Origin of the sequence: Streptomyces fructofermentans (assembly GCF_014651055.1) — a bacterium.
GTDB lineage: Bacteria > Actinomycetota > Actinomycetes > Streptomycetales > Streptomycetaceae > Streptomyces > Streptomyces fructofermentans.
This window is the reverse complement of record NZ_BMWD01000023.1, coordinates 1-113,369: the sequence shown is the minus strand read 5'-3', so window position 1 is coordinate 113,369 and position 113,369 is coordinate 1. Positions and strand designations below refer to the sequence as shown.

At 70.9% G+C, this 113,369-nt stretch carries 107 protein-coding genes, 1 tRNA gene and 1 pseudogene (1 of these 109 running past the window's edge); 56 read left to right on the top strand and 53 right to left on the bottom strand.

Annotated elements, in window-relative coordinates:
- A protein-coding gene (locus IE265_RS27720; protein WP_229916613.1) for a sensor histidine kinase crosses the window boundary here: on the bottom strand, positions 1-329 show its start. It extends 862 nt beyond the left edge of the window; the window shows 329 of its 1,191 coding nt (coding positions 1-329); the start codon lies at positions 327-329; its stop codon lies beyond the left edge, outside the window.
- 204 nt (positions 330-533) lie between these two features.
- On the opposite strand from IE265_RS27720, the gene IE265_RS27715 reads away from it, so the two are divergent.
- The 4 genes from IE265_RS27715 to IE265_RS39015 all read left to right on the top strand — a co-directional run bounded on the left by IE265_RS27715 (position 534) and on the right by IE265_RS39015 (position 4,701).
- Positions 534-791, top strand: a complete 258-nt coding sequence (locus IE265_RS27715; protein WP_190038425.1) for a hypothetical protein — start codon at positions 534-536, stop codon at positions 789-791.
- Positions 792-793: 2 nt separating this feature from the next.
- The gene (locus tag IE265_RS27710) at positions 794-1,549 is read left to right on the top strand and encodes a polysaccharide deacetylase family protein (protein ID WP_190038469.1); all 756 of its coding nucleotides are present in this window, start codon (positions 794-796) and stop codon (positions 1,547-1,549) included.
- Between the two features lie 272 nt (positions 1,550-1,821).
- Positions 1,822-2,628, top strand: a complete 807-nt coding sequence (locus IE265_RS27705) for an enoyl-CoA hydratase/isomerase family protein (protein WP_190038424.1) — start codon at positions 1,822-1,824, stop codon at positions 2,626-2,628.
- Between the two features lie 729 nt (positions 2,629-3,357).
- Entirely contained in the window at positions 3,358-4,701 is a 1,344-nt protein-coding gene (locus tag IE265_RS39015) for a calcium-binding protein (protein ID WP_190038423.1), read from the top strand.
- Between the two features lie 181 nt (positions 4,702-4,882).
- On the opposite strand, the gene IE265_RS27695 is transcribed toward IE265_RS39015, so the two are convergent.
- Positions 4,883-5,263, bottom strand: a complete 381-nt coding sequence (locus IE265_RS27695) for an Imm32 family immunity protein (RefSeq protein ID WP_190038422.1) — start codon at positions 5,261-5,263, stop codon at positions 4,883-4,885.
- 218 nt (positions 5,264-5,481) lie between these two features.
- On the opposite strand from IE265_RS27695, the gene IE265_RS27690 reads away from it, so the two are divergent.
- Both IE265_RS27690 and IE265_RS38620 read left to right on the top strand, forming a co-directional pair.
- Positions 5,482-6,072 carry a hypothetical protein gene (locus IE265_RS27690; RefSeq protein ID WP_190038421.1) on the top strand — a complete coding sequence of 197 codons (591 nt, stop codon included), beginning with the start codon at positions 5,482-5,484 and terminating at the stop codon, positions 6,070-6,072.
- Positions 6,073-6,169: 97 nt separating this feature from the next.
- The gene (locus IE265_RS38620; RefSeq protein WP_229916607.1) at positions 6,170-7,051 is read left to right on the top strand and encodes a hypothetical protein; all 882 of its coding nucleotides are present in this window, start codon (positions 6,170-6,172) and stop codon (positions 7,049-7,051) included.
- A 144-nt stretch (positions 7,052-7,195) separates the two neighbouring features.
- Here the strand turns inward: IE265_RS38620 and IE265_RS27680 are convergent, their stop codons facing one another.
- The 5 genes from IE265_RS27680 to IE265_RS27660 all read right to left on the bottom strand — a co-directional run bounded on the left by IE265_RS27680 (position 7,196) and on the right by IE265_RS27660 (position 13,491).
- Entirely contained in the window at positions 7,196-7,609 is a 414-nt protein-coding gene (locus IE265_RS27680) for a DUF5958 family protein (protein ID WP_190038420.1), read from the bottom strand.
- Positions 7,610-7,888: 279 nt separating this feature from the next.
- The gene (locus tag IE265_RS27675; protein WP_190038467.1) at positions 7,889-8,359 is read right to left on the bottom strand and encodes a DIP1984 family protein; all 471 of its coding nucleotides are present in this window, start codon (positions 8,357-8,359) and stop codon (positions 7,889-7,891) included.
- Between the two features lie 272 nt (positions 8,360-8,631).
- A complete protein-coding gene (locus IE265_RS27670; protein WP_190038419.1) occupies positions 8,632-11,496 on the bottom strand; it encodes a helix-turn-helix transcriptional regulator in 2,865 nt (954 codons plus the stop codon).
- A 439-nt stretch (positions 11,497-11,935) separates the two neighbouring features.
- Positions 11,936-12,706, bottom strand: coding sequence for an SDR family NAD(P)-dependent oxidoreductase (locus IE265_RS27665; protein ID WP_190038418.1), 771 nt, complete (start codon positions 12,704-12,706; stop codon positions 11,936-11,938).
- A gap of 161 nt (positions 12,707-12,867) precedes the next feature.
- Entirely contained in the window at positions 12,868-13,491 is a 624-nt protein-coding gene (locus IE265_RS27660; protein ID WP_229916605.1) for a DUF5134 domain-containing protein, read from the bottom strand.
- A 526-nt stretch (positions 13,492-14,017) separates the two neighbouring features.
- On the opposite strand from IE265_RS27660, the gene IE265_RS27655 reads away from it, so the two are divergent.
- Entirely contained in the window at positions 14,018-14,761 is a 744-nt protein-coding gene (locus IE265_RS27655; protein ID WP_190038416.1) for an SDR family oxidoreductase, read from the top strand.
- Positions 14,762-14,873: 112 nt separating this feature from the next.
- Positions 14,874-15,473 carry a YceI family protein gene (locus IE265_RS27650; RefSeq protein ID WP_190038415.1) on the top strand — a complete coding sequence of 200 codons (600 nt, stop codon included), beginning with the start codon at positions 14,874-14,876 and terminating at the stop codon, positions 15,471-15,473.
- 156 nt (positions 15,474-15,629) lie between these two features.
- Here IE265_RS27650 and IE265_RS27645 read toward each other — a convergent pair whose 3' ends face one another.
- Complete coding sequence (locus tag IE265_RS27645) at positions 15,630-15,899, bottom strand: WhiB family transcriptional regulator (protein WP_190038414.1); 270 nt, start codon at positions 15,897-15,899, stop codon at positions 15,630-15,632.
- 239 nt (positions 15,900-16,138) lie between these two features.
- Here IE265_RS27645 and IE265_RS27640 point away from each other — a divergent pair, with 239 nt between their 5' ends.
- Positions 16,139-18,898, top strand: a complete 2,760-nt coding sequence (locus IE265_RS27640; RefSeq protein WP_373303028.1) for a helix-turn-helix transcriptional regulator — start codon at positions 16,139-16,141, stop codon at positions 18,896-18,898.
- Positions 18,899-19,375: 477 nt separating this feature from the next.
- Positions 19,376-20,047, top strand: a complete 672-nt coding sequence (locus IE265_RS27635; protein WP_190038412.1) for a sigma-70 family RNA polymerase sigma factor — start codon at positions 19,376-19,378, stop codon at positions 20,045-20,047.
- Positions 20,048-20,128: 81 nt separating this feature from the next.
- Here IE265_RS27635 and IE265_RS27630 read toward each other — a convergent pair whose 3' ends face one another.
- From IE265_RS27630 to IE265_RS27610, 5 genes are all read right to left on the bottom strand, one after another.
- The gene (locus tag IE265_RS27630; protein WP_190038411.1) at positions 20,129-22,897 is read right to left on the bottom strand and encodes an ATP-binding protein; all 2,769 of its coding nucleotides are present in this window, start codon (positions 22,895-22,897) and stop codon (positions 20,129-20,131) included.
- An 85-nt stretch (positions 22,898-22,982) separates the two neighbouring features.
- Positions 22,983-23,324, bottom strand: coding sequence for a hypothetical protein (locus tag IE265_RS27625; protein WP_190038410.1), 342 nt, complete (start codon positions 23,322-23,324; stop codon positions 22,983-22,985).
- Between the two features lie 196 nt (positions 23,325-23,520).
- Positions 23,521-24,240 (bottom strand): alpha/beta fold hydrolase, encoded by a 720-nt coding sequence (locus IE265_RS27620; RefSeq protein WP_190038409.1) that lies wholly within the window; start codon positions 24,238-24,240, stop codon positions 23,521-23,523.
- A 77-nt stretch (positions 24,241-24,317) separates the two neighbouring features.
- Positions 24,318-25,268 (bottom strand): alpha/beta hydrolase, encoded by a 951-nt coding sequence (locus tag IE265_RS27615; RefSeq protein WP_190038408.1) that lies wholly within the window; start codon positions 25,266-25,268, stop codon positions 24,318-24,320.
- A gap of 115 nt (positions 25,269-25,383) precedes the next feature.
- Positions 25,384-26,169 carry a DUF427 domain-containing protein gene (locus IE265_RS27610; RefSeq protein ID WP_190038407.1) on the bottom strand — a complete coding sequence of 262 codons (786 nt, stop codon included), beginning with the start codon at positions 26,167-26,169 and terminating at the stop codon, positions 25,384-25,386.
- A 435-nt stretch (positions 26,170-26,604) separates the two neighbouring features.
- Here IE265_RS27610 and IE265_RS27605 point away from each other — a divergent pair, with 435 nt between their 5' ends.
- From IE265_RS27605 to IE265_RS27590, 4 genes are all read left to right on the top strand, one after another.
- The gene (locus IE265_RS27605; RefSeq protein ID WP_190038406.1) at positions 26,605-27,546 is read left to right on the top strand and encodes an alpha/beta fold hydrolase; all 942 of its coding nucleotides are present in this window, start codon (positions 26,605-26,607) and stop codon (positions 27,544-27,546) included.
- Positions 27,547-27,560: 14 nt separating this feature from the next.
- Positions 27,561-29,093 (top strand): MFS transporter, encoded by a 1,533-nt coding sequence (locus IE265_RS27600; protein ID WP_190038405.1) that lies wholly within the window; start codon positions 27,561-27,563, stop codon positions 29,091-29,093.
- A 315-nt stretch (positions 29,094-29,408) separates the two neighbouring features.
- The gene (locus IE265_RS27595; protein WP_190038404.1) at positions 29,409-29,813 is read left to right on the top strand and encodes a type II toxin-antitoxin system PemK/MazF family toxin; all 405 of its coding nucleotides are present in this window, start codon (positions 29,409-29,411) and stop codon (positions 29,811-29,813) included.
- Between the two features lie 185 nt (positions 29,814-29,998).
- On the top strand, positions 29,999-30,457 hold the full coding sequence (locus IE265_RS27590; protein ID WP_190038403.1) for a hypothetical protein: 459 nt from the start codon (positions 29,999-30,001) through the stop codon (positions 30,455-30,457).
- A gap of 469 nt (positions 30,458-30,926) precedes the next feature.
- On the opposite strand, the gene IE265_RS27585 is transcribed toward IE265_RS27590, so the two are convergent.
- The 3 genes from IE265_RS27585 to IE265_RS27575 all read right to left on the bottom strand — a co-directional run bounded on the left by IE265_RS27585 (position 30,927) and on the right by IE265_RS27575 (position 34,996).
- Positions 30,927-31,730 (bottom strand): phosphatidate cytidylyltransferase, encoded by an 804-nt coding sequence (locus tag IE265_RS27585; protein WP_190038402.1) that lies wholly within the window; start codon positions 31,728-31,730, stop codon positions 30,927-30,929.
- A complete protein-coding gene (locus IE265_RS27580) occupies positions 31,727-33,490 on the bottom strand; it encodes a pyridoxal phosphate-dependent aminotransferase (protein ID WP_190038401.1) in 1,764 nt (587 codons plus the stop codon). Before IE265_RS27580 ends, IE265_RS27585 begins: the two co-directional genes overlap by 4 nt.
- Before the next feature lie 258 nt (positions 33,491-33,748).
- Positions 33,749-34,996, bottom strand: coding sequence for a PP2C family protein-serine/threonine phosphatase (locus tag IE265_RS27575; RefSeq protein WP_190038400.1), 1,248 nt, complete (start codon positions 34,994-34,996; stop codon positions 33,749-33,751).
- A 441-nt stretch (positions 34,997-35,437) separates the two neighbouring features.
- Between IE265_RS27575 and IE265_RS27570 the strand changes: the two genes are divergently transcribed.
- Positions 35,438-35,686: a hypothetical protein gene (locus IE265_RS27570; RefSeq protein WP_190038399.1), complete on the top strand. Its 249-nt coding sequence runs from the start codon at positions 35,438-35,440 to the stop codon at positions 35,684-35,686.
- Between the two features lie 120 nt (positions 35,687-35,806).
- On the opposite strand, the gene IE265_RS27565 is transcribed toward IE265_RS27570, so the two are convergent.
- Entirely contained in the window at positions 35,807-36,649 is an 843-nt protein-coding gene (locus tag IE265_RS27565) for an alpha/beta fold hydrolase (RefSeq protein ID WP_190038398.1), read from the bottom strand.
- A gap of 601 nt (positions 36,650-37,250) precedes the next feature.
- On the opposite strand from IE265_RS27565, the gene IE265_RS27560 reads away from it, so the two are divergent.
- The 7 genes from IE265_RS27560 to IE265_RS27530 all read left to right on the top strand — a co-directional run bounded on the left by IE265_RS27560 (position 37,251) and on the right by IE265_RS27530 (position 47,421).
- Positions 37,251-38,015, top strand: coding sequence for a methyltransferase (locus IE265_RS27560; RefSeq protein WP_190038397.1), 765 nt, complete (start codon positions 37,251-37,253; stop codon positions 38,013-38,015).
- A 97-nt stretch (positions 38,016-38,112) separates the two neighbouring features.
- A complete protein-coding gene (locus IE265_RS27555; protein ID WP_190038396.1) occupies positions 38,113-39,141 on the top strand; it encodes a S66 family peptidase in 1,029 nt (342 codons plus the stop codon).
- 371 nt (positions 39,142-39,512) lie between these two features.
- A complete protein-coding gene (locus tag IE265_RS27550) occupies positions 39,513-39,671 on the top strand; it encodes a hypothetical protein (protein ID WP_190038476.1) in 159 nt (52 codons plus the stop codon).
- Entirely contained in the window at positions 39,668-40,114 is a 447-nt protein-coding gene (locus IE265_RS27545; protein ID WP_190038395.1) for a MarR family winged helix-turn-helix transcriptional regulator, read from the top strand. Before IE265_RS27550 ends, IE265_RS27545 begins: the two co-directional genes overlap by 4 nt.
- A gap of 245 nt (positions 40,115-40,359) precedes the next feature.
- On the top strand, positions 40,360-43,128 hold the full coding sequence (locus IE265_RS27540; protein WP_190038394.1) for a helix-turn-helix transcriptional regulator: 2,769 nt from the start codon (positions 40,360-40,362) through the stop codon (positions 43,126-43,128).
- A 224-nt stretch (positions 43,129-43,352) separates the two neighbouring features.
- The gene (locus tag IE265_RS27535) at positions 43,353-46,091 is read left to right on the top strand and encodes a helix-turn-helix transcriptional regulator (protein ID WP_190038393.1); all 2,739 of its coding nucleotides are present in this window, start codon (positions 43,353-43,355) and stop codon (positions 46,089-46,091) included.
- A 187-nt stretch (positions 46,092-46,278) separates the two neighbouring features.
- Entirely contained in the window at positions 46,279-47,421 is a 1,143-nt protein-coding gene (locus IE265_RS27530) for a Fic family protein (RefSeq protein ID WP_190038392.1), read from the top strand.
- Positions 47,422-47,576: 155 nt separating this feature from the next.
- Here the strand turns inward: IE265_RS27530 and IE265_RS27525 are convergent, their stop codons facing one another.
- On the bottom strand, positions 47,577-48,221 hold the full coding sequence (locus IE265_RS27525; RefSeq protein ID WP_229916603.1) for a YwqG family protein: 645 nt from the start codon (positions 48,219-48,221) through the stop codon (positions 47,577-47,579).
- A gap of 222 nt (positions 48,222-48,443) precedes the next feature.
- Here IE265_RS27525 and IE265_RS27520 point away from each other — a divergent pair, with 222 nt between their 5' ends.
- Complete coding sequence (locus IE265_RS27520; protein WP_190038391.1) at positions 48,444-48,740, top strand: hypothetical protein; 297 nt, start codon at positions 48,444-48,446, stop codon at positions 48,738-48,740.
- An 86-nt stretch (positions 48,741-48,826) separates the two neighbouring features.
- Here the strand turns inward: IE265_RS27520 and IE265_RS27515 are convergent, their stop codons facing one another.
- Positions 48,827-50,176: a PP2C family protein-serine/threonine phosphatase gene (locus IE265_RS27515; RefSeq protein ID WP_190038465.1), complete on the bottom strand. Its 1,350-nt coding sequence runs from the start codon at positions 50,174-50,176 to the stop codon at positions 48,827-48,829.
- A gap of 575 nt (positions 50,177-50,751) precedes the next feature.
- Here IE265_RS27515 and IE265_RS27510 point away from each other — a divergent pair.
- Positions 50,752-51,087 carry a hypothetical protein gene (locus tag IE265_RS27510; RefSeq protein ID WP_190038390.1) on the top strand — a complete coding sequence of 112 codons (336 nt, stop codon included), beginning with the start codon at positions 50,752-50,754 and terminating at the stop codon, positions 51,085-51,087.
- Between the two features lie 21 nt (positions 51,088-51,108).
- On the opposite strand, the gene IE265_RS27505 is transcribed toward IE265_RS27510, so the two are convergent.
- Together IE265_RS27505 and IE265_RS27500 are read right to left on the bottom strand one after the other, a co-directional pair.
- The gene (locus IE265_RS27505) at positions 51,109-52,704 is read right to left on the bottom strand and encodes an ISL3 family transposase (RefSeq protein ID WP_190038389.1); all 1,596 of its coding nucleotides are present in this window, start codon (positions 52,702-52,704) and stop codon (positions 51,109-51,111) included.
- Between the two features lie 174 nt (positions 52,705-52,878).
- Entirely contained in the window at positions 52,879-53,220 is a 342-nt protein-coding gene (locus IE265_RS27500) for a hypothetical protein (RefSeq protein WP_229916601.1), read from the bottom strand.
- A gap of 225 nt (positions 53,221-53,445) precedes the next feature.
- Between IE265_RS27500 and IE265_RS27495 the strand changes: the two genes are divergently transcribed.
- The gene (locus IE265_RS27495; protein ID WP_229916600.1) at positions 53,446-54,486 is read left to right on the top strand and encodes a fatty acid desaturase family protein; all 1,041 of its coding nucleotides are present in this window, start codon (positions 53,446-53,448) and stop codon (positions 54,484-54,486) included.
- A 122-nt stretch (positions 54,487-54,608) separates the two neighbouring features.
- On the opposite strand, the gene IE265_RS27490 is transcribed toward IE265_RS27495, so the two are convergent.
- From IE265_RS27490 to IE265_RS27460, 7 genes are all read right to left on the bottom strand, one after another.
- Positions 54,609-55,175, bottom strand: coding sequence for a DJ-1/PfpI family protein (locus IE265_RS27490; RefSeq protein ID WP_190038387.1), 567 nt, complete (start codon positions 55,173-55,175; stop codon positions 54,609-54,611).
- A gap of 104 nt (positions 55,176-55,279) precedes the next feature.
- A complete protein-coding gene (gene dps / locus IE265_RS27485) occupies positions 55,280-55,840 on the bottom strand; it encodes a DNA starvation/stationary phase protection protein Dps (protein ID WP_190038463.1) in 561 nt (186 codons plus the stop codon).
- Positions 55,841-56,441: 601 nt separating this feature from the next.
- Positions 56,442-57,200 (bottom strand): GAF and ANTAR domain-containing protein, encoded by a 759-nt coding sequence (locus IE265_RS27480; protein ID WP_190038386.1) that lies wholly within the window; start codon positions 57,198-57,200, stop codon positions 56,442-56,444.
- Positions 57,201-57,204: 4 nt separating this feature from the next.
- Positions 57,205-57,921, bottom strand: coding sequence for an ANTAR domain-containing protein (locus IE265_RS27475; protein WP_190038385.1), 717 nt, complete (start codon positions 57,919-57,921; stop codon positions 57,205-57,207).
- Complete coding sequence (locus IE265_RS27470) at positions 57,918-58,271, bottom strand: STAS domain-containing protein (protein WP_190038384.1); 354 nt, start codon at positions 58,269-58,271, stop codon at positions 57,918-57,920. Before IE265_RS27470 ends, IE265_RS27475 begins: the two co-directional genes overlap by 4 nt.
- 394 nt (positions 58,272-58,665) lie before the next feature.
- Positions 58,666-58,998 carry a helix-turn-helix domain-containing protein gene (locus IE265_RS27465; RefSeq protein WP_190038383.1) on the bottom strand — a complete coding sequence of 111 codons (333 nt, stop codon included), beginning with the start codon at positions 58,996-58,998 and terminating at the stop codon, positions 58,666-58,668.
- A gap of 1,291 nt (positions 58,999-60,289) precedes the next feature.
- Positions 60,290-60,652 (bottom strand): STAS domain-containing protein, encoded by a 363-nt coding sequence (locus tag IE265_RS27460; RefSeq protein WP_229916598.1) that lies wholly within the window; start codon positions 60,650-60,652, stop codon positions 60,290-60,292.
- A 206-nt stretch (positions 60,653-60,858) separates the two neighbouring features.
- Between IE265_RS27460 and IE265_RS27455 the strand changes: the two genes are divergently transcribed.
- Complete coding sequence (locus IE265_RS27455; protein WP_229916595.1) at positions 60,859-61,314, top strand: ATP-binding protein; 456 nt, start codon at positions 60,859-60,861, stop codon at positions 61,312-61,314.
- A gap of 22 nt (positions 61,315-61,336) precedes the next feature.
- On the opposite strand, the gene IE265_RS27450 is transcribed toward IE265_RS27455, so the two are convergent.
- The 5 genes from IE265_RS27450 to IE265_RS27430 all read right to left on the bottom strand — a co-directional run bounded on the left by IE265_RS27450 (position 61,337) and on the right by IE265_RS27430 (position 65,077).
- A complete protein-coding gene (locus IE265_RS27450) occupies positions 61,337-61,651 on the bottom strand; it encodes an ANTAR domain-containing protein (protein WP_229916633.1) in 315 nt (104 codons plus the stop codon).
- Between the two features lie 279 nt (positions 61,652-61,930).
- Positions 61,931-62,152 carry a DUF5133 domain-containing protein gene (locus IE265_RS27445; RefSeq protein ID WP_190038382.1) on the bottom strand — a complete coding sequence of 74 codons (222 nt, stop codon included), beginning with the start codon at positions 62,150-62,152 and terminating at the stop codon, positions 61,931-61,933.
- A gap of 73 nt (positions 62,153-62,225) precedes the next feature.
- Positions 62,226-63,086, bottom strand: a complete 861-nt coding sequence (locus IE265_RS27440; protein ID WP_190038381.1) for a SigB/SigF/SigG family RNA polymerase sigma factor — start codon at positions 63,084-63,086, stop codon at positions 62,226-62,228.
- A 498-nt stretch (positions 63,087-63,584) separates the two neighbouring features.
- Complete coding sequence (locus IE265_RS27435) at positions 63,585-64,127, bottom strand: cysteine hydrolase family protein (protein ID WP_190038380.1); 543 nt, start codon at positions 64,125-64,127, stop codon at positions 63,585-63,587.
- Between the two features lie 515 nt (positions 64,128-64,642).
- Entirely contained in the window at positions 64,643-65,077 is a 435-nt protein-coding gene (locus IE265_RS27430; RefSeq protein ID WP_190038379.1) for an SsgA family sporulation/cell division regulator, read from the bottom strand.
- A 667-nt stretch (positions 65,078-65,744) separates the two neighbouring features.
- On the opposite strand from IE265_RS27430, the gene IE265_RS27425 reads away from it, so the two are divergent.
- Positions 65,745-66,434 (top strand): GAF and ANTAR domain-containing protein, encoded by a 690-nt coding sequence (locus tag IE265_RS27425; protein WP_229916631.1) that lies wholly within the window; start codon positions 65,745-65,747, stop codon positions 66,432-66,434.
- Positions 66,435-67,301: 867 nt separating this feature from the next.
- On the opposite strand, the gene IE265_RS27420 is transcribed toward IE265_RS27425, so the two are convergent.
- Positions 67,302-67,874: a hypothetical protein gene (locus IE265_RS27420; RefSeq protein ID WP_190038377.1), complete on the bottom strand. Its 573-nt coding sequence runs from the start codon at positions 67,872-67,874 to the stop codon at positions 67,302-67,304.
- Positions 67,875-68,592: 718 nt separating this feature from the next.
- Between IE265_RS27420 and IE265_RS27415 the strand changes: the two genes are divergently transcribed.
- The 4 genes from IE265_RS27415 to IE265_RS27400 all read left to right on the top strand — a co-directional run bounded on the left by IE265_RS27415 (position 68,593) and on the right by IE265_RS27400 (position 71,294).
- Positions 68,593-69,654, top strand: coding sequence for a YihY/virulence factor BrkB family protein (locus IE265_RS27415; protein WP_190038376.1), 1,062 nt, complete (start codon positions 68,593-68,595; stop codon positions 69,652-69,654).
- Between the two features lie 61 nt (positions 69,655-69,715).
- Positions 69,716-70,261 (top strand): phosphatase PAP2 family protein, encoded by a 546-nt coding sequence (locus IE265_RS27410; RefSeq protein WP_190038375.1) that lies wholly within the window; start codon positions 69,716-69,718, stop codon positions 70,259-70,261.
- A 218-nt stretch (positions 70,262-70,479) separates the two neighbouring features.
- Positions 70,480-70,851: a phage holin family protein gene (locus tag IE265_RS27405; RefSeq protein ID WP_190038459.1), complete on the top strand. Its 372-nt coding sequence runs from the start codon at positions 70,480-70,482 to the stop codon at positions 70,849-70,851.
- Positions 70,848-71,294, top strand: a complete 447-nt coding sequence (locus IE265_RS27400) for a DUF3618 domain-containing protein (protein WP_190038374.1) — start codon at positions 70,848-70,850, stop codon at positions 71,292-71,294. The genes IE265_RS27405 and IE265_RS27400 overlap by 4 nt, the downstream gene beginning before the upstream one ends.
- A gap of 389 nt (positions 71,295-71,683) precedes the next feature.
- Here IE265_RS27400 and IE265_RS27395 read toward each other — a convergent pair whose 3' ends face one another.
- The 4 genes from IE265_RS27395 to IE265_RS39010 form a co-directional block, all read right to left on the bottom strand.
- Positions 71,684-72,490, bottom strand: a complete 807-nt coding sequence (locus tag IE265_RS27395) for a PRC and DUF2382 domain-containing protein (protein WP_190038373.1) — start codon at positions 72,488-72,490, stop codon at positions 71,684-71,686.
- A gap of 318 nt (positions 72,491-72,808) precedes the next feature.
- The gene (locus tag IE265_RS27390; RefSeq protein WP_229916592.1) at positions 72,809-73,165 is read right to left on the bottom strand and encodes a GNAT family N-acetyltransferase; all 357 of its coding nucleotides are present in this window, start codon (positions 73,163-73,165) and stop codon (positions 72,809-72,811) included.
- A 976-nt stretch (positions 73,166-74,141) separates the two neighbouring features.
- Complete coding sequence (locus tag IE265_RS27380) at positions 74,142-74,348, bottom strand: hypothetical protein (protein ID WP_190038371.1); 207 nt, start codon at positions 74,346-74,348, stop codon at positions 74,142-74,144.
- Positions 74,348-74,482: a hypothetical protein gene (locus tag IE265_RS39010; RefSeq protein ID WP_268255846.1), complete on the bottom strand. Its 135-nt coding sequence runs from the start codon at positions 74,480-74,482 to the stop codon at positions 74,348-74,350. The genes IE265_RS27380 and IE265_RS39010 overlap by 1 nt, the downstream gene beginning before the upstream one ends.
- Before the next feature lie 223 nt (positions 74,483-74,705).
- On the opposite strand from IE265_RS39010, the gene IE265_RS27375 reads away from it, so the two are divergent.
- From IE265_RS27375 to IE265_RS27365, 3 genes are all read left to right on the top strand, one after another.
- Positions 74,706-76,079 (top strand): hypothetical protein, encoded by a 1,374-nt coding sequence (locus IE265_RS27375; protein WP_190038370.1) that lies wholly within the window; start codon positions 74,706-74,708, stop codon positions 76,077-76,079.
- A 68-nt stretch (positions 76,080-76,147) separates the two neighbouring features.
- A tRNA-Gln gene (locus IE265_RS27370) sits at positions 76,148-76,223 on the top strand.
- 664 nt (positions 76,224-76,887) lie between these two features.
- Positions 76,888-77,607, top strand: a complete 720-nt coding sequence (locus IE265_RS27365; RefSeq protein WP_190038369.1) for a scabin-related ADP-ribosyltransferase — start codon at positions 76,888-76,890, stop codon at positions 77,605-77,607.
- Between the two features lie 78 nt (positions 77,608-77,685).
- Here the strand turns inward: IE265_RS27365 and IE265_RS27360 are convergent, their stop codons facing one another.
- Entirely contained in the window at positions 77,686-77,883 is a 198-nt protein-coding gene (locus IE265_RS27360) for a hypothetical protein (protein ID WP_190038368.1), read from the bottom strand.
- Between the two features lie 256 nt (positions 77,884-78,139).
- On the opposite strand from IE265_RS27360, the gene IE265_RS27355 reads away from it, so the two are divergent.
- Positions 78,140-78,427: a hypothetical protein gene (locus IE265_RS27355; RefSeq protein WP_190038367.1), complete on the top strand. Its 288-nt coding sequence runs from the start codon at positions 78,140-78,142 to the stop codon at positions 78,425-78,427.
- 413 nt (positions 78,428-78,840) lie between these two features.
- Here the strand turns inward: IE265_RS27355 and IE265_RS27350 are convergent, their stop codons facing one another.
- The 4 genes from IE265_RS27350 to IE265_RS27335 form a co-directional block, all read right to left on the bottom strand.
- Positions 78,841-79,446: a hypothetical protein gene (locus IE265_RS27350; protein ID WP_190038366.1), complete on the bottom strand. Its 606-nt coding sequence runs from the start codon at positions 79,444-79,446 to the stop codon at positions 78,841-78,843.
- Between the two features lie 155 nt (positions 79,447-79,601).
- On the bottom strand, positions 79,602-80,564 hold the full coding sequence (locus IE265_RS27345) for an RICIN domain-containing protein (RefSeq protein WP_229916590.1): 963 nt from the start codon (positions 80,562-80,564) through the stop codon (positions 79,602-79,604).
- Between the two features lie 69 nt (positions 80,565-80,633).
- Positions 80,634-81,035, bottom strand: coding sequence for a hypothetical protein (locus IE265_RS27340; RefSeq protein ID WP_190038365.1), 402 nt, complete (start codon positions 81,033-81,035; stop codon positions 80,634-80,636).
- A 151-nt stretch (positions 81,036-81,186) separates the two neighbouring features.
- Positions 81,187-81,648, bottom strand: coding sequence for a hypothetical protein (locus IE265_RS27335; RefSeq protein WP_190038364.1), 462 nt, complete (start codon positions 81,646-81,648; stop codon positions 81,187-81,189).
- A 449-nt stretch (positions 81,649-82,097) separates the two neighbouring features.
- On the opposite strand from IE265_RS27335, the gene IE265_RS27330 reads away from it, so the two are divergent.
- Positions 82,098-83,195 (top strand): MerR family transcriptional regulator, encoded by a 1,098-nt coding sequence (locus tag IE265_RS27330; protein ID WP_190038456.1) that lies wholly within the window; start codon positions 82,098-82,100, stop codon positions 83,193-83,195.
- A gap of 63 nt (positions 83,196-83,258) precedes the next feature.
- Here the strand turns inward: IE265_RS27330 and IE265_RS27325 are convergent, their stop codons facing one another.
- Positions 83,259-84,140, bottom strand: coding sequence for a hypothetical protein (locus IE265_RS27325; RefSeq protein WP_190038363.1), 882 nt, complete (start codon positions 84,138-84,140; stop codon positions 83,259-83,261).
- Between the two features lie 453 nt (positions 84,141-84,593).
- On the opposite strand from IE265_RS27325, the gene IE265_RS27320 reads away from it, so the two are divergent.
- The 3 genes from IE265_RS27320 to IE265_RS38615 all read left to right on the top strand — a co-directional run bounded on the left by IE265_RS27320 (position 84,594) and on the right by IE265_RS38615 (position 87,571).
- Positions 84,594-85,475 (top strand): universal stress protein, encoded by an 882-nt coding sequence (locus tag IE265_RS27320; protein WP_190038362.1) that lies wholly within the window; start codon positions 84,594-84,596, stop codon positions 85,473-85,475.
- 133 nt (positions 85,476-85,608) lie between these two features.
- Complete coding sequence (locus IE265_RS27315; protein WP_190038361.1) at positions 85,609-86,067, top strand: winged helix DNA-binding protein; 459 nt, start codon at positions 85,609-85,611, stop codon at positions 86,065-86,067.
- Between the two features lie 130 nt (positions 86,068-86,197).
- Positions 86,198-87,571 carry a hypothetical protein gene (locus tag IE265_RS38615; RefSeq protein WP_229916589.1) on the top strand — a complete coding sequence of 458 codons (1,374 nt, stop codon included), beginning with the start codon at positions 86,198-86,200 and terminating at the stop codon, positions 87,569-87,571.
- A gap of 141 nt (positions 87,572-87,712) precedes the next feature.
- Here IE265_RS38615 and IE265_RS27305 read toward each other — a convergent pair whose 3' ends face one another.
- Positions 87,713-90,475, bottom strand: coding sequence for a cation-translocating P-type ATPase (locus IE265_RS27305; protein ID WP_190038360.1), 2,763 nt, complete (start codon positions 90,473-90,475; stop codon positions 87,713-87,715).
- A gap of 596 nt (positions 90,476-91,071) precedes the next feature.
- The gene (locus IE265_RS27300) at positions 91,072-91,536 is read right to left on the bottom strand and encodes a peptidoglycan-binding domain-containing protein (RefSeq protein ID WP_229916588.1); all 465 of its coding nucleotides are present in this window, start codon (positions 91,534-91,536) and stop codon (positions 91,072-91,074) included.
- A 461-nt stretch (positions 91,537-91,997) separates the two neighbouring features.
- Here IE265_RS27300 and IE265_RS27295 point away from each other — a divergent pair, with 461 nt between their 5' ends.
- Positions 91,998-92,966, top strand: a complete 969-nt coding sequence (locus IE265_RS27295; RefSeq protein ID WP_190038358.1) for an AraC-like ligand-binding domain-containing protein — start codon at positions 91,998-92,000, stop codon at positions 92,964-92,966.
- Positions 92,967-93,118: 152 nt separating this feature from the next.
- Here the strand turns inward: IE265_RS27295 and IE265_RS27290 are convergent, their stop codons facing one another.
- Entirely contained in the window at positions 93,119-93,331 is a 213-nt protein-coding gene (locus IE265_RS27290; protein WP_190038357.1) for a hypothetical protein, read from the bottom strand.
- Between the two features lie 392 nt (positions 93,332-93,723).
- Here IE265_RS27290 and IE265_RS27285 point away from each other — a divergent pair, with 392 nt between their 5' ends.
- Complete coding sequence (locus IE265_RS27285; protein ID WP_229916586.1) at positions 93,724-94,605, top strand: ABC transporter substrate-binding protein; 882 nt, start codon at positions 93,724-93,726, stop codon at positions 94,603-94,605.
- Between the two features lie 60 nt (positions 94,606-94,665).
- On the opposite strand, the gene IE265_RS27280 is transcribed toward IE265_RS27285, so the two are convergent.
- Entirely contained in the window at positions 94,666-97,320 is a 2,655-nt protein-coding gene (locus IE265_RS27280; RefSeq protein ID WP_190038355.1) for a SpoIIE family protein phosphatase, read from the bottom strand.
- Between the two features lie 504 nt (positions 97,321-97,824).
- Here IE265_RS27280 and IE265_RS27275 point away from each other — a divergent pair.
- The 4 genes from IE265_RS27275 to IE265_RS27265 all read left to right on the top strand — a co-directional run bounded on the left by IE265_RS27275 (position 97,825) and on the right by IE265_RS27265 (position 100,487).
- Positions 97,825-98,379, top strand: coding sequence for a hypothetical protein (locus tag IE265_RS27275; RefSeq protein WP_190038354.1), 555 nt, complete (start codon positions 97,825-97,827; stop codon positions 98,377-98,379).
- 140 nt (positions 98,380-98,519) lie between these two features.
- Complete coding sequence (locus IE265_RS39005) at positions 98,520-98,651, top strand: hypothetical protein (RefSeq protein ID WP_268255845.1); 132 nt, start codon at positions 98,520-98,522, stop codon at positions 98,649-98,651.
- A gap of 349 nt (positions 98,652-99,000) precedes the next feature.
- Positions 99,001-99,690, top strand: a complete 690-nt coding sequence (locus IE265_RS27270; protein ID WP_229916584.1) for a GAF and ANTAR domain-containing protein — start codon at positions 99,001-99,003, stop codon at positions 99,688-99,690.
- Positions 99,691-100,199: 509 nt separating this feature from the next.
- Complete coding sequence (locus IE265_RS27265) at positions 100,200-100,487, top strand: hypothetical protein (RefSeq protein WP_190038353.1); 288 nt, start codon at positions 100,200-100,202, stop codon at positions 100,485-100,487.
- 149 nt (positions 100,488-100,636) lie between these two features.
- Here the strand turns inward: IE265_RS27265 and IE265_RS27260 are convergent, their stop codons facing one another.
- Positions 100,637-101,896 carry a cation:proton antiporter gene (locus IE265_RS27260; RefSeq protein ID WP_190038352.1) on the bottom strand — a complete coding sequence of 420 codons (1,260 nt, stop codon included), beginning with the start codon at positions 101,894-101,896 and terminating at the stop codon, positions 100,637-100,639.
- Positions 101,897-102,271: 375 nt separating this feature from the next.
- On the opposite strand from IE265_RS27260, the gene IE265_RS27255 reads away from it, so the two are divergent.
- On the top strand, positions 102,272-102,745 hold the full coding sequence (locus tag IE265_RS27255; protein ID WP_190038351.1) for a hemerythrin domain-containing protein: 474 nt from the start codon (positions 102,272-102,274) through the stop codon (positions 102,743-102,745).
- Between the two features lie 196 nt (positions 102,746-102,941).
- Here the strand turns inward: IE265_RS27255 and IE265_RS27250 are convergent, their stop codons facing one another.
- Positions 102,942-103,586 carry a type III effector protein gene (locus IE265_RS27250; protein ID WP_190038350.1) on the bottom strand — a complete coding sequence of 215 codons (645 nt, stop codon included), beginning with the start codon at positions 103,584-103,586 and terminating at the stop codon, positions 102,942-102,944.
- Between the two features lie 149 nt (positions 103,587-103,735).
- Between IE265_RS27250 and IE265_RS27245 the strand changes: the two genes are divergently transcribed.
- The 5 genes from IE265_RS27245 (at position 103,736) to IE265_RS27225 (ending at position 107,341) form a co-directional block, all read left to right on the top strand.
- Positions 103,736-104,167, top strand: coding sequence for an Hsp20/alpha crystallin family protein (locus IE265_RS27245; protein ID WP_190038349.1), 432 nt, complete (start codon positions 103,736-103,738; stop codon positions 104,165-104,167).
- 125 nt (positions 104,168-104,292) lie between these two features.
- On the top strand, positions 104,293-104,733 hold the full coding sequence (locus tag IE265_RS27240; RefSeq protein ID WP_190038348.1) for a DUF2267 domain-containing protein: 441 nt from the start codon (positions 104,293-104,295) through the stop codon (positions 104,731-104,733).
- Between the two features lie 177 nt (positions 104,734-104,910).
- The gene (locus IE265_RS27235; RefSeq protein WP_190038347.1) at positions 104,911-105,714 is read left to right on the top strand and encodes an alpha/beta fold hydrolase; all 804 of its coding nucleotides are present in this window, start codon (positions 104,911-104,913) and stop codon (positions 105,712-105,714) included.
- A complete protein-coding gene (locus IE265_RS27230; protein ID WP_190038453.1) occupies positions 105,714-107,006 on the top strand; it encodes a PP2C family protein-serine/threonine phosphatase in 1,293 nt (430 codons plus the stop codon). The genes IE265_RS27235 and IE265_RS27230 overlap by 1 nt, the downstream gene beginning before the upstream one ends.
- Entirely contained in the window at positions 107,003-107,341 is a 339-nt protein-coding gene (locus IE265_RS27225) for an STAS domain-containing protein (protein WP_190038346.1), read from the top strand. Before IE265_RS27230 ends, IE265_RS27225 begins: the two co-directional genes overlap by 4 nt.
- A gap of 70 nt (positions 107,342-107,411) precedes the next feature.
- Here IE265_RS27225 and IE265_RS27220 read toward each other — a convergent pair whose 3' ends face one another.
- The gene (locus tag IE265_RS27220) at positions 107,412-107,771 is read right to left on the bottom strand and encodes a hypothetical protein (protein ID WP_190038345.1); all 360 of its coding nucleotides are present in this window, start codon (positions 107,769-107,771) and stop codon (positions 107,412-107,414) included.
- Positions 107,772-108,120: 349 nt separating this feature from the next.
- Between IE265_RS27220 and IE265_RS27215 the strand changes: the two genes are divergently transcribed.
- From IE265_RS27215 to IE265_RS27200, 4 genes are all read left to right on the top strand, one after another.
- Positions 108,121-108,351 (top strand): DUF6479 family protein, encoded by a 231-nt coding sequence (locus IE265_RS27215; RefSeq protein ID WP_190038344.1) that lies wholly within the window; start codon positions 108,121-108,123, stop codon positions 108,349-108,351.
- Between the two features lie 151 nt (positions 108,352-108,502).
- Positions 108,503-109,177, top strand: coding sequence for a HemK2/MTQ2 family protein methyltransferase (locus tag IE265_RS27210; protein WP_190038343.1), 675 nt, complete (start codon positions 108,503-108,505; stop codon positions 109,175-109,177).
- Positions 109,161-109,502, top strand: a complete 342-nt coding sequence (locus tag IE265_RS27205) for a CDGSH iron-sulfur domain-containing protein (RefSeq protein ID WP_373303025.1) — start codon at positions 109,161-109,163, stop codon at positions 109,500-109,502. Before IE265_RS27210 ends, IE265_RS27205 begins: the two co-directional genes overlap by 17 nt.
- Positions 109,499-110,524, top strand: coding sequence for an iron-containing redox enzyme family protein (locus tag IE265_RS27200; RefSeq protein WP_190038342.1), 1,026 nt, complete (start codon positions 109,499-109,501; stop codon positions 110,522-110,524). Before IE265_RS27205 ends, IE265_RS27200 begins: the two co-directional genes overlap by 4 nt.
- A 90-nt stretch (positions 110,525-110,614) precedes the next feature.
- Here IE265_RS27200 and IE265_RS27195 read toward each other — a convergent pair whose 3' ends face one another.
- Together IE265_RS27195 and IE265_RS27190 are read right to left on the bottom strand one after the other, a co-directional pair.
- Positions 110,615-111,808: a carboxylate-amine ligase gene (locus IE265_RS27195; RefSeq protein WP_229916583.1), complete on the bottom strand. Its 1,194-nt coding sequence runs from the start codon at positions 111,806-111,808 to the stop codon at positions 110,615-110,617.
- Between the two features lie 270 nt (positions 111,809-112,078).
- Positions 112,079-112,588 (bottom strand): DUF6328 family protein, encoded by a 510-nt coding sequence (locus IE265_RS27190; protein ID WP_308434820.1) that lies wholly within the window; start codon positions 112,586-112,588, stop codon positions 112,079-112,081.
- A 238-nt stretch (positions 112,589-112,826) separates the two neighbouring features.
- Between IE265_RS27190 and IE265_RS27185 the strand changes: the two are divergent.
- Positions 112,827-113,369: pseudogene (locus IE265_RS27185) on the top strand (hypothetical protein); the annotation flags it as partial.

The window sequence follows — 113,369 nt, the reverse complement described above, 5'->3', positions numbered from 1 at the left end:
GTGAACAGCGCGACCAGGGCAGCGGGAATCAGCGAGACCAGCGTCGACGCCACGATCAGGATGACGGCGACAGCGACCGGCCACCTGCGCCGCCACAACAGCAGCGCACTGCCTGCCACGCCGAGCGCCCCGAAGCGGACGAATCCCGCGACCGCCCACGGGGTGATTCCCTCCACGCTGACGGTGGGGAAGGCCGGTGACGCAAGGCGCGGGTAGATGCCCAAGCCTCGTGTTTGCGCGAAGCTCACCGTCACGCACAGCGCCGCACTGCCGGCCGCGAGCGTCAGGTCGGCCATCCGCCGGGCGCGCCGCGTCTTTCCCCAGTCCATAACGCTCCAGCGTACGGGCCGCAGAAGACTCCCTCGCACCATTTCGACACCTTTGGGACCAAGGTCCTCTCACTCATATACCAAAGTATGGGGACACTCCCGGGGTCCATCTTTCGTCACCGACTTTCTGCCGAAGATAAGCCTGCCGGGACATTCTTAGCTTGTTTCCTGTCGAAGTAATTCACTCCGCTCAAGGAAACATCGATGAATCGCAAGTCGAATTTTGTGGGTCCCCTGCTGGCCGCCGCCGCTGCCGTCATCGGCGTCCTCGCCGTGGTGGGAAGTCTCCCTCCGGCCTCCCGGATGACTGCCCTGATCTCCCGCACCGTGTTCCCCGGCACCTTCTTCGGCCCGGCCCTGGCCCAGGTGTTGCTCCTGCTGTTGGGGTGTGCCGCCTTCGGCATCGCGCTCCACCGCGGTCTGCGGTCCCTGCAGGCCACGGCCGGCAGGACGGGCCGGTGAGCATCTCCGTGAACCGTACGGCTCCGGCCGTCGGCGCGGTTGTCGCCCTGACGCTTGCCCTTTCGGCCTGCAGCACCCTCACCGGCGTCACCTCGCCGGCTGCCGCCCGCGACCGGGCCACCGACGCCAAGCATCACGGCCATCCCGTCGACTGCGCCAAGGCCAAGTGCGTGGCACTCACGTTTGACGGCGGCCCCAGCGCCCCCACGCCCAAGCTCCTCGACGTCCTGAAGAGGGAGAACGTCCATGCCACATTCTTTCTGCAGGGAAAGGGACACAGCGCGAAGTACCCGCAGACGATACGGCGCATGGCCGCCGAGCAGCACGAGATCGGCAACCACACCTGGTCCCACCAGGACCTGACGAAACTCGACGCGAAGCAGATACGTGCCGAAATCCAGCCGGTGCAGAACGACATCGAGGAGGCGACCGGCAAGGCGCCGACGCTGATGCGGCCGCCGCACGGAACCACCAACGACGACGTGTCGAAGACCCTCAAGCACCTCGGACTGTCCCAGATCCTGTGGAGCGTCACCGCGAAGGACTTCGCGACCACCGACACCGCACTGATCAAAAGGAGAGTCCTCGAACAGACCCGCCGCGACGGGATCATCCTGCTGCACGAGCGCTACGCCGGGACCATCCCCGCCGTGCCCGGCATCATCAAGGACCTGCGTCGCCAGGGGTACACGTTCGTCACCGTGCCCCAGTTGATGTCTCCGGCCACACCTCAGCCCGGACAGGTCTATCGCCCCTGACCAACAACCCACCACCGTGCAGCCCGCAGGAGGCGTCACAGCCAGACGGCCGCGGCCTTGGAGAACTTCGCCGCGCCATCCGGTCCGGATGTGTTTTCCCCAAAAAATGAGCAACCGGCGCATTCACTGGTGCTCGCACCTCGCATGAATCGAAATCGCAGCATGAACTCATGCGAGACGTTGAGCACATGCACACCCATTCACAAAGCATGCCGCACCGGCCCGTCCGGTTGAAGGGTGCGGCGGATGGAAGGACGCCGTAAAATACAGGGATGGCCATATCCGCACCTTTTAGGCTGACCGAGCGTTCCTCGTCGTATTGGCGCGTGACATTCGAAAATCCTCCGATCAACCTGGTGACCTTCGAAGTCTTCGCGGCACTGGGAGAGCTCGTCGATCGGATGGACGCGGCTGAGGATCTGAAGGTGGTGGTCTTCGACAGTGCGGATCCCGACTTCTTTCTGGCGCACTTCGACATAGTGCCGCCCAAGGAGCCCTACACCGGGCCTGCATGGCTTGACGTGGCGGCACGCATGGCCCGGTCCTCCGTCATCAGCATCGCTTCCATCCGCGGCCGGGCGCGGGGCGTGGGCAACGAGTTCGCCCTGGCCTGTGACATGCGTTTCGCCAGCAGGGAGAAGGCCGTGTTGGGGCAGCCGGAAGTGGGGGTGGGGATTACACCAGGGGGCGGAGCCCCGGAACGGCTTCCGCTGCTGGTGGGGCGGGGACGGGCACTGGAAGTCATCGCGGGGGCCGACGACTTCGACGCCGATACGGCGGAGCGGTACGGCTGGATCAACCGGGCGCTCCCCGACGACGAGCTGGACGCATACGTTGACCGCGTCGCCACGCGCATCGCCTCCTTCGACCGACGGCCGCTGGCTGAAGTAAAAGCCTTGATCAACCGGTCGACGCTGCCGACCGAGGCCGACCTGACCGCCGGCCAGGACACGTTCCGGGCTTCGCTGACATGGCCGGAGGCGCGCGAGCGGATCGGCAGGCTCCTCCAACGGGGCATGCAGCAGCGAAGCGACCTCGAGTACCACCTGGGAGAGCAGATCGGTTCAGCTGCCTCGTGATGTGGAGCTTGCCGGTCCTGTCCGGGGCGCATCGTCCTGGGCAAGCACCGCACCAGGCCCTGCCCCGTCTCGCCAGGGGCCGGGCCGACGTCCTCTTCGCGATGCTCCGCGACGCAGCCCTCTACGAACCCCGGCCGGCCTCAGCCTGCTGATCCTCAGCGGCCTCACCGCACACGGGGCAGTCCCACTCGTCGACCGAGTCCGTCACGACCGGATGACCGCAGAAGTCGCATGGCCGCATGCCCTCGCCCAGCGGCTCTCGAACGGACGCGCCATCACTCATGACAGCCGGATTGCCACGCGACCACCTTGGCCAAAGGCATACGGGCACCCCCCACTCGGCGATCCGGCAACGGTACGGCGCCACAGAGCCGGACCCGGCGATGCGTGACCGCGTCCGCGCTTCCCCGGACGGCCCAACGGGTGGTTCCACCGCAGGTCGGACGGTGTCGCGCGTAGTTACGATTCGTCCGATATGGCCAAGTTGTTCGAATTTGAGCCGTGGCCGCTGACGTCCGATCACCGGGAGCGCACTTGTCCGCACTGTCGTCCTTCCCTGGCCCTGGGTCCCGCCCCACCCCCGACTCTCCCCTCCGCGGCCCGTCCGGTCCGGTCGCGCGGCACCGCCCGAACCGGCACGCGCGTCGAGCCGGCCGGTTCGCGGTCGCGGGGGTCCTGGCGGCGGGGCCGCTGTTCCTGCCCGCCGGGCAGGCCGCCGCGAGCGTACCCGTGACGGTCACCTTCACCACCGCGGGCGAGCACGCGTTCGCCGTACCCGCGGGAGTGTCCACGCTGACGGTCACCGCGATCGGCGCGCGCGGAGGCGAGATAGGCGGGGCGGGATCGGCGGTGACCGGCACCCTCACCGTGACGGGCGGCACCACCCTGTACGTGAACGTCGCACGGGGCGGCGGAGCAGTGCCGTCGGGGGACGGGGCGGGCGGCGGCGCGAGTGATGTGGCCACCTGCAGCACGAGTGCAGCCGGGTGCGTCCTGACCGGTGACCCCGCCACGGATCCCCGTCTCATAGTGGCCGCCGGCGGCGGCGGCGGAGCGCCCGCCTCCGGCGGCGCGGCGGCCGGCGGCGCCGGCGGCGACACCGGCACGGACGGCACGACCAGGCCGGTCGCCGAGGCCGCCGGAGGCGGTGGCGGGGCCACCGCGACCACCGGCGGGGCGGGTGGCGCCGCCTGCCAGAACGCCGACGGGACACCGGGCGTCACGGGCGAGCCCGGACTCGGCGGAGCGGGAGGCACCCTCGGGTTCGACGGAGGTGGCGGAGGAGGCGGCTGGTTCGGCGGGGGCGGCGGCGGCAGCTGCACCGTCAGCGGCACGACCAGATGGGGTGCGGGCGGCGGCGGAGGCGGGTCCAACCGGGTCCCGGCCGGCGGAACGTCCGCGGCGGCGACCGATCCCGCGTCGGTGACGATCACGTTCCAGGTCCCGGATCTGGCCATCACGACGACCTCGCTCCCGGCGGGCACGGTCGGCGCCCCCTACTCGGCGACGATCGCCACGACCGGAGGAGTCGGCTCACCCTCCTTCGCGGTGACCTCGGGCACGCTGCCTCCGGGCCTCGCCCTGAACACGACGACGGGGCAGATCACCGGGACCCCCACGACCGCCGGCACGTCCTCCTTCACGGTGACGGCCTCGGAGACGGACCCCGCGCAGTCCACCGACCAGGCCTTCACTCTGACGGTGTCCGCCACGACCTGCGCCACGGCCACCGCGACCATCACCGGAACCAACGGCCCCAACGTCCTGCTGGGTACCCCCGGCGATGACGTGATCTTCGCCCTGGGCGGGAACGACGTCGTGGACGGCCGCGGCGGCAACGACCTCCTCTGCGGCGGAGCCGGCAACGACACCCTGGCGGGCAGCGCCGGGGCGGACCGCGTCGAGGGCGGGGACGGCAGGGACGTCCTGACCGGTGGCGACGGCAACGACGCCCTGTTCGGCGACGCCGACAACGACGTCCTGACCGGCGGCCCCGGAACCAACACCAACAACGGCGGAACCGGCATCGACGTCTGCGCCAGCCCGCTCGTCGGTCCCGGCTGCAACCCCTGACCCTCCACCGGCCCGCCACCCCCCGTGGTGGCGGGCCGGGTACGGCCCGCTCCGGCCGGCGGCCGTGACGGACGGCGGCCGGGGGACGAAATCCCCGCTCAGTCTTCCGGGCGGATCCGGCGCCCCTTCTCCCGCACCGACGCCTGCGCGCTCAACTGCCCTACGGCCGAGGGCTCTCCGCTCACTTCATGAAGCCGATCACCAGCGGGTCCGACTCCGGCGCGATGTAGTCGCATGCCGGGGACTCGACGTGCCAGTGGTGGCTCGCATCCGCCTCGGAGGCGAAGCCCTCGATGTTGTCGGCGAGAAGGTCGAGCGCCTCCCGCCCTCCCCGGATCCTCAGGATCTCGCCCTCCGCGACGATCGAAGCGGTCTCGCTGTCCGGGTCCTCCCGGAACACGATCCGGGACAACGACCCTGCGTAGGGAAAGGGGTCCCCGCTCTCCGAGAGTTCGCGGCTTCCAGCCTTCCCCCGCAGCAGGCCTCCGAGCGCCAAGAGCTCCGGACGCGCCCCGGAGAGCTCGAGTTCCCTGGTCGTCCCGCTGTACAGAACCTGCAACATCTCATCGCCTCCGGTCCGGCGACCCCACCGATCACCAAGGTGGATCATCCTCCCCCGCGCTTCGACCCCGGTCGGGCTCACGGCCTCCACAGCAACTCTCAACGCGGTCCGCGACTTCGGTGTCCCGGCGCTCGGCCCGAACGTCGCGACTGCTCGACGGGGTCACCGGGCAGATCCCTGCTGCCTGCCGGCAGGAGACGGTGGTAGAGAATCAGGGCATGGACGTCCCCAAGCTGCTGGAAGCCGCCTCCCTGCTGGTTCCTGAGGAGACCGCCACCGAGAACGACATCACGGTGAACGATGTCTGGGAGTACCTCACCCGGGACGAGTGGGAAGTGGCCCTCGGGCTGCTGGAAGAACTCGGTGACGTCCAATCGCTGCCACCCGGTTTCTGGCACACCCTGGCCACCGCGGCCGAACAGATGCGACTGGACAAGAGTGCGGCCTGGTGTCATTGGCGCTGGAACGAGACGCGCCACGGCATCATCCGAGCCGATCTCACGCTCCGCCCGGCCGCCGAAGCACGACGGCAAACGCCCATCTCCGGTGCCGGCGTCCTGCGACCGATGTGGAACATCGGAAACCGGGCCCCGACCGGCGAACCCGCCCTCAACATCGCCCAGTTCTGGGTGGAGTTCACGCCCTTTCTGGAGCCCGGCGGGCGCGCCTCGGTACGACTTGCCCCTCTCACCCCCTCCCAGTGGCAGCACCTTCAGCCCGGCCAGGTCATCACCATGCACGAGGACCGAAGGGTGGCAGGTACGGCAGTCGTCCTTGAGGTTCATCGGCCCACCACATCCACCGCGTAGAAGCGCGCCGTCGGCTCGTGCCGTTGGTGCAGAGAAGGGTGGCTGCGGACGCGACCGCGCGTTGATCCTTTCGGTTCCGTGCCTGTTCAATCAGCAGATGACTGAGACCGATGTCGACCTTGGCGCCGTCACCGCGCCCTCCGGGATGCTCGTGCTGGGGATGACGGGCTGGATCGACTACTGGCCGCAGGTCGGCCGGCCGCTGTCCGAGCGCGCCCGGACCGCGGTGGCCGCCGGCGGCGGCCACCTGCACGGACCCGACGGCGGGGACGGCGAGCCGTCCCCTTGGACGTGCGAGGCCATCGCCGTGGCAGCCGCCGCGGACCGGCCCCTGCGGGTACGGGCCCGGACCTCGGTGTCCCCCTTCGACGGGGAACCGACGATCGCCGTCCTGGAGGTCGGCCTCGGCATGCCCTGGACCGGCCCCGAGGACGGCGCAGCTGTACAGCTCGGCGACCTGCCGGTCGACCGATGCGGCATGGTCCTCGGCGACGCTCAGGCACTGGACACCTTCACCGGCCTGGCCGGACAGTCCGCCAACGGCCTGGCGGACGTCACCTATTGGGGCAAGTACGAAGACACCGTCCATGAGCGGTTCGGCGGTGACCGCATCCCGCACCACCCCAGCGGACACGGGCCACGCGGATGGCTCGACCTCCCCCTGGCCGAGGCCGAAGCGGTCGCCGAACGGCTCCGGACCTGGACCCGGGAAGGACCCGGCAACGGGCTGATGGTCTCCGTCGACGCCCACACCGACTTCCACCGGTTCAACCGGGCCGGCTGGAGCCACCCACTGCTGGCGGGTGTCATCGACGTCGGCGGCTGCCCCGTGCTCGGTCTCGGCTGGGACCCCGGGGACCACTCCATGCGCCACCGCGGGGAGCGGGCGTACCAGCAGGTCTACCCCGCCACCCTCGAACCCCGGGCAGGCGAAGCGGTACTGCGCTGGAGCATCCCGCCGTACGACGCCGACCGGTGAACCGCACTCCGGCATGAAGGGTGCCTGGAGCTCGGTCGAGCCGGACGGTTCGGGCCGGGCACGGACGCCAAGCGCAGCCGGGTCACCCCGCCGGGCAGCCCGGACAACGCGCAGTTGGACCCTGCGCCTGCTTGGCGCGAGGGATCAGGTCGATGCTTCGGGGGTGGCGACAGTCAGTCGATGCCACGCGTGGCCGCACCCGTCGGAGCAGAAGCGCTCCCGCCGGCGTTCGTCGGCGACAGCCAGCACCGCGATCAGCAGCCGGAATGACTTGAGACGCTCGTCGTGCGGGGTGAGGCCGGCGATCTTCCCGAGTTGCTGGTCGATCCGCCCTCGTACGATCAGAACGGCCGGCGTGTGCGTGGCACGAAGTCCAGCGCGTCGGATGCTTTCCGGGCCGTCCTCGGCGGTGGCCCGAGCCTGAATGCAGAAGTGTGACAAGAGGCGCAGGGTGTTGGACTGCTCTTCCGCGGAGAGGCTCTCGAACCACTCGATGCCCTGTGACATCGGCCGAAGCTCTTGGGCGAGCTCGTTGAGAGTGATGTACGGATCCAGCATTCGCACGCCCCCGTTGCGTTCGGATCGCCGTTGTCCATGGTGGTGCGATGTGGAAAGCCCCGAACCCGCCCTCACCGCTTCGGATCTGCACGTGGTGATGTGCTGTGCGATGTGCACCTTTACCTGTACGCCGTGCTGAGCTGCGCTGTTGAGTGGGGAGTCGAACCCCCGCGTTGCTCTTCACGCGCCAGGAGTGGGCTGGAAAACCGCCGGCCCTCGGTGTGTGCACGCCTCCGAAGCGGCTACCTGCTCCACATCGTTCCCCGCCTGCTGGACCACTCAGTCCAGCAGATCCGCCTCCCAGTTCGTACGCTGGATCCGAATGTCGACCTCGCGGATCTCCCGCGCGAGAACATCTGCCTGGCCGCGCAGTTCCGCCACCGGAAGCGCGGAAAGCATCAGCAGCTCGGACCGAAGCTGTCGGCCGTATCCCCGCTCGCCGCCACCCGCCGCCGCGTCCGCCGCCGCGGTGACCACGGAGTGACGCAACCGCAGGACGTCCCGGCGTGCGAGGGCATCGGTGAGCGTGCCGTCCGAACCCATCTCCACGGTGGCATTGGTCCGGTTGATCCGCCGGATCAACGTTTCCAGGGCGCTCAGCACCTCACCGGCCTCAGCCAGCAACTGGGCGGCGTCCTCGGCGGGCGTCTCCCCCTCCTGGTACCGCGCACTGCTGACGACGCGCGCTCGCAACTGCTCTACACGGCGCGTCGCTTCCGCACGTTCTGCCAGTGCCTCAGCAAGCTTCACTGTCGCCACCTCCCCCTCCGTGAGCTCGCACGAGTATACGAGTGCGAACCAGCCCATTCGCACTTGGATTTTGCTCCGCAGGAGCTCTGACCAGCCACTGGGGCGGGAGCGGACAGCCGCTCAGAGCGTCGGCAGCCGGGCGGCTTCATCCGGCGGACGCCCCTGGAGTGGGCGGGGCGCGGGGTGGGGAGGTGACGAATGCGGGGGCGTCGGGGGCCGGTGCCGGTCGTGGCGCTGTCGCCTCGCGACCGGGTCGGCCGTGGTTCGGTCACTCATCGCGGTCTGGAAGTCCGGGGGGAGCGCAGGGATCTCTGGCGTCGGTTCTGCCGAGTCCCGTCGCCCGCGGGTTCCCTGGTGTCCAGGGCCGGAGCGGTCACGAGAGCGTCCGGCAGGGCGCGGCGCGAGTTGATTCCGAGCTTGGTGTAGACCTTGCGCAGGTGCCATTCCACCGTGTGGGGGCTGATGAACAGCTCGGCGCCGATCTTCGCGTTCGTCATGCCGTCGGCGGCGAGGGTCGCGATCTGCGACTCCTGGGGGGTGAGGTCGGCGGCCAGTTTGGTCACGCGTGCCCGGACGTGTTCGCCGGTGGCGATCAGTTCGCGGCGGGTTCGCTCGGCGAAGGCGTTCGCCCGCATGCCGTCGAACATGTCGTATGCCGTGCGGAGGTGCTCACGGGCCAGTGAGGTGCGGCGGCTTCGGCGCAGCCATTCGCCGTACAGCAGGTGGGTGCGTGCGACCTCCACTACCACGCGGCCGCGGGTGAACTCCTCGATCGCGGTCTGGTAGAGGGTGTTGGCCTCCTCGCCGTCGGCGAGGAGGGCCTGGCTGCGGGCGCGGGCTCCGCGCGCCCATCCGGAGTCGACGGCGCGGGTCAGTTCGATCAGCCGGTCGAGTGAGGCCCGGGCCTGGTCGGGCTTGCCGCACCGGATCGCGGCCTCGACGTGTTCGACCAGCGACAGGCCGGTGAAGTTGAATCCGTCGTGGTCGATGCCCGAGCGGGCTGCGACCAGGGCTTCCTCGTAACGTGCCAGTCCGTTGAACAGCACGCCCTGGATGTAGCCCATGGCGCCCAGGAGGGACACCTCGCCGCGTTCCACGGCGCTGGCCCGGGCGTCTTCGATGATGCCGGCGGCGACCTCGGCGTCGCCCCGCCAGGCGGCCAGGACGAGCGTGGCGTACTTGTGCGGGGCGTGGCCGGTGGCGGCGGCGATCGTGTCGGCTTCGTCGATCATCCGGGCGGCCTCGGCGAAGTCGCCGTAGTGGATGTGGACTCCGCCGGCGTAGATGAGGGCCGGGGGCAGTGCGCCGAGCGCTCCGACGTCGCGGGCCAGGCGCACCGCGCGGGTCGCGAGGGTGTCCCAGGCGTGCAGGTCCCATGCGTAGTGGATGGAGGCTTCCAGGGCGACCGGGGCGAGCAGGAGCCAGCGCATGGTGGCTTCGCGGGTGGGGAGTTCCTCGTTCGCGAGGAGTTCCAGGGCGCCGCGCAGTGCGGTGAGGCCGGTGTCGTACTCGTCGGCGAGGAGTGCGGCCAGTCCGTCCAGGAGGAGGTCGGCGGCCTGCGATCCCGAGGAGGGTGTTCCGGAGCCGCGGGCTGCGACGGCTGCGGCACGGGCGCCTGTCCGGCCGTGGAGCCTGCCCGCGAAGACGGTCGCGCTGATCGCTTCGAGGTAGGTCTCCCGTGCCAGGGGTGAGCGGTCGGCGGCGAATTGCGCGGCGGCTTCGAGGAGCAGGGGGGCGGCCTCGTCACTGCGGCTGCGGGCGAAGAGGATTCTGGCTCGCAGACGTGCCAGGCGGGCGCGGTCCAGCGAGGTGAGCGGGCACAGTTCGGCCAGTGTCGCCTGCTCCGTCGCCCGGTCGGGCGCGGCCGCCGAGAAGTGCGCCTCGGCGGCGGCGACGGCTCGGCGGCCGCGCGCCCAGGCGTCGGGCGTCAACTGGGCCGCGCGTTCCAGCAGTACCGCTTCGGCGGCGATGCCGCCGCGCTGTCGTGCGCGGTCGGCGGCCTGTTCCAGTCCCGCGGCGGCGTCTTCGTCGGGGCCGGAGGCGGCTTGGGCTGCGTGCCAGGCGCGCCGGTCGGGGTCCGTGGTCGGGTCGGTGGCTGCCGCCAGCGCCCGGTGCACCGCTCGGCGTTCTTCCAGGTCGGCCTGGTGATAGACGGCCGAGCGGACCAGTGGGTGGCGGAAGCGGATGGAGCCTTGGAAGTCGATCAGGCCGGCGGTCTTGGCCGGTTCGACGTCGGGTGTGATCTCCAGTGCGGTGGCTGCGCGTACCAGGAGGCCGGCGTCGCCGACCGGTTCCGCGGCGGCGATCAGCAGCAGTGTCCGGGTCGGCGCCGGCAGCGCGGCGAGCCGATCGGCGAAGTCCTGTTCGACACGGCTGGAGACGGTTCCTTGTGCGCTGCGGTGCGTGGCGGAGTCCAGGCCGTAGGCGAGTTCCGCGGCGCTTCGGCCTCGGGAGAACTCCAGCAGGGCGAGGGGGTTGCCGTGCATCTCGGCGACGAAGCGGTCCCTGACCCGCTTCTCGAGCCGTCCTGCGACGGTGGCTCCGAGGAGTTCCGCGGCCGCGGCGGCGTCGAGGCCGCCGATCACTGTCTTCGGCAGGCCGGCGAGTGCGGTCTGCCCCTCGGGGTCGCGTACCGCGAACACCATGGCGACGGCTTCGGCGAGCAGTCGTCGGGCCACGAACTCGAGGGTCTGCAGGGACACTTGGTCCAGCCACTGGGCGTCGTCGACGACGACGAGCACCGGTTGGGTCTCGGAGGCCCGGGTGAGCAGGGTCAGCACGGCCAGACCGACCAGGAAGCGGTCGGGCGGGTCTCCGGCCGCCATCCCGAAGGCCACGCGCAGTGCGTCGCGCTGCGGGCCGGGGAGCGCGTCCACCTGGTTGAGGAAGGGTGCGCACAGTTGGTGCAGGCTCGCGTAGGGCAGTTCCATGTCGGCTTCGACGCCGCGGGCCCGGGTCACCGTCGTGTGGGTCGCGCGGGCGACCACGTACTCCAGGAGCACCGACTTGCCGATGCCCGCTTCGCCGCGAAGCACCTGTACCCGGGACTCGCCTGCGCGCAGGGCGACCAGAAGGTCGTCGAGCAACGCGCATTCACGTTGCCGGCCCACCAGGTCGGGATACGGGCTGGCGGTCATGGGAGACGGCTCCTAGGGCTGGGCGGAGGCGTGCCCCGGCGGTTGTCGGGACGATCGCTGGACGACGTAGGGGCACGGAAGCCTTGTGAACTGCGCGTTTGTTCGCTCCTGGGGGTGCTGTGCGGTGCGTTGATCGGGCCGGTTCAGCAGGTTGACCGGGATGGGCCCGGTTTTGTGACGCGGACGGCCTGCTTCCCGGCACCCGAGGCGGATCTTCGCTCGGGTGCTTGCGGGACGTACCCGTGGCCGGCTTCTGTTTCCGGGCTGCGGGGCTGCCGGGCTGGCGGGCAGCGGCTTCGGCGCGCTTCGGTGTCATGCGCGGCGGCAACCCGGTGGGCGGCGACAGCCCGGCGGGCCGGGGGCGGCCGGGCCGAGGCCCTGGCCTCCTCCGTTCCGGTCACGGCCGGTCACGGGGCACGGCCGCGGAAGCGGCGTGGTGTCAGATCAGTTCGAGACCGCCGTCGACCGTGATCACCTGGCCGGTCGCATGGCGTCCGGCGGGCTCCGCCAGCCGCAGGACCCAGTGGGCCATCTCGTCCGCGTCGGCGATGTGGTGCGTGGGGATGCGTTCGCGCTCGTAGGCGTACATGTCGTTGGCGGCTTCAGGGCTGAGGCCGGCGTGCAGCATGACGTCGGTCCGGGTGGGGCCGGGAGCGACCGCGTTGACACGGACGCCTTCGCCGGCGAGTTCGAGCGCCCAGCTGCGGGTCAGCTGCTCGATGGCGGCCTTGGTGGCCGCGTAGTGCGCGCCGCCGGCCATCGGCCGGTGCCCGTAGGTGCTGGAGAGGTTGATGATCGTTCCGGAGGTCTCCCGCAGATGCGGCAGGGCGGCGCGTGCGAGCAGGCTGGGAGCGACGACGTTGACCGCGAGGAGGTCGAGGACGATCTCCTTTTCCGTGTCCGCCAGCGGCATGACCGCTGTCGCTCCGGCGTTGTTGACCACGTGGTCGAGGCGTCCCCACTGCTGGACGGCGGTGCGGACGATCTCGTCGGGTGCGCCGTCCGCGCAGACGTCGACGGCCAGGATCTTGATGTTGCTGTTCATTGCCGCTGTCTTCTTCAGGGGCTCCTCGCGGCGGCCCACGCCGAGTACGTGCGCGCCGGCTTCTGCGAACGCGACAGCGGTGGCGCGTCCGATACCCGATCCGGCCCCGGTGACGATCGCAACATGCCCGGAGAAGGAGGTTCGACTGGTCGAGTTCGCGGTCATCAGACCCTCATCGTTCGAAGTTCATTGAACATAGAACATGATGTGCAACGTGTGCCACCTAGTCAAATTCGCGTCGCACGGGTGGGGCAGGAATCACAACGTTGGCGGTGTCGGCGCACCGCTCGGCCCCCGCGCCCGGGCAGTCAGTGCGCCCGAGCAGTTCAGTGCGGCATCACCAGCATGACGGCCGCGCCCAGGGCCATCGCGCCCTCCCCGGCCTGGCGGTAGGGCTCCGCGGCCGCCCCGGCGCCGGTGCCGGCGGCCACCGCCCACAGTGGCGGCATGGACCGCGTCAACGACCGCAACGCGCACCCCAGCAGAAGCATCGCCAGCAGCGCGGTGACCGCCGGCCCGGTCGCGGCGTGATGCGCCGGCGAAGAGCCGTCGGCCAGGTTCACGTGCTCGCGCTCCCCACCGGCATGAGGGGCCTGCAGCATCCACACCATCGCAGCCATACCGACCGTGTGCGGCAACCGGTCGACCAGCGCGGTCCCACGGTCGTTCCTCCGCACGATCGCGATCAGCGGAAACCACAGCGCGGCCGCGCCGAACAGGACCGTCATCGCCACCACGGGCAGCCCCCGGCTCCACTCCCGGCCCCAGTCCCAGTCCCGGCCCCAGGGCATGGCGGCCATCGCCACGGCCATCACGGCGTGCAGGAAGCCATCGACCCGGCCGCGCCATCCGCGGTCCGCCGACCGGCGTCCACGCCACAGGCCGTGCGCGGCCACGGCGGCGAACAGCACGGTCAGCAAGCAGCGCGGAACGAGGACAGCCGTATCCACGCCGGTCACACCGTCCGGCGGACGGCGGAACCGCCCCGCGGACACGCCCGGCCGGGCCGTAGCCCCCGGACACGGGCCCGCGGGCCCCGCCGGCACCCCGCTGCTGCCCCCGGGCGCGCCGTCACGACCGGCAGCGCGGCGCCTTCTGCGGTGATCGTCATGCCCTGCCGACCGAGCACGCCGGGCATCCGTGACAGAGACCGCGGTCACGGGGTCCGCCGCACGGCAGCCCTCCCCGCCACGCCCTCCCCGCCGCGCTCTCCCCGTCATGCCCTCCCTGCCGCGCCGGACGGCCTCGGCGCGTCACAGCGCCTCCGTACACGCGGTCCTACCCGTGAGCCGGGCAGAGCAGCACCCGCGCGCCCCCGCTCCCCCACGCAAAGGGCCCCTCGACCGGCCCTCGCCCGTCCTTCCCGGGCCGCGAACAGAACCATCAAAAGAATGTGGCCGCCGAGCGTCACACGAAGCGTTCAGGGCCGGTCGTCTCCCCTGTAGCCAACAACAGCATCCCGAAAGGATTGCCACTATGAAGGTCGTAGTCATCGGCGGTACCGGACTCATCGGCTCGAAGCTGGTCGCCAAGCTCAATGAGCACGGCCACGAGGCAGTGCCCGCCGCTCCCAACACCGGCGTCAACACACTGACGGGTGAGGGCCTGGCCGAGGTCCTGAGCGGAGCGTCGGTCGTGGTCGACGTGTCCAACTCCCCCTCGTTCGAGGACGACGCGGTCCTGGAGTTCTTCCGCACCTCGACCACCAACCTCCTCAAGGCGGAGGCGAACGCCGGAGTGGGCCACCACGTCGCCCTCTCGGTGGTGGGTACCGAACGGCTCCAGCAGAGCGGCTACTTCCGCGCCAAGCAGGCCCAGGAAGAGCTGATCAGGTCGTCGGGGATCCCGTACTCCATCGTCCACGCCACCCAGTTCTTCGAGTTCATGAAGAGCATCGCCGCGGCGGCGACCGACGGCGACACGGTCCGCCTGGCCCCGGTCAAGATCCGTCCGGTCCACTCCGACGACGTCGCCGCCACGGTGGGACGTACGGCCGTCGGCACACCGGTCAACGGCGTGGTGGAGGTGGCGGGCCCGGACACCTTCCAGCTGGACGAGCTGATCGGCAAGGGCCTCGCCGCCAGGAACGACCCCCGGCACGTCGTGACGGACGTGCACGCCCCCTACTTCGGTGCGGAGCTGCGGGAGGACACCCTGCTGCCCGGCCCGGACGCCAACATCGCGGAGACCCGTTTCGCCGACTGGCTCGCGCAGCAGTGATCGCCGGGTGACGGCCGCCCGCGGCTCTCACCCCGCCGGGGGCCTGCCGTCCGCACCGCGGACGGCAGGCCCTTCCCCGTGGAGCGACAAACGCATAGAAAAGGCATGCATCATGTTCGTGCGAAAAGACCAGCCGGCATCCCGGGAGCCGCATTCCTATGCGGCACTGACCGGCACCTACGCCATAGATCCGGTCCACAGCACGATCGGATTCGCCGTCCGGCACGCCATGATCTCGAACGTCCGGGGCCGGTTCACCCGCTACGAGGGCCTCCTCAAGCTCGACGGATCCGACCCCGCCCGCTCCGAGGCCCATGTGAGCATGCAGACGAACAGCACGGAAACAGGGATTCAGGAACGCGACGCACACCTGAAAGGACCGGAATTCTTCGACTCCGCGACCTTCCCGCTGATGGTCTTCCACAGCACCGGGATCTCGCCGCTCGGCCACGACGCCTTCCGTCTCGACGGCCGCCTGAGCATCAAGGGCATCGAACTCCCCCTCGCCCTCGACATCGCATTCGGAGGGGCCGGCGAGGACGCCTACGGACAGCAGCGGGTCGGCTTCGAGGCCACGGCCACGCTCCGTCGCTCCGACTGGGGGCTGACCTGGAACACCGCGCTGGAGACCGGTGGCGTCCTCATCAGCGACAAGGTCACGCTGACCCTGGACATCTCGGCGGTACGGGTCGAGGAGACCCCGGCGGTGTGACACACGACGGTGCGGGCCGGAGGCGCTTCGATCCCCCGCCCGCATCATCGACCGCCACACCGCCGCCCCGCGCCCCCGCTCGGCACAACATGTTGTGACATCCCCGTGGGTCCGGACCGGTGCGACGACCACTCGGCCGTCGCCGGGGCGCCGCTCCTACGCCGCGGACATCGTCCTGGTTCCGGTCATCCGTGCCGCACGTCGGCGCAGGGCGCGGCGTTCCGCCTCCGTGGTGGCGCCCCAGACACCCTCCACCGGGCCGCTCTCCAGGGCCCAGTCCAGGCAGCGCCCCATCACGGGGCAGCGGCGGCAGACGGCCTTGGCCTCGTCCGTCTGCAGAAGGGCCGGCCCTCTGTCATGGGTGCCGATCGGGAAGAAGAGGTCAGGGGCCTCGTACCGGCAGAGCGAGCGTTCACGCCAGTCCATGAGGCACCTCCTGGGGGATGCATGCGTACGGTCGCGGTTCCATACCTGTGAGACCGGACAACCGATGGGCGTGTGACGCCGCTCCCACGGCCGCAAAGACAGTGGGACACCGTGCGCCGCCCGCCTCCGCACCGGCCCCCCGCTGCCTGCCGCCGGGGCGCCGTCCTGCCTGTTGAGCAGGCACGTCCGGCATGTGGCGTCGCAGGCCCGGGCACCCAGGACGTTGTTATGCTCCCCGCGTGGGGCGGCTCGGGACGAACGACGACGGCCGCAGGCCACTGCGCGGCAGGAAGCGCGAGCGCGACGCGCTCGACGCGGTCACCCGTGCCGTCGAGGCGGGCCGAAGTGCCGTCCTGGTCCTGCGCGGTGAGGCCGGGATGGGGAAGACGGCCCTCCTGGACCATCTGGCGGCACGCGCGGCCGGCCACCGCGTCACGCGGGGAGCAGGCGCCGAATCCGAGATGGAACTGCCCTACGCAGGGCTGCACCAGCTCTGCGCCCCGTTCCTCGAACATGCCGCGCGTCTTCCGGGCCCGCAGAGAGAAGCGCTCTCCACGGCCTTCGGGCTCAGCACGGCACCGCCTCCGGACCGGTTCCTGGTCGGCCTGGCCGTCCTCGGGCTGCTGACCGACGCGGCTGCCGAGAAACCCTTGTTCTGCCTCGTGGACGATGCGCAATGGCTCGACAAGGTGTCCGCGCAGACCATGTCGTTCGTGGCGCGGCGCATGCTCGCCGAACCGCTCGCGATGGTGTTCGCCACCCGGGAGCCCCCGGGACGGGACGACTTCGCCGACCTGCCCGGGCTGACGCTTGAGGGCCTGGCGAACGCCGATGCCCGCGCCCTGCTGGATTCGGTGCCGGGGACGCCCGTGGACGACCAGGTCCGCGAGCGGATCCTCGCCGAGGCGCGGGGCAACCCGCTGGCCCTGCTGGAGCTCCCCCAGGACCGCAGGGACGCGGAACCCGCCGACGCCCTCGGTCTGCCCGACCCGGGCCCGGTGGCCAAGCGGATCGAGCGGAGCTACCTCACCCGGGTGCGCGCCCTCCCCGCCGACACCCAGCGCGTCCTGCTGCTCGCCGCCGCGGAACCGATCGGCGATGTCACCCTGCTGCGCCGTGCGACGAGACGCGTGGACATCGCCCCTGGCGCGGTCGGCCCGGCCGTGGCCGCCGGGCTGCTCGACATCGGTGCGCTGGTGCGCTTCCGGCATCCGCTTCTGCGCTCGGCGATCTACCGCTCGGCGTCGCTGTCCGACGTACGGGAGACCCATCGCGTACTGGCGGAGGTGACCGACCGGTCCCTCGACCCCGACCGCCGCGCATGGCATCTGGCGCGGGCGACCGTACGCCCCGACGAGGCCGTCGCAGCCGACCTGGAAGCGGCCGCCGGACGCGCGATGTCGCGGGGCGGAGCTGCCGCGGCGGCTGCCTTCCTCGCGCACGCGGCGGTGCTGACCCCCCAACCGCGCCGCAAGGCCGCCCGGGCTCTTGCCGCCGCCGAGGCGAAGCTCCGCGCGGGTGCGCCGACCGCGGCACGCGAACTGCTGGCCCTGGCCGAGAGCACCGCCGCGGACGAACGCGGTCGCGCCCGGGCAGCGCTGCTGCGGGCCCGCATCGCCTTCTCCTCGACCCACGGCGCCGAAGCGCTGACCGCCCTGCTGGCCGCCGCGCGGGATCTCGTACCGCTGGACGCGGACCTGGCCCGGGAGACGTTCCTCGACACCATCTCGGCCGCCACGTTCGCGGGACGCCCCGCTTCCGGGATCGACGTCCGCAACATCGCGGCAGCCGCCCAGCAGATCGCACCCCGCGCGGCGAACCCCCCTCGCCATGTCGATCTGCTGCTGGACGCCCTGTCCACCCGCTTCTCCGACGGGTACGAGGCCGCAGCCGACGCTTCACGCGCCGTGGTGCGAGCCCTCCGCCAGGAGACCGGGACCGAGGAAGTCCTGCGCTGGTCGTGGCTGGCCTCCGTGCTCGCGGCGGAGATGTGGGACGACCGGGCCTGGACCGAACTGTCGGAGCGGCACGTGCGGACCGCCCGCGCCGTCGGCGCACTGGCCGAGCTGCCGCTCGCACTGAACTCACGGGTCGTCGTCCACGTGAGCGCGGGCGAACTGGAGGCCGCCGCCCTGCTCACCGCGGAGATCGCCGCGATCCAGGAGGCCGCCGACAGCGGCTTCACGGCGTTCGGCACGCTGACCCTCGCCGCCTGGCAGGGCCGTGACCGTGAGGCGGCCGACCTGATCCGTGCCGGCATGGACGGCACGGCGGGCCGCGAGGAGACGGGGTTCGGGGTGGCCATCACGCAGCGCGCGCTGGCCGTCCTCTACAACAGCCTGGGCATGTACGAGGAGGCCCTGGCCGCCGCCCGTGAGGCGAGCCGCGATCCGTGGAACCTGATCGCGGCGAACCGGGCGCTCGTCGAGCTCGTGGAGGCCGGGGCACGCCTCGGTCGCCCCGAGGTGGCGGAGCCGGCGCTGGCCCGGCTGACGCGGATCACGGATGCCGCCGGCACGGACTGGGCGCTCGGCACGCAGGCACGCTCACGCGCCCTGCTCACCCGGGGCGCCGAAGCCGACACGCTGTACCGCGAGGCCGTCGAGCGGTTCGAGCGCACCCTGGTCCACTCGGAGCTCGCCCGGACGCACCTCGCGTACGGGGAGTGGCTGCGCCGTGAGAACCGGCGCGGTGACGCCCGTCATCACCTGCGCACCGCGCACGCGATGTTCAGCACGTTCGGTGCGGAGGCGTTGGCCGAACGCGCCGTGCGCGAGCTGCGGGCGACCGGCGACACCCTGTCCGCCCGCACGGGCGCCGCCCCAACGCCGCTGACCGCCCAGGAGAAGCAGATCGCGCAGCTCGCCCGCGGCGGACTGACGAACTCCGAGATCGGTGCGCAGCTGTTCCTCAGCCCGCACACCGTGGAGTGGCACCTGCGGAAGGTGTACGCGAAGCTCGGCATCAACTCCCGCCGGCAGCTGCACATGGCGCTCTGACCCCCGCGGGCACTCCCGCGGGCACTGCCGCCCGCCCGTCCGCCGGCCCGGGGGCCGCCGTGAAGTGACCCGGGGCGGTCCGGGGCCCGGCCCGGGTCCGCAGGGGCGGTGACCGCCCCCTCCCCGGCCGCGGTCGCCACCCGCCAGGCGACACCTCCCCCTGGCGGCATCGGTACACCCGCGACCCCACCCGGCTCCGCTCCCCCGCGCCGGAGGCACTGGGCGGCAAGGCGCGAGAAGGCCACCTCAGGGGCACACGGCCCGTCGCACAGCTCACGGACAAACCGCCACAGACCACCGACCCCCGGGTCTTCCAGCGCCCGACCCCCGGGGTCTTTCGTCCCACCACGCAGTGCGTGGCCACGGGTTCACCACGCACTTCCCACGGCCTTTCATGGGCGCGGTCGCGGCTGCCCGAACGGGAGGTTGGTTCCACAAGCACTCCGGCCCATCGGCCACCTATCGGAGGAGCAGATCGTGGACACCGACCTGATCGACGCAAGGCGCCCGCACACCGCGCACCGCACGCCGGCAATCCCTGACATCGAAAGCCTGGACGCCGCCGCGTCCATGTTCACGCAGGCCCGCCCTTCCTTGCTGCACATCGCCCATCGCATCGTCGGCAGCCCGGCCGAGGCCGAGGACATCGTCCAGGAGGTGTGGCTGAGACTGCAGCGCACGGACCGGGCAGCCGTGCACAACCCGTCGGCCCTGCTGCGGACAATCACCACTCGGCTGGCGATGAACGTGGTGCAGTCAGCCCGTCGACGCCGGGAGTTCAGCGCCAGTACGTGGCTTCCCGAATCGACGGACCTCGACGCGACGCCGGAGGCAGTCGCCGAGCAGCAGAACGCCGTCGAGGAAGCGGTCGCCCTGCTGCTGGGCATTCTGACGCCCAGGCAGCGCGCGGCCTACATACTGCGTGAGGGCTTCGGCTACTCCTACGACCAGATCGCCTCGCTTCTCCAGCTCAGCGTCGTCAATTCACGCCAGCAGGTGTCACGCGCCCAGAAGAGGATCGGCAGCCGGCATCAGCGCCAGGAGGTCGACGCCATCATGCACCGTCGCCTCGTGCAGGCCTTCCTGGGAGCAGCGCACACCGGCGACCTGACCCACCTGGAACGCCTCCTCCTCGCGGACGCCAACTGATGCCGGCCCTTCCGCGGGCACGCGCCGCCTGTCCGCGCGGAACGCACGGGTCGCGCAGGTCGCGCAGGCCGGCACGGGCGGCTAGGACAGGGCTGCGCCGTCCAGCCGTTCGAGGGTGATCTCCTTGCGTGAGGAGATCCCCATCTTCACGAACACCTTGCGCAGATGCCACTCGACGGTGTGCGGACTGAGCAGCAGGCGGGCGCCGATCTCGGGGTTGGTGAGCCCGCCGTGGGCCAGCCGGGCGATCTCCGCCTCCTGCCGGGTCAGGACCTTGGGCTCCACCGTGCTGCGCCGGTCGACGCCGGCGCCCGCCGCCTGGAGTTCCCGGCGGGCCCGTTCCGCGAAGGCCTCGGCTCCGACCGCGGCGAACACCTCGTGTGCCCGGCCCAGTTGGGCGCGGGCGTCCGCCGGCCGGCCCTGGACGCGCAGCCACTCCCCGTAGCGGAGCCGGGCACGGGCGCTGTCCATGCGGACCTGCGTGCCGCCGAGCAGGTCGATGGCCTCGCGGTGCAGGGCGTCGGCGGCCTGACCCTCACTCATCAGCGCACGGACCCCTGCGGCGACACCGAGGGCCCACGGCGTTGCGCTGGCCCGTGCCATCTCGTCGATCGTCCGCGCCTCGTGGGCCACTTCCTCCCGTCGGTCGAGTCCGGCGGCCGCCTCGACGAGTTCCACCCTCGACTGCAGGGACAGCCCGAGTTCCTGCGGGTTCTCGCACCCGCGCAGGGCCGCCGCGTACGCCTGGTCGTAGTGGCCCAGACCGTTGTGGAGAACCGCCTCGGCCCACTGCGTGGCCGTCAGGACCTTGCCCTCCCCGCGGAGGAGCCGGTCCTGGGTGATGGCGTCGATGGCCGCCCGCGTCGCGGACTCCCGTCCTCTGAACGGCTCCACGACCAGCGCCCCGTAGTGTGCGAAGAAGCTGCTGCCCGTCGCCTCTCCGATCGCCTGCGCCTCCGCGACCAGGGAGTCGGCTGCTCGGAGGTCACCGGCGAACACCCGGTTGGACAGGCGGAGCAGCAGGGCCGAGGACAGCACGGCGAGTGCGCCCGCCTCCCGCGCACGGTCGACCAGCCGCTCGGACAGCACGGTCCAGGCTTCGAAGTCCCAGATGTTGTGCGCCATCCGGCACACCAGCGGCAGCCAGTCCAGGTCGGCCTCCCGGGAGACCTCCCCGGTACGGAAGGCGGTCACGGCCCAGCGCAGTGTCGGCGCCCCGTACGCGTAGCCGTCGGTGACCACCCGTGACAGGCCCAGCAGGAGAGCGTCCTCCCGCGTCGGGGTGTCCGCGTGGCTCGGTGCGCTCAGTACGGCTTCCGCCACGTCACGGACCCCGCCTCGGGCCAGTCGGCCCGCGGTGAGCGCCGCGTAGATCGCGTCGCGGTAGGTCTGGCGGGCGAGCCCGGCGTCGAAGGGCTGCAGACGCTTGGCCGCCTCCAGCAGCAGCGGCAGGCCGGCGCCGGCGCTCTTCGACGCGGACATGATCTGCCCGCGCAGCAGGCCGGCCTGTGCGGCGCCGGCTTCGTCGAGAGAGCTCCGCTCGGCCTCCTCGACCAGTTCACGTGCCGCCTCGAAGGCTCCTGCCTGGAACTTGGCCCGTGCCGCGGCGAGGGCTCTGCCGCCGCGGTGCGCCGGGTCCGGTGTCAGCTCCGTGGAGCGCTCCAGGAAGGCCGCCGCGGCCGCGATGCCCCCACGCGCCCGCGCCCGCCCGGCCGAGCGCTCCAGTTCGGCGGCCACGTCCTCGTCGGGGCCCGCCACCGCACCGGCCAGGTGCCAGGCGCGCCGGTCGGGATCCGTCTCGGCGTCGATCACGTCGGCCAGGGCCTGGTGCACACGCCGCCGGTCGGTGGCACCGACCGCGCGATACGCCGCGGAACGCACGAGTGGGTGCCGAAAACGCGCCCAGGTGCCGAACGTGATCAGCCCGGAGGCCTCGGCGTTCGTCACGGCGTGGTCCACCGGGATCCCCAGCCGTTCGCCCGCTCGCCGGATCAGGGTCACATCGCCCACGGACTCGGCCGCGGCGAGGACGAGGAACTGCTGCGTCTGCTCGGGGAGCGAGGCGATACGGCGGACGAAGCCGCTTTCGATCTGACTGGACAGCGGCCGGGCATCGGCCTCCGCGGCTCCTGCGGCCAGTTCGACGTCGGTCAGCCCGCGCGGGAGTTCCAGAAGGGCCAGCGGATTGCCCCGCGTCTCGGCGACGATACGGTCCCGCACCCCCTGGTCGATCGGAGCGGCGACGACCGAGTCGAGCAGTTGGCGGGACTCGCGCTCCGTCAGACCGCGCAGCACCAGTTCGGGCAGCCCCGGCAGAACCTCGCGCTCGCTGGGTTCCCGCACGGCCAGAACGAGCAGGATGGAGTCGGCGGCCAGTCGACGGGCCACGAACTGCAGCGTCTGGGCGGACACACTGTCCAGCCATTGGGCGTCGTCGACCACGCACAACAGTGGCTGGTCGCCCACATGTCCGGCGAGCAGGCTCAGCGCGGACAGGCCGACCAGGAACCGGTCGGGAGCATCACCGAGCTGCAGTCCGAACGCCGTGCGCAGCGCGTTGCGCTGCGGCTCCGGCAGAGCGTCCACGTGCTCGAGCAGCGGTGCGCACAACTGGTGCAGGCCGGCGTAGGACAGCTCCATCTCCGACTGCACACCGGCGGCCCGGACCACCCGGAATCCGTCGGCCCGCTCCAGCAGGTACCTCAGCAGTTCGCTCTTGCCGATACCCGCCTCGCCCCGCAGGACCAGGACCTCGCTCCGCCCTGTTCTGACGCCGGCCAGAAGGCCGTCCAGCACCTGGCGCTCGTGCCTGCGCCCGATGAGGCCGGTCCTCGTTCCATCCCGCGCCATGACAGCCTCCCAGCTGCCACGATACCGGGCACCCCCGCGGCGGGCGGACTCCCCGGGCCTCCTGTCGGGGGGCCGTATCCGCTGGTCAGGTCGCCATGCTCGCCACCAGGGCGCCCACGAACAGGACGGCGCTGACCGTCGTCATGGCCAGCAGTGTTCCGCGCAGCCACCGTCCGACCCGGTTGCGGCGCACCTTGTGCACCGCGCTGATGCTGTCGGCGATGTGATCGGTGACCATCCGCGCGACATGGCGCTGCTCGTCGAGGTACCAGCGTTCCAGTTCACGCTTCTGGCCGGGGCTGAAGTCCGTTGCCCGTGCGGTGAATTCGGCCAGGCGCCGACGGGCCGCACCGAGGTGGGCCTCCCGGTACAGGTATGCCTCGATGTCGGTCAGGCCGCGGGCCGCTGTCTGCTTGTCCGTGTCCATCGTGTGCTCCGAGGTCGAATGCGGCCTTCAGGGGGTGTCGCGGTCACCGTCCGCAGGCGCGGGCACCGGTCCGAGGCGGGGCACTGGTGCGCAGGCGCGGGCACAGTGCCAAGGGGGGCCGCGTCCGGGGCGTGGCGGCCGGCCGATCGCGTACGGGATCGGCCGGCCGACCGTGGTCCGGCCCGGCCGCGGCATGTCAGCGGGTGGCCTGCGCCGCCTCGTTGATCAGGCGTGCGACGTCACCGGGACGCGAGACGCCGACGGCATGCGAGGCGGGAACGCTCACCACCGTGGCGTTCGCCCGTTCGGCCATGAAGGTCTGCGCCTGCGGCGGGATGTTCTTGTCCTCGGTGGCCACCAGCACCCATGAGGGAACGTCCCTCCAGGCCGGTGCGGAGGCGCCCTCGCCCAGCGCGGCGTCGGTCACCGGACGCTGGGTGGCCGCCATGAGGGCCGTGGTCCCTTCGGCGACATCGGCGGCGAACTGCTGGTGGAACTTCGCGTTCTCGATGTACAGGTCGGTGACCCGGCTGCCGTCGGGCAGCGCCAGGGGCACCGGACGCAGGGCCTCGCCGAGGGTGCTGCCGGGGAACTTGCCCGACAGCGCGACGGCGCTCTCGCCCTCGTCCGGCAGGAAGGCCGCGACGAACACGAGCGCCTTGACGTTGCCGAGGCCCTTGGCGGCGCTGCTGATGACGCAACCGCCGTAGGAGTGTCCGACGAGCACGACCGGGCCGTCGATGGAGGTCACCAACTGCCTGACGTAGTCGGCGTCGCCGCTGAGTGTCCGCAGCGGATTGCTCGCGGCCACCACCGGGTATTCGTGCGCCTGGAGCTTTTCCACGACCCCGTTCCAGCTCGATGAGTCCGCGAATGCGCCGTGGACGAGAACGACGGTTGCCTTCTGTTCGCTCATGGGATGGGCCTTTCAAAGGGAAACGAAACGACATGCCGGAAGGCGCTCGTGTTCGAGCGCGTGAGGACGGCCTTTTCTCAGTCGGTGCCGAGTGCCTTGCGCAGGACGTGGACGGCCTGCTCGACAGCGGCGGTCGAGGCCTGCGTTCCGCGGACGGGGTTGAGCATCATGAAGTCGTGCAGGCTCGCGTTGTAGCGGATGCTGGTGGTGGCCACACCCGCCTGGATGAGCTTGCGGGCGTAGGCCTCGCCCTCGTCCCGCAGCACGTCGTTCTCGTCGACGACGACGAGCGCCGGCGGCAGGCCCTGAAGGTCCTCGAGCGTGGCCCGCAGCGGGGACGCGGTGATCTGCGCGCGCTCGGCGGGGTCGGTGGTGTAGGCGTCCCAGAACCACTCCATGCCCTTCGCCGTCAGGTGGGGGCCGTGGGCGAAGGTCCGATAGCTCTCGGTGTCCTGGCCGGCGTCGGTCACCGGGTAGTACAGCGACTGGTGCAGGAAGGCCACGTCACCGCGCTGCTTGGCCATGTGGGTCAGAGCGGCGGCCATGTTGCCGCCCACCGAGTCGCCGGCGACGACGAGGCGGGAGCCGTCCAGGCCCTCCTCGGCCCCGGCGGTGGTGATCCACTGCGCGGTGGCGTAGGCCTGCTCGATGGCCACGGGGTACTTGGCCTCGGGGGACCGGTCGTACTCCACGAAGACCACGGCAGCCCGGGCGCCGACGGACAGTTCCCGCACCAGGCGGTCGTGCGTACCGGCGTTGCCGAGGATCCAGCCGCCGCCGTGGATGTAGAGGACCACCGGCAGGACACCGGTGGTGCCGGCCGGCTTGACGATGCGCACCCGCACGTCACCGACGCCGGCGGGAAGCGTGATCCACTTCTCGTCGATCTCCGGCTTGTCGATGGGCTGCGCCTGGACGTCGTCGAGGAGCTTGCGCGCTCCCTCGACCCCGAGTTCGTGCAGCAGCGGCGGCTTGGCGGTCGCGTCGGCGAAATCCTGGGCGGCGGGTTCGAGAATGATGTCGCTCACGGCATGCTCCTTCGGCAAGGACGGGTCTGGGGTTTTCACCCACTGAGACCCGGCCGGGAGCCTGTGTGTGACACGACACCCTGAAAAGAGGTCCGCGCCGTCCTGCCCGGGACCGCTATTCGAGACTCTCGCGGCTGTCGGAAGGACTCGGAAGCAGCATTCCGTCGACATAGAGATCAACGCGTTCGTTGTAGAACGCGGTCATGCCCGCAATACGGTTGGCGTGAATCGTGGGGTAGTCGATCGTCCAGGCGATGTCGGTACGCAGCCCGGCGGCTCCGTCGAACGACCAGTAGCTGCTCGTCGCCCCCTTGTAGGGACATCGGGTCACGGTGTCGGAGTGGATCAACCTGGCCCAGTCGATGTGGGTGCGGTCCAGGTAGTAGCGGGTGGGCATACCGGTCTCGAACAGCTTCACGCAGTCGGGAGCCTCCGCGAGCACCTCGCCGTCCACCTCCACTCGTACGGTGCTGGAGGAACGCAGGGCATCGACCCGCGCGTACGGACTTCTGGCGTGGACGAAGAGCGGCTCGTCCTCCTCGAACCAGGTGTCCAGGGCGTCCCATTCGAAGCGCACGGTGTTGTGCAGCGCTCCCTGAGCGCCCTCTCCCCAGACCCATGCCGCGCCCGCACGGACCTCCGGTCCCACGCGAAGGGTGTGACGGTGGGCGGGTCCGGCCCCGAGCTGCTCCGTGTGCCTGTCGTCGTCCAGCACACCCTCGACCAGGTCCTCGACGGGGATGCTGAACTGCGGGTAGGCCTGCCACTCCCAGACGTACAGGGCGCGGCGGGTGTCGAAGGCGACACGCCCGCCGACCAGGCCCCGGATGCGGCGCGGCACGGGTTCGACGTGCCCGACCGGCACGATCAGACTGGGGTACAGGACGCTCTCGACTGCCATGGTGGTCACCTTGGTTCGTTCGCTGAGGGTGCGCTTGCCAGGTAATCGCGGGCGGTCGCGGCTTCAGGGGCCGCTCGACAGCACCCACACATTCGATGGTATCCGCTGTGAACAGTGGCAGTACCGGTGACACCAAGCGCAGGATGCCCGGCCGGATGAGCCGTCACCACGTCACGGTGTGAGGAGACTCCATCATGGCCGCACGCGTCAACCACGTCGGCAACGGCCCGTGCAGGGACAGAGCCCATCCGGGCTCGGCCGGCCTGGTCGCAGCCGCGCCGTTGCGCCGTTGCGCCGTTGCGCCGTTGCGCCGTTGCGCCGTTGCGCCGTTGCGCCGAAACCGTCACACCCTCCGCCGTGGAGCGGTCATGTCTGGAGTACCCCCCTGCCACCGCCACCCCCGCGGCGCGGCCGGCCCGAAACCGAAGGACCGCCATGACGACCCGCCCCGATCCCGCCGCGCTGCGACACGTGAGAACCGATGTGCTGGACATCGCCTACTACGAGACCGGCCCCGCGGACGGTGACACCGTGCTGCTCCTGCACGGCTTCCCCTACGACATCCACTCGTACGACGCCGTGGCCCCGCTCCTGGCCCAGCAGCGGTTCCGTGTCATCGTGCCCTACCTGCGCGGACACGGACCCACCACCTTCCTGTCCGCGTCACAGCCGCGTTCGGGGCAGCAGGCCGCCCTCGGGGCGGACGTCATCGCGCTCCTGGACGCCCTCGACGTCGAACAGGCCTACGTCGCGGGATACGACTGGGGCGGCCGCGCCGCCAACATCGCCGCGGCCCTGTGGCCCCACCGGATCCTCGGGCTGGTCTCGGTCAACGGCTACCTCATCCAGGACATCGGCTCGGCGGCGAACCCCGTGGCGGCCGAACTGGAAGCCGGCTTCTGGTACTTCTACTACTTCCTCACCGAGCGGGGCCGGGCCGGTCTCGCCGCCGACCCCCAGGGCGTCGCACGCGTCATATGGAAGCGGAACTCCCCCGAGTGGCCCTTCACCCAGGAGGACCTGGCCCGCACCGCGCACGCCTTCACCAACCCCGACTACACCGATGTCGTCATCCACTCCTACCGCCACCGACTGGGCTTCGCACCGGGCGCCGAACCCTACGCGCAGCTGGAAGCCCGCCTGGCCGAACTGCCCGGCATCCCGGTCGCGACCATCACCCTGGACGGCACGGCCGACGGGAACTTCCCCGCTACGGACGGTTCATCGACCGCCCGCCACTTCACCGGCCCCCGACTGCACCGCCAGGTGGCCGGCGCCGGCCACAACCTCCCGCAGGAACGCCCGCACGCCTTCGCCGAAGCCGTACGGGACGTCCGGGCGCTGCGCCACGAGAACGCGCCGCACGGCACCCGCTGACACCAGGACCCGCCATGCTCACCACTCCCCCGCACGACACCCCACCTGCCCTGCGCCTTGCCAGTGCCCGCGGCAGGTGGACCCTGCTGGCCACCGTCACGGGCTCCGGCGTGGTCCTGCTCGGCTCGACCGCCACCAACGTGGCGCTGCCCGACATCGGCCGCGACTTCGACGCCGGCCTCACGGTGCTGCAGTGGACCGTCAACGCCTACATGCTCACCCTGGCGGGGCTGATGCTCCTGGGCGGAGCGCTGGGCGACCGCTTCGGCAGACGCCGCGTCTTCGTCGTGGGAACCCTGTGGTTCGCGGCGGCCTCACTGCTGTGCGCGATCGCACCCGACGCCTACACCCTGATCGCCGCGCGAGCGCTGCAGGGCGTCGGGGGCGCCCTGCTCACCCCGGGAGCACTGGCCATCATCGAAGCCTCGTTCCATCCGGACGACCGCCCCCGTGCGATCGGCCTGTGGTCGGGATTCGGCGGCGTCGCAGCGGCCCTCGGCCCCTTCGTCGGCGGCTGGCTGGTCGACGGAGCCGGCTGGCGCTGGACCTTCTTCCTCACCCTTGCCCCTGCGCTGCTGTGCGCGCCGCTGGCCCTGCGCCATGTGCCGGAGTCCAAGAGCACCCACCTGCAGGAGACCGCCCCGCTCGGCGAGAAGAGCCGTCGACCGCCGGGATTCGACGTCACCGGGTCCGCCCTGGCCGCGCTGACGCTCGCCCTGGCCACGTATGCGCTGACCGAGGCCCGTACCGGCGGGCCGGTGGCCGTCGGCGCAGCCGCGGGCAGCATCCTGGCCGGCTGGGCGTTCCTGCTGGTCGAGCGGCGCAGCGCCCATCCCGTCGTGCCGCTGTCGATCTTCTCGTCCCGGCAGTTCAGCGCCGTCAACGTGATCACCCTGTGCGTCTACGCCGGCACCGGGGGATTCTTCTTCCTCACCGCTCTGGAGCTCCAGATCGTCGTCGGGTACTCGGCCCTCGCGGCAGGGGCGGCCATGCTGCCGAACACCGCGCTGATGCTGTTGTTCTCCTCCCGCTCAGCCGTGTTCGCCAAGCGCTTCGGGCCGCGCACACCGCTCACGCTGGGCCCGCTGGTGTGCGGTGTGGGCATGCTGCTGATGCTGCGCGTCGGCCCCTCCGCCTCCTACCTGCGTGACGTCCTGCCCGCCCTGCTCGTCATGGGGTGCGGCATGGTCCTCATGGTCGCCCCGCTGAGCGTGACGTTGCTGTCCTCGGTGGACGCCGAGCACGCCGGGCTGGCCAGCGGCGTCAACAACGCGGCCGCGCGGGCCGCCGGACTGGTGGCCGTCGCCGGACTGCCCCTGCTGGTCGGCATGGGACCGGACGCCTACCGGTCGGCCGCGGCATTCGACATGTCGTTCAGCCGGGCCATGCCACTGTGCGCCGGACTGCTGATCGCCGGCGCCCTGGTGGCCTTCACCCTGCTGCCGCGCACCACCGCGACCGCCCACCGTTCGTACGGCGGGGCGCACGGCTGGCTGATGGAGCCGCTGCCGCTGTCCCGCTACGCCCATCACCGCAGCGCCGACTGACCGCCCGGCGTCCAGGACAACGGGGCGGCGAGCACTGGTGCGCGCCGCCCCGCCGCCGCACTCGGCACTATGAACCGAGCGCCAACCGCGCCGTCCTGTGCCGGGGTTCGACCCGGGCGAAGCGCCCCGCGATCCGGCCCATCAGGCCATCAGGCCCTCGAACGCGCCCCGTCAGCGGGCGAGTTCTATGCTGTGGCCCGGGCCGGCGTCTCCTCGTCAGTCCACACGATCACGATGACCAACGGTGGCCGCACCCGTCTCCACACCCCGTCAGGGTCGAGCAGTTCCGCCTGCCGCCCTGAGTCAGGAGGACATGTGCAACGCGGCGAAGTCTGGTGGGTGGAGTTCGACGAGCGGCGGCCGGTCGTACTGCTGTCGGGAGACGACGCGTCCGGGATCCGGGTGATGCAGGTCGTCGCTCCGGCGGGCGTCGACATCAGCGGTCTGGGCGTCGAAGTGCACGTAGGTGCCATGGAAGGACTGCCCTTTGAAGGCGTGCTGCGGTTCGCGCTCCCGCACCCCGGCTTCACCCCCTGCACGTGGCTGACCACCGTGTCCCGGGACGACCTGATCGAGCGCGCGGGCATCCTGCCCTCCGCGAAGCTCAGCGAGATCGACGATGCCCTCCGACTCGCTGAACAAGCGCAGGAGCAGACCCCGGCGACGACCGCGAAGCTCCGCGAGATGAGGGACGCCCTCCGTCTCGGTGAACTCAGGTAGAGGAAGAGGGAGCCAACGGCGTGGGCGGTCTCGGTCAGATGGCCAGCACTGTCCGACTGTCGCCTCGGCGCCACTCACCGTCGAGATCACGATCCACGGCTGGAGTACCAGTCGAAAGGTTGTGGAGACGGGTCTCTCGTCCTCCTCCCTGGCACAGCGCGTCCGCACTGAGTGATGATCTCTTGGTGACCTCTCTGCTTGATGATGTGCACACGAGTGCGGAATGGATCGCTCGCGCTCTCGAAAGCTCCGGCTATCGGGCTGACTTCTCCCCTGCCGGCCTGCGTGACATCGAGCAGTTCATGAGCGATCACAGCGACGAGGGGACCGTGGTGCAGGGCGGGCTTCTCACCGAGGATCTCGGCGCCCGACTGTTCGCCCTCGGCTGCTACTTGGGGGAGACGGTCCGGTACGCCATCGGAGGAAGCTGGGAGGCTGAGGACGATGATCCGCAAGGCGAGATCAACATCAGGCTCCGGCTCCCCGACGGGTCGGTCGTGTGGCCGGTGCAGCGCGTGATGAAGCGTTTCCGGAATGGCCCCGAGGACAGCATCGTCGGCTATGCGGCGGCCCTCGGGCTGAACATGTCCCCGCAGCCGGCAGCTACCACGAAGCGACGCGTTCGCCTCTTCCGACGTCGCTGACCAGGAGGCTCGAGCCACGCGGACTCGGTGGCTTCGTTCGCTTTCGTCGGCAGTATTTGTCTACCGGTCTAAGCAGTAGCCGGTGGCTGATGGTCCGGTGCTTGTTCATGAGAGATGGGTTCTGGCACAGATCTTGGGCTCTGTCGCTGATTTGGGGGTGGCGGCTAGTTGATCAAGGTGACAGGAGATGCGGCGCACGGCGACTCGGCGCCCCCAGACAGGGACAGACGCCGGCGCCGGGACGGGCAGTGCACGAAGGATGCAGAGCAGGGTGTCCTTGCCGGTGATGACGGCCAGGCGTCCGCACAGATTGGCTCCCGCGCGTCCGCCCAGAAACAAGGCGATGTCGGTGAGCTGAGCGGTGAGCGCGTTCGTGCGGCGAGCATGCCGACCCGTGCGGACGGTCTTGAGCTGGAGTTGTTCATGCAGGTAGGCGCGGAGGCTGCCTCCAGGATCACCGCCCCGTGGCTCACTTCAGCACCAACAGCACTGCCAGAGCGACGAGGAGGGAGTCGATCCGGTCGAGGATGCCGCCGGAACCGGGCAGCCACCGGCCGGCGTCCTTGGCGCGGGCGCCCCGCTTGATCATCGACTCCAGCAGGTCCCCGAGCGGGCCGCCGACCGCCACGGCCACCGCCGTCTGCCACGTCAGGGAGGACAACACTGCCAGCGTGAGAAGACCGGCCGCGGCCCCAGCCAGCGTGCCGCTCCACCGCTTGGCGGGCGACAGCCGGGAGAGCCGGGGGCCGCCGATTCGGCGACCCGCCGCGTACGCGACGATGTCGGCGATCGACACGGCCACGAACAGGACGAGGCCGAGAGCACCGGACGATACGAGGCCGGCCAGGGCGCCCAGCCACACGAACCCCAGCAGGCCCGCCCCCAGCCGGCGGAGCCCGTGCTCCGCGTCGCCCGAGAGCAACGGCACCCCGGCGATGGCAAGCGCCCCGACTGCCGCCACCCGGAGCACCTCCCCGGGGGCCAACCAGGCGGTGAGGACGAGTCCGACGATCGCCGCGCCCAGCACTGCCCGGTCCACCGGACTCAGCAGGAGCAGCCCGCCGAACTCCGCCACGGCGACCACACCGACCACAGCCACGAGCACCGCGATCCCTGGTGGACCGAGCCAGAACGCGGCGGTCACCAGGGGCACTCCGAGCGCCCACACGCACCAGCGGACCATCAGTTCACGGCGCCGGGTCGCCGCCACGGTGACGCCTCCGACCGCCAGCGCCCCGCCGAGGTACGGTACGAGACCGGCGACCGTCGTCACCGGGAGGCCCGTCCCGGCGCGGCCGACACCCGTGCGGCCGGCGTGCGCAGCGCGCCCAGGGCGCTCCGGCACGCCGCCACTATTCTCGCGTTCTCCGCCGTGTCGCGGACGGCGATCCGGACGGTCCGCCCCTCGTACGCCGGGGACATCGGCGACAGGTCACGCAGGAACACGTCGTGCCGTCGGCACTCGCGCACCAGCCGCGCCGCGCTCGGTCCGGCCGGCGGCAGGGTCACCGTGAGGAAGTTCGCCACCCCCTCGTCGACCGAGGAGAACCCGTCCAATTCCTCGAGGTCGTACGCCAGTCCCCGGCGCAGCACATGGGTGCGGGCCCAGCGCTCCGCGTAGTACGCGGGGTCGCGCAGCGCCGTCACGGCAGCCAGCTGGGCCGGCAGGCTCACGGGCCACGGCGGCGTCCAGCGCCGCAGCTCCCCGGCTGTCTCCGGACCAGTCACCAGGTACGCGGCCCGCATCCCCGAGAGCGCGTACATCTTCGACAGCGAGGTGCAGACCACGACCCGGGCGTCGACCGCGGCGAGCCCGGCGAGCGAGTCCGCCGGATTGACATACCCCAGGTACGCCTCGTCGATCCACCACCGGGTCCGCACGGGCGAGGCTTCGATGACCGCGCGCAGCGCGTCGGCCGGGGCGTGGCGGCCGGTCGGGTTGTTCGGATTGACCACCACCACGAGGTCGTACCGTCCGTCGCCGGTCGCGGTGGCGAGCCGGGCCGGGTCGAGCAGCCAGCCGTCCTCCCGGCGCAGCTGGAGCCGGTCGACCCGGCAGCCGATCACCCGCTCGGTGACATGCGCGTACTCCCCGTAGCCGGGATCGAGCAGGAGCACCCGGCTCCCCGGCGTCAGCCACCGGCCGAACGCGCGGAAGATCAGATCGGACGAGCCCGCCCCGACGACCAGCGACTCCACCGGGATCCCGCGGACCGCGGCGATCTCCGCGAGCAGTCCCTCCGCGCCCGTCGGTGGCGAGGTCCGGGCCGCCCACCCGGGATCCTCCGAGAGGACCGCGCGGACGCCTGGGGACGGTGGGAACCAGGCGTCCAGCACATCTGCCGCGACCACCTCGTGACGGCGGGGCAGGGTCCGGAAGTCCGTGCCGATCGCCGAGAAGAACGCCCCGCCGTGCTCACAGCCGTCCGCACGCGGCGCGAAGGGCACGTCGAGCCGCCAGTCGAGGCCCGTCTTCAGCCGCTCCAGGATCCGGCCGTGGCGCTCCGCGACCGTCCTCGTCAGCTCGGCCACGGAGCCGCTGAGGACCTCGAACGAGATCGCGCCCGAGCGGACCGTGCGTCCCACCGGCCGCAGCCCGGCGGCGAGGTACATGTCGAGCAGTTCCGTGCGTCCCATCGCCACCACCCGGCGGCCGCCCCGCGCCGCGACCCAGCGCAGCGCCGCGTACATGAGGAGTGGCGCCGCCGCGGTGGACCGCCAGTGTTCCTCGACGGTCAGGACGCGGATTTCGAACGGCGCCTCCTCGGTCAGGACCGGCAGCTCCTCGCGCGTCAGGTACTTGTCGAGGGAGTAGCGGCCGACCCACGGCGGGGTAAGGCTGACGAAGCCGATCCGCGTCTCGCCGCGCGCGGCCACGAGATAGATGTTGTCGCCGTCGAGTCCGTCACTCAGCCTTCCCGACGGATCCACCGGATGCTGACCGAGCTCCTCCGCGTACACGCGGTGGCGCAGTTCGTGGATCCAGTCGTGATCCCGAGGCGTGGCAGTGCGCAACTGCAGAGCGTGGTCCATGCGTACGTCCCCCTGATACGGCCCGGCCTGATACGGTCCGGCGTTCGCGCCCCAGCATGGGGGAGTCCGACAGCCAGCACCTGAGTACGCGTACTCAGCCGGTCAGCAAAGGGAGTTGGAAGCGGTGCAGGTCAGAGCCGAGTCCATGGGCAGGTGCCGAACCACCGGCGCCGGCCGTGCCCGGCACAGATGTTCGGCCACTCTGGCTCCCAACTCCTGCGGAACAGAGTCCTGTCGTCGTGACGGGCAGTGATGGCGTCACAAAGCTGGCTCTGTCCGAGAACCGTTCCACCCCAGGTGCAGCACCGCCACGTCGTCCGCCGCCCCTCCCTCCCGCGTGGCCGAGGCCGAAACACCTCGTACCAGGGCGTCGACGAAGTGCCGGTCCGGCAGATGGGCGTGTCGGGCCGCAAGGCGCATCAGCCCTTCCTCGCCCAGCCGTCCACGGGAAGTCCGGCCCTCGTAGAGTCCGTCGGTGAAGAGCACCACGCTGTCCTGATCGGCCAGGGCGTGCTCGCTCTCCGTCCAGTCCCCCCGTCCGGGAAAGAGCCCCAGCGCGAGCCCCGGCCGGTGCTCGACCCAGCGGATGCCCCCGGCGTGCCGATGCAGCATGCCGGGGTGGCCGGCACTGATCACCCGTACGGACCGTCCGTGGGGCGGGAAGCTGAGGGAGACGACCGTGGCGTAGGTGTCCTCGTGCGGCCGCTCGTCGACCAGGACTCGTTCCAGCAACCGCAGCCTCTCCATGGCGCTCTGGCCGCAGAGTGCGGCGGTGCGCCAGGCCAGTCGCAGATGCACGGCGAGGGCGGCCTCGGTCGCGCCGTGTCCGGAGACGTCTCCCATCACGACGTGGACGGTGCGGTCCTCGCTCTGGACGATGTCGCAGAAGTCGCCGCCCAGAAGGGCGTGGGGGCGGCTGGGCGCGTAGTGGGAGGCGCTGGTGAAGTCCTCGTCGTCGAGCGCGAGGTCGGGCAGCAGTCCTCTTTCCAGACGGACGTGGTCCTGGGCGATCACCGCGTTCGCCCGCACGGTCGCCAGGGCGATGTCCCGGTGTGCGCGGCGCAGTGCCCGCCGGATCTCCCGCCGGAACTCGTCGGGAGTCGTCCGACGGTGGTCGACGCGTGGGGGGAAGTCATCGGGCCGCGCGTCGTGCGCGGGGGCGTCCGAGAGGAGTACGACGGCTGCCTGGGGGGCGCGGTGGCGTACCCGGGCGGCGATGTCGAGCGGGGACTGCCCGCTGGGCGCACTGCCGACCAGGACGCAGAGGGGGGCGCCCGGTGTGGTGGGCAACTGGTGGCTGTCCAGGGGGCCGTGATGCCAGGTCAGGGTCTGTGACAGCGGGTGGGGTGCCAACAGCCGCCGGATGTCGCAGGCTTCGCGTTCGTCCCGTGAGAGCAGCAGTACGGTGAGGTCCTGGCAGAGGGGGTCCTCCTCCCGCAGCGTGATGTTCCGTCTGCTGTCCTCGTGAAGGGAGTCGTCGTCCGACGGCTCGCAAAGTGTGATCATTGTCGGGGCTTTCGTGTGGCGGACGGGTGTGGCCGGCGCCCTTTCCGAGAGGTGGCCCGGCCCCCTCTGGGGCAACACGGCGATGGGACGGCACCGCGGCCTGACGGCCGGGGGCACGGTGCACGCCCGCGTGTGCGGAGCGTGACATCGGCACGGAACCAGGCGGGACGGGCGGGTGTCACGGTCCGTCCGTCCACCCCGCCTGAGCTGGGCAGACGGCCACGACATCAGCGGGTCGGGGCGGGCAGGCCCGGGCTCGCGCCTCGTGTGGCCTGTCACACAGCGGGGTCGTGTCCTGTCCAGTCAGGGAGAGCACGAAGGAGCGCGAGCCCCTCCCCCAGATCGGAACAGGCCAGGTCACCGACGCCGGCCGAGCCGGGAAGAAGACAAGACACCATGCCGATGATCACAGCTCATGCGCCCGGGACCTCCGTCCGACCGATGGCACCCGCACGTACCCCGTGGCTGATCGGGCTGCCGTTCAGGTCCGCCGCCGATGTGGTGCGGAGGTACTACGTCGTGCACGAGGCGAAGGACCGGCCCCACGCGGTACGGGTCGCCCTGGAGCGGGCGAGCGGTGAGCAGGACCGGCCGGCCCACCAGGAGCCGCTGGTCCGAACCGAACTCATCGAGGTGCAGCAGATATCGCGCGATGCCCTCGGCCGCCCGAACCTCGTCCCCTGGCCGTGATCGACGGCCCCGCAAGCGGGCCTACGGCGCACGGGCTGACTTCTCCCGGCCCGCCCCGACCGACCGCTGTGTGCGCAGGGGGTCCCGGGGCGGGCGTACGCTCCCGGGACCCCCTCGATGTCATCGCACCGAGTGGGCGGCGTCCTCGATGACGTCGGTGACCTTCCCGGGCTGCGAGACGCTCACGGCGTGGGACGCACGGACCTTCGTGGTGTGCGCGCCCGCCCGCTGGGCCATGAACTGCTGCGCCTTCGGCGGGATGTTGAGGTCCTGTGTGGCGATCAGCACCCAGGACGGAATCGTCTTCCAGGCGGGCTCGGCCGCGCCCTCGGCCAGGGCGGCGTTGGTCACCGGTCGCTGGGTGACAGCCATCAGGCCGCTCCGGTCACGGGAGACGTCGGCGGCGAACTGGTGCCGGAACTTGTCGTTCTGGATGTAGAGGTCGGTGCCCTGCGAGCCGTCGGGGTTGGTGAACGGCACGGGGCGCAGCGCGTCGCCGAGGGTGCTGCCGGGGAACTTGCCCGACAGGTCGACCGCGCTCTCGCCCTTCTCGGGCAGGAAGGCGGCGAGGTACACCAGCGCCTTGACGTTCTTGTTGCCGGTGGCGGCGTTGCTGATGACAGAGCCGCCGTAGGAGTGGCCGGCGAGCACCACGGGGCCGTCGATGCCCGCCAGAACGTCCTTGAGGTAGGCGGAGTCCCCGCTCAGGGACCGCAGGGGGTTGGCGACCGCGACGACGGGATATCCGTCGTGCCGGAGCTCGTCGATGACGCCGTTCCAGCTGGTGGAGTCGGCGAACGCGCCGTGGACCAGCACCACCGTCGGCTTGGGCCGCTGAGCGGCGGTGTCCTTGTGCGCGGCCGCGGGCGCGATCGCCGTGGCGGTGAGGGCTGCGGCGATGCCGGCCCCGGCCAGGACGGTGAGCGAAGTCCTGGTACGGCGGGTGAGGGACGGAAGGTTCATCAGAAGTGCCTTTCGAGGTATGACAGTTGGGGCGTTGCCCCGTGAGGGCGTGTGAGGGGCTTCATCGCCGGTCCGGGTGTCCATGACGGGAGCGGGTCTTCGAGGTGCATCGGGCGCGGCCTGGGTCCTGGGCGCCTGGTACGGCGGCCCCTTTCACCGCTTTCTCCCTGTATGACTGGAGAGCGGGTGGAAAGGTGACACCCCATGGAGAGCGGAAACTCTGGAGGCGGCCACGGCTCGCGTCCTCGGCGGAAGGGTCGTGCTGCTGCCGCGGTGGAGTGGGCTCATGTCGTCCGGGCTGCCCGAGGGTTCGCCTCGGCGCGTATCCGACGGATGCCCACCGGCAGCGAGTGCGCCCCGGTCCGGAGACCGAGCGGGCGGGGGGAACGTGACGTGTGCCGTGCGGCCGGGCACGTCCTGGGCCCGCTCCGGGCCCGGGCGCCGATGCCGCGACCTGGGCGTCCGGGCCGGGCGTGCGGCCCCGGGCAGAAGCTCACCGGTCCCGCCTGCTCGCCTCGCCCTCGCCCGGCGAGCGGACGGCGAACGGTCGGCCGGCGTCCGGTGGTGTCACAGGTACGGCGCGCCGTCAGTCCTGCTGGACATGCACTCCGTCATTGTCGAGCCACCGGACACCCTCACGCCGCCCGATTCCTATGCGGTCAGCGCCGAGTTCTACGACGTCCTGCAGGCCCAGGACGACGCCAGGCGTGTCCGGCACCTCTACGGACCCGCCGTGGCGAAGGCACGTCTGGGCGTGGTGGACGTCGGTGCCGGAACAGGACGGGTGACCTTGATGAGCCTGGCCCGTTCCGAGGTCGGCGTGCACGCCGTCGAGCCCGCTCGCGCCATGCGCGCCGCACTGATGACCCGCCTCGCCGCTCTGCCCTCGACGCAACGCGCGCGCGTGTCGGTACACCCGCACACGCTCGGCGAGGCGGCCCTGCACGACGTCGCGGACCTGGTCGTCTGCCACAACACCGTCGCGTGCCTGTCCCCCGCCGCCCGCCGAGCGCTCTGGGCGGCCGCCGGCGACGCTCTCGTCCCCGGCGGCACGCTGCTGCTCCAACTGCCCCCGGCCCGACTGCCCGTCGAGGACCGCCATCGCGTGTTCCCGGTGCAGCGGATGGGGCGGCACGAGTACGGCGGCCGCATGGTGATGTCCGCGGCCGGGCCCCGCATCCGTACCCGCGTCGAGTACTGGGTACGTGGAACGCAGGGGCTGCTGAGACAGCACACCGAGACGTTCTGGATGTGGCCCGCCACGCGCTCGGACCTCACTGCCGACCTACGGCGGCACGGCTTCACCGTGTCGTCCGCACACCATGATCCAGCCGTCCTGGCAGTGACGCTGCGTCAGGAGGCCTGACTGGGTCCTTCTGAACCTGGTGACCCGGCGTCCGGGCCGTTTGGAGCGCATGGAACTCGGTGTCCTCCGGGTACGGCGCTGTGCCAGGATCCAGCGCATGGCTGTTCGATACCCGTCCCCCCTGCGTCCCGGTGACCGTGTCGGTGTCACCTCTCCATCGAGCGGGGTCGCGAAGGAACTGCGTGAGCGCCTCGATGTCGCCGTTCGTGACGTCCAGGACTGCGGGTACGAAGTCGTCATCGGCCGGTGCTTGGACGGCTCCGGGCACGTCAGCGCTTCGGCCGCTGACCGCGCGAGCGAACTGATGTCGATGCTGACCGACTCCACCATCAAGGCCATCGTGCCGCCGTGGGGCGGAGAGACCGCGATCGACCTGCTACCGCTGCTCGACTGGGACAGGCTGCGGGAGGCAGAGCCCACCTGGCTCGTCGGATTCTCCGACATGTCGACCCTGATCACGCCGATGACTCTGCTCACCGGGACGGCGACAGTCCACGGCAACAACCTGATGGACACGCCCTACCGCGTGCCCGAAGGACTGCGCTCGTGGCTCGACATCGTCGCAGCGCCGCGGGGGCACCAGTTCACCCAGACCCCGCCCGGTCGCCATCGGGCCATCGGTTTTGACGACTTCGCCGCATTCCCCGGCATACGCGAGTACACGCTCGACTCCGTGGGCGCCTGGACCCGGCTCGACGGGAGCGGTGACGTGGAGGCCGAGGGACGGCTGATCGGCGGCTGCATCGAAACTCTGTGCAACCTCGCGGGGACGGCCTACCTCGACGTCTCGGCCTTCGCTCGCAACGAGTCACCGGATGGGCTCCTCGTGTATGTGGAGGCAGCCGACGACAATGCTTTCACCATCTGCCGGAACCTCCATGGCATGAGGCTCGCCGGGTTCTTCGATCAGGCGAACGCGGTTCTCGTCGGCCGGACCAGCGCACCCGACAACCGTTCCCTCAGTCAGCACGAGGCCGTCCTCGACGCACTTGGTTCTCTCAACGTGCCGATCATCGCCGACATCGAGTGCGGTCACGTGCCGCCCTACATGCCGATCGTCAACGGAGGGTACGGCCGTATCGTTCACACACCGGGCCGGAGCGAACTGACGCAGACCTTGGACTGACGCCTCGGAGGCGGCCGCCCAGCTCCGACCGAGGCGGGTCGGGTCGGGTCGGGTCGAACGGAGGGTGTCAGGGGTCCTCGCGAGGCGTTCGGCCCGCCGAGGGACCGTGATCACCGTGACAGTGTTCTGCCGCTCTCCGGTCTGCACGGAAAGCGTCAGGTGGCACCGGGCATGGCCTGGTGCCCGACCGGTCGGCCGCACCACGCGGCCCTTCGCGGAAAGCACTCCGCCCTGGCGGCAGTTGGAGCACTCGCGGGCCGGCGATCCCGCACGCCCACGCGTCGAGGAACCGCTCGGCGGCTCATGGGTCGGTGTCACAACTGCGGCGGCTGTCCGGTCCTGAGTGCGAAGCCAAGAGAACAGAGGACGTCGTGCGGGAGATCCTGGTCGTGGGTGGTGGTTACGCGGGCTTCCACACCGCGGGGAGCGCCGCGTGGGGCCTGGAGGAGCTGCGCCGCGGCAGGGCACGGGGGGCCGTGCCCGCGTGGTTCGCCGCTGCGCCGGCCCAGTGGAGCGAGGAACGACGATGAACCAGGGCCCGGCATTGATCACGCGCTGGAAGGCGCTGCACCACCTCCACGGCCGGATCGAGAACGTGATGGCGCGGCGGCTCCATGACGACCTCGGGCTGAGCCTTCGCGAGTTCCAGGCGTTGACGGTGCTGCAGGAGGGCACGGCCACCGCGCACGGCTGGCTGTATCTGCAGGACCTGGCCGCCGAGGTCGGGCTCAGCCAGTCGGCCACGAGCCGGCTGGTGGCCCGGCTGGAGAGCCGTGCGCTGATCACCACGTCGACCGCGGCCCATGACCGGCGCAGTGTCGACGTGCACCTCACTCCCCTGGCACGGGAGGCGCTGCACAGAGGGGCCTCGCTGATCCACGAAGCCGTCCGACACGCGGTCGAGACCCTCACCGCCGAGGGCGCCGACCGGGACCTGCTCCGCTACCTGCGAAGCGACGGCGAAGGCAGATAGGCGGGCCCTGTCCGGCCGGTCATGCTCCCGTCCGGAGGTCGAGTGCCGCGGCGGCCTGCGGTACCTGAGCGGCATCGGTCCGGCCCCCGGCCCGCCCTCACGCGTACGCGGCCCTGAGGCGCCGCCGACCAAGCGGCCACTGCCCCCTGGCCTGGAATTATTTGTCCACTCCACGCATATTGATGCATGATGAGGGCGGCCCGAGTCGATCAGGGTCTGCACCTTGAACGGCATGGCGGTGGCGGATGGCGAGCAGCGCTCCTCGGCGCAGGCTGCGCGGCCGGCGTGGCGAGTGTGAGGCGCTGGACCAGGTGGTCGCCCACGCGCGCGCGGGCCGGGGACAGGTGCTCGTACTGCGCGGTGAGGCCGGTGTCGGCAAGTCGGCCCTGCTGGAGTTTCTGGTGGAGGGCTCCGGAGGCTGTCAGGTCCTGCGGGCTGTCGGCGTCGAGTCGGAGATGGAGCTGGCGTTCGCCGGACTTCACCAGTTGTGCGTGCCCCTGATGGGCAACCTCGACCGCATTCCCGGGCCCCAGCGTGACGCGCTGTCCGTCGCGTTCGGTCTGAGCGCCGGGAGCGCGCCGGATCGCTTCCTCGTCGGGCTGGCGGTGCTCAGCCTGCTGGCGGAAGCGGCCGAGGAGCAGCCGATCGTATGCGTCGTGGACGACGCCCAGTGGCTCGACCAGGTCTCCGCGCAGACGTTGGCCTTCGTCGCCCGCCGGCTGCTGGCGGAGCGGGTGGCGTTGGTGTTCGCGGTGCGTACGACGACGTCCGTCGGAGCCGGGGACCAGTTCGGCGGACTGGGCGAGATCGTGGTCCGCGGGTTGCACGACGACGATGCGCGGATCCTGCTCGAGTCGGTGGTGCCGGGGCGGCTGGACGAGCATGTCCGGGACCGCATCGTGTCCGAGACCCGGGGCAATCCGCTGGCCCTGCTGGAGCTGACGCGGGGGCTGAGCGCGGCGGACCTGGCCGGCGGATTCGGGCGTCCGGACGCGCGGCCTCTCGCGAGCCAGATCGAGGAGAGCTATCTGCGGCGCATCGAGCTGCTTCCGGCGGCGGCTCAGCGGCTTCTGCTGGCGGCGGCCGCGGAGCCGGTGGGCGACGCGCCGTTGCTGCGGCGGGTGGCCGAGCGGCTCGACATCGCTCCGGACGCCGCGGCGGCGGTCGAGGCGACGGGTCTGATCGACTTCGGTGCGCGAGTGCGGTTCCGCCATCCGCTGGTGCGCTCGGCGGCCTACCGCGGGGCCGACCCGACGGTGCGCCGGGATGTGCACCGTGCGCTGGCGGAGGCGACCGACTCCGTCTTCGACTCCGACCGTCAGGCCTGGCACCGCGCGCACGCGGCGGTCGATCCGGACGAGGCGCTGGCAGAGGAGTTGGAGCGGTCCGCGGGCCGGGCCCAGGCCCGCGGCGGGGTCGCGGCGGCGGCCGCGTTCCTGCGACGCGCGACCGAGCTGACGCCCGATTCCGGGCGGCGCGCGACACGGGCCGCGGCCGCCGCGCAGGCCACGTTCGCCTCGGGCTCCCCGGACGCGGCGCTCGAACTTCTCGCCGCCGCGCAGCTGGGCCGGCTGGACGAGGCGCAGCATGCTCGGCAGAGCTGGCTCCGTGCCCAGATCGTCTTCGCGCGCAGGCGCGGCGGGGAGGCGCTTCCTCTGCTGCTCGACGCGGCCGGCCGGCTGGCGGGAGTCGATGCGGCACAGGCCCGTGAGGCCTATCTCGACGCCATCGGATCGGCGGTCTTCGCCGGGCGGCTGCCGGACCATGCCGATGTGCGGGACGTCGCCGAAGCCGCCCGTACGGCACCGCCCGCAACGTGGCCTCCACGGCCCTCGGACCTTCTTCTCGACGCTCTGGTGGCCTGGTTCGCCGACGGCACCGTCGAAGGGGCCCCGCTGTTGAGAGCCGCGCTGGAGGCTTTCAAGGGGGCCGCCGAGGACGGCGGCGAGGATGCCATGCGCTGGCTGTGGCTGACGTGGCTGGCCGCCGGCGACATGTGGGACGACGAGGCGTGGCACGAGCTGACCACGCGGGCAGTGCGTTCGGCCCGCGAGAGTGGAGCCCTCAACTTCCTTCCTCTGGCCCTCGGTTACCGGGCCGCCATGTGCGTGCACGCCGGTGAGTTCGGCCTGGCGGCGATGCTCATCGGTGAGGCCGATTCGATCGTGGAGGTGACCGGCCACTCGCCGATGTCGTATCCGGCGATGCTGCTCATGGCCTGGAGCGGTGATGCCCGGGCGGAGTCGGTGATCCGCAGTGGTATCGGTGAGGCGAGTTCGTGGGGCGAGGGGCGGGCCATCGGTCTCGGGCACTACTTGCTCGCGGTCCTGTACAACGGTCTCGGCCGCTACCAGGACGCTCTGACGCACGGTGAGCAGGCCATGGAGTACGAGGACACGTCGGTCGTCGGGTTCGCTCTTGCCGAGGCCGTGGAGTCGGCGGCCCGCAGCGGTGTCCCCGAGGCGGCTTCGGCGGCGCTGCGCCGGCTGGAGGAACGGGCCGATGCGAGCGGTACGGACTGGGCGCTCGGCGTGCTGGCCCGGTCGCGGGCGCTGCTGTGCGACGGCCCATCCGCCGACCGGCTGTACCGGGAGGCCGTCGAGCGCCTGGGTCGCAGCCGGATAGCGGTCCAACTCGCCCGCACGCACCTGTTGTACGGCGAGTGGCTTCGCCGGGAGAACCGGCGCGTCGAGGCGCGCGAGCACCTGCGCACCGCCCACGGGATGCTCCAGGGGTTCGGCGCGGCCGCCTTCGCCGAGCGTGCCCGGCGCGAACTGCTGGCAACCGGCGAGACCCTGCGGCCCCTTCCCGTCGACGCCGGTGGCGTGCGCGAGGCCCTCACGGCCCAGGAGGAGCAGGTGGCCCGGCTGGCCGTCGACGGCATGACGAACTCCGAGATCGGTGCCGCGCTGTTCATCAGCCCTCGCACCGTCGAGTGGCACCTGAGCAAGGTGTTCACCAAGCTCGACGTCAAGTCGCGCAACAAGCTCCGCGCCGCGCTGTCCGACATCTGACGCTCGCACCACCGACGACGCCCCTGGGGGGGGACCCGGGGGCGGACCCGGGTTTCCCCGGGCGCCGGACAGGCGGCCGCAGCCGCACTGTGGACACGACGCCACCGACCGGTGACGTACGTGGACGAGGGCGCCCCCGGGCAGAGCGGGTGGCGCGGACAGCGGGCCGCCCGGCAGGTACGACGCCGGCGCCGCAAAGACCGAAGGGAGGGTCCGGGCCGCTCATGACTCGGGAACCGGTTCTGGGGCGAAGCCACGAGTGCGAGGTGCTGGACGGACTGCTGGACGCCGTGCGCGGCGGTGAGAGCCGAGTGCTGGTGCTGCGCGGTGAACCGGGAGTGGGCAAGACCAGGCTGCTGGAGTACGTGAGGGCCCAGGCGCACGGGTTCCGTACGGCCCACGTCGCCAGTGTCCAGTCGGAGATGGAGCTCCCGTACGCAGGGCTGCACCAACTGTGCGCGCCGATGGCGGACCGGCTCGACCGGCTCCCGCCCGGTCAGCACGACGCCGTCGGCGGAGCCCTGGGGCTGACGTCGGCGCACGCCCCCAACGGCTTCCTGGTCGCCCTCGGCGTCCTCGGGCTCCTGTCCGAGGTCGCCCGCGACCGGCCCTTGCTGTGTGTCGTGGACGACGCGCAGTGGATGGACCGCGCGTCGATGCAGGCCCTGGCCTTCGCGGCGCGCCGCCTGCACGTCGAGTCGGTGGCTGTCGTCTTCGCGGTCCGCAGTCCGGAGGAGGACCCGCCGGGCGACACCGAACCCGCCGGCCTCCCGGAGCTGCGCGTCGAGGGACTGTCCGAGCGGGACGCGCGGACCCTGCTGCGCTCGGTGCTGCCGGGCCTGTGGGACGAGCGGGTGATCGAACGGTTCGTCGCCGCGTCGCGAGGCAACCCGCTCGCGCTGCTGGAACTGCCCCGGATGGCCGCGTCCGTCGACCTGACGGGCGGCTTCCGTCTGCCGAGCACCCAGCCCCTCGAGGAGCGCATCGAGCGGGCGTACGCGCGCAGGGTCGGTGGACTGCCGCGCCGGGCCCGGGAGTTCCTGCTCGCCGCCGCGGTGGAACCCACCGGTGACCCGGCGCTCCTGCGGCGTGCCACGGACCGCCTCGGCCTCGGCGGTGAGGCCGCGCAGGAGGCCGAGGCGGCCGGTCTGGTCAGGATCGGCGACCGGGTCACGTTCTTCCATCCGATGGTCCGCTCGGCCGTCTACTGGGCGGCCTCGGTGGAGGAGCGGCGCAGGACGCACCGCCTGCTGGCGGACGTCACCGACCCCGCCACCGACCCCGACCGCCGGGCCTGGCATGCCGCGTACGGCGCGGCCGGCCCCGACGAGTCCGTCGCGGCCGAACTCGAGCGCTCGGCGGGGCGGGCCGAGGCGCGCGGCGGTGTCGCGGCGAAGGCGGCGCTCCTGGCGCGGGCGGTGGAGTTGACCGCTGACCCCGCCCGCCGTCAGGACCGTGCACTGGCCGCCGCCGATGCCGCCCACGAGGCCGGAGATCCCGACCTCGCCCTGCGGCTGCTTTCCCTCGTCGCCGGGGAGGACCTCGACGACCTTCGGCTCGGCCAGGTGGAGTTGGCCCGCGCACGGATCGCCTTCACCTCGGACCGGGGCAGCGAGGCTCCCGGTCTGCTGCTGCGGGCCGGCGGCAGGCTCGCGGCGCACCATCCGGCGCTCGCCCGGGACACCTATCTGGAGGTCGTCGACGCGGCGATCTTCGCCGGTCCCCAGGCCCGTGACGACGGTCAGCGCCAGGCGGCGAAGGCGGCCCGCCTCCTGCCGGCCCCGCATCCGCCCCGCCCCACGGACCTGCTGCTCGACGGCCTCGCGGTGCGCATCCTCGACGGGCACACCGCCGCCGTGCCCGGCCTGCGGCGGGCCCTGGAGGCCTTCGCGGATCCCGGCCTCTCCCCGCAGGAGGGCCTGCGCCGGCTGTGGCTCATCTGCGTGACCGCCGTGGGGCTGTGGGACCACGAGACGCTGTCCCTGCTCGCCGCCCGTCATCTCAAGCTCGCCCGCGACGCCGGACAGGCGACAGCGCTGCCCTTCGCGCTGACGATGCGGTGCGTGGTGCACGTCCTCGACGGTGAACTCGCCGAGGCCGACTCACTGGCCGAGGAGGTGCAGACCGTCGCCGAGGCGGTCGGTACGGCCGCCCCGATCTACGGCGCCCTGTTCGTCGCCGCGTGGCGGGGCCGGGAGGAGGAGTGCGTCGAACTGAGCTCACGGGCCGACGAAGGCGCCGAACTGCGCGGCGAGGGCGTGGGACCCGTGGTCAGCCGGTGGGCCCGGGCCCTGCTCCACAACAGTCTCGGGCAGCACCGGGAGGCGGCGGAGGCCGCCGACATGGCCACCCGCGACTACGGCAGCCGGTTGGAGATGGGCATCCCGGTGTGGGCTCTCGTCGAGTACGTGGAGGCCACCGCCCTGATGGGATCCCCCGAACGGGCCGCCGACGCATTCGGCCGCCTCGCCGAGTTGACCCGCGCGAGCGGTACGGACTGGGCATCGGGCATCGAAGCCCGCTCACGCGCGCTGCTCAGCGACGACGCGCAGGCCGAACGGCACTACCGGCACGCGGTGGAAGCGCTCGGCCGTACCCGCCTGCGCGGGGAGTCGGCCCGCGCCCACCTCGTCTACGGCGAGTGGCTGGGCCGCAGCGGCCGCCGCCAGGACGCCCGGGACCAACTGCGCTCCGCGCACGCCCTGTTCACGTCGATGGACATGCGGGGCTTCGCCCACCGGGCCGCCCGTGGACTGACGGCTCTGGGAGAAACGGTCACGGAGGATCCCGGCAGCGCCAGGAACGAGCTGACCCCGAAGGAACTCCAAATCGTCAGGCTGGTACGTGAAGGGCTCACCAACCCCGACATCGGCGCGCGGCTCTTCCTCAGCCCGCGCACCGTCGAATGGCACCTGCGGAACGTCTTCGGCAAACTCGGCGCCACCTCCCGCAAGCAGTTGTGATCGGGCGCAGTGCGGTCGCCGCGTTCTGCGTGCAGGCGTCAGGTGGGTTCGGGGATCTGTCCGCGCCGGTGCTGTCACTGACGGCCGGCGACGCCGAGCAAGCCGGGCTGGTCGGCCACGTCAAAGGGCTGCGGTTCGGCCGCGAACGGGCCAGGCTCCGACCCTATGCGTGTCGTAGCGTCGGGGGATGTTGTTCGCTACACCTCCGCTGACATCGGATGATCGCCGGGTCATCGACGAGATCGAAGCGTTCCGCTCCGAGTTCCGCCGCCGACTGGCCCAGCCGCGCCGCTGGGAGGGGCAGTTGCGGCGTTCGCTGACCGCCGCCGCGGTCCGCGGCTCGACGCACATCGAGGGCTACACGATCAGCGCGGAGGACGCCGAGACCCTGATGGCCGGCGGAGATATCTCACCTGACACGGACGAGGCCACCCGGGGCGCGGTGACCGGCTACCGCGACGCCCTCACCTACGTCCAGCGCGCGGCAGGCTTCCGGATCTTCTCCTGGGACCACACTCTGCTCTCGGCCCTGCACTTCATGATGGTCAGGACCGGCGATGAAGCGGTCCGTCCCGGCGAATACCGCACCAGCGGCGTCCGGGTCTCCGGGGGGCCGAACCGCCCACCCGTATACACCGCCCCCGACGCCGAACACGCCCCCGCACTGATGGACGAACTCCTGTCCTGGCTGACCGAAGGGGACCTGGACACTCCGGCTCTGGTCCGGGCCTCCATGACCCACCTCAACCTCGTCTCCATCCACCCCTGGCTCGACGGGAACGGACGCATGTCCCGCGCCGTCCATACGCTCGTCCTGGCCCGCGAGGGGGTCCTGGCTCCCGAGTTCTCCAGCATCGAGGAATGGCTGGGCACGGACGACTTCAACACCCGCGAGTACTACGCCGCCCTGCGCACCGTCCAGGCCGGCTCCTGGCAACCGAAGCGGGATGCCGCTTCCTGGATCAGGTTCTGTCTCACCGCCCATCACCTCCAAGCCCAGGAAGTCCAGCGTCGCTTCGAAGCCGCATCCCGGCTCTGGTTCCGCCTGGAACAACTCGCCGAACAGCACCACCTCGGCGACCGCACGATCTCTGCCCTCTACGCGGCAGCCCAGGGCCATCTGCGCCGCACCACCTACCAGGCCGAGGAATCCCTCACCCGTGACCAGGCGCTCGCCGACCTGCGAACCCTGCGCCGCCTGGACCTCATCACCCCGGTCGGACACGCCCGCACACAGCGCTACATCGGCGGCACGGCCTTGAGCGAGATGCGCCGCGAAGTCCACACGGAGGTCCACACCGATCTCTACCGCGAGCCCTACCAGCCCTGATCAGTGTTGGCGGATCCGGCGTCTGAAGAAGCGCGGCCTCCGGGTGCGCCGCTCGTTTCTCGTGCTCGGCGAGCGCCCGGCAGACGCTCGACAGGTTCGGGCCGTGTTCCATGCGCTGCCCGGCGGGGATGGTCGGTGACCCTCGCAGGTGGCTCTCAGTCCGTGAGGAAGGCTCCCTCGCGACAAGAGCGGCAGACGAAGACGTAGCCCAGTTGACCGCCGAGGTTCATCGCGGTCTCCCGGGTCATCCCCTCCTCCAGGTGTGCCGCGAACTCCATGGTGCCGGTGCAGGAGGGACACGCGGGCAGACGGTCGTCCTCAAGGTAGGAGGGACTGCCTCCGAGCGACCCGAGCACTTCGCGCTGCTTCCCGAACTGCTCTTCGGGTTCCCGCTTCCATCCCGAGCGGGCGACGTCGTAGGCGTCGGGCTCACCCTCTTCGTCGTCGGCCTCCTCGGGGTCGAACGTCACCAACTGGGTGCGGATGGCCGAGGCGGTGGGCAGCAGCGTCAATCCCGCCTCGGGCACGACCACCGGCCGCAGTTCCTCCCGGGGAAACAGATGGACCCTGTTCGCACTCGAGGTCGCATCCCAGAACTCGCACGCGCCGGGGTCGTTCTGGCACAGGAACACCGACAGGACGCCGTCCTCGACGGGGAGATGGGCGAAGAACTGAAGCGGTCCCCCACAGCCGCACACGGGCCAGACGAATCCGGCGGGAGCCAGCGGCACGCCCCCGGTGCGCAGGATGTCGGAATCAGCCGGTGCGGGGCCGTCGTGGATCATCAAAGTCGTCTGCATGGCGCGAGGCTACTGGCCGCCTGCGACAGGCCGAGGAAGAGTGCGCCTCGCGCGGGACATCGCGAATGAGGTGGTGCTGCCGGCCGGGCAGCCCGGTGCCCGGCCGGGACGGCAGGCCGCAGAGAAGGAGGCCACAGGTGGTCAGCGATAGGCTTCCGGAATGCGCGCCTCGGGCCCCATCGCGGAATTCACTGCCATCAACGACAGGGACGGGGCGGCGGGATGAGGGAGGAACGCGCGGCCAAGGCCCCCGGCTCCTCGACACCCACCCCGCAGCAGCGGCGCCTCATCGAGTTCGGCGAGATGCTGTACAGCCGCATCGCCCCGGACGCCGACACCGGTCACGTGCTGCTCCCCGAGGACGACGCGGTGGCCGTGGTTCACCGAGCGCGGGGCGGCGGAACGATCCTTGTGGCGGCCGACCGGTCGGTTCTGTTCTCCGGCTCGGCGCTCGACTTCAACACCGCCCTGGCCAATTTTCGTGCCGGCCGACGCACGCCCTCGGATCGGTTCCGGTAAAGGAGGCACGTGGCACAAGTGGGCGGGATCTGCACGGTGGAGCCGGCCGAATCACCTGCGAAGACGTCGAGGCGACTGTGCTGATGTCAGGGCGTGCGCGTTCGTGGGTCCGGTGCGCTGGGCGGGGCGACCCGCAGGGCGAGTAGGGCGGTGTCGTCGCTGGTCCAGCCGTGGTGGTGGGCTTCCAGGGTGTTGGTGAGGTGGGTGATGGTGGCGGTGGCGTCCATGCCGTGGCTGGCGGCGAGCGCCTGGGCCAGATCGGCTTCCCCGAAGACCGCTCTGGCGGCTCCCGGTGTGGTTCCGGGGCGGGGTCGGGCCTCGGTGGCGCCGTCGGTGTAGAGCAGGAGGAGGTCTCCGGGGCCGAGCTCGAAGGGCACGTCGGTGAGGTTCAGTCTGGGCATGACGCCCAGCAGGGTTCCTGGCGTGCCGAGCCGTTCCACGTGTCCCCCGGCGCGGCGTACCAGCGCCGGGGGGTGCCCGGCCAGGGCGATGGCCCCGGCCGCTCCGGTGGGAGTGAGGTGGAAGGCGGTGTAGACGGAGGTGAGGAAGCGGGGTGCTCTCTGGGCGAGCATGGCGGTGTTGAGGCGGGTGAGCAGGTCGGCGGGGGATCCGGTGTCGGCGGCGTCGGCGCGGACGGTGTAGCGGGCCATGGAACTGACCTGGGCTGCCTGGACGCCCTTGCCGCATACGTCGCCCAGGACCGCGGCGTAGTTGGCGCCGTGAGTGCGGAACAGGTCGTAGAAGTCACCGCCGACCTCGATGTCGGTGCGTTGGCCGTTGGAGGCCGGCTGGTAGGAGGCGGCCGCCTCCATGCCCGGGATCGTGCGCAGTGCGGCGGGAAGCAGTCCGGCCTGCAGGGTGTGGGCGAGGTCCGCCGACTGCTGGTGTGCCTCCTGCGAGACGGTGAGCATCTGTCGCAGGTGTATCTCCGCGGACACCGAGCGGGCCAGGGTCGCCAGCGTCGTCAGGTCGGCCGGTGACCAAGTGCGAGGGGCGTCGTCGATCACGCAGAAGCCGCCGAGCACCTGCCCGTGCGGGTCGAGGAGCGGATGGCCCGCCCACGCGCCGATGCTCATCGGTCCGACGGCGGGATGACCGGCGGTCCGCGGATCAGTGGTGGCGTCCTCGACGACGAACGGCTCCCCGCCGGCTGCGACCAGGAAGGAACAGAAGCTCTGCCCGATCGGTGCCTGCCGGTCGGCGAGTGCGACAAGGTCCACCCCCACGCACGACTTCCAGAACGAACGCTCAGCGTCGACCAGCGTGATGAACGCCCTCCCGGATCCGGTGATCCGGGAGGCCAGCGCGGCGAGATCGTCGAAGATGTCCTCGGGCCCGGTGTCCAGCAGACCGGTCGCCTCCACCGCGCGTACCCGTGCGGGGTCGGACAGCGCTGCGGGTGGGCCGTCTCCCCGGACGACGCCCGGGTCCTTCATGCCTGCCACCTGCCGACTCCTCCTCGTTCTTCGGACGCCGGACGCCGGACGCCGATGCCGGGGGCAAGCGAATCACACAGCCTCCGCTCTGTCAGCGAACCGTTCCTCATCCCCGCGGAGCCGCTCAGGCGCAGCCGACCGCGAGTCTGGGCTGCAGGAAAGGGCTGGTGCCGCACCTGCCGGTCGCCCACGGCCCGGCCAGTGATGACCTGGATCTCGGTGAGGTCGACCACGAGAAACGTTCTCCTTGCCGTCCGGGCTTGCCCGTACTTCGCACCGGGAAGTTCCGCAGTGAGGAAGTCTCCCCCGCCAAGGGCGAGTTGCGGGTGGTCGCCGGCGAACTCGCGGGCGCAGAAGCTCACGTCCGGCGACTTGTCGACCCCGGTGACGCGTTTCGCCCGCCCGGCAGGCATCCGTGAGAAGTCGGCCCGCAGCCCTCCAGGGCATCGCCACACCCCGTCGGTCTGACCTCTTTCACCACCTCTGATGGCGCTCGTTGAATCTGGCTCTGTCCGCAGTTCCGTGAACGCACATATGGCAAGGAGCGAACGTGCCACATGTGGCACTCTGGCCGGATGGCAGAGAGCGACCGGGACCGAGCGGTAGAGGGCTGGATCTGGAACGAGAACGTCCAGCCCTTCTTGGCTCTCTTGGCGCGTTACGCCGGCTACGACTTCGATGGCAGCGACTGGCAGGCGGTCGAACTCGGCCTTGAGGCCACCGATGATGAGCACCCGGATCGCTGGTACAGCTATCCACTCGTCGGATCGGACCATCACTTCGAAGTGCACCTTGCGCAGGCCGTGGGTGGCAATGAGGTTTCTGTCCGCGTGGCGGGAACTTCCAACACTGAGCTGCTACTGAGGGCGGACACCCTGATAGCAGCCTTTGCCACCAGGCTCGTCGCATGAGGCGAGCATGAGTCACAGCCCTCATGGCTGGGTGAGAATCCGAGTCCGGAGGAGTTCGAACGAGGCTCGGCCGTACATCGCCCGCTTGAGCGTTTTCACCCGGTTTACGTGGCCTTCGACGACTCCGGAGCTCCAGGGCAGGGTCAGGCCAGATGTCACTGCGTCGAGGTCCTGACGGAGGAAGCCGGCGAAGCCCTTCATGGGCTTCGGTGCATCCTGCTCGGCCTGCCGGATCCACTCCAGCAGCAGGTATCCGCGCTGGTGACGGACCATGTCGGCGAACGCCCGAGCGAGGTCGCAGGCCCGGGTGATGTCCGGGCAGGCGAGCCGGACTTGAAGGAGTCGCTCGTCCTGGCTTTCGGTGAGCGTCTCGCGGGGCCGCATGATCCAGGAGGTGATCTTGCGAGGGCTCGGGATGTCGGCCCGGACCGGTTCGGCAGTGCCCGCGCGGAGGGCGGCGAGGTGTTTGCGGACGACCTGGCGGCTGCCGCAGTAGCCGCGAGCCTGGATCTCCAGGAACAGTCGGGTGCCGCTGACCTGGTCCTGAGCTTCGGTGAAACGGGTGTTGAGGTATGCCTTGAACGGCTCCAGGACGCCGTTGGGGCGGCGCTCGCGGGCGGAGGCCAGCAGCTCGTCGAGGTCGGTGTCGCGGAAGCGGCGCACGGTCTTGCGGTCGAGGCTGAGGCGGCGGGCGATGGCGCTGATCGTCCAGCGTTTCTCCAGCAGGCGGTGGATGTCCTCGTAGCGGTGGCGGGTGCGTTCGATGATCTGGGTGCGGGGCAGTTCCGCGGGCGGTGGCAGCATCGAGGGCTGCTCCGGCACCTCGGTCACCGTCTCCTCCTCGGCATGTTTGCGCAGGCAGCCGCGGTGCTGGTGGCAGGTCTTCTCCACCGCGGAGGACAGGTTCTGCAACAGGTGCCAGCGATCAGCGACTTCCAGGGCGTGAGGGGCGGCCTCCCTGACTGCCTTGGTGTAGGCGGTGGCCCGGTCCCGGCAAATGATCTCGGCGCCAGGATGCTCGGTGAGCCAGGCTGCGAACGTCTCGGAGGTGCGGGCGGGCAGCACGTCCACGACCCGGCCGGCCTCGACATCGACCAGCACGGTTCCGTAGGTGCAACCCTTGCGGAAGGCGAACTCGTCCACCCCCAGCATCCGTGGCGCACGGTCCGGAACCGCGGGCGCTGCCAGCAGCCTGAGCAACCGGGTCCGGCCCGCGACCACCCGCAGGCGGCGGCACAACCGTGCGGCCGGACGGCCGCCGAGCTCGATCGCGATCGACCGCAGCCAGCCTGTCAGCCCGGTGCTGGAGCGGCGGTACCGCTCGGACAGGCCCGGCACCTGCTCGACGAATGTCTTACGGGAACAGCTCTTCCGGTCACAGAAGTACCGGCGGACCCGCAGTCGGACCATGACCCGGCGAGACGCGAACGGCCTTTCGTCCAAGGCGCGTTGGTATGTGCTGTGTATGCGCCTCGCCTGTTTCCGGCAGTCCGGGCACCGGCCCGGTCGAGCGGTGGACACCGCCTCCACCACAAAGACGTCGAAGGAGTCGCTGACGCGCTCCACTCGCACATCGATCCCAGGAAACAGCACAGCCTCGACCGTCTTGCTCGCCATGCCGGGACATACTCTGCCGAAACGATCCCTCGCTCACTCCGCTGACCTGGGGATTCACGGAACTGCGGACAGAGCCTTGAATCTCCCCAGGCGCCGCTCTACAGGTGGCCAAACCTGCTCAGGTGATCTCCCCACCCTTTGCGTGATCCTTGTCGGCCTCAGGCTGCGGCAGGGTCAGTCGGCGTTCGCGAACCAGGCGCCGATGTTGTTCCACATGAAAGCGTCCTTCCAGTCCGGGCGCCCCTTGGCCCAGCCGTTCAGCGCGGCGATCACCTTTTCCTGGGAGATGGTCCGGGTCTGGTAGTGCTCTGCCGCCGTCCCATCACGGAACTCCAGCTGATAGGTGTTGTCATCCCTCAGCCACACCTGCACATACCAATCGCCGGCCGCCGCATCGTCGACTCGCTCGACGATCACGAAGGCGTTGCCCCGGCCGAGGTTCGCCACCATCCGGCTCAAGGCCGTGGGCCCCGGATTCCTCACCTGACGACCGTGCTCGTCCCCCGCTTGCAGCATGGCCCGATCATCCCCCACAGCTCTGACACCCGAGGAGCAACCACATCACGCCCGAGCTCGCTCCCCACGTTCCCCAGTGTGCGGTTCTCCGTTTCCGGGGTACCCGGAGTTCCTCACACGTTGCAAGAATCGCCCCCTGCGGAGGCGATGGGCCGTGACCCCGCCGACGGCTGCGTGGAGCAAGCCCTTGATCCCGGGCTCCGTCCACCGAAAGGGTCGCCCCCCGTGATTGCTGAAACCACCCTCCGTCCGGCGCGGAGCACCGGCAGTGATTTTGCGCAACTGTCGAAGAAGATCGCCGACAGCGGTCTGATGGGCCGCCGCCCCGGCTACTACACGGTCCGCATCAGCGCCGTGATCACCCTCTATGCGGGCGGCTGGGCCGCGTTCGTCCTGGTCGGCGCCCAGTGGTGGACCCTGGCGGTCGCCGGGGTGCTCGCCGTGGCCTTCGGCCAGGTCGCGCTGGTGACCCACGACATCGCCCACCGTCAGGTGTTCCGGCTGCGCCGGCCCAGCGAGATGTCAGGGCGCATCGCCGGGAACGCCGGTATCGGCATGGGTTTCGGCTGGTGGCAGGACAAGCACACCCGGCACCACGCCAATCCCAACCACGAACAGCTCGACCCCGACGTCGTACCGGACCTCCTCGTCTGGACGCAGAACCAGGCCGGCGCGGCCCGAGGGCTGCCTCGCCTGATCGGCCGCTCGCAGGCCTACCTGTTCTTCCCGCTCCTCACCCTGGAGGGCTTCTACCTGCATGTGGCAGGCGTGCGGGCGTTGACCAACCGCTCGCTCAAGCGCCGGATCACGGAAGGAACCCTTCTCTTCGGGCACTTCGCCGTCTACCTCACCGCCCTGCTCCTGGTGCTGCCGCCCGGTATGGCTCTCGCCTTCGTCGCCGTCCACCAGGGCCTGTTCGGGTTGTACCTGGGCTCGATCTTCGCCCCCAACCACAAGGGCATGCCGATCCTCACCGGCGAGGACCGCCCGGACTTTCTGCGCCGTCAGGTCCTGACCTCCCGCAACGTGCACGGTGGCTGGTTCACCGACATCGCGCTGGGCGGTCTGAACTACCAGATCGAGCACCACCTCTTCCCGAGCATGCCGAGCCCGAACCTGCGCAAGGCGCAGGTCGTCGTCCGCCGGCACTGCGAGGAGTTGGGCGTCGCCTACCTGGAGACGAGCCTGGCCGCTTCCTATCGCCAGGCCCTGCGCAGTCTCCACCGGGCCGGAGCCCCACTGCGCCGCAGCACAGCACTCTCGTGAGACCGGCCGCCGTACGGGCGCGGCCGGGCGTTGCGCGGTGCGGACCGGCCGGCCCGGTGGTCGTCACGGATCGGCGATCGTGTGTTGTCGTCGTGTCGAGACGGCCGTCCCATGGCCCTCACTCAGAGTTCGACCAGCGCCTTGTCGATGGCACCGAGGAAATCGTCGAGGTCCTCGGGCGACCGCGATGTGATCAAGGTGTAGCCGTGGGCGCTGTCACTGACGACAGCCTCGTCGACCCAGTCCTTGGCCCCTGCGTTGCGGATATCGGTGCGCAGCGAGGGATAGGAGGTCAGGGTCTTCTCCTTGAGGACGCCGGCTTCCACCAGGGCCCAGGGCCCGTGGCAGATCGCAGCGATCGGACGGCCGAACGCCGCAAACGCTCTGATCGTCTCGACTGCTCTGTGCTGCATGCGGAGTTGGTCGGCATTGATGGTGCCGCCGGGGATCACCAGCAGCTGATAGGCGCCCGGATCCAGCCTCTTGAACGTGATCGTGGGCTCCACCACCTCCCCGGGGTCCCGGTCGCCCACCACGGTCTGGATGGGGTCGAGGGTCTTGGCGGCGATGGAGACCTCCGCGCCGTCCTCCCGCAGCCGGCGTACCGGCACCAGCAACTCGTCCTGCTCGACCCCGTAGTTGGTGACGATGACCAGTATCTGGCGGCCGTCGAGCGTCGTGTCGGACATGATGATGCGTTCTCCTCGTCCCGAAGACCGTGTGGCGTATCTCCGGCGTCGCCGTATCGCTCATTCCATGGGTCGGTGGCGTCCTCGCCGCCCTGCTGTCGAGGTCACCGGTCCATGGCCTGGCGGGCGGCTTCCGTCTCGGTGGTGGCCTCGGCCGTGGTGAGGGTGCCCTGTGCGGTCTCCAGATGCGCCCGTACGAACCAGTGGAACTGCTCCAGGTCGCGCAACTGCTCGACCAGGAGGTCCTCGGTGGCCGGGTCGATGTCCTCCACGGTCCTGATCGCGGCGCGAAGGTCTTCGATCACTCCCGTGTAGACGAGGTCGAGCGCGCCGAGGTGGGCGATCGCGTCGGCGCGCCCCACGCTGTAGTCCTTCCAGGTGCGCTCTTCGACCAGCGCGCCCGGTGTGCCGTGGGCGACGCCCCCCAGCGCAGCCATACGCTCGGCGACGTCATCGGCCATGTCGCGCACCCGGTCGACCTGCGGGTCGAGCATTTCGTGCACGGCGATGAAGTGCGGGCCCACCACGTTCCAGTGGACATGCTTGAGCGTGAGGTGGAGATCGTTGAGTGCGTGCAGGCGCTGCTGCAGCCCTTCGATGAGGGAGCGGGCGTCCTGCACCGTGAGGCCGGGGACGGTGTAGCGGGGGGTGGCCACGAAAGCCATATCAATTTCTCCCATTCTCATACCATTTGTTCACCCCGGGTACCCGCAATGGGAGGAGAAAACCGCCGCAGCACTGGCCCCTGTCGCGCTTGTGGTGTGCCGGCGGGCGCGGCTCATGCGGATCAGGCTGCGGGCCCTGCCGACTCGACGGTGCGGCTGACCTGCGCGCACGACGTCGGAGCGGTGCGTCCCGGCCCACGGGTCCTCGCCGCAGCGTCCCCGCCCGCGGCCTGCCCTCGGCGCGCCGGGCCCGAGCGGACACCGTTCGACCAGCCCGCCCGCCTTCCGCGTCGGCGAGCGGGTCCAAACCCTGCGCCGGACCTTCTGCAGAGCTGACGGGACGGGTCGCCGTTCTCTCAACGATCAGCGCCCGGGTCCCTCGGGCGTCCGCCCTATGAGTGACCGCGCCTTCTCCACCCGAACCGGCACACACTGGATCTTGAGGACAGGCTCGCAGCAGCAGCCGGGAGGCCGGCGGCCGTGAAGTCAGCCGGTGCTCGATCGTGGATCCTCATCTCCAGCCCGGGTCGTCCTGACCGCCGGTGCACACGGGCTCCGTCCACACAGCCCGGACAGCCGGACAGCCCGGCCACACTCCGGGTCAGGCACGGGGCCAGGGCCTGTGGGCGCTGAATGCGCGGATGGTGTCCGTGTCCTGCGTGCCATCGGCGATGGCCCGGGCGAGGTCGGAGAGCTTGCGGCTGTGGGCACGGGCATAGGCACGGAAGATGCTGAACGACTCGTCGATGGCCATCTGCCAGCGTTCGGCGAGGATGCCCTTGACCTGTTCGATGACGATGCGGCTGTTGAGGGCGTACTGGAGCTGGTCACGCTCGGCTTCGCTGTGCGCGAGCGTGCGCTGCTGGAGGATCGCGATGGTGGCCACGTCGGCGAGTGCCTGAGCGAGGCTGAGGTCCTGGGCGGCGAGGGGCTCCGGGTTGCGCTGGAAGAGACTGAGCGCGCCGATGACCCGTCCGCGAAGCCGAAGCGGCAGCGCGTTGGTGGCGACGAACCCGGTGTCCTGGGCGCTGCGGGCGAACTGGGGCCACCTTGTGGCCGCCTCGGGGTCGGTGAGGGTGACGCCCACGCGAGGCCGGCCGTCGCGGTAGCACTCGACGCAGGGGCCCTGGTCGTGCTGGAGGGCGAAGAGTTCCAGGAGCCGGGTGTGCTCATCGGACGCGGCCAGGACGTGAAGCCGGTCGCTCTCATCGGCGAGCAGGATGCCGACAGCGGCTACGTCCAGCAGTTCCACGCAGCGCACCGACAGGTTCTGCAGGAAGTCGATGACATCGAAGTCGTCGATCAGGGAGTCCGCCACCTCGACGAAGACTTCGGTGAGCTGCTCGTTGCGGGTTGTCATGGGATCAGTCCTCGTCTGCGTCGTCGATGACGTTCATCGGGGGCGGCTCGGGGGCAAGCCGCAGACGTCTTGCCACGATGTCCCGGGCTGTGTCGGTCAGGTTGAGACTGTTGCTGTAGGCGTGGGCGCGCAGCCTCAGCAGGGCTTCTGCCAGCGATACGGAGAGCTGGGCGCTGACCATGCCGGTCGCCTGGTGCAGGACCGCGTGATGATAGGGCAGGCTCTCCTCTTCCGGCGCCGACAGGAGCGGGAATCCAAGGTCCAGGACTCGTTTGGTCAGGACGGCCGCCAGTGCGTTGGCATCGTCGCCCTGTCCAGCTGTCAAAGGCCCGCAAGCGCTCCTGACCAGTGTCAGTACCCCCAGTGTGATGGCCCCGATCCGCAACGGGAAGCAGAAGACCGCGCCTACGGACAGAACGGACGCCTCCGTCACGAGTGCGGGCCAGCGGTCCTCCAGTACACGGGTCAGATCGGGCACGCGGACCGCGGTGCCGGCGGCCAGGCTGTCCGGGCCGGGGCCCTGGCCGAGCGTGGCCTGGAGGTCCTCGAAACCGTCCGAGATGCCGCCTGAGGACCAGAGGATCTCCGTCACTCCCGTCCCGCTGCCCGCACTGACCGAGATGCCGTCGACGCCGAGGGGCTCAGCCGCGTCCGCCACCGCGTCCGACCAGTCATTGGTCTGGAGGCGCCGCAGGATCTCCGCCATGCGGTCACTGATCATGCGGCGTCACTGGCCTGCCGGAAATCCTCGTGTGCGCGGGACGGCGTGTCTGCGGTCGGCAGGAACCCTGTTCCGGTGAGCGCCAGGAGCCGCCGCACGACCGGGGGCGGACGGTGCGGCAGCGCATCCGCCTCGGATTCGGCAAAATGCTGGGAGGCTGCGAGAAGGGCGTGCAGTCCGCCGGCGTCACGGAACCGGACGGCGCTCATTTCGACGTCGACGCCCGCCACCTTGCAGGCCCGGCACACCGACAGGGCCGCGCGCACGGCGGAGACGGTGGCCAGGTCGATCGCACCCTCCAGGAAAATGGTCGCCCGGCCGGTGCACCGGTAAAGGATCACCATACGCATGGGGCGCCTCTGCTTCCCGGCCCACACCAAAGGGCGGGCAGACTCAAGTGAGCGGCGAACTTGCCGAGAAACAGGCGATGCCACCGGCGAGGAACCTGGGCAATCGCGGGAAGGCAGTCCCTCTGCCGGAGGCCGCGCTGTCAGTCGACAGGACACGCCAGGGTCAGGGACGCACTTCTCAGCGTACCCACGGACCAGGCCGGCACACAGATGCTTCCCGGCCTCGGCTGCGTCCGCCTGCTGTCGCGTGCCCTCGATGTTCTGCGCCGAGAAGTTGACCGATCGCCTGGTCAGGATGCGGGTCATCGGAGTCCGCGCCACCGGGAGCAGGACTGCGGGTCTCTTCGAGCCATGACCCGGACGTCGGCCCCGGCCCGTCGCTGCAGACCTCGGGTCAGGTGGCGGCCGTGTGCCGGGGTGCGGCGCGGCGGTGTTCGGTGTTGATGCGCTGTGCTTCTTCGAGCTGGTCTTCGAGGACGACGATGCGGCAGGCGGCCTCGACGGGAGTGCCCTGGTCGACGAGTTCCCGGGCGCGGGCAGCGATGCGCAGCTGGTAGCGGGAGTAGCGGCGGTGTCCGCCCGCGGAGCGCAGCGGGGTGATGAGGCGGGCTTCACCGATGGCGCGCAGGAAGCCTTGTGTGGTGCCGAGCATCTCGGCGGCCCGGCCCATCGTGTAGGCGGGGTAGTCGTCGTCATCGAGACGGCCGTACGTGTCGTCTGCTGTCATCGCACCTCTTTGCGGAACGCGTGGAGGGGCCCTGGTGCCTATGGCACCAGGGCCCCGAAGGAACTGCTACACCATCTGCCGGCCCTGGTCCTGCGCCGGCCTTCTGTCACCGCACACCCGACTGAAATGCTGCCGGGGGTGCTGGGATCGCGGTTGCTTGACCGGAGACCACCTCACTATCGATGTCCTGCGGTACCCGGGTTCAACGCTTCGACCCGGGCGATCCTGATGGCGCTGCTCCTCCGTTTCTTTCCCTCTTGATCAACTACGTGCCATCGGGGGACGGCGTACTGCTGGTACTGCGCACTACTGGTGATGCGAACTGCTGGTGACCTGACCAAGCGCCACTCTTCGGCAGCCAGCCCCGTCGCCCGTCCTGCGTCTGCTCTGGCTTGGAACCCCACTGCCGAACCTCCCGGTACGCGCGCCCGCAGCCGGCGCCTTTACCGAGGTGCTGCCCACTGACTTCACTGCTGGGTCCTGCGAACTGCACTTGCGGGTACTACCTGCATCTACTGCGGTACTGCTCGCGGCGGCCCCTGATCACTGCGGGCCCCCCGGTCCGGTCGTCAGTCCCGTCGCCGTCCTGCAACCGCCCTGGCTCCGAAACTCCACCACCGCACCGTTCTGCGCACTGCAACTGCTGTACTGCTGCCCGCCAGTTCGTGTCTGCCGGGCCTTGCTGATCTCGGCTACGAGAGAAACCATAACCACACCACCACCCAATGTCTACTCTGGCCGCGATAGATTTCCGCGCGTTCGACGCCTAGGTAATCGGTCTCGAACAGAGACGGCAGGATGAGCCGTCGCCGTACGGGTCGACGGGACCCAGGACAGGGCGCACGCCGCGCCGCGGCAGGACCGGGTGGCGACGATCCTGGGACCGAGACGACCTGATGGACACGGCCGGCGTCAGCGTCGCCAACTCCTTGGAGCATCGAGAAGACCATGCGTGACCGCGGCCGCACGGCACTGACCTGGAGCCGTCCCGAAGCCTGAACGCCTCGGTTCGAGTCGCACTGCTCCCCAGAGGACGACGCGGTGGCAGTGGTTCACCGAGTGCGGGGCGGCGGAACGATAGCCGTGGCGGCCGACCGGTCGGTTCTGTTCTCCGGCTTGGCGCTCGACCTCAGCACCTGCCCTGGCCACTTTTCGTGCGGCCGACGCACGCCCACGGATCGGTTGCGGTGGAGGAGGGCGCACCGCCCCTCGGCAGCAGAACGCTCTTCAAGCGTCCTTCTGACGCCTACTCCGTCGCCTGTTCAGCAACTCAAGCCCCGATGCGGTCGGCTCAGTCGGTGAGGGCCTCGGGGAGGGTGGGGTAACAGGGGACGATCGTATCGAGGCCGACGATCTCGACGACTCGCTGGACCGATGCGGGCACGGCCGCCATGCGGATCCATCCGTCGGCGGCGTGGGCCGCGTGGTGGGCGGTGACCAGGACATTGATGCCGGTGGAGTCCATGAAGGTGACCGCGCTGAAGTCGAGCACTGCGCGCGCGGGGCCTGTGCCGATCCGAAGGGCCTGGCGCAGGAGGTCGGCGGTGTCGGCGTCGATCTCCCCGCTGAGGAGCAGGATGCGGGTGTCTGCCGTAGTGGTCTGGGTAACCGACAGGCGGGCGGACTGCTCCGCTGCATTGTTCCTGTCTGCCACGTGCCATCGCCCTTCTATGATCTTCACGGTGTGCCGGTGTCCTCGAAGTGAAGGTCAACAGCGAGCACATCGTACGGGCGCTGCCTCCCGTGCAGTTGTCTTCCGAGTGGTTGCCCTCTCGGGGGGCGGGCGGCCGGTAGCGTGCCGGGGCGGCGCGTGCGCGGCGCCTGGAGGGGTACCGCGGCGGGGACACGGAAAGGGGCACTGTGGACGGATCCTCAGGAGACGGTGACGGCGGGCTGTGCGATGCCCTGCCGTTGGAGGCCGCGCTCGCCCTCGACGGTGAAGGCTCTCGCATCGCTCAGGCCCGCCATCTCGCTGTCGCGTTCCTGGGGAAGGTCAAGGACTGCCTGGGCATCCCGGTGGCCACCGCCACGGTGGAGATCGTCCAGCTCATCGTCAGCGAGCTGGTCACCAACGCCCGCAAATACGCGCCCGGTCCGGCCCTGCTGCAGCTGCGGGTCGTCGCCGGTCCTGTGCTGCAGGTCGAACTCTGGGACAGCAACCCCGTCGCTCCGGTCGCCAAGGCCCTCGATCCGCGGCGTATCGGCCAGCACGGCCTGGAGATCGTCACCGCCCTCGCCCGTACCGTCACCGTCGAGCAGACCCCGGTCGGCAAGCGCATCATCGCCGCCGTCCCCCTCGACGGGGCCGCTGCGTAGGTCGCCGGCCAGGAAGAGCCGCTCAAGCGCGGGCGTGCCGCGTGAGCTGCCGTTCCAGCTCGATGCGGATGTCGTCGCGCAGCTTCTCGGTCGGAGGCCACTCGACGATGCTTTCCGCAACCTCGCGCAGCTTGATGTTCGTATGCTGCGAGACCTCCTTGAGGACCTGCCATCCCTGCTCCGGTGCCAGCCGTCCCAGAGCAATCACGACCCCGATGGCCTGGTCGACCACGGCATGCGAGTGCACCGCCTCCTGGAGCTGATCGTTCTCCTCCTGCAACTCCCCCAGACGTTGCTGAACCTGATGCCCCGTCGGCCCATCCGGCCCATCCGGCACGACGGGGCCCGACCCGTCGACGTCGACCTTCACTGCACCTCCATACCTACCCCCGCGGGGTCACCTATCGCGCTATCCCTGCCCAGACCATGTGCAAATACCCGCACGCAGGTACTCGGAGATCATCGGCGGTGGATCATGGCGGGGCGATAGGGGCGCGGCAGGGCCGGTGCATGATCGGGCACTTGGACAAGGTGGAGGAGCCGCGCAAGGAGTGGAGCTGCGGATGGAGTTCGCCGCGCTCCCACCCCGAGTGCGGTCATCGCCATCCTGTGCCCGTCACGGGCTGGGACGCGAGGGCGGGGGCGGGGCGGCCAGAAGGGAGCGGGCGGTGGTGAGAGCGTCGGTGATCTCGCGCTCGCCGGTGGACACGCACAGGGTGTAGGCGAGGTCGCGCAGGCGTTGGCTGGGAACTGTCGCTGCGGTGGACGTCTCCTGCTCAAGGAGGCTTTCGTACTCCGTGAGGAGCCGTTGCAATGTGGCGGGGAGTGGCATCAGCATCAGCACGTCTCCTCGGCTCCGGGATCCTTCGTGAACAGCGTGCGCAGCGGGGCGGGCCGGGCTGCCGCCGGGGTCATGTGGCGGTGCGCTCGTCGCCAGGGTGATCCAGCGCTTCGTTGCGTACTTGAGCACAGCTGCGGGCGAGGAGCCGGCACACGTGCATCTGGGAGAGGCCGAGCCTCTGCGCTATCCGGGCTTGCGTCATGTCCTCGAAGAAGCGCAGGTAGAGGATGGTCCGCTCGCGTTCGGGCAGCCTGCGCAGGCCTTTTTTGACCGCTTCGCGGTCGATGGCGAGCTGATAGGAAGGGTCGATGCTTCCCAGGGTGTCGACGAGACTGAAGCCGTCGGCGGTAGTGAGTTCGGCGTCCAGGGAGAGGGAACTGTAGCTCTCGAGTGCCTCCAGGCCCGCAGCGACCTCCTCGAGGGTGAGGTCCGTGCGAGCGGCGACCTCCAAGGCCGTGGGCTCGGCGCTGCCGGGTCGCTGGATGAGTTCGCGGCGCGCCAGACGTACCTGGTTGCGCAGCGTCTGCACCCGGCGGGGCACGTGCACTGCCCACAATCGGTCCCGGAAATGCCGTCTCACCTCGCCGGTGATGGTCGGTACGGCGTAGCTTTCGAAGGCGCCCCGACCGGGGTCGAAGTGGTCAATGGCCTTGACCAGCCCGAGCGCGGCCACCTGGCGGAGGTCGTCGATGTCCTCGCCACGGTTGCGGAAGCGGCCGGCGATCCGGTACGCCATGGGCAGCCACACGTCCACCAGGTCGGCTCGTACGGCCTCCCGCTCCGGCCCGTCGTCCAGGTCCACCAGCCGGGCGAAGAGCGCGGCCGCACCGGCAGGGGGCGGGGTGTGCCGCCGTGCGGCACCGGCGGCCCCGCCAGGGGGCGGGGCTGTGTCCCGGGGGTGGGCGCGGCAGGTCATCGTGTCGGAAACCATGGGGCGTCGCTCCTGAACGGTGAGCTCAGGCTCGCGTCGGCACTGCTTGGGTACCGGCCCGAGCAAAGGCCAGGGGTTCGCCGCGCGGTGGTGCCTGGCCAGCCGAAGGAAGCTGCAGCAAGCGGGGCGATCCCCGCGGAGCGTGCGCCTCCGATCCGAAGCACGAATCTCCAAGTGCCCCAGGGCGCTCCTCGCAAACACTGCGGCCGGCTTCCCGCACCGTGCGCCCTATGCCGATTGGGCTGCGGTGCGGAGGGCAGACGGGGCCGTCCAGTGCGCCCAGGCGCCTCCTTCTCCGTCGGGACGACCCGCCGTTGCGCACGGGTGTCGCTCTCGGGTCACGAACCGGGCAGCCGGTGGGACGACGTGACGGCCGTCCGTCCGCGGACTTCGGCGGGGGACACAGTTCGCTGCAGGAACAATCCGCTCTGCATACGCCCTTCCATATGGACGCCGGCAGGCCCGGGTGACGCTGAGGGAAGCAGGGCTTCCCGCTCGTCAGAGGCGAACAGCGGCACTGTCCACGATGTCGGCGTCCATGTTGGTCTGCATCATCTTCAATGCCGCTTCAGCCAGATCGGCGTGAATGTGGGCGACGGCGTCCTTGGGCACGGTTACCCGCAGGTGGCGAATGTGGGCGTCGAGCGCGGAGTACAGCACGCACTGCTCGGTGACCTGCCCGCACAGGACGATGCGGCTCACCTGGAGTTGATTCAGCAGATAGCCCAGCGGCGTCTCGTAGAAGATCGAGTGCCGCGCCTTGACGACGAACAGGGAATCGTCGTCGGGGCGGATCGGTTCGACCAGATCGGACCGCGGCCCGGCCAGCGCCGTCTCGAGGATCTCGCCGTGGTGCGAGCGCCACCGCCCGAAGTTGTCGTTGACGTAGATGACCGGGACCTGGACTTCCCGGGCGCGCTCGATGAGGCGCTTCATCGGCGGGACCGCCTTCTCCGCCGAGGGGAGCAGCAGCTCCGCATCGGCATGGTCATATGCGGTGATCATGTCGATCACGATGACGGCGCTCTGCCCGTGTCCCATGCCCTCATGATCCTGCTGTCCCGCTCTGCCCGCAGATTCCGGCCATCAGCCCACCGCGCACGACGGCCCACGTGGGAGCGAGAAGCGTTCTGATCTCGTCCGACCAATCTGCGGCCCGGATGAAGGTGAGAGGGCTCGGATCGGCGGCACTGGTGGGCGTGCGGGACTTCCGCGACATGCGGACTTCGGTCTCGGCGGAGGAACTGGAGCAGTTCGAGACCGACACTCAGTCCGGGTCGTACTCGCGCGGGCGTCGCCGGGCCGACGAACGGCCCCAGCCGCGGGGGCGTCGGTCCCCTGGAACCAGGGCGGAGGTGGTTCGCTCCAGGTGACGGCGGACAACGAACAGCCAAAGCCGGCGCCGCGGCTCGAAGCGGGAGTGCCCGGCGGCACGCCACCGGGCGCCCGCGAGGCCGCCTACCGCCGGTCGTCCCAGATCTCGCGTGCCCGGGCCGGTGGCACGCTCCGGGCTGCGCTGCGGGGCTGCCTGCCCTCAGGCTTTCGGTCGCGTGTCCTCAGGCTTCCGCGTCGAGCAGTTGACCGATCACCTGGTCCAGATGGAGATGGTCTGGCTCCGCCCCTCTGGGCACGAGTCTGCACGTCTCTTCGAGCCATGCCTTGAGGGTCGGCCTCTCGATCTCCACCATGGCAGTTCCTGACAGGTCGTCGCCCAGTCGTATGCGGACGAAGTCCGCTCCCCGTCCTCGGGCGACCGGCCAGACGGCGACGTCGCCCCAACCGTCATGCTGGCGAAGGCCCTTGATCAGCTGTTCGCGCGAAAGGTCCCACGCCACCAGTGCTTCGGGGGCATGCAGCGCCAGTACCACGCTGAAAGGTTGTTCCGCCGAGTAGTGCGCCGTCATCCCCATGGAGATCTCGGGTTCATCGTTCACGACGACGGTTGCTTGGTGAAGGAGGAACGAGAAGGGAAGCGGATCCTTCTGGCTCAATGTGATCGAGATATTTGGCTGCAAGTGAGACTTCCCAGGAAGAGGACGGGACTCGCCTGGACGGTCGTCCGGCGCAGCCGTTGAGGTGTCCGACTTGCCAGGAGACCCGTTCCGACCATGCGCCGGAATGTCTCGAGCGCGCCGCACGGCTACCCCGGACGGCGGATGTGAAACAGGCGAGCCTGCCGCGGCAACGGAGTCGTGTCGGTCTCTGAGCGCCTTGGCCGAAACACCCACAACGCCCCGGCCGAGGCTCGGCAGGAGGGCCGATCGGTGGCGGCTGGCGTTGTGAGCCGGGTCTGCTGCTCCTGCACGACGCACCGGCCACGGTTGCCCTTGAAGGAACGGGTTGCGGCAGGCCTGCTGCAGGTGAGGCCGGGCATCGTGCTGCTGCGATGAGGGCGGATATCGACCCTTGAAGTGCGCGCCGGCCGGCAGTCGCGAGAACCGGCGGTGCATGGCCGCACCGAGGTGGGGAACTCGGGACGGGCGCGATTCCGTCGCCGGCGGTGTGCTGGAGAGGCGTCCAGATACCGAATGTCTTCCAAGAGCCGAGATTCATCGCCCGGGCGAGACGCCACGCCGCCGCCCAGAGCGTGCGGGCATGCAAGGGAGTCACAGCGTGAACACGGAGAATGCAGGCAGCACGTACGACAGTGCGGCCGTTATGCAGTGGTTGCTGGAGACAGATTCCCTGGAGGACTTCCTCCAGTCTCTTGCGGACGCAGCTCTGAAGCTGACGCAGGCTGCGGGCGTCGGCGTGACGATCGAGCGTGATCACCGGCCGCTGACCGTCGTCAGTGCCGGGTCGGCTGCCCTTCCGCTGGATGAGAAGCAGTACGGCCAGGACGACGGACCGTGCCTGCAGTCCGCCCGCACCGGCAAAGAGATCGTGGTCGACGACATGCTCGGCGAGACGGCCTGGGGCGACTATCCCGCGTATGCGGCCGCCAGCGGGATCCGTTCCTCCCTGTCGTTGCCCATCGCCGACCTCATCGGCCCCGTGGGTGCTCTCAACTGCTACACCGGGCCGCCCCGCGCCTTCCACGGTGCTGATCTGACGGTACTGCGGTCGCTGGCCGCGCAGGCCGGCAGCGCCATCATGCTGGCCGAACGTCTCGCGGACACCCGGCAGTTCGCCGAGCAGATGCGCACCGCGATGCAGTCCCGCGCTGTCATCGACCAGGCCCTGGGGATGGTCATGGCCCAGCGACGCTGCACCGCCGACGTCGCCTTCGGCATCCTGCGCTCCGCCTCACAGCACCGCAATATCAAGCTCCGTGAGCTGTGCGCCCAGATGATCACCAGTCTGACGGGCCAGCCGCCAGCCGCACCCGAACTGCCCTCCCGCCCATGAAGGGGAACCGCGAGCCCGCAACCACGGCTGCGACGATGCCGACCCCTCTCACGAAGCTCGCGGCGGTCCCTCTCGGTGAACGGCCACGCAACCAAAGTCCTGCCATCTGAGCGGACTTCGGCCGCTGTGCGTGAGGCCTGCGCCGCCGGGCCCGCCCTCCATGCAGCGGCGTGCAACCGGGCGAAAGGGGCCCCGCCCGCTCGGTGCCCCTTGGGCGCGTGGTGCCGGCGAGGCCGCCTCTCGCATTCAGGTGGGTGCCGCGGCAGGCAGGACGGATGACACATTTCTACGGGTATCAGTCGATTCACTTGCAGATGGTGCGTGTAGGGCAGGGCTCAGGAGGCTACTCGGTCACCGGAGGTTCGGAAGAGAGCCCCGGGGTTCCTCAGGGCTCACGGCCCCGGGGAACCGCATCGTTCGGCGTGCCGGCCGCTACGCGGCGAGTGCCTCGCATACCGCCGCGTACCGGCCGGCGCGCCGGCAAAGCCCCGCAAGGGCAAAGGGAGACATCCAACCGTCGACCTCCGAGGATGGGGCACTCCGGCGGACTCCCCGCCGTCCCACGGACCCCCATCCCCTCACTGCGCACTCCGGGTTCTGGTCGCACTCGTGCTTTCCCGGACCGGTGCGGCGGCGCCGCTCCAGATCTTCAAGGACTGCCTCGCGCCGCAGAAGCAGCCGGTACCCAGCGCGGTAGCAGGGGGCGGGCCCGTACGGACCTGCCCCCTGCCCCGAGACAGGGCACCGCAAGACCAGAGGCAGTACAGCGCCCCTCCTGCCTCCGCGGCCCCCGCCCAGTCACCGACCACCACGCCGGAACGCGCTGTGCCGACCGCCTCACCTGCCCCAACCGGTCAGTGAGCGACGTCAGCGCTTGTGCAGGTTCTGGATGCCGAGCGCCTTGCGTACGGCTCCGCGGACCTGCTGGGCGGGGCGCTGCTGCTCGCCGTGAAGTGCGTTGAGGACGACGAGGCCGGCGGTCAGCGCGGGTACCACCCACTGCATGAGGGCGAGCTGCTTCTGCGCGTCCTGCTGGCTCAGCGGGGCTTCCTCCGCGGTTTCCCGGTCCTCCTCCTTCTGCGACGTGGCGAGGTCGACCTTCTTGCCCAACGCCCGCGTGTAGGCGGTGGCGACGAGCGCCGCGCTCGTCAGGGCCGTCTTGGCGGCGGTGGAGCCGGCAACGCCCTTCTGGTCGCGGACACGGCCGCGGTTCGCGACGAGAAGGCCCGTACCGCCGAGCAGGTGGGCGCCGACAGCAACCACTCCCACCGGCGCCCACTTCGCCCAGCCCGCGGACGCGATGCGTGTGGTGCCGACGTCGGTGACGCCCTCCTTCTCGGCGGCTCCGTTGAGGCCGACGGCACCCATCAGTGCCCCACCGAACCATGCGGCCAGACCGAGGTCGTGCGTGCTGCGCAGGAGCGTGTTGCGTTCCGTCATGATGATCCTTTGCCTGGGTGGGCACGGTGTCAGCCGTCGCACCGTGCATGTGTCGATGTCGGATGTCCGGAGCAGTCGGGCCCGGCCCGTCGATGTGGCGTGGCGGATACCCGCCGCAGTCGCCAGAGTTGACCGGCGGCGGGCGTCGCCGACGGCGGCAGCGGACCCATCAGGGATCTTGGTGAGGCGGGCGCCACGTAACATCGAAGAGGCCTCGCCCCAGCGCTGAGCCGGCCGTGTCGAATACGGCCGTGCTGCAACGCCCCGCCGGAACTGGCCGCTGTTGTCTCAACGGTCAGCGCCCCGGTCCTTCGGGCATCTGCCCTATGAGTGACCGCACTCTCCCCGCCCAAACCGGCACACGCCGGATCCCGGGGACAGCCTCATGGGCTGTGGCCGCGCCTGCCCGGTCCCTCCCGGCCAGTTGGCGGCCCGGTGACGGTGACCGCGTTCAACGGCAACGCTTCGAGAGGTTCCGGACGTCCTGGGACGGAGCGAGCGCGTCCGAGGCAGACCTGCCGGACATCTGCAGCGGTGCCAGGTCACCTCCACTCCGAAACGGAGGCGGTGCTCTGCGCCGCGCGATCCTCTTGCCGTCCCTCTCCTGCTGCGCCCTCACCCGGTGTCTCGAGCGGCGAACCGCCGGTGGCCTGCGCGCTTGGTGTTTTGAATCCTTCCCCTTGTTGCTCAACGCCATGAGCCGGGGTACCCGCCACCCATGGCGAAATTCAGTCTTTCGGGACAAAAAGATCGAAAGAGTGACCAGGGTGAGCTGAGCCCGGAAGAGGTCGGTCCCGGCCCCGAGGTGGAACGGCGGGCGCCGGACGCACCGACGAAGCTGCCCAGGCGGGCGTGGGGCAAGGTGCTCAGCGGGAGTCTGCGTGAGTTCAAGAAGGACGAGCTGACCGACCGGGCGGCGGCACTGACGTACTACGGCATCCTCGCCCTGTTCCCGGCGCTGCTGGTGCTGGTCTCCCTGCTGGGCATCACCGGCAGGTCGACCACGGACAAGGTTCTGGACAATCTCCAGCAGCTCGCCCCCGGCCCCGCGCGTGACATCATCACCCGCGCCGTGGAGCAGTTGCAGGGCAACGCCGGCATCGGCTCCCTGGTGGCCGTGGTGGCCCTGGTGGTGGCACTGTGGTCGGCCTCCGGCTACGTCGCGGCGTTCATCCGCGCCGCGAACGCCGTCTACGACATGCCCGAGGGCCGCCCGGTGTGGAAGATCCTGCCGGTGCGCCTCGGTGTCACGGTCGTCCTCATGGTCCTGGCCGTGATCAGTGCGCTGATCGTGGTCTTCACCGGCGGCATCGCCCGCGAGGCGGGCACGGCGCTCGGGATCGGTGACACCGCGCTGACGGTGTGGTCCATCGCCAAGTGGCCCGTCCTGGTCCTGCTGGTCACCGTGATGATCGCGCTCCTGTACTGGGCCACCCCGAACGCGAAGGTCAAAGGCTTCAAGTGGATCACTCCGGGCAGTTTCCTGGCCCTGGCGATCTGGATGCTCGCCTCCGCCGGATTCGCGTTCTACGTGGCCAACTTCGGCTCGTACAACAAGACCTACGGCGCGATGGCCGGCGTCGTCGTCTTCCTGGTGTGGCTGTGGATCAGCAATCTGGCCATCCTCCTGGGGCTGGAGTTCGACGCGGAGGCCCTACGCCAACGGGCGATCGCCGGAGGGATGCCGCCGCAGACCGAGCCCTACACCCAGCCGCGCGACACCCGGAAGTGGGACGAGGAGGACCGACGGCGCCTGGACGAGCAAGGGCCGGCGCAGTGATGCCCGACGGCAGGCAGAAACAGCGAAGTGTGCCGCGCGCGCTTGCGGACACTCAGGGGTCATGAGACTCGTGTCGGGGGTTCGCACAGCGGATCGGCAGCTGACGCAGCAGGCGGCCGCCCGCATTCCGGTGACCGTCGGACGGCTGCTGTCCGCCGTGGAGGAGAAGGCCGAGGGCACCAAACTGTGGTGCGGCACGGCGGCGGTGATGACCACGTTCGGCGGGCGGCGCGGGCGGACGGCCGCAGCCTCGGGGCTTGCGGCCCTCACTGTCGCCCAGCTGGTCGCCAACGGTGTGTGCAAGCAACTCGTGGACCGTCGCCGCCCGCCCAAGGAGTGGATCGACCACGATGAGGTCGAGGAGCGGCCCGACTCCTCCTCGTTCCCCTCCGGACACACCGCGGCCGCCATCGCCTTCACCGCCGCCACCGCTCCCGCCTGGCCGCTGGTCGGCGCGCTGTGCGCGGTACCGGCCGCCCTGGTGGCCGTCGAGCGCGTGCAGTCGGGAGCCCACTACCCCACCGATGTCGCAGCCGGCGCGCTGATCGGCCTCGGGGCCGCCTGGTGCGCCCGGCGCCTTCCCCGTCTGCTGCCACATCGCACGTAGCGACCCCACACCGACCCCGTGGTGCCACCGCTGTTCACGGCAGAGCGTTCTGCTTCTGAACGGCTCCGTGCGGGGTACTCGCCACCCGTCGGACAGCCGGGGCACCTCGACGCGACGACCCGACTGACAGGAACCACACAGCAGGAGGTGATCGCGTGTCGAGTACACAACAGCAGGGCCTCACGTCGGGCAACGACGGGCACAGGGGGCACGAGCCGGTGGGCGAACTGGTCCAGCAGGCCTCGCAGCAGCTGACCGAGCTGGTGCGCGGCGAGCTGAAACTGGCGCAGGCGGAGATGAAGGAGAAGGGCAGGCGCTACGGCAAGAGCGGAGGCCTGTTCGGCGGTGCGTCACTGGTCGGCTTCCTGATGCTTCAGGCACTCGTGGCCACGGTGATCGCGGCCTTGGCCCTGGTACTGCCGGTATGGGCCGCGGCCCTCATCGTGACCGCGGTTCTCGGCGTCATGGCCGCGGTCCTGGCCCTCAGCGGCAAGAAGCAGGCCGGTAAGGCCGCCCCCGTGACGCCCGAGAGCACGATCGAGAACGTGAAGGCCGACGTGGCCGAAATCAAGAGGAGTGCACACCGATGACCCAGCAGCCCGCCGACCAGCAGAGCGCGCCCAGCCCCGACCAGCTCCGTGAACAGGTCGAACAGACCCGCCGCGACCTCGGGCAGACGGTCGAGGCCCTCGCGGCCAAGACCGACGTCAAGGCCCGCGCCCAACACAGGGCCGGCGAACTGAAGGAGCAGGTTGCCGTCAAGGCCGGCGAGTTGAAGGAGCAGGCCGCGAAGACCACCTCCCAGGTCCAGGACAAGCTGCCCGATCCGGTCAAGGACGCGGCCGCCCGGGCGGCGGGGCAGATCCGCACCACGTCGGCTCAGGCCGGACGGATGTGGGAGGAGAAGGCACCCGAACCCCTGCGGCAGAAGACGACCCGGTCCGCGCAGCTGGCCCGGGAAAACCGCACCTGGCTGCTGGTCGCCGCGGGCATCACCGTGGTGTGGTTGGCCCGCCGCCGCAAGAAGAGCTGAGCCGACGAAGCATCATCAGCAGTCGCGTACGGGCCGGTCGGACGCGTCGGCACGGCCGCCGTTCCCGTCCGCGCCCGGGGCGAGGTGGTCCTGGTCGCCGCACTTCACGGCGCCATCCACACCACAGCCACCGCGGCCACGGCCACGGCCACGGCCGCCGGCATCGTCTCCACCCGTCGGTTGATCGGAACCTGGTCCGGCTGACAAAAGCGTGGGGCAGACCGACCTGCGGGCCGGTCTGCCCCACGCTCCTGTACTTCCAGCGGACCTGATCAGTGCTTGGGATGTGGGCGGGACGCCGCACCGTCCGCGAAAGAGTGCGGCGGCAGGACACCGCCGTGGCCGACCGCCATCAGCGGCAGGACACGGCGTGCCGGAGACCGGACCGTTCAGCCTCGCCGGCCCTCGTCGTCGTCCTCGTAGTCGGTTTCGATGCGCTCCTTGCGCACGGTGCCCGTGACGGTTTCCTCCTCGATCACCTCATCGGTGACCAGGCGTACGCGCTCGACCGGTTCCACCCTGGTCTCCACGACGGGCCGCTCCGCGTGCAGGATGACCTCGTGCTCTTCCTCCGAGATCTCGGGGCCGGACAACGCGTCGTCGATGTTCGCGTCGGTGATGGGCTCGCGCACCACGCGGACCTCTTCGTGGCGTACGGGAATCGTCTGCTGCTGCTCTTCGGTGACCACGTACTTCCGCAGCCGGGCCCGGCCGACCGTCTGGCGCTCCGCTCCGACGTGCATCTCTTCTTCGGAGCGCGTCATCGCATCATCACCGGGCTGCCCGGCGCGCATCGTGCCCATCCCAGCGGCGGCTGCCTCGGGGTCCGTGCTGGCCCAGCCGCCCTGCTCGGGATCGTTGGCCTGCTGCCAGGCCTCGTCCCAGGCAATGCCGTAGTGCTCGTACAGGCGGTGCTCCTCGTCCGGGGACAGGTGTCCGCCGTCGGCATCGACATTGGGAGCGTCACTGATGCGGTCCTTGGTAACGGATACCTCGAGGTGGTCCTCGACCATGTGCGCGTCTCTCATGGGGACAAAGGATTCGTTGGTGCCGAACAGCCCTGTCTTGACGGTGACCCACTCGGGCCGGCCGGTCGCATCGTCGTAGAAAACATGCTTCGCGTCGCCGACTTTGTTCCCCTCCGCGTCGTGGACCGGGTGATCCAGCACAGTCGGGATCTGCTCTCGGGTGATCATCTCTACACTCCTGCTCCCTGTTGAGGTCACAGCACGAGTTACCGACCAAATCACCTGGAAACATTGCAACATTCACTTTCCTTTAAAAAACGGACAGTTCAAGGTCGCGGAGACGGCATCCGACCACTACGGCACAAGCAGTCCGGGGCAGAGGTCACCACCCGGCCCCGCCGACCCGAACCCCGCCGGACAGCGCATCGCCGCCGACATCGTCCTCACCACCGCCGCCGCACAGCTGAACCAGGCTTCTCCCCCACCGCTCACGATGCCTTCGTTCACACAATGCGGAGCGTCACGTCCCGTCCCGCCACTTCGACCTCAACCGCCGGCAGCGTCGACGACTCCGTTGTGGGCGTGGAAGCACTTCGCGCCCGCCGGCGCCCTGGGGATACACATCCGGCGCAGCAGGGCGCGGGTGAGGCGGTTGTCGAGCGTGGTGCGCCAGGCGACGTCCGGATACCGGGATCGCAGATGGGACAGGGCCCGGGTGCCCAGCCCGCTGTCGCGGAACGGTTCGTCCAGCACGACGTCAGTGATCACACCCTCGGCGCACGTGTCGCACGCCCGGTAGGTCACCCGCCCGACCACCTTGCGGATGTGCACCAGCAGGAGACACTCCTCGCCCGCGCCTCTCGGCGAGGACGACCACTGCAGCTCGATGCCGCGGTAGGCCAACAGCCTGCGATGCCAGCGGCCCCGCCGCCGTCCGATGCGCCGATGCCTTCCTGCCCCGTGCCGTGAGGCGGCATCCCGAAACCCGGCTCGAACGGGGGCACGGTCTTTGGCGTATGCCTGATCTGCCTGCATGGCCAACGCGGGTGCCCCCTCACCACGAACACATGTCACACAGCGCCGGCATCACTCCATGGGCGTACGACTCGCACACGGGACCCAACGTGTGAGGAGTACCTGCCTGCCTGAAGTTGAACTGGTCCTTGCATTCCGAGTCGGCAATCAGTCGGCCGATCTGGGGGCCGGCAGTTCAGCGGTGCCGTGCGTCCAGTGATCAGGGAGGCCGACAGCAGACAGGAAGGTCGAGATCTGAGCTCGCGCGTGCTCAGCGCCGCTCTGGTAGTCGCCGCCTCGACCTTCCGCGTCGCTCTCCGGCGCAAGGGCCTGCGCCGGCCCGGCAGTTCCCATCGTGGCCATCCGGTCCACCTCTCTTGAACGGAGCGGTTCAAGCTTGCCGTTCACCGGCCCGGAATGTGCTGCATCGAGCGGCGTGTCGTCCTTCAGCAGCCGACCGCCACGCCGAACTGCGCTGCGTCGACGAGGCCGCCCTGCGGCGGCACATCGCGCGTTCCCGCTCCACGCTCGGCCGGGTGCACGGGTCACTGCTGCGTGCCGTCCGTGCTGTTGTGCTTGCCGGTCCCGGTCCGGTCACCGCGGTGTCGGCTGCAGCGGATTGGAAGTCGGCTCGGTGTGGCGTGGTTCGCGGCGGCAGGAAGGCCGATCCGGCCGCGAGGCCTCGAAGCAGGGCGAGGACGGCCGCGAGCACGTAGGGCCCACTCGGAGGCTCGTGTACACCCACCTACTCGACGCCGCGACGAAGACCTACGGTTGGTCCGGTTGGCGATCAGCAGTCCGGCGAAGACGGCCGGGTGGACGGCTTGGCCCGGGGCTCCCGTCGCGATTCGTCCTGCGGATTTGCCTACCCGTTCCATCCGCGCGGGGTGAGCGGAAGTTCAGGAAGGCTGCGCAACAGCTCCCTGACTTCCGTCATAGACGCACCGACTCGAGTCTCGAAGTCTCGTTCATCGCCGGTTTCCAAGGCTTCACTCATCAGCGATACGACCAGGAAGAACTCGGCACGGGTCATGCAGACATCTACTTCCGCGCCTCTGTCGACCACATCCATTACGGCTCCCTTGCGAAGTTTTGCGTGAGTTCTCGTACCGTGACCAGCCCGACGGCGAACAGTGCCGTCGCGAAGGTCCCGAGCGCCACGACGGCGCGGCGTACACCCTGGTCCGGGTACCAGGAGGAGCTCATACGACGAGGATCTCTCCGTCAGCGCCTTCCGGTGTGCCTGCACAGGCAATCATGGCGGCTCTCTGACGCCGGGCGCCCGCGGTTCGGTCTGGCTGCACGGGTCGTCCTGTCGCGGGCCGGCGGCGTGACGGCAATCCCACCAGCACCGCTGCGGGGTGATCCGGGGCTGGGGCCCGCAGATATCCAGTTGGGCACTTGGCCGAGGAATGACAAGGTGAGGCTCATGCTGTCGCCCACCGTCGATGAACTCCTCCGGGAGCTGCACGCATCGCTCACACTGCGCAAGCGCCCGGAGGATGTGGCCCGACTCATCCAGGATCTGTACGCGGCACAGGGCACCGAACTCGACGAGGCGACTGAGGCAGCACTCGCCAAGGCCGCTGAGCACTCGCTGCGCAACCTTTGGCACGGCTACACCTCCATGCGGGAGGAGTTCGCCCGGCCGGTCGGCGCGCAGCGCCAACTCGCACGTGTGGCAGGCCTGTTCACGGATGTGCCGGAGCTGCCGGGCGGCGCCGGAGACGATCCGGACCAGATCGAGGCAGTGATCCGGCGTGCAGGCGAGTCGATAGGCCGCGTGTACGGCCAGAACGACTTCGGCGTTGACCGTCTCGACCGGGCCGAGCGGACTGACGCCGGCCTCGGCGAGGTCTCCAAGCGCCAGTACAACAAGCGCTTCCGTCTCCTGTGCCGCATGGAGGCCAAACTGGCGCGGCTGATCCATGAGCAACGCCGTCGCGAGGTGACGATGACCGGCAAGGGAGCACTCGCGCACGTACTGCCGTACGGTCTCTTCGCCGCGGATCCGGACACGGCGGCCTTCATCGCGTACATCACGGCGCGGGGCTACATGCGCAGCGTCTTCACGAACGGCCGCCAGCGCCAGGCCTACGACGAGGTCGCCGAGGCACTGTTCCAGCGCCTGCGCGCGCAGCCCGAGCGGACCTGCTGGTCCGCGGTCGCGCATGTGCATCCCACGTCGGAGGTGCTGGCCGCAGTCTCCGACGAGGATCTCTCTCGACTGCTGGTCCGGTGGAACGGCTTCCTGCGCCAGGTCGCGGACCTGTTGGAGGACGCCTGGAACCGGCATCCGCTGGAGCGCGAAACCATGATCGTGCGTCGCGGCGACGACTCATCGACGTGGAACCAAGCCGCGCAAGCGTGGAACACGGCCCGCGCGCACTGGTTCGCGCTTCTGTCCGAACTGGGCCAGGAGAAGATTCTGGACCGGGTCTGCCCGGGCAAGGTCCCTCGCCTGATGGCTGCCGATGTGGCGTATTGGCACCGCATGAGCGGCGGCGGCCTGCACCCCGACACCTACATCTGGGCAGAGTTGCCGTTGCCCTGGCAGGTACTCCGGGGCGAGGAGGAATGTCCTCGCTCGCTGGTCGAGGCAGTCTGCGCTCGGCATCGGAGGGATCCCGTCGCCAGCGCCTGGACCGCCCCCAGGCCGATGGTTGAGGCTGTCGCCTTCCGCCGGACGCCCGAGCTCGTACACGGTGTTGCCGTTGCGGACCCTCTCATGGCCAGTGCCCTGCGGTCGGCAGGAGTGTTCTCCGGCAACGGCAAGCGCGCAGCGGCGAGCGAGTGGCTGTGACTGCCTGCCACAGGGCCTTGGGGAAATCGGTTGCCCAAAACGGCAGCCCCGGCCATGATCGACGTGGCGACGAGGAAGCTCTGCGGAGGAGCGCCCGGCTCTGATCCCGGGTGGACGTAGGTTCGAATCCTGCCCTCGTCGCCACTCCACTTGCCACGGCTCGCTGCGGGCCGCCTCCTTGTCCGGCGGTCCCGGCACGGGAGGTACTGGCACCCGATCGGTGGGTGCCGGCCGGGCGGGTCAGTGCCGGCTGGTTCGCCGTCGTCGGTTGGTCCGGTTGGCGATCAGCAGTCCGGCGAAGACGGCGGCCATGACGGCCGGGTAGACGGCTTGGCCCGGGGCCCCTGTCGCAATTCGTCCTACCAGCAGCGCCACGCTGAGGCACAGCAGAGCCCAGCACATCCAGGAGACCCAGCGGGCTCCTGGACGCGTCCATGCCGGTACGTCGTGCCGTGCGGGTGTTCGGGTCACAGGTTCGCCTCCGCAGTCCCTGTGCCCGCATTGCTCGTGGCCACGCCGCCCGCGCGAAGTCTGCGGCGCGGAGCGTTGGGAACCCCCGGTCGCGACCGTGGATCGTCCCGGATGAGCTCCGGAGGCTCATCGAGCGGCCGGCACCGGGTCGACAGGCGGGCACGACCAGCCGGTCCGGGGCCGGCCCCACCCGCCGTCTGGGCGCGTCGACGGGGCAGGCCGTGCGGGTGAAGGGGGTGGTGCCGGCGGGTGACCGGGGCGCCGGCCGTGTGGCCCCCGGGCGGGTTCGGGCTACGGAACCTGGGCCGAATGTGTCGATCGAGGGGCTGGCCCGACCATGTTCAAGACCGCGCTGCGGATCGCTTCCGCCGCATCTCTTGTCGTCACTTCGCTGACGTTCGCCTCGTCCGCGAGTGCTGCGACGGACCCGTTCCCCGGGACCCCGGAGCAGATCCGTGACACCGGCCCGTGCGGCCCGACCGGGGGCTACCGGTCGTCGGAGTGGGCGCAGACGACGACGGACCGCTCCCTGCGGCGGCAGGTCGACCTGGCGTCGGTACGCGAGGGCTGGTACTGGCGCCACGACGTGAACACGCTGTGGCGGGGCGACACCCGGCCGGACCCCCAGGCGATCTTCCGCAGCGGTTTCACGCCGCTGGGCACGGACCTCACCCCGCTGTCGAAGTGGATCATCGGTGGCGGCGGGCAGAACTCCGCGCACGTGAGCACGACATGCGACCGCTGGGTGGCGCAGGGCTTCGCCACCGGCGGCGGCAAGGACGGCTGGGTGTACGCGATCCAGGCCCCGGGCGGGATCGACGTGAACGCCACCGCGCGGATGACCGGCATCCAGTCGCAGTACCTGTGGAACAAGGAGATCGACTTCCCCGGCGGGGTACAGGGCCGGTACATCCAGGGTGCGTGCCAGTACCACTGGGCTGGCCAGGACCCGCAGACGAACGTGAACATCTACGAGAACCTGGGCTGCGTCACGAACAGGGACTTCCGCCCGGCCGGCACCCGCACCGCCGAGGAACAGCTGGTGCCCTCCCCCTGACGGCCGAGCACCGGATGAACGCACCCCGGGCCCGGTTCACGGACCCGGGGGCGGGCCGGCGGGCATCGTCCCGACGCTTCAAGCCTCGTGCCCCGGAGGAGGCTTCGTCAGCTGGATGACCGCCGACGTGGCTCCCGTGGCGGGCAGTTGGTGGAGCCTCTGCTGCTCCGCGAAGACCAGCACGCTCGAGGGCACCGCGGCGCGCAGCTCGTGCAGTCCGACGAGGGCCGCGTGCAGTTGTACGTCTCCTCGTGGGGCTTGAGGGCGGCTGCCCATCGGCTGCGGGAGAGCACGTCCCGCCGTCGGGAGCAACGGTCGGTTCGGCGCGCCAAACCCCGAAGCCGGGCAAGCACCACGGATCCATCACGAACTACCTGGTACGGGAGCACACCGGGCACGTTGGCCAGGGACACGCATACCTGGGCCCGGTGATGCTGCCCGACCGACGCGGGACCCCTCCCACGCAGGCGGGGGGGGAGGCGAAGGTCGCTGCCCCAGGACGCCGAAGGGGCCCGCGTGCCAGACTTGAGCCATGACGGCAGCACGCGACTACGAGGACCTGCGGTACGCGGTGGAACACCTCAGTCCTCGGCAGGCCCGCCGCCTTCGCCTGATCATCAGCCAGGACGAAGAGTTCGCCGACGTCCTCCCGCCGCGAGCGGAAGAGCAAACTGACGAGGTGGACGACGACGAGGGTGCCCTGCTCCCGGCCAGCTTCCTGGCTCTCGCCGGCAGCATCGACACCCCCGCCGACTACGCAGAGAATCACGACGCCTACATCGCATCCCGCGGCGACCGGCGCGGGAATGCCGCCGAGTGACGACAGTTCAGGCGCCGGACTCCCCGCCCTCACCCTCACCATCTGGGTCGGTGCAGGTGTCGCCCTCGCTCTCCTCGCCGACCGACGCGGCAGGCGCCCCGCCACCGCCCGCCCCGAAGCAACCGCGCCGAGGAGCGCGGCAGCCGGCGTCACCGCGGGGCGCCTCGATGACAGGCGGCCGTACCCCGTGGCGGGTTCGGCGGCTCAGTCCGTGCGGATGACGTCCGAGAGAATCGCGAAGTAGGTCAGGCTCGGGTCGATGCCGACGACATTGTCCGTGGCCAAAAGCATCTCGTGCCGCCCGAGCAGATGCAGACCGTCGCCTGCACGGTGCCGCCGCTCGGACCTGCGGGTTCGCCCAGGCCGCCGCACCGTGCGCCGGGACGGGGCCGGGCGGGCGTCGTCCCGACGCTTCAGGCCTCGGGCCCCGGAGGGGGCGTCGTCAGCTGGATGACCGCCGACGTGGCTCCCGTGGCGGGCAGTTGGTGGGGCCCCTGCTGCTCCGCGAAGACCAGCGCGCTCGAGGGCACCGCGGCGCGCAGCTCGTGCAGTCCGACGAGGGCCGCGTGCAGTTGTACGGGGCCCTCGTAGGCGTCGTAGGCGAGGGCGAGGCGGGCGCGGGTCTCCAGGCTCTGCCAGGCATAGCGGCGGCGGAGGTTGGTCATGTGGCGGGCGTCGGAGCGCAGGAAGGTCGATCCGGCCGCGAAGCCCGCCGACAGCAGGGCGAGGACGGCGGCGGGCACACGGGCCCCCTCGGAGGCCAGCCCTGCGGCGCCGGAGATGCCGGCCAGGACTGCGGCGGGGAATCCGAGACTGAGGTACACGGCGTGCCAGAGCTTGGCTCGGCGCTGTGCCCGGCGCGCGCCGATCTGCGCCTCGGTGATGATCTTCTCCACCTCGACACGGAGCGCGAACAGTTGCGGGCCGTCTCCCCCACCCGTGCCCGCCGCGGCTGCGGCACTGCCGTCGACCACCAATTCGCCTTCCTCGTAAGAGAGTTGGGTGTCCTGCCCCGGCATCGGATTGTAGAGCGAGGGCCGGTCTCCTGGCAGGCAATAGCCAGGTGGCCGCCGCAGGACCTGCGCATCAACGGGCCGCAAGCGGGCGGTAGTTGGCGTCGCTGCGGGGGCCGTCTCGATGGCAGGCGGTCGGGTCCCGGGGCGGGTTGGGCGGCTCAGTCCGTGCGGATGACGAAGTACTGGTCGGGGGTGTCCGCGCAGGGTTCCTGGACGGCCTCGGCTCCCTCGGCGGGGATGCGGGCCGCCGTGCCGACGCACTGGCCGCTGTGCGCGGGCCGGAGCCGGAAGCCGGCCGCGTCGTCCGGGGCGGGCTCCAGTCGGAACCGGGTCGCGCCGGTGCAGTCGTCGCGTGGCTCGATCATGCCTTTGACGGGGCCGGCGCGCATGACGGTCAGGCATCCCTTGCCCTGCTGGGGGTGGTGCCACTGGACGCGGTACAGGCCCTCACCGGCCGGTTCGAGGTAGGTGCGCGGTACGGGGGCCTGGGCGCAGGGCAGTTGCACGGCCACCGCGCTGTCGTAGGCCCCGGCCCGGTCCCGTCCGTCCGTCAGGCACAGGTCGCCGTCGCGGGCGGGGCTGATGGTGACCCATCCATCGGTGGGCGTGCTCGGATCGCCGGACTCGTCGGGCAGGAAGGCCCACAGTCCGCCGGCGAGCAGCCCGGCCGCGAGCACGAAGGCGAGCGCGAACAGGATTAACCGCCGGGGTTGTTGGCGTAGGGGTGTGGGTTTCACGTCGCCCGCCTCCGCCCGTACGTCCGCGACCGCGGGTGCGGGAGCGGTCGCGGGTGCGGGAGCGGTCGCGGGTGCGGGTGGGAGCGGCTCCGGTCCCGCTTCGGTGATCCGCTCTCGGGCGTCCAGCCAGTCACCGACCCGCCGGCCGTCTCCGCAGGCGCGCACGAAGACGGCCAGGACGTCCGGCCGCGGCAGATTGGGGCGCCTGAGGACATCGGCCAGGGTGCTGCGCGCGAGTACGTCGCCGTTGCGCGCGGCCTGCTCCTCCAGTTCGCGGAACGTCATCCCCGAGCGCTGCTTGAGCTCGTTCATCGACGCGATGAAACCGGCCGCGTCACGTGCCGCGTACGGAGACAGCTCCCCCAGGTTCCCCACGCCCGCCATCCTGCTGGGGTGGTCACATGTTGAACAACACGGAATCCCGCCATGCTGCCCAGTGCACCCCGGTGCGGGTCAGGCGGCCCAACTCCCGTTGGACAGCGCCGCGGAGCGGAAGTGGAAGTAGAACTGCGTGTTGTCGGGGACGTCGTACTCGATCACGTTCCACTCGCCGGCCCGGGCGAGGGTGTAGTCGGAGGGGCAGTAGCTGCCGCCGGACGCCGTCTCGAAGCAGACCATGATGTACCGGTTGGTCCTGGGCATGATGTTGATGTCTGCGCAGTTGCCCGACGTCACGAACAGCCGGCCTGCCGGGAGGTCCGCAGCGCCGTCGTACTTGGAGTAACTGTGGGCGCTTCCGTAGCAGGAGGCGGCCCCCTGCTCGCCGGCCTGGGCGGTCGGGGCGAGGGTCATGGCCCCGGCGAGCAGCAGGGTCGCTGCGAGGGTGCTGTGGGCGAGGTGCTTGCGTATCTGCATGATGGGTTCCTCCATGGAGTGGTAGGTGGCCCGGGCGGGCCGGATGCGGTGTGCGGGGTCCTGTCGGCCGTGGCGTGCCGGGGGTGGCCGTCGCGGGCGCGCCGACTGCCGACTTCCGGTTTCGGTGCGCGTGCGGTGTGCGGTCGGTGCGCTAGGCGTACGTGACGTCGGAGGCGCAGCGCGCTCCGGATTCGCCGGGGAATTTCTTGCCGAGGCAGACGTAGACGCGCACGGAGGTGTTGCCGACCTCCGTGGAGTCCCAGTGGCCCAGGTCCTGCCCGCCGGAGGTGGCGGTGTCGTCCATGGCGAGCGGCCCGTACAGGTACCGGCTGTCGCGGATGTAGGCGCGGGCTGCGACGCCGTCGGCCTGATGGTCCTGGACGTAGTTGTAGTACGAGGTGTTCAGGTCGGCGGTGCCGCCCGAGTGGATGCAGACCGTCGCCTGCACGGTGCCGCCGCTCAACCCCTGGGAGTTGGCGACGGTGGCGTGCAGGGTCTCGCAGCCGGCGGCGGTGCGGGACGGCGCGGCTGCCTGGGCGGGCACCACGGAGGTGGCGACGGCCAGTGCCGTGCCGAGCATCAGGCCCGTGCACGCGGTTCGTATGCGCATCATGACTTCCCTGTCTCGGTGTCGGGGAGCGTGTGCGGAGCGGTGGGCGGCGCGGGAACGCGCCCGGTGTCGGCCGCCCTCATGCCGCGGGGCTCGGGCCGTGGTCTCCCCCTCGCCACGGCCTTCGCCCTGCGGTCGCCACCGAGGCTGGCCGTCGCGGGGCGGCGGGAGCAACAGCGTGCGGTTGTCCCGGACAGGGCCGGACTGTCCGGGCAGGTCACAGGCCGTGCCGTGCCGGTGTCCGGGACAGCGGGGAACGCAACTTCCCTCTGTTGCGGGTGTGTTCGCTGTGCCGCGGGGGTGCTGCGGGCAGGGGGCAAGGGGCCGTTTCTGCCAGTGATGGGGGCATGCGACCACCGCTTCCGCATCGGCCCTTGCGAGTCACGGGTACGGCTCTTGACCCTCACGTGACGTCAGGCTGCATAGTCGGCGTTGTGGAAGATCACTGGACCGTGGGGCGCGTGGCCGAGCTGGCCGACGTGAGCGTCCGCACGCTGCACCACTACGACGAGATCGGGCTCGTGCGTCCGTCGGCGCGGACCGCGGGTGGGTACCGGGCCTACTCGGCGGCTGACGTCGAGCGGCTGAGGGAGGTACTGGCCTACCGGCGGCTGGGCTTCGGGTTGCGGGAGGTCGCGGAACTGGTCGGCGACTCGTCCACCGACACGGTCGCGCACCTGCGCCGGCTGCGTGGCCTGCTGCTGGAGCGGCGTGATCGTGCGGACGCCATGGTGGCGGCCATCGACAGGGAACTTGAGGCACGGGCGAGAGGGCTGAGGGTGACACCGGAGGAGCAACTGGGAATGCTCGGCGCACGGTTGTACGACGCGATCGGCGGCGCCTACACGGCGACGCGGCGTACCGAGCCGCGGATCGCGGCGCAGATCTCGGACGCGCTCGGGGACGCGCGGACGGTGCTCAATGTCGGGGCCGGCACCGGCTCCTACGAGCCGACTGATCGCGAGGTGACCGCGGTGGAGCCGTCGGGGGTCATGCGGCGTCAGCGGCCGGCCGGCGCGGCGCCGTGCGTGGCCGCCGCCGCGGAGAGCCTGCCGTTCGAGGACCACTCCTTCGACGTCGCGATGGCCGTCTCCACTGTTCACCACTGGGGGGACCCGATAGCGGGGCTGCGCGAGATGCGGCGCGTGGCCCGCCGCGTGGTGGTGCTGACGTTCGACACCGACGAGCCCGGATGGCAGAACCGGTTCTGGCTCACCCGCGACTACCTGCCCGAGTTCGCCACCGTCCTCGCGGACTTTCCCTCACTTGCGGGGATGGCCGACGCGATCGGCGCCCGCGCTGAGCCGGTGCCCATCCCGTGGGACTGCACCGACGGCCTGTTCGAGGCGTACTGGCGCAGACCGGGTGCGTATCTGGAGGAGCACGTCCGCCGTGCGATGTCGGTGTGGACGAGGGTCGGACCGGACGCCGAGCAGCGGGCGGTGCGAAGCCTGCGTGACAACCTCGACTCCGGCCGGTGGGCCGAGCGCAACGGCGACCTCGCCCACCTCGACACGGCAGATCTCGGCCTCCGCCTGCTCATAGCTTGACCGGGCACCGGCCGGACCGGCTGGGCACCGGCCCGGACCAACCCGGGTTGCTCCTTCTCGTCGTCATTCGCCTCCGCAGCCGCCGCCGCATCCGCCGCCGCAGCTGGTGCCGCAGGCGTCCACGTCGATGCTGTCGGCCACCGCGTCGCCCCTGCTCCCGGTACGCGTGCTCGTGCGGGTGCGGGTCCGCGGGTACAGGGGCGGCGGCTGCGGCCGCTCCCTGGTCGCGGCGATCGCCCGTCGGGTGCGGTCGGGCACCGCCGCACGCGCGATCTCCGTCTCGTGCCTGCAGTACGCGTCGAGCGCCTTCCAGCGGCGCCGCTTCTCCGACGGCCACAGGCATGCCGGTCCCCACTGCACCAGCCAGGCCGCCGCGCAGACGTAGAGCCACACCGACCTGTCGGCCTCGGGTGCGAACGGCACGGGCGCCTCGGTCACCGTGGCGTGGACGCCCATGCCGATCGCGATCACCATCGTGGCGGCCAGCATGAGGGTCTGGCTCCTGCCCGACGCCGTCATGCGCATCGCGGGCGCATCGCGCTCGACGCGTCCGCGGAACAGGGCGAAGCGGCCCTCGGACACGATCTCGTACAGCTTCGTCGCCGCATCCGCCGGCGTGGCGCGGATCTCCTCCGTCAGGGCGTGCAGGGCCGGGTCCGTCTGGCTGCGGCCCCGGCGGGTGGGCCGCAGTTCGCCGGTGGAGGAGACCTTCACGACGCCGTCGTCGACGAGCAGGCAGACCGCGGTCTCCGCCGCCTCGACCATTCCGCCGAGCAGGTACGAGGCGGGCACCGGATGGAGGCCCCCGGCGATCAGTTCCTCGGCCTTCCGCCGCGGGTCCCGGTCGCGGAACCAGCAGTACAGGCCGCGCGATCCGTTGCACAACGCGAAGACCAGCAGCCAGCAGGCCACGATCCCCTCGCTGTCCCCCAGCCACCAGTCCACCGCTCGCCCCCAGCCTCGGTGCAGGCCCCCGGCCGCGCCCGGCGGCGGTCAACCGCACAGGTGTGCCCAGGATATCGGCCCCTGCGGACAGCGGGAGGGTGCCGTACGCGACGATCCGGAAGGCGGCGCCCCGGCGGGGACGCCTCCCGAGCAGGGGCGTACCGGGGTCCGATCCCTTCCGGCCTCGGAACGCAGAACACACAGTGTCATCTGCTGAGGACCGCCGGACGCCTTCCGCGAAGTCACGTGCGCAGCCGCTCCGCGCCGACGGAACCTCCCGCAAAAGGCGCCGTCACGGGCGCTTCGGGGGTGATCCACCCCCGATAAGGGCTCTGCCGGCCCCTGTGGCACAGTAGGTCGGAACAGTGTGTTTTACCACTGTTGGTGGCTGCCATTCCGGCACAGAGTTCACAGGGACCGCACGTGCGCTGCGTTCCTGGATAGGAGTACGCAGTGAGCGATCCGGTCATCGTGGGCGTGGACGGTTCCGCGTCGAGCCTTGAGGCGGTCGGCGTCGGCGCGCGGGAGGCGCAGTTGCGCGGCAGTGCACTGCGGATCGTGCACGCCTTCGGCTACCTGCCCGGGCACTACCCGACGGTCGGATCGCTCTTCGAGAACGCCGACCAGAGTCTGGAGGCGCTGGCGCACGGGGTCGTCGGCCGGGCCGAGGCACACGCGCACGAGGTCGCGCCGGGCCTCGAGGTCACCCGGTCCGTCGTGGTCGGGGACGCGCTCGAAGTCCTGGAGGCCGAGGCGCGCTCGGCCGCGCTGGCCGTGGTGGGCGGTTCGGGGCACGGCGGCTTCGCGGGGCTGCTGCTGGGTTCGACGGCCCAGCAGCTGGCCTCGCACGGGCTCTGCCCGCTGATCGTGGTGCGCGGCACCCCGGACCCGGCAGGCGCCGTGGTGCTGGCCGTCGACGGTTCCGAAGCGGGCGCGGCGGCGGTCGAGTTCGCGTTCGCCGAAGCCGCGCTGCGCCAGGCGCCGTTGGTGGCCGTCCACGCCTGGAACGCGTGGAACGAGCACGCCTACGAAGGGCCCGCGGACCCGCTGTCCGCCGCGGTGGCGGACGCCGGCCGGATCGTCCGGGCCGAGCAGCGCCTGCTGGACGACGCGGTGGACACCTGGCAGAAGGAGTATCCGCAGGTCGTGGTGGAACGGCGGCTGGTCCGCTCGCGTACCCGTCCGGCGCTGATCGAGGCCAGCCGGAACGCCCAACTGGTCGTCGTCGGCGCCCGGGGACACGGCGGCTTCTCCGGCCTGCTGCTCGGCTCGGTCAGCCAGGCCCTGCTCCACCACGCGCACTGCCCCGTCGCTGTCGTACGCGGCAGGAAGTAGGGCGCAGGCCCCTGCGAGGGCTCGCGGACACTGACGAGCCGACTCCGGCAAAGCTCCTTGATCTCAAGGTGACTTGAGGTTCTACGGTGATCGCGTTCTGGTTCTGGTGGTCACCCACGGGAGGTGCGCCGAGATGGCGCTCAAGGAGTACACGCAGGAAGAACTGGCGGCGCAGCCCATCGGCGCGTGGAGCGGGGAGGCGTACCGGCGGGTGGTCGGCGCCCTGCGGGCGCAGTTGGCGGTGGAGGACCTCACGCAGCCGCACTGGTGGACGCTCAACCACGTGGCCGGCGATCCGGGCCGGTGGACGCGCCGTGCGCTGACCGAGCGGCTGGCGGTGTACGACGACCTCGGGATCGACTTCGACGGCGTCTTCGACGACCTGGTCGCTCGCGGCTGGTTGACGGAGGAGGCCGGGGCCATGACGTTGACCGAGGCCGGAGAGGCCGGTCGCAGCCGGGCCGGGGAACGCAACGCGCGCGTGCACCACCAGATGCACGAGGGCATCCCCACCGCCGACTTCGTCACCACGATCAACGTGCTGCGCCGCATGGTCGCCAACCTCGGCGGCGACGGCGACCTGCCCGACTGACGGCCGCCGCCCGGCTGTTGCCCGCCGCGAGGTCCTTGCCCGCGTCCCTGCGCGGATCGCGCGGTGGGGCCGGACCCGGACCACGGACTGCGACCGGAGCCCCGTGCGGCGGCCCGACTAGGTTGGGCGCATGACAAGCCTCGATCATCCCCGGCTGTCCGGCCTGGGGCGGAACCCGGCGGCGCCCCAGGAGGTCCTGGTACGGCTGGCGGCACACCGGGCGGGCCGGCACGGGATCGCGCTGCGCCGGGGGCGGTTGGAGGACGCCGTCGTCGAGGCCCTGCTGGAGCACGGCGACGATGTGAGCACGGTGGGCCTTCACGGGGACCGCATCTCCCCCGGGATGCGCCGAAGGATCGCCGCGCACCCCGATCCGGCGATCCGCGACGCCCACACGGATTTCGTCCGCTCCATGGTGGAGCGCGAGGTGACGATCGGCATCGACGCCCTGGAGGAGGCCTACGGCCGGCCACGGACGGCACTCGCCGGCGCGCCGAGCCCGGGTCTGCGCGCCGCGGTCGCGCGAGCCTGGCACGACCGGCCCCTCGCGGTGCAGGTGGAACTGCTCGCCGACCCGGACCCCCGGGTGCGGGCGGCCGCCACCGAGCAACCGCAGCCGGGGGTCCCGCCCGAGTGGAGGGAACGGTGCCTGGCCGACCCCGCCACGCGCGTCAACGTGGCGCGGCGAGTTCCGCTCACCCTGCGGCAGTTCACGCAGCTCATGCAGGCCACGCAGAGCGAGAAGGAGGCGGAGAAGGTCCGTCAGTCCCTCGCCGGGAACCCTCACCTGTCGGCGGAGATGGTGGCCCGACTGCTGGACGTCGACGACCCGTGCGTGCGGATCGCGCTGGCGCAGAGTCGCCATGTCGACGCCAGGACCCGGGACCGTCTCTACGCGCTCGTGGAGGCTGAACGCGCGGACGGAAGCATCGAGGCCGAAGTGGCGCTGAGTTGGAGCTTCGCCGAACCCGGCTGGCTGCGCGAGGCGCCCCTCGACGAGCAGTTGACCTACCTGGACTGCCGGCACACGGTGTTCCGGCGGGTACTGGCCTCCTGCCGCGGCCTGCCCGACGAGGCGTGGCGACGGCTGGACAACGACCCGGAGCTCGCGGTCCGCCGTGCCGCCGCCCGCCGGCCGGACACGCCACCGGAAGTCCTGGAAGCGCTGGTACGCGCGCACGGCGACGTGTTCCACATCCGGCCGCTCCTCGTCGACCACCCCCGTTTCCCCCGCCACACGCTGCGCACGTTCGTCGACGAACCGAACCCGAACGTGCGCTACCTCGCCCTGCAGGACCCGGAACTGCCCGTGCCGGCCCTGCAGCGACTCGCCGCCGCCGAGGCGTTCCTGCGGTCGGGGGTGGCCCGTCACCCCAACATTCCGGACGTACTGCTGGAGCAACTGCTCTCGGACCCGGACCCGAAGGTCGCCGACGACGCCGCCGCCAACTCCGTACTGCGGCCGTCCCGGATGTACCGCATCCTCAGCGCCGCAGGCCTGTGACCCGACGGGCGGCTCGGGCCCGGACCTCGTGCGTCGTGGCCTGCGCCGACACGCGCTTTGCCGCCGGGCCGGGGTCGACCGGCCCGGGCCCGGCGGCGAGCAGGCGGGCGGAGGGTCAGCGGGATGCCGCGGGGGCCGCGCTCAGGCCGGCTGCCGTGCGCCGGTGTCGGGGGTGCGGTGTGCGCGGGCGCGCAGTACGGCCTTGACCACCTCGCCGACCCACAGGATCGCCGAGCCGACGGCCGCGCACACCAGCCACTGCGCGGGGGTGAGGTCGGTGGTGGTGAAGAAGTCGTGCAGTGCGTCGGTCTCGACGATGACGACCAGCAGGGCGATCACGGCGCCGGTGGCGACGAACGCGGAGGTGTTCTGCAGCGTTTCGCGGCTGAACACGCTGCGGGTGTCGTGCCGCACGTTGAGGAGGTTGAAGACCTGGAAGAACACGAAGGTGACGAAGGCCATCGTGCCGGCGACGGTCGCCTCGGCCAGTTCCGCGTCGGGGCCGGGGGCCCAGATCAGTACGGCCAGCGTGCCGGCGGCCATCACGGTGCTCGCCAGGAGGAGGCGGCTCAGGCGCCGTCTGCTGAGGATGCGCTCGTCGGCGGGGCGGGGCGTGCGCTTCATCGCGTCGGGGCTGACCGGGTCGACGCCCAGGGACATGGCGGGCGGACCGTCCATGACCAGGTTGACGAACAGGATCTGCAGGGCCGTGAACGGTGCTCCGCCGGACAGGTCGGTCAGTGAGGCGATCAGGAAGACCGCGACGAAGCCGAGGGCGGTGGAGACCTGGAACCGGGTGAACTTCACGATGTTGTCGTAGATGCCGCGGCCCTCGCGGACCGCGGAGACGATGGTGGCGAAGTTGTCGTCGGTCAGCACCATCGTGCCGGCCTCCTTGGTCACCTCCGTTCCGGTGACCCCCATCGCCACCCCGATGTCCGCCTTGCGCAGCGCGGGGGCGTCGTTGACACCGTCGCCGGTCATCGCGACGACGTCGCCGCGGTCCTGCAGGGCCGTGACGATCCGCATCTTGTGCTCGGGGGACACCCGGGCGACGACGCCCACCTCGTCCAGCCGCTCGGCGAGGGCCGAGTCGTCGACCCGGTCCAGTTCGGCGCCGGTCACCGCCTGTCCGGGGATGCCGAGTTCGCGCGCGATGGCGCCGGCGGTCACCGCGTGGTCGCCGGTGATCATACGGACCCGGATCCCGGCGTCGATGCACTCGGCGATCGCCGTACGCGCCTCCGGCCGGGGCGGGTCGACGATGCCCACCATGGCCGTCAGCACGACCTTGTCGAGGAGGTCCTTGGGGTCCGCGGGCACCTCGAAGTCCTCGGCGGGGAAGTCCTCCGTGCCCAGTGCCATGACCCGCATGCCCTGACCGGCGAACGAGGCGTTGCCCTCGTCGAAGCGAGCGCGGGCCGCCGCGTCGAACGGCAGGATGCCCTCCTCCCCGGCGAACCGGTCCGCGCGGTCCGCCAGGACGTCGGGGGCCCCCTTCACGAAGCACCGCACCACCGGGCGCCCGAGGTCGTCCTCCCAGTCGTGGAAGGTCGCCATAAATTTGTAATCGGAGTCGAAGGGGACCTCCAGGCGGCGCGGCCGTTCCTGGCGCAGCCCGCCCACGTCGATGCCGCCCTTCTCGGCCAGGACCACCAGGGCGCCCTCGGTCGGGTCGCCCACGACTTCGCCGTCGCGGATCACCGCGTCGGTGCACAGGGCCATCGCCGTCAGCGCCTTGTCCAGAAGGGGCGGCAGCGGCTGCCCGTCGGTGGTGCGGATCCTGCCCTCGGTGGAGTACCCCTCGCCGGAGAGGGTGAGCCGGCGGCCGGCCACCAGCATCTCCCGCGCGGTCATCTGGTTCAGCGTCAGCGTGCCGGTCTTGTCCGTGCAGATCTGGGTCGTACTGCCGAGGGTCTCGACCGAGGCCAGCTTCTTGACGATCGCCCCCTTCTTGGCCATCCGGCCGGTGCCCATCGCCAGGGTGAACGCGACCACCGCCGGCAGCCCCTCGGGGATGGCGGCCACCGCCAGCGACACGGCGCTGATGAACAGGTCTCCGAAGTCCTGCCCGCGCGCCAGGCCCAGCACGAGGACCAGGGCGATGACCAGACCGGCGATCAGGGCCAGGGTGCGGCTGAGCCCGTCGATCTGGCGCTGCAGGGGGGTGGGACCGGGCTTGGCCGAGTGCAGCATGTCGGCGATGCGGCCCGTCTCCGTGCTCATACCGGTGGCGGTGACCAGGACCTCGCCGCGGCCGCGGGTGACGGCGGTGTTCATGAACACCGCCGTCAGCCGGTCGGCCAGCGGGGCGTCCGGGGCGACCTCGGCGTCGGCGTCCTTGGACACCGCCTGCGCCTCACCGGTCAGGACGGACTCCTGGATCTCCAGGGAGGCCGAGGTCAGCAGCCGTCCGTCCGCGGGCACCCGGTCGCCCGGCGCCAGGGTGATCACGTCCCCGGGGACGAGTTCACCGGCGGCCAGTTGCCGCAGGCGGCCGTCGCGGCGGACCGTGGCGTGCGTGACGGTCATCTTGCGCAGGGCGTCCAGCGCCGCTTCGGCGCGGGACTCCTGCACGAACCCGATCGTCGCGTTGAGCAGCACCACCACAGCGATCGCGATGGGGGTCTCCCACTCCCGGGACACCACCAGGCTGACCACGGCGGCCACCAGCAGGATGATGATCAGGAGGTCCTGGAACTGCCGCAGGAAGGCCCGCCACCGGGGCTCACGCGGAGCCTCGTCCAGCTGGTTCGGACCGGTCTCCGCCAGCCGCCGGGCCGCGTCGTCCGACGAAAGGCCCGCGGCGGGGTCGACGTGGAGCCGCTCCGTCGCGTCGATGGCGGGCAGGGCGTGCCAGGGCGGTGGTGTGACGGAAGTACCCGAAGTGCCGGAAGGGGACATGGCTCCATCTTGCACCGTGTTATCCACGGGACCGCACTCGGTACCACTGTTGGGAACAGTGTCGCTCCCTGCGCTCACGCGTTCGGCTCGCATCCCTCGCGCCTGCGGGGAGGCCGGGGACCGGTTCGCTGCCGCGGCCTCGGCACCGGCGCCGCCGTGCGGGCCGAGCGGCACGAGCTGCGCCCGAAGGGAGGAACCCTCACGATGCGCCCGTCGCCGGGCGGTCTCCCCGGGTGGGATGCGCCGGCCTGGCGGGGCCGTGCCGGAACCAGCGCCCGCGCCTTCTGCGCTCCCTGCGCCCCGGCGCCCCTCACGGCGAGCCGGCGCCCGTCCGGGCCGGCCCCGAGCCAGCCGATGAGCCCGGACTCGATCGTCTCGCGTCCGGGCCGGCCCGGACGCGAGACGCGCCGCCCCACCCGGTACTACGCGGTGGCACCGGGTGGCGCAGGAGGATTGCCGTGGGCCGTGCACCCTGAGATCACCCAGCACGACCTGCGGACAGCGGTCCCCCTGCGGCGGACAACCTCCGGGAACGGTCGAGGGGACGCGTGGTGCAGCAGCGCGGGCCCCTCAGTACGCGGTGGCGCGTGTTCGGCTCACACGCATCGGGGATCCCGGACAGGGACGCCGTTGAACTCCCAGAAGGCATCCGTGGTCCTCGGTCCGGCGATGCCGTCGACGGCGAGGCCGAAGCCGTAGGAGTTCAGGTAACGCTGCAACGCCTTGATCGTGTACTTGCCGACGTCTCCGTCGACGACCAGGCGGGTGTCCCCGCTGAAGCCGCGTGCGTTGAACATCCGCTGCGCCGCCCTCCAACTGTCCTTGCCCAGCATCCCGTTGTGCTCCCAGGGCTCGAAGCCGTCGCGGGTGAGGAAGCACTGCCAGTTCTTCGCCCGGGCGATGTTCAGCCCGAGGTTGTTGACCGCGAGGACGGAGACGTCCTGGGTGCTCGCCGCGGGCTTGGCGGTCGACTCGGACGCCGCGGAGACGGCGGTCGCGCCCGCCAGACTCCCGGCGGCAAGTCCGATGACTGCGGCGGCACTTGCCAATGTCCTCGTCACGACAGGTCGCATGGTTGTCCTCATGGCTTTCTCGCCCCTGCAGGGCGGGATGGGGAACTGGTTTCTTCACGGAGCGGCGGATACCGCGCCCTTGCTACGGGTGGAGTGAGGGCGGACCGCACTCCGCCCCCGAGCGGTGCCGGCGGAGGACCCGCGTTCCGTGGCCGGTCCGGGCCGACCGCCGACTCTCTCTCCTCCGGCCTCGTCCATGGACCCTAGGGCCGTCGTGGGCCTCGGACTTTGTCGTCCGGGCAGGGAACTGTGTCAGTGGTGCACGGCCGCGATTCGGCGCCTCATCAGGCGCGCGGGTCGTGCGCGGTCCCGTCGAGCCTGCTGTACGGCGCGAGGTGATCCCGCGAGACTGATGGGGGAAACCGTCTGTGGCGAGGGGGACTTGTGGGGGAACGGGCCGAGGTACTGCCCGGCCGGCTCCGTGGCCGGCGCGTAGGAGGGTCCGCCTCATGAGTCCGGTCCTGGACACCGCGTTCGTACCGCCGCGGGACCGGGAGGAAGTCGTCCGGCACGCGGTGTGGGACTCCCTGGTGGCGGTCGACATCGACCACGGTCCGCCGGCCGAGGACATCTGCGTCCGCATAGGGCTCGGGGCCGCCGGGCCTCTCAGGTTCTGTTCGGCGCGGGCGTCGGCGGTCACCGTCCGGCGGACGGAGCGGCTGGCGCGGGTGGACGAGGAGCCGGCCGTCTTCCTCGGGCTCCAGGTGACGGGCACCAGCCTGGTGGTGCAGAACGGCCGCGAGTGCGTGCTGCGGCCGGGCGAGCTGGCCGTCTACGAGTCGACCGCTCCCTACACGCTGCTCTTCGACGAGGGAGTCGACCACCACTTCCTGCGTTTTCCCCGCGCGATGCTCGCGCTCCCGGACCGCCTGCTGCGGGACACCGGCACTCTCGCCCTGGGATCAGACAACCCTCTTGCCGGCCTCGCCTTCACCTACTTCTCCCAACTGGCCGTCGGCGACCGGCTGCACCAGGGCGTGCACGGGGACGCCGTCGTGGAACCCAGCGTCGAACTGCTGCGTGCCGTCCTGACGTCCCAGCACGGCAACTCCGGTCCGGCCAGGGGTCCGTTGGAGGCGACGCTCAGCCTGCGGATCACGCACTACATCCGCCAGCACCTGGCCGACCGGGATCTGTCGGCGGCACGGATCGCCGCCGCACACGACATCTCCGTACGGCACCTCTACGCGGTGCTGTCGCGGTCGGGCATCAGCCTCGGGGACTGGATCCGCACGCGCCGCCTGGCCGAGTGCCGGCGGGAGCTGGCCGGGCCGAACGGCCGGCTGCGGACCATCGCGGCGACAGGACGCCGTTGGGGTTTCGTGGACGCGACCCACTTCAGCAAGGTCTTCAAGCAGGCGTACGGGGTCTCGCCGCGGGCCTGGCGCGACCGGAACGACCCCCGCTCCCCCGCGTGATGGCCTGCGCGCGGCCGCGTATCGCGTGATCGGCCGTGAACGCCCCGTCCGGGCCCGGGCCGCGCGGCCGGGGCCAAAGGGCGCAGTGCCGGGGCCTGTTCATGATCGTGCCACGAGTTCCCGGGTTCCGGCTTCCGGGTTCGCCAGGAGGTTCACGGACCGCGGCGTCTGCCGGTCCTGCCGGCGATCCACAGCACGAGCGCGGTGAGGAGTGCGAGTCCGACGACGAATGCGGCGGCCTGGATCTCGATCACGGCAAGGGCGATGAGGAGAGCAAGAGCGAGTGCGCAACCCAGTACGAGGTGGGCCTGGGTCCGGGTTCGCTTCGAGGGGTCCTTCCATGGCCTTCCCTCGTGATATGCCATGGAGCGCCTCCTTGCGGTCATGTCCTTTCAAGGGTCTCGCGCTTCGTGGTGGGGCGCCACGGCAGCCCATCCCGCAGGGGGTGCGGGCCACCCGCACCCCCTGCGGGATGGGCGTCGACGGGGTACCGGTGTGGGTGTCGGACGCTGGCCCGCTGCGCGGCGGGCGCTGCCCCGTCGCCCCGTAGGACGAGCCGCCCCGTACGAGCCGCGGCGGTGGAGGTGCCCGGCGCGTCCCGCGGTCACGGGGCCTGCGGCGGGCCGCCGCGGCGCCGCTGGGGGGCCGGCGGCCCGACCCGCGCGCTCCGGGTGTCCTCCCACACGGTCCCGACGGTTGTACGGTTCGTGGTGATCTATGGTGATTGTTGGAGGATGTCCCTACCGGAGGTGCAATGATGCGCGCCGCGGCAGCGATCGTCTCCCTGGTTGTCGGTGCGGCGCTCGTCGCCGCGTCGTCGGCGTGCGACGAGGGCGGGGCGAAGTCGCCGAACACCGAGTACGGCGACTGCGAGGTCTCCGGGCGTCGCGGGGAGTTCCGCCTGCCGTCGCCCGAGACCGCGGGCGCCCTCACGGTCAAGACGACGCTGCCCGCACCCGGCTGGTGGAACGGCGACACACCGGGCTCGGTCAAGAGCGGCTACGAGTACTGCATGGCCGCCAATATCGCCTACCGGTCCGGGCTCGACCGGGTGGATGTGAAGAACGCGCCCTTCCCGGAGGTCGTGTCCGGCCGGACCAAGGACTTCGACCTGGCCCTGGCGCAGATCACGATCACCCCGCAGCGGAGCAAGGTCGCCGAGTTCTCCCCGCCCTACCTCGACTCGACCCTGGGAGTGCTGGTCAGGGACGGCGAGAGGATCAACGAGGACAACATCCGCGACGTGCGGATCGGCGTCGCCGACGGCACCACGGGCGAGGATTTCGTCAAGGACCGGCTCAGGCCGACCAAGCCCGTCACCGCCTTCCCCAACGACCCGGGCATGGTCACGGCGCTGGAGAAGGGCAGCATCGACGCGATCGTGCACGACACGACGATCCTGCTGGCGTATCCGCAGAAGCGGGAGGGCAGGGTGCGCCTGGTGGGCCAGTACCGGACCGACCAGGGGTACGGGGCGCTGTATCCGAAGGGGTCGCCCAACAGGGGCGAGCTGGACCGGATCATCAGGCAGCTGATCGACGACGGGACGCTCGCCAAACTGTCGGCCGTCTACCTCGGGGCCGCCTTCGGCCAGGACCCGGACAAGATCCCGTACTTCACCGTCGGCGGCGGCTCCTGAGCCATGCGGGCCGCCGCGCACCCCGCGGCGGCCCGTACGACCCTGTTCCGTGCCGCCGCCTCACAGCTCGGCCAGCAGGAGAGCGCCCAGGTCGCCGGAGGCTCCGGCGTCGAGGTCCTGCTCGGCCCAGATGATCTTGCCTCGGTCGGTGTACCGGGTCCCCCAGCGGCGGGACATCTGCGCGACGAGGAACAGACCGCGCCCCCCTTCGTCGGTCGAGGCCGCGCGGCGCAGGTGGGGGGAGGTGCTGGTGCCGTCGGCGACCTCGCAGATCAGGCTGTCGCCGTCGCGCAGCAGCCGCAGCCTGATGGGGCTCTCCCCGTACCGGATGGCGTTCGTCACCAGCTCGCTGAGGATCAGCTCGGTCGTGAAGGCCGCCTCGCCGACGCCCCAGGCCTCCAGCCTGTCGGTGGCCTCGGCGCGGATCCGGGCGACGGCCGCGGGGTCGTGGGGCACCTCCCACTCCGCGACCTGGTCGGGGTCGAGGAGGCGGGTGCGTGCGACGAGCAGGGCGACGTCGTCGCTCGACCCGGTGCGCAGCATCGCGTCGAGCACCGCCTGGCAGGTGTCGTCCGGGGTGGCGCCGCGGGTGTCGGCGAGCGCGTCCCTCAGCATGCCGAAGCCGACGTCGATGTCGCGGCCGCGGGCTTCGATCAGACCGTCGGTGTAGAGGACCAGCCGGCTGTCGGCGGCCAGTCGCAGTTCCGCCGTCTCGACCGGGAGCCCTGCTCCCACGCCCAGTGGCGGGGCGACGGGGATGTCGGGGAAGGTCACCGTGCCGTCGGGCGCGACGAGTGCCGGGCCGGGATGGCCGGCCCGGGCGACGACACACCGCCCGGTGACGGGATCGTAGACCGCGTACAGGCAGGTGGCGCCGGTGATGGCCTCGGCCGCCGAGTCCTCGTCGATCCGGGTGATCAGGTCGTCCAGATGCCCGAGGATCTCCTCCGGGGGCAGGTCCAGGGCGGCGAAGTTGTGCACCGCCGTCCGGAGGCGGCCCATGGTCGCGGCGGCGTGCAGGCCGTGTCCGACGACGTCGCCGACCACCAGGGCCACGCGGGCGCCCGGCAGCGGGATGACGTCGTACCAGTCGCCGCCCACCCCCGCCTGGGCGGGCAGGTACCGGTGCCCGACCTCCAGCGCGGACAGTTCGGGGAGCACGCCGGGCAGCAGGCTGCGCTGGAGAGTGACGGCCGTGATGTGTTCGCGGGTGTACCGGCGCGCGTTGTCGATGCACACGGCCGCCCGGGCGGCGAGCTCCTCGGCCGGGGACAGGTCGTCCGGTTCGAAGGGGTCCTGCTCCGAGCGCCAGAACTCCACGACCCCCAGCAGTTGGCCCCGCGCCTGGAGCGGCACCGAGATCATGGAGTGGATGCCGTACTCGATGATCCTCCGAGCCCGTTCGGGGTCCTGGGCCCGCCACCCGTCGGCCGTGGCGAGGTGCTCCAGCAGGGCCGGCCGGCCGGTGCCCATGGCGATGGCCACGGGGTTGCCGGGCACGTAGTGCATGCGCGTCCCCACGGGGCGCAGCGGTGCGTCGTCCCGGATGCCCTCGACTGCGATGCGGTGCAGGTCCGTACTGGCCCCGGTCGGTTCACCGCCGTGCAGTACGGACTCGTCCATCTCGATGGTGGCGAAGTCGGCGAAGCGCGGGACCGCCACCTCGGCCAGTTCCTCGGCGGTGCGCTTCATGTCGAGGGTGGTGCCGATCCGTGTGCTGGCCTCGTAGAGCAGCCGCAGCCGCCCGCCGGCCACGTCCGCCCGGCCCGCGAGGGCACGCAGCTCCGTGGTGTCCCGCAGGGTGGCCACGGAGCCCCCCTTGGGGCCGACCGGGCGCACGTTGACCGCGAGCAGGATGTCCCCCGCCAGGAACACCTTGTCGGTGGCTTCCCGGCCCGATCCCAGCAGGGCCGCCAGGGTCGGGCTCAGGCCCAGGTCGGTGACGGGCCGGCCCTCGGCCTGCGGCGGCAGCGCCAGCAGCCGGCGCGCCTCGTCGTTGACCAGCAGCAGCCTTCCGTCGCCGTCCAGGATGATCACGCCCTCGCGGACCGCGTGCAGCACCGCGTCGTGGTGCTCGTACATGCGGGTCATCTCGACCGGTCCCAGGCCTGCGGTCTGGCGCCGCAAACGTGCGCTGACCAGTGCCGACCCGCCTCCGGCCAGCAGCAGCGCGACACCGCCCGCGGCGTATATCACCGGCAGCTGGTGCTGCACCATCCCGGCCACCTTGTCGACCGTGACACCCACGGTGATGAGGCCGACGGCGTCCCCCTTCTCGTCGAAGACGGCCACCGTCGAGTCGACGGCCTTTCCCAGGCTGCTGTCGAACGTGGTCTGGTGGGGCTGGCCCGTGAGCGCTTCGCCGTAGGAGGGGGAGACGTGCTTGCCGATCTTGTCCGGGTCCGGGTGGGTCCACCGGAAGCCGTACGGGCTCAGCGCCACGACGTAGTCGACGCCGGTCTTGTTGCGCACCACCTCGGCGTGCGGCTGGAGTGCGGCCGTCGGGTCCTTGCTCTTCATCGCCGCCGCGGTGCCCGGGGCGTTCGCGAACGTCTCGGCAACCGCCAGTGACTGGTCGCCGGCCTCCCGGATCGCGCGGTTGCGGTCCTGGAGCACGAGTACCACCACGGCCGTGGCGATGAGCAGCAGGACGACCACCAGTTGCAGCAGGAAGACCTGGCCCGCGAGGCTGCGCGGGGTCAGGAACGACCACATGCGTCGGGCGGGCGATCGGCGAGGGGCCTCCGGGTCGGCGTCCGGGGGCTCGGCCTGCGACGGCGCATGGCCACCGCGTCGGCGCGCAGGGACGTATCGCCCAAGTTTGCCCATTTCCTCAGTATCGGTGAGTCCGGGCCTACGGGCGCGGCTCGGGGTGGGGCCGGGGTTCCGGGTCCGGAGTTCCGGGTCCGGAGTTCCGGGTCCGGGTGGGCTGGGCGCCCGGCGGGCTCGGGAGCCGGGTGGGCCCAGGGGCCGGGACCCGGGCAGGCCGGGAGCCGCCCGGGCGTGGGGGCCGGTGCGGGCCGCGGTGCGGCGGGCCCCGGTGGGCCGCGGTGCGGCATGCCGACACGGCGGCCGTCGGCCCGGCCTGATCCGGCGCGCCCCGAACCGGGGGTCCACGGGGACCCGGGCCCCGGCAGGGCCGGCCGCCGCGCCACCCGGCTCCCACCGGCCGGCGAATTCCCCGGTCGGCAGGCTGCTCCCCCACCTAGAGTGTTGATCATGTTCAAGTCAGGGGTGGGGTTCCTCGCGCTGTTCGGGCTCGGCTGGTGGCTGCTGGGTACGAGCGCGTTCGGCGGTACGACACGGCTGGCCGCGGTCGTGGCCGGCTGCCTCGTCACACTGGCGCTGATGCTCGCCGCGCGCCGCTTCCTCCCGTCGTCGGCGGGCGGCCCGTTCCCCGCCGATCGGCGTCGACGGTTCAACCAGATCAACGGTCTCCAGTGGCTGCTGATCGTCGTCATCGCCGTGGTGTGCGCGCGTACCGCGAAGCCGGTGCTCATTCCGCCGCTGGTCGCGATCGTCGTCGGGCTGCACTTCCTTCCGCTCGCAGCGGTGTTCGGCCAGCCCCGGCTGCGGGTACCGGCGGCCGTGCTGACGGCGGCGGGAGCAGCGGGGGTGACGGTGTGGCTCGCGGGCGGCCCGGACGACGGCGTACGTCTCCTCGTGGGGCTCGTCTCGGCCCTGTGCCTGTGGGGCATGGCGCTCTGGACCGTCACGGGGGTGGCGTCCGCTGCTGAGAAGGCGGCGTCGGAGGCCGGCTCGCCCGCTTCCTGACATCGGCGGTCTTCGCGGGCGGGCTCGTCACGGCCGCCCGGATGCTGTGCACCCAACGCGTCGGCCCGCCGGCCGAGTGGAAAGTGTCGACCGTGGACTCGGGGGCACCTTGAACACCTGTACTCGGCAGAGGAGTTGTCGTGCGTTCATCGGCTGGTTCGACCGTGCTGGCCTACAAGGGACTCGACGGGATTCCCCTGTGGGTGCTGTTCGCCGTGGCCATCGCGGCCTTCGTGGTCTTCGGCGTGGTGCAGGCCCGTAAGAGGAAGTAGTGCCGGGCGGGAAGGAACCTTCTGGCCGGTATCGGCCAGGCGGGCACCGGGAGCACCCCGGCGCCCCGGCCGCGGCCTTCCGCCGCAAGTCGCCAGCCGGACCCGCCGTCCGAAAGGCCGAACGGGCCGAAGGGTTCGTCGACCTGCTCGAAGCGTCTCACCGGGCTCCGATCGCGCCGTCCGCGATGACGGCCACCGCCCGGCCGGCTTCCGTCGCATCGTCGTCACGCCGGCCATGCCCGGATCGCGCCACCGGCTCGCCTGCGGATATCTGTTGCCATTCGCTGCGGGATTCGCGTGGAAGGCTGGGTACGAGGTCGTCCAGGCCGAACGAGGAGCGGAGGGCGAAGTGGACTGGGGATGGTTCGCGCAGCAGATGGCGGCGATGGCGCGGGACCTCCTGGCGCAGGACTCGGTGGACACCACGCTCCAGCGGATCACCGCGACGGCCACCGAGCTGGTCGACGGCTGCGACGCGGCCGGCATCCTCATCCTGCACGAGACGAAGGTGGAGAGCCTCGCCCCCACCCACCAGCTGGTCACCGAAAGCGACCAGCTGCAGCAGCAGCTGGGGGAAGGGCCGTGCTTCGACGCCGCCCGCAGCGCGCGGGGGGAGCATGTCTTCCGCATCGCCGACCTCACCGCCGAGCACCGGCGCTGGCCCGCCTACGCCCCCCAGGCCCGCGCACTCGGCGTGGGCAGCATGATGGGCTTCCTACTGTTCACCGACGACGAGGACCTCGGCGCGCTGAACTTCTACTCCCGTGAACCCGGCGCGTTCACCCAGGACAGCGAACAGGCCGGGCTGCTGCTGGCCTCCCACGCGGCCATCGCCTTCTCCAGCGCCCGCACCCACGCCCAGATGGAACACGCCGTCGCCACCCGCCACGTCATCGGCGAGGCCATGGGCATCATCATGGGCCGCCACCACATCACCGAGGACCAGGCCTTCGACGTGCTGCGCCGCTACTCGCAGGAGAACAACATCAAGCTCCGCGAGGTCGCCCGCCAGGTCTGTGAACAGGGCAGCCTGCCGTGAACTCCCGCCAGCGGCCCCTCCGGCTCACTGCCGAACCGGAGGAACCTGAGCCGGGCCGGCCCTCAAGGGGGCGGCGCTGAGCCCAACCTGCACGCCAAGTCCCCTGACCAGACGCCCTGACACCCCGGCCAAATCGCAGACAGGCACTCAGCAGGACGAGACTGCCGGCACCGTCGGCGGGCCGGTGCCGGCGCCGATGCGCAAGGCACCAGGTCGACGAGCCGATCGAATACTTCTGGCCATGGTCTTTTCGACTGGCCTGTTCTGGTGCATCGTTGGTTGTGCGGACACCGGCTCCCGGGCCGGGTCACCGCTCCGGGCCCCGCCGTGCAGCTGCGGGCTTGACGGTGCCCGCCGCCCCTCCCGGCTCCCCACGGGAGGCCACGCGGCTGCCGTCGATCGGACGCACCGGCTCGTGCCGCACACCTCCCTTCCCGCCTCGCGGGGGTCAGTGCCGGGGTCTTCTCGGTGACGGCCTCCCGGGGTGGCCCCCGTGAGATCATCCGTCGGTGAGCAGCGAGCCCGAAGTGAGTGCTCTGGCGATCAACGTGACGATCCCGCAGGCGCTCCGCTGGACGGACACGCGCCGCGGTGAGGAGTTCCGGCTGACCACGCTCAACGTGCGGCTCCTTCCGGACGGTCGCCTCGCCGTGAAGGCCTACGGTCGGCCGGTCGGTGGCGGCCGGGGCGCGTACGTCTCGTTCCCCGTGCCCGATCGGCCCGAGTTGGCGGCCCTGGTCTCCGATGCCGCCGTCCGCGCCGGGGTGTTGTGGGCCGCTCATCGCGGTCCGGGCTGAGCCCGGCCCCACCGAGGGCGGCACAGTCGCCACACACTTCGGCCGCCTGCCCGTCACGGCCTGCGGAAGTGTTCCCGGACCCGTCCGGTCCGTCCGGTCCCTGTCATTCGGCTGCGGGCGGGTGCGGCACGAGTTCTCGGCAGCCGGGGCTACGCGCCCGTGCGCCGGTGACGCATGCGGTCGAGACGGGCCACCACCGGCCCCGCCGAGAGGCCGTGCAGCACGACCGAGGCCAGCACGGTGAAGGTCACCACCGCCCACAACTCCCGCTGCGGCACCGGGAAGTCGTGCTCTCCCAGCGCGTAGGCGAGGTAGTAGAGCGAGCCGAGCCCGCGGATGCCGTAGCCCGCGACCACCCAGCGTTCCCGGCCGCGCGGGCGACCGCCCAGCAGTCCCACCCAGCCGGTCAGGGGCCTGATCACCAGGAGCAGCGCCAGCGCGGTGAGGGCGCCCTGCCACGTCAGCGCGGCAAGGCCGCCCAGCGCGATGAAGGCCCCCAGCAGGAACAGCACCAACGCCGTGACCAGGCGCTCGATCTGTTCCACGAAGTCGTGGAGCACGTTGTGGAAGCCGTGGGCGCGCTCGGCGGAACGGATCGCGCACGCGGCGGTGAACACGGCGAGGAAGCCGTAGCCTCCGGCGAGTTCGGTGACTCCGTACGACAGGAAGGTGGCGCCCAGGGCGACGAAGCCCTCCCGGTGTTCGGACAGACGCAGTTCCGGATTGCGGGGCCTGAAGAAGAGCCAGCCCAGCAGGCGGCCGGTGAGCAGCCCGCTCAACACGCCGACGGCGCACTTGATCGCGACGTCCTTCACCGCCCAGGCGCCGACCCAGTCGGCCGACCAGCCGCTGCCCGCCGCAGCGGCGAGGGCCACCGCCGCGTAGGTGAGGGGAAAGGCCAGCCCGTCGTTGAGCCCCGCCTCGCTCGTGAGGGCGAAGCGCACCTCGTCCTCGTCGTGCTCGTCCTCGGTGGGCTCACCCACCCGCACCTCCGAGGCGAGCACGGGATCGGTGGGTGCGAGGACGGCGGCCAGCAGCAGGGCGACGGCCGGCGGCCAGTCCAGCAGCCACCAGGCCAGCAGAGCGGTACCGATGACGGTCAGCGGCATCGTCACGCCCAACAACCGCCAGGTCGTGGACCAGCGGTGCAGGCCGACGGGCCGGTTGAGGGCCAGCCCGGCCCCCATCAGCGCGATGATGACGCCGACCTCAGTGATGTGTTCCGTCAGGAGTCGGTCCTCGACGGGGTCGATCACGGGCAGTGGCAGCGGCAGCAGATAGACGCCGATGCCGCTCACCAGGAACACCAGCGGCAGGGAGAGCGGCCGTCCGGCCACCAGTCGCGGCAGCACGGCCGCGAGCAGCGCGCCCACGCCCAGGAACGCGAACACCGCGTCGGCCATCGTCACTGCGCTGCGCCCCGTCCTTCGTCACACTCGAATGGATCCGCCCGGGCCGGGCGGGGTCAGCCGCACGCAGCGTGGTCACGTCACCGTGCACACGGCCGGGCAGGCAACCGAGCGCAGAACCCGGCCGCCGGCCCGGCCGGGGCAGCCCTGTGAAACCACTCCTGAGTGCCCAGGCGTCAGCAGCCCACACACGCCAGAAGGGCGGCACTCGCCCGCTCGGCCCACGGCCCACCACAGTGATCCGCACCCCGGGGGCGCGCGATGTCTTCCGCACCGGTTCCCGAAGCGGGCGCCGAAAGGGGAGACGGCCGGGCTGTTGCGGGTACTCGGCCCATCGGGCGGGGACCGCCCTGAACGAACGACAGGGAGGCAACCGTGGACGGGATCGTGCTGCTCAAGGAAGACCACAAGACGGTGGAGAAGCTGTTCAAGCAGTTCGAGAAGGCCGGCGACAACGCCCGCGTCGAGAAGCGGAAGATCGCCGACCGGGTGATCGAAGAACTCACCACTCATACCTGGATCGAAGAGAAGATCTTCTATCCGGCCGCCCGGGAAGCCGCACCGAACGCCAAGGACCATGTCCTGGAAAGCGTCGAGGAACACCATGTCGTGCTCTGGATGCTCTCCGAGCTCAAGGAGCTCGACCCCTCCGACGAGCGCTTCGACGCCAAGATGACCGTCCTCATCGAGAACGTGCGCCATCACGTCGAGGAGGAGGAGAAGGAGTGGTTCCCCGACGTCCGCAAGGCCATGGGGCGCAACCGGCTCGTCGAACTCGGCGAGCAGATGGAGGCCGCCAAGGAGAAGGCTCCCGGCGACCCCCTCGCCGTCCCGAGCGCCGACCGGTGACATCATCCCGGGCTTCTGCGATGCGGACCCGTGCCTACGGGTGAGGTCGGACCCGCCAGCGGCGTCACACGGACATCATCACTGTCGGAGCAGTCCAGAGAAGGCGGGCGTCGGCCCTCCCGGATCGCCCCAGAATCAGGATCCCTCCGCTCCCGCAGCGCCGGGGTCGTCGGCGAAGTTCCGTGCGGGCGTGGCGTCAGGGCCCGCCCGAAGAGCGCTGGCGGTGCTCGTTCTCGCGCATCTCGTGGGTGTGGCGGCCGACGTCGCGGACGCGGTCCGCGAGGTCGGGGTGGGCGGGGCGCAGGTGCGGGCCCGTGTCGGCGAGCGGGCCCAGGAGTTGGGCCGGGTCGTTGTGCCCGAGCGCGGTGTGCAGGGCGGTGAGCGCGTCCGCCGCGGTGACGGGCAGGTCCGGCAGGGCGGTGATGGTCGCGGCGAGCTGGCGCAGGGCGGCGGCGTGGTCGTGGGCCCAGGACGTCACGGAGCGGTCCGCGGCACGCCGGCCCCGGGTGGCCTGCACGCGCTGTTCCTTGGTGGCGCCGGCTTCACCGGGGCGTACGCGCAGGTAGCGGCGTTCGGCGGCCTGACGGCTGGCGACGCCCAGGGGATGGGCGAGATCCGTCCAGCTGGCGCCCGCCCGGCGGGCGGTCTCGATCAGTTCGGGCTCCCAGGCGGCCAGGTGCTCGCGCACCTCGCGCAGGAGCAGCAGCGCCGCCAGGGCCTGTTCGGGCTCGTCGGGCGAGGTGTGGCCGGCTTCGCGTGCGGTGCGCATGGCCTGGGCCATGGCCCGCAGGGCGGCCGCCGCCTCGAAGGAGGCGGATGCCGGGCTCTGGTCGTGGCTCATCGGCTCTCCTTCAGGTCGGGGGCTCGGCCGGGGACTGGTGTCATCGGTTGGATGACGATGAAGTTGTCGTCGTTCGGATGACATGCTACAACGGAGTCAGGTGAAGCGCATTGGCAGTTACTGCCTGAACTCATCTGGAGGTGTTTACCGTGTTGATGCGCACCGACCCGTTCCGTGAACTCGACCGGCTGGCCCAGCATCTGGCGGGGCCGGGGACATGGTCCCGCCCGTCCGCGATGCCGATGGACGCCTACCGGGACGGTCATGAGTACGTCATCGCCTTCGACCTGCCGGGCATCGACCCCCAGGCGCTCGACATCGACGTCGAGCGGAACATGCTCACCGTGAAGGCGGAGCGGCGCCCGCTGCCGAGGTCCGAAAGCGCCCAGACGGAGCTGTCCGAACGCCCCCAGGGCGTCTTCTCCCGCCAGATCGTGCTGGCCGACACCCTGGACACCGAGCGCATCTCCGCGGACTACGAGGCGGGTGTGCTGACCCTGCGGATCCCGATCGCCGAACGGGCCAAGCCCCGCAAGATCAGCGTTCGCAGCGCCGGCGCGCACAAGGAGCTGGACGGCTGAACCCGTCGACCGGGCCCGGAGTGGATCCCGTCCGGGACACGCCCGGGCCCGGCCTCGCCGCACGACCCGTCCCCGCCGGGTCGGTCCCTCGCAGAAGAACGTTCACGCAAGGAAAGTCGTACGTCATGGCCCTTCTCCCTCCCCCCGCTCCCCCGGCCCCCACGGCGTCCGCCACCTTCGACCAGTTGGTGGAAAAGGTGCGCTACCACGGCGTCTACTCCACCCACCAGCAGGCGCACGACGTCGTCCGGCGGGTCCTGGAAGCCCTCGGCCGCCAGCTGACCGGTGACGAACGGGTGGAACTCGCCGCCCGTCTCCCCCGTGAAGCTGCCGTCTTCCTCGCCTCGCAGATCCCCACCGGCAGGCCCCTGACCGGCTGGGGCTTCGTGAAGGACCTCGCCGAGCGAACGGGCAGCACGTCGGCGACGACCCGGTGGGACACCGGATCGGTCCTCGGTGTCGTCGCCCGCCTCGCCGGCGACGACCTGACCACCCGGATCATCGAACAGCTCCCCGACGGCTACGCCCTGCTGTTCGGACGGGCGCAACTCCTCCGGGCCGCCTGACCGCGCGCTCGAAAGCGCACGCCGTCACCGGACAGCGAGCAGGCACCCCGCCCGCACCGTGCGCCCTGCCCGCACCGCGGGCGGGCAGGGCAGGGCGCACGCCGGCCGTCGATGCCACCGCCGTGACGGAGAGTCGCCGCGCTCCGGGTGCCCGGTGGGGCCTGAGAGACTGCAGGGATGGACATCGCCCGCAGGAACAATGTCGCCGTCACCGGCAATCCGCAGGGACGGACGGTGGTGCTGGCCCATGGTTTCGGCTGCGATCAGAACATGTGGCGCCTGACGCTGCCCGCCCTGGCCGAGGACTACCGGCTGGTGCTGTTCGACTACGTGGGGTGCGGCCGCTCGGACACCACCGCCTTCTCGGCAGAGCGCTACGCCACCCTGGAGGGCTACGCCCGGGACGTGGTCGAGGTGAGCGAGGCCCTCGACCTGCGCGACGCCGTGTTCGTGGGCCATTCCGTCAGCGCGATGATCGGCGTCCTGGCCGCCGCCATGGCCCCGGAACGGATCGGGGCGCATGTCATGATCGCGCCGTCGCCGCACTACCTCGACGACGACGACTACCGCGGCGGCTTCAGCGCCGACGACATCGACGAACTGCTCGCCTCGCTCGAGTCGAACTATCTGGGCTGGTCGGCGGCCATGGCCCCGGTGATCATGGGCAACGCGGACAGGCCGGAACTCGGCGAGGAGCTGACCGACAGTTTCTGCGCCACCGACCCGGACATGGCACGCGTCTTCGCCCGCACCACGTTCCTGTCCGACTCGCGCAAGGACCTGAGGAGTGTGACGGTGCCGACCCTGGTACTCGAGTGCACCCAGGACGTCATCGCACCCCGAGAGGTCGGAGCCTTCGTGCACGCCGCGATCCCCGGGTCGAGGCTGGTCACCCTGGACGCGACCGGTCACTGCCCGCACCTGTCCGCGCCCGACGCCACCAACACGGCCATACTGAACTTCCTGGCGGCCTTGTCATGATGTGCCGCACCGGCCAACAGCAGGAACCCCACGAGGCCGACGAGGCGGAGTCCTCGCGCGGGGCGTTCGCCGCCCTGCTGGAGGACAGCGCCGAGGAACTGTACGAGAACGCCCCGTGCGGCTACCTGTCCACCCTGATGGACGGCACCATCGCGAAGATCAACGCCACCTTGCTGGGCTGGCTCGGCCTGGACCGCGAGGCGGTGGTGGGCCGGATGCGGTTCACCGACCTGCTGACCGTGGGCGGCAGGCTGTACCACGAGACCCACTTCGCCCCGATGCTGCAGATGCAGGGGGAGATCAGCGGCATCGCCCTGGAGATCAAGCAGAGCGGCGGCGGCCGGATACCGGTGCTGGTCTCCTCCTCGGTCAAGCACGGCAGTACCGGCGAGCCCCTGCTGATCCGGACCACCGTCTTCGACGCCCGCCAGCGCCGCGCCTACGAGGAGGAACTCCTGCGCGGCCGCAAGGCCGCCGAGGAGGCGCGCAGGCAGTCGGAGGCCGACCGCGCCCGACTGCAGGACGCGCTGGCCGTCCTCCAGCAGTCACTGCTGCCCGACATCCTGCCGGTGCTTCCCGGGGTGGAGACGGCGGCCTCGTACCACACCGCGTCCCCCGATCGGCTCGGCGGCGACTTCTACGACGTCTTCCCCCTCGACGGCAAACGCTTCGGCTTCTTCCTCGGCGATGTGTGCGGCAAGGGGCCCCAGGCAGCCGCGGTCACCTCCCTGACCCGCTACACCCTGCGCACTGCCGCACTGCACGACCCCGACCCGGTCACCGCCCTCACCACCCTGAACAAGGTGCTCCACGAGCGCTACGCCGCCGGCAGCGGGGACCCGCGGTACTGCACCGTCGTCTTCGGCACGCTCGAGCCCGACCCCGACACCGGGCAGGTCGCCGTCCGCATCGCCTCGGGCGGCCACCCTCCGGCCATCGTCACGCGGGCCGACGGCACCGCCGACTTCCTGCCCACCCCCGGCGGCCTCCTCGTCGGCGTGCTGCCCTCCGCCCAGTTCACCGCGGCCACCACCACCCTGGCTCCCGGCGACACCCTCCTGCTCTACACCGACGGCATCACCGAGGCCCGCACCGGCCCGGACCGCACCAGCCTGTACGGGGACCAGGCCCTGCTGTCCTTCGCCTCCGACCATGCCGGCAAGCCCGCCTCCGCCCTGATCGAAGCCCTGACCGCACTGCTGCAGCGCTTCGGCGACGGCCTCGACGACGACACCGCCCTGCTCGCCCTCGGCGCCCCGACCGCCGGCCACCGGACGAGGAGCAGCCGATGAGCCCTCTGAAGATCACCACCGGGTACGCCGCCACCGGCCCCGTCCTGAAGGTTCTCGGCGAACTCGACTACGACAACGCCCCCGAACTGAGCGAACTGGTCCCCACGATCCCGCTCCGGCCGGGCCAGTGCCTCGTCCTCGACCTGGGCGGCATGGTCTTCTGCGACTCCAGCGGCCTCAGCGCCCTGATCGCAGCCCACCGCCACACCCAGGCCGCACGAGCGGACATCGCCCTCGCGGCCGTGCCCGCCCACACGCTGCGCATCCTGCGCATCGTCGGCCTCGACCAGATCTTCCCGATCCACCCGGACACCGCCTCCGCCACCGCTCCCTGAGCACGCGCCCTGCCGCCGGCGCACCAGCCGGCCCGGCGGGGCCGTGCGGGAGCCCCGGGCCGGAGCACGATCACACGGCGGCCGTGACGGCCGTCGCGATGGCGATGTCGGCGCGGGCGTGGACGACCAGGCGCGCACCGGGGACAGCGGCCTCGGCCACCAAGGCTCGACGGGCCGCGGCACTGGGGGTGGCCACCGACATCAGGACACCGAGCCGACTGCACAGCCGATGGGCGTGCAGCACCGCGCTGATCACGGTCTCGGCCGCGTCACCGCCGAGAATGATGACGACGGGCATCGGGCTGTGCACGTGGACGAGGTCACCGATGCGGGTGGCAAGGACGTCCCGGGCCCGGGGCCCCGACTCCTCCCCGCCCTCGTCCTCCAACGTCAGGACGAGCACGCCCCGCTCCAATGCGTACGTCAGCATGACTGCTCGAATCCCCCTCCGGTGGGCCGCACCGCAATTGCGCGTCCCCGAGTACCCGAGGCGCCTTGCACGATGCCTCGGCGACACCGGGTGCGCGGGTCGCCTCCAGGGCTCCCCTCCCCCGGGCAGCAACCACCGGACCGCCCGTCGCCGGACGGGCGCGGAGCAAAGAGGTGGCGTGGCGCCAACCCGGTGCACCGGCGGCGAACCGGAGGAACCGCCCGGCAGAGCTGCCGACGGGGTTCCCGACGCCTTGTGGCCCGCACCCGGCAGGTACGCGAAGGACCCGTGCGCACCATTGGCTGCCCGTGTGCCGTGAGGGACTCGGGAGGAGGGGTACCCGTGCGTCATGACCACCCCCGTTCTTCTCGCGGCCAGTGGCTCGTCGTCCCTCTTCCTGATGGTCGCCGGGCCGGTGCTGGTCCTCCTTCTGATCGGCGCGTTCTGGTACGGCAGCCGCCGCGCCGCCCGCCGCCGGGCCCCCCGGGCCCGTCCGACCGATCAGAATCCGCAGGCGGCAAGCCGGAGCGACTCCTGGCAGACCCCCGAGGACGGGGCCGGCGAACAGCTGGGGCGATGACCTCACGTCCGCACGCCCCCGCACCGACCACGGGCCAGGACCACCGTCGGCACTGCCCGCGGCCCCGGCGGACGAGCCGCTGCGCCCGCACTCCCCTGCCACGCTCCGCACTGCGGACATCCCTGCGGAGGCCACAGTGTCCGGTACAACCGTGAACCGCACAGGACTCCTTGCCCCCAGACTGCTCGTACTGCCCGGGGTCTACCAGCCGCAGGCCGACACCCGGCTGCTCGCCGACGCCCTGGCCGGGGAGGACCTCCACCCGACGACCGAGGTCCTGGACATCGGCACCGGCACGGGCGCCGTCGCACTCGGCGCGGCCAGACGCGGAGCCCAGGTCACCGCCGTGGACGTGTCCCGGCGGGCGGTGGCCACCACCCGCCTCAACGCCCTGCGCCACCACCTGCCCCTGACCGTCCTGCACGGCGACTTCACCACCCGCACGCGCGGGCGCCGCTTCGACCTCGTTCTCGCCAACCCTCCCTACGTCCCCTCCCCCCACACCCGGCTGCCCACGAACGGGCCGGCCCGCGCCTGGGACGCCGGCCCCGACGGACGACTCGTCATCGACCGGATCTGCGCGAGCGCCCCTGCCCTGCTGCGGCCCGGCGGCGTCCTGCTCATGGTGCACTCCGCGATGTGCGGGCCCGAGAACACCCTGAAACGTCTCGCGCAGGAAGGTCTGGCCGGAGAAACGACACTCGGCGCACGCGTGTCCTGGGGACCGGTGCTGCACTCGCGGCGCGCCTGGCTCCAGGAGCGAGGGCTCTCCGAAGCCGGCGAGGAGCAGGAGGAGTTGGTGGTCATCCGTGCCCGAGCACTCTGACCTCACGCCCGACGACCGTACGTCCGGCGACCGCATGCCCGACGGCATTTCGGCCGGCGGGGCGCGACGCGTGCGTCTCGACCCGACCGGGCCGGTCCTGGTCGAGGGGCCGGTGGAGATCGTCCTGGAAGACGGCACCCTCGCCCGCTCCGACCGGTTCATGGTCGCCGTCTGCACCTGCCGCCGCAGCCGGACCCTCCCCTGGTGCGACACCAGTCACCGGGCCCGCAGGAAACCGGCCCCGGCCGACGGCGCCGGACAGCCCCGTGCGGGGCACGGCGGCCGCGCGGGCAGATCCACGGCACAGGACGGGGACCCCCGATGAACACGCCCCGCCTCACTGCCCGCCCCGCCGTGGGCGCCCCTCTGGTCCTCGGACGGGGGGTGCTGTCCCGGGCCGTCGTGACGTCCCTGCGCAGCACCCTGCCCCCCGTCTGCGCACCGGAGGCGGTCCTGGCGGCCGATCCCTGGGGCGAGGACCTGCAGCTCGCCCTCCATCTGCTGTACGAACTCCACTACCGGGGCATCGAGGGCGTCGGGGACGAGCGGGAGTGGGATCCGGACCTGCTGCGGTTGCGCCGGAGCCTGGAACACCGGTTCCTGCATGCCCTGCGATCCGACCTGACCGACTCGCCCCGGACGGTGGAAGAAGCGTTCGCGCCGCTGCTCGTCGAACCCGTCGACCTGTCCGGCAGCCTCACTCACCAGCTCGAAACCACGGGAGAGCTCTGGCAGTTGCGCGAGTACGCCGCGCTGCGCTCGCTGTACCACCTCAAGGAGGCCGATCCGCACGCCTGGGTCATCCCGCGGCTGACCGGCCGGGCGAAGGCCGCGATGGTCGCCATCGAGTACGACGAGTTCGGTGCCGGCCGCGCCGACCGCATCCACGCGCGCCTGTTCGCCGACCTCATGAGCGACCTCGGCCTCGATCCCGACTACGGCCGCTACCTGGACCAGGCTCCCGCCCCGCTCCTGGCCACCGTCAACGTGATGTCCCTGTTCGGTCTGCACCGGGCGCTGCGCGGGGCGCTGGTGGGCCACTTCGCCTGTGTCGAGGTCACCTCCTCCCCCGGCTCCCGCCGTCTGGCCAAGGCCATGCGCCGGTGCGGTGCAGGACCGGCGGCGGAACACTTCTACGCCGAGCACGTGGAGGCCGACGCCGTCCACGAACAGGTCGTACGCCGCGACGTCATCGGTGGTCTCCTGGCCGACGAACCGGAGTTGGAGGCCGACATCGCCTTCGGCTGCGCCGCGACGCTGCTGCTGGAGGACCGGCTCGCCGCCCATCTGCAGAGCGCATGGCAGCAGGGGCGCTCCGCCCTGCGCACCCCCCTGCCGGAGTACTGACCTGCCCGGACGCCGCGAGGTGACCGGGCAGGGCCGAAGCGGAGCGAACGCCTGCCACGGCGGCCGGAGCGGCGCTCGCGGTCCGCGGCGTCAGCTGCCCGCGACCCGGGCCACGTCGGGGCCGGGCACGTCGCCCGCTGCGGGCGACGCCGGGCGGGTGGGGCGCCAGGGGTCGGCGGGCGGCGCCGCACCGCGCCGCCCGCGGGTCTCACCCACCGCGAGATCGACACACGCCAGCAGGTCCTCCCGGTCGGCAATGCTGCGCATGCGGTGGGCGGCGCTGCCCTCCGCCAACGCCCTCTCTGTCAGCGCCACCACCGTCCCCCAGTCCCCGACGGCCTCGAGCTGCGGGCGCACCCGCTGCAGCAGTGCGCCGACCACCTGTGGCGCGGGCGCCTCACGGTGGGTGTCCGGATCGATCAGGCCCTCCTCCAGGCCGGACCGGGCGGCACGCCACGACGCGGCCCGCAGCCACCCGTGGCGCCCTTGGCAGGCAGGAGCACCGCGGCGCGCCGCCAACTCCTGCCCCGCCCGCGTCACCAGGGCACGGAACAGTGCGGTGATGAGCACCACGGTCTCCACGCGCGGGCAGGCGTCGCAGATGCGCAGTTCCAGGGTCTGCTGGTGCGCCGAGGGCCGAACGTCGTAGTAGATCATCCCCGGGTCGCTGATGACGCCCGAGCCGATGAGTTCGCTGACCGCCACGTCGTACTCGGCCGCGTCCGCGAAACAGCCGGCGGGCCCGGCGGTGGGCCAGCGCTGCCACAGCATCGTGCGCCAGCTCGCGTACCCCGTGTCGACGCCCTGCCAGAACGGCGAACTCGCGGACAGCGCCAGCAGTACCGCGAGCCACGGAGCGACCTCGCACATGACCCGCACGGCCGTGTCGCGGTCGGGGACGTCCACATGGACCTGGGCCCCGCAGATCAGTTGCTCGTCGGCGATCGCACGGTACTCGTCCACCATGTGCCGGTAGCGGACGCCGGGGGTCGGCGGCACGGACGCGGAGGGGAGGGACAGCGGAACCGTCCCGGCGGCCACCACGGCCAGCCCGTGGTCGGCGGCGGCCGCATCCAGCCGCCGCCGGCTGCCGGTCAGGTCGGCGTGCAGGTCGTCCAGAGAAGCGTGCACAGCGCTGTTGCTCTCCACGACAGACTGCTTCAGCTCGCTGGTGAAGGCCTCGTCGGAGAGTTCCTCGAGCACCGTGCCGGCGCGCGGCACCAGCACCCCCGACTCCACCTCGACGATGTGGAACTCCTCCTCCACCCCGATACGGACGGCCACAGCGACTCCTAGGAACATGAGGGGCATCGCGGGGACCGACTCCCGGATCCTCGGCAGCACGCCGCGATGCCCTGGGCAGACCAAGTGCCCCGATGACCGGCGACGAAGCATCGCTCTCGACGGCGGGCGCATCGGGACAGCAGTCGTGCCTCTGATCCACGACAGGTCCCCCGCTCGCGGGGGTCGGCGCCGACGGCGGGCCACGACCGTTCGGGGTGCCGCTCAGCGGCCAGCGCCCCGCGCACCCACCGCCTCTTTCGGTGGCTGCGGTCAGTCTGTCCGAGAAGCCTTGCGTCCAAGGTGTCGGGGCACGAGCGCCCACATCACGCCGCAGACGATGAAGGTCGCTGCTGCGGCGACGAGTGCCTCGGGGGTGCCGTGCACGACGTCGACGACGAGCAGCACCGCAGAGGTGAGGGCGAATGCGAGGACGACCATACCGGCGCCTGCCAACCGGGAGGAGGCCTCGACGAGTTCCCGCTTCATGCCTTTGCGGAAGAGCTGGCGATGCAGGGCCGCAGGAGCGGTGAACAGGATCGTCGCCAGTACGGCCAGCAGGAGCGTGGTGACATAGATACCGCGCTGGAAGGAGTCGAGCGTCGCGAAGCGTGCCTGGAACGGAAGCGTCAGGAGGAAGGCGACCAGGATCTGGACGCCGGTCTGGATGACCCGCAGCTCCTGAAGCAGCTCGGCGAAATTCCGGTCGGCGCGTTCCGCTTCGGATTCGTCCCGCTGGGCCCGAAGCCGCTCGTCCTCGGACATGCCCTGCTGGTCAGACATACAGCACAAGTATCCCATTCCTTCCGTGCCCAATCGGAATCTGGACAAAGACCCGCCGGGACAGGGACGGCGCCAGGCGTCGTCGGGGAGGTCAGGTCGCGCCTGATCCCCTTGCCGAAGGGGCAGTCGGCGCCCGGGCACTGGCGGCGGGGGCGGGCATCCTGGAGTCTGACCGCACATGCCGGACGGTGGGCTCGTCCCGCAAGGGGTGCCGGCACGACGACGGAGGCCGCATTCGATGGAACGAGCCGACGACGACGCACGGAAGATCCGCAGGGACCGTACCGGATCCGGCTGCCCGGTCGGCCGCGGGGACAACGGCACGTGGCAGGTGAGCGGTTACCCGGCGGCGCGCGCCGTGCTGCGCAGCGCCGACACCGTGCAGGCGGGTCTGGGCATCGAGACCGTCGAGAAGCTGCCCGCCCGGATCCGGCGGCCCGTGCTGTACCGCGACGGGCCCGAGCACCGCGAACACCGCCGTCAGACCGCCCGGTACTTCACGCCCCGCCGTGTGGACGAGCACTACCGGGAACTGACCGAACGCGTCACGCGCAAGCACCTGGCCGCCCTGCGGACCGAGGGCGAGGCGTGGCTGGAGGACCTCACCTTCGGCGTCGCGATCGACGTGGCGTGCGGGGTGATCGGCCTGACCCGCAGCAGACCCGGCATCCAGGGCCGGCTGGAGCGTTTCTTCCCCGAGAAGTTCGGCAAGCCCGGGCTGACCCGATGCGCCCGGCGCAAGCCCCGTCCTTCAGGGCGGGGTAAGCCGGAACGGTCCGCA

Coding starts and splice junctions, on each gene's coding strand:
- IE265_RS27345 (WP_229916590.1), bottom strand. CDS start 80,564: ATGGCGGGCGTGGGGAACCTGGGGGAGCTGTCTCCGTACGCGGCACGT.
- IE265_RS27190 (WP_308434820.1), bottom strand. CDS start 112,588: ATGTCTGACCAGCAGGGCATGTCCGAGGACGAGCGGCTTCGGGCCCAG.
- IE265_RS27535 (WP_190038393.1), top strand. CDS start 43,353: ATGACTCGGGAACCGGTTCTGGGGCGAAGCCACGAGTGCGAGGTGCTG.
- IE265_RS27220 (WP_190038345.1), bottom strand. CDS start 107,771: ATGCTGACGTACGCATTGGAGCGGGGCGTGCTCGTCCTGACGTTGGAG.
- IE265_RS27290 (WP_190038357.1), bottom strand. CDS start 93,331: ATGGCATATCACGAGGGAAGGCCATGGAAGGACCCCTCGAAGCGAACC.
- IE265_RS27630 (WP_190038411.1), bottom strand. CDS start 22,897: ATGGCGCGGGATGGAACGAGGACCGGCCTCATCGGGCGCAGGCACGAG.
- IE265_RS27235 (WP_190038347.1), top strand. CDS start 104,911: ATGGACATCGCCCGCAGGAACAATGTCGCCGTCACCGGCAATCCGCAG.
- IE265_RS27415 (WP_190038376.1), top strand. CDS start 68,593: ATGGCGAAATTCAGTCTTTCGGGACAAAAAGATCGAAAGAGTGACCAG.
- IE265_RS27380 (WP_190038371.1), bottom strand. CDS start 74,348: ATGGATGTGGTCGACAGAGGCGCGGAAGTAGATGTCTGCATGACCCGT.
- IE265_RS27695 (WP_190038422.1), bottom strand. CDS start 5,263: ATGTTGCAGGTTCTGTACAGCGGGACGACCAGGGAACTCGAGCTCTCC.
- IE265_RS27340 (WP_190038365.1), bottom strand. CDS start 81,035: ATGCAGATACGCAAGCACCTCGCCCACAGCACCCTCGCAGCGACCCTG.
- IE265_RS39010 (WP_268255846.1), bottom strand. CDS start 74,482: ATGAGCTCCTCCTGGTACCCGGACCAGGGTGTACGCCGCGCCGTCGTG.
- IE265_RS27425 (WP_229916631.1), top strand. CDS start 65,745: ATGCAGTGGTTGCTGGAGACAGATTCCCTGGAGGACTTCCTCCAGTCT.
- IE265_RS27540 (WP_190038394.1), top strand. CDS start 40,360: ATGGCGAGCAGCGCTCCTCGGCGCAGGCTGCGCGGCCGGCGTGGCGAG.
- IE265_RS27520 (WP_190038391.1), top strand. CDS start 48,444: ATGAGGGAGGAACGCGCGGCCAAGGCCCCCGGCTCCTCGACACCCACC.
- IE265_RS27570 (WP_190038399.1), top strand. CDS start 35,438: ATGGCACCCGCACGTACCCCGTGGCTGATCGGGCTGCCGTTCAGGTCC.
- IE265_RS27275 (WP_190038354.1), top strand. CDS start 97,825: ATGTTCAAGTCAGGGGTGGGGTTCCTCGCGCTGTTCGGGCTCGGCTGG.
- IE265_RS27230 (WP_190038453.1), top strand. CDS start 105,714: ATGTGCCGCACCGGCCAACAGCAGGAACCCCACGAGGCCGACGAGGCG.
- IE265_RS27580 (WP_190038401.1), bottom strand. CDS start 33,490: ATGGACCACGCTCTGCAGTTGCGCACTGCCACGCCTCGGGATCACGAC.
- IE265_RS27250 (WP_190038350.1), bottom strand. CDS start 103,586: ATGAGCCACGACCAGAGCCCGGCATCCGCCTCCTTCGAGGCGGCGGCC.
- IE265_RS27465 (WP_190038383.1), bottom strand. CDS start 58,998: ATGACAGCAGACGACACGTACGGCCGTCTCGATGACGACGACTACCCC.
- IE265_RS27530 (WP_190038392.1), top strand. CDS start 46,279: ATGTTGTTCGCTACACCTCCGCTGACATCGGATGATCGCCGGGTCATC.
- IE265_RS27560 (WP_190038397.1), top strand. CDS start 37,251: ATGCACTCCGTCATTGTCGAGCCACCGGACACCCTCACGCCGCCCGAT.
- IE265_RS27225 (WP_190038346.1), top strand. CDS start 107,003: ATGAGCCCTCTGAAGATCACCACCGGGTACGCCGCCACCGGCCCCGTC.
- IE265_RS27545 (WP_190038395.1), top strand. CDS start 39,668: ATGAACCAGGGCCCGGCATTGATCACGCGCTGGAAGGCGCTGCACCAC.
- IE265_RS27360 (WP_190038368.1), bottom strand. CDS start 77,883: ATGGGCAGCCGCCCTCAAGCCCCACGAGGAGACGTACAACTGCACGCG.
- IE265_RS27315 (WP_190038361.1), top strand. CDS start 85,609: ATGGCGCTCAAGGAGTACACGCAGGAAGAACTGGCGGCGCAGCCCATC.
- IE265_RS27670 (WP_190038419.1), bottom strand. CDS start 11,496: ATGACCGCCAGCCCGTATCCCGACCTGGTGGGCCGGCAACGTGAATGC.
- IE265_RS27240 (WP_190038348.1), top strand. CDS start 104,293: ATGGCCCTTCTCCCTCCCCCCGCTCCCCCGGCCCCCACGGCGTCCGCC.
- IE265_RS27400 (WP_190038374.1), top strand. CDS start 70,848: ATGACCCAGCAGCCCGCCGACCAGCAGAGCGCGCCCAGCCCCGACCAG.
- IE265_RS27510 (WP_190038390.1), top strand. CDS start 50,752: ATGGCAGAGAGCGACCGGGACCGAGCGGTAGAGGGCTGGATCTGGAAC.
- IE265_RS27305 (WP_190038360.1), bottom strand. CDS start 90,475: ATGTCCCCTTCCGGCACTTCGGGTACTTCCGTCACACCACCGCCCTGG.
- IE265_RS27565 (WP_190038398.1), bottom strand. CDS start 36,649: ATGAACCTTCCGTCCCTCACCCGCCGTACCAGGACTTCGCTCACCGTC.
- IE265_RS27525 (WP_229916603.1), bottom strand. CDS start 48,221: ATGCAGACGACTTTGATGATCCACGACGGCCCCGCACCGGCTGATTCC.
- IE265_RS27500 (WP_229916601.1), bottom strand. CDS start 53,220: ATGCTGCAAGCGGGGGACGAGCACGGTCGTCAGGTGAGGAATCCGGGG.
- IE265_RS27650 (WP_190038415.1), top strand. CDS start 14,874: ATGTTCGTGCGAAAAGACCAGCCGGCATCCCGGGAGCCGCATTCCTAT.
- IE265_RS27680 (WP_190038420.1), bottom strand. CDS start 7,609: ATGCTGGATCCGTACATCACTCTCAACGAGCTCGCCCAAGAGCTTCGG.
- IE265_RS27350 (WP_190038366.1), bottom strand. CDS start 79,446: ATGCCGGGGCAGGACACCCAACTCTCTTACGAGGAAGGCGAATTGGTG.
- IE265_RS27480 (WP_190038386.1), bottom strand. CDS start 57,200: ATGACAACCCGCAACGAGCAGCTCACCGAAGTCTTCGTCGAGGTGGCG.
- IE265_RS27690 (WP_190038421.1), top strand. CDS start 5,482: ATGGACGTCCCCAAGCTGCTGGAAGCCGCCTCCCTGCTGGTTCCTGAG.
- IE265_RS27475 (WP_190038385.1), bottom strand. CDS start 57,921: ATGATCAGTGACCGCATGGCGGAGATCCTGCGGCGCCTCCAGACCAAT.
- IE265_RS27445 (WP_190038382.1), bottom strand. CDS start 62,152: ATGCTGATGCCACTCCCCGCCACATTGCAACGGCTCCTCACGGAGTAC.
- IE265_RS27715 (WP_190038425.1), top strand. CDS start 534: ATGAATCGCAAGTCGAATTTTGTGGGTCCCCTGCTGGCCGCCGCCGCT.
- IE265_RS27645 (WP_190038414.1), bottom strand. CDS start 15,899: ATGGACTGGCGTGAACGCTCGCTCTGCCGGTACGAGGCCCCTGACCTC.
- IE265_RS27280 (WP_190038355.1), bottom strand. CDS start 97,320: ATGTGGTCGTTCCTGACCCCGCGCAGCCTCGCGGGCCAGGTCTTCCTG.
- IE265_RS27605 (WP_190038406.1), top strand. CDS start 26,605: ATGACGACCCGCCCCGATCCCGCCGCGCTGCGACACGTGAGAACCGAT.
- IE265_RS27395 (WP_190038373.1), bottom strand. CDS start 72,490: ATGATCACCCGAGAGCAGATCCCGACTGTGCTGGATCACCCGGTCCAC.
- IE265_RS27625 (WP_190038410.1), bottom strand. CDS start 23,324: ATGGACACGGACAAGCAGACAGCGGCCCGCGGCCTGACCGACATCGAG.
- IE265_RS27470 (WP_190038384.1), bottom strand. CDS start 58,271: ATGCGTATGGTGATCCTTTACCGGTGCACCGGCCGGGCGACCATTTTC.
- IE265_RS27365 (WP_190038369.1), top strand. CDS start 76,888: ATGTTCAAGACCGCGCTGCGGATCGCTTCCGCCGCATCTCTTGTCGTC.
- IE265_RS27515 (WP_190038465.1), bottom strand. CDS start 50,176: ATGAAGGACCCGGGCGTCGTCCGGGGAGACGGCCCACCCGCAGCGCTG.
- dps (WP_190038463.1), bottom strand. CDS start 55,840: ATGGCTTTCGTGGCCACCCCCCGCTACACCGTCCCCGGCCTCACGGTG.
- IE265_RS27440 (WP_190038381.1), bottom strand. CDS start 63,086: ATGGTTTCCGACACGATGACCTGCCGCGCCCACCCCCGGGACACAGCC.
- IE265_RS27705 (WP_190038424.1), top strand. CDS start 1,822: ATGGCCATATCCGCACCTTTTAGGCTGACCGAGCGTTCCTCGTCGTAT.
- IE265_RS27555 (WP_190038396.1), top strand. CDS start 38,113: ATGGCTGTTCGATACCCGTCCCCCCTGCGTCCCGGTGACCGTGTCGGT.
- IE265_RS27435 (WP_190038380.1), bottom strand. CDS start 64,127: ATGGGACACGGGCAGAGCGCCGTCATCGTGATCGACATGATCACCGCA.
- IE265_RS27375 (WP_190038370.1), top strand. CDS start 74,706: ATGCTGTCGCCCACCGTCGATGAACTCCTCCGGGAGCTGCACGCATCG.
- IE265_RS27575 (WP_190038400.1), bottom strand. CDS start 34,996: ATGATCACACTTTGCGAGCCGTCGGACGACGACTCCCTTCACGAGGAC.
- IE265_RS27410 (WP_190038375.1), top strand. CDS start 69,716: ATGAGACTCGTGTCGGGGGTTCGCACAGCGGATCGGCAGCTGACGCAG.
- IE265_RS27505 (WP_190038389.1), bottom strand. CDS start 52,704: ATGGCGAGCAAGACGGTCGAGGCTGTGCTGTTTCCTGGGATCGATGTG.
- IE265_RS27295 (WP_190038358.1), top strand. CDS start 91,998: ATGAGTCCGGTCCTGGACACCGCGTTCGTACCGCCGCGGGACCGGGAG.
- IE265_RS27215 (WP_190038344.1), top strand. CDS start 108,121: ATGACCACCCCCGTTCTTCTCGCGGCCAGTGGCTCGTCGTCCCTCTTC.
- IE265_RS27420 (WP_190038377.1), bottom strand. CDS start 67,874: ATGACGGAACGCAACACGCTCCTGCGCAGCACGCACGACCTCGGTCTG.
- IE265_RS27355 (WP_190038367.1), top strand. CDS start 78,140: ATGACGGCAGCACGCGACTACGAGGACCTGCGGTACGCGGTGGAACAC.
- IE265_RS27665 (WP_190038418.1), bottom strand. CDS start 12,706: ATGACCGCGAACTCGACCAGTCGAACCTCCTTCTCCGGGCATGTTGCG.
- IE265_RS27610 (WP_190038407.1), bottom strand. CDS start 26,169: ATGGCAGTCGAGAGCGTCCTGTACCCCAGTCTGATCGTGCCGGTCGGG.
- IE265_RS27490 (WP_190038387.1), bottom strand. CDS start 55,175: ATGTCCGACACGACGCTCGACGGCCGCCAGATACTGGTCATCGTCACC.
- IE265_RS38615 (WP_229916589.1), top strand. CDS start 86,198: ATGACAAGCCTCGATCATCCCCGGCTGTCCGGCCTGGGGCGGAACCCG.
- IE265_RS27600 (WP_190038405.1), top strand. CDS start 27,561: ATGCTCACCACTCCCCCGCACGACACCCCACCTGCCCTGCGCCTTGCC.
- IE265_RS27620 (WP_190038409.1), bottom strand. CDS start 24,240: ATGAGCGAACAGAAGGCAACCGTCGTTCTCGTCCACGGCGCATTCGCG.
- IE265_RS27285 (WP_229916586.1), top strand. CDS start 93,724: ATGCGCGCCGCGGCAGCGATCGTCTCCCTGGTTGTCGGTGCGGCGCTC.
- IE265_RS27335 (WP_190038364.1), bottom strand. CDS start 81,648: ATGATGCGCATACGAACCGCGTGCACGGGCCTGATGCTCGGCACGGCA.
- IE265_RS27200 (WP_190038342.1), top strand. CDS start 109,499: ATGAACACGCCCCGCCTCACTGCCCGCCCCGCCGTGGGCGCCCCTCTG.
- IE265_RS27655 (WP_190038416.1), top strand. CDS start 14,018: ATGAAGGTCGTAGTCATCGGCGGTACCGGACTCATCGGCTCGAAGCTG.
- IE265_RS38620 (WP_229916607.1), top strand. CDS start 6,170: ATGACTGAGACCGATGTCGACCTTGGCGCCGTCACCGCGCCCTCCGGG.